This is a genomic window from Gordonia paraffinivorans NBRC 108238 (assembly GCF_000344155.1).
Lineage (GTDB): Bacteria > Actinomycetota > Actinomycetes > Mycobacteriales > Mycobacteriaceae > Gordonia > Gordonia paraffinivorans.
Map to the genome: position 1 here is coordinate 1 of NZ_BAOQ01000015.1, position 115343 is coordinate 115343.

104 protein-coding genes and 1 riboswitch (1 of these 105 running past the window's edge) are annotated in these 115343 nt (G+C 69.9%); of the genes, 52 read left to right on the top strand and 52 right to left on the bottom strand.

Annotation, left to right across the window (positions count from 1 at the left end; genetic code table 11):
* Nucleotides 1-669 (top strand): C40 family peptidase (locus tag GP2_RS08045; protein ID WP_006899993.1); only part of this gene is annotated, 669 nt, incomplete at its 5' end.
* A gap of 103 nt (nucleotides 670-772) precedes the next feature.
* Nucleotides 773-2038, top strand: coding sequence for a SatS C-terminal domain-containing protein (locus GP2_RS08050; RefSeq protein ID WP_006899994.1), 1266 nt, complete (start codon nucleotides 773-775; stop codon nucleotides 2036-2038).
* A gap of 30 nt (nucleotides 2039-2068) precedes the next feature.
* On the opposite strand, the gene GP2_RS08055 is transcribed toward GP2_RS08050, so the two are convergent.
* Genes GP2_RS08055 through GP2_RS08065 form a run of 3 tightly spaced genes read right to left on the bottom strand, consistent with a single transcriptional unit; the run spans nucleotide 2069 to nucleotide 4940 of the window.
* Nucleotides 2069-3178, bottom strand: a complete 1110-nt coding sequence (locus GP2_RS08055; protein WP_006899995.1) for an adenosine deaminase — start codon at nucleotides 3176-3178, stop codon at nucleotides 2069-2071.
* Nucleotides 3178-4539, bottom strand: a complete 1362-nt coding sequence (locus tag GP2_RS08060; protein ID WP_006899996.1) for a thymidine phosphorylase — start codon at nucleotides 4537-4539, stop codon at nucleotides 3178-3180. Before GP2_RS08060 ends, GP2_RS08055 begins: the two co-directional genes overlap by 1 nt.
* Complete coding sequence (locus GP2_RS08065; protein WP_006899997.1) at nucleotides 4536-4940, bottom strand: cytidine deaminase; 405 nt, start codon at nucleotides 4938-4940, stop codon at nucleotides 4536-4538. The genes GP2_RS08060 and GP2_RS08065 overlap by 4 nt, the downstream gene beginning before the upstream one ends.
* Before the next feature lie 226 nt (nucleotides 4941-5166).
* Here GP2_RS08065 and sdhC point away from each other — a divergent pair, with 226 nt between their 5' ends.
* Genes sdhC through GP2_RS08085 form a run of 4 tightly spaced genes read left to right on the top strand, consistent with a single transcriptional unit; the run spans nucleotide 5167 to nucleotide 8597 of the window.
* Complete coding sequence (sdhC, locus tag GP2_RS08070; protein ID WP_006899998.1) at nucleotides 5167-5571, top strand: succinate dehydrogenase, cytochrome b556 subunit; 405 nt, start codon at nucleotides 5167-5169, stop codon at nucleotides 5569-5571.
* Nucleotides 5572-5583: 12 nt separating this feature from the next.
* Nucleotides 5584-6039, top strand: a complete 456-nt coding sequence (locus GP2_RS08075; RefSeq protein WP_006899999.1) for a succinate dehydrogenase hydrophobic membrane anchor subunit — start codon at nucleotides 5584-5586, stop codon at nucleotides 6037-6039.
* Between the two features lie 15 nt (nucleotides 6040-6054).
* Nucleotides 6055-7809 carry a succinate dehydrogenase flavoprotein subunit gene (gene sdhA / locus GP2_RS08080; RefSeq protein WP_006900000.1) on the top strand — a complete coding sequence of 585 codons (1755 nt, stop codon included), beginning with the start codon at nucleotides 6055-6057 and terminating at the stop codon, nucleotides 7807-7809.
* Nucleotides 7809-8597 (top strand): succinate dehydrogenase iron-sulfur subunit, encoded by a 789-nt coding sequence (locus GP2_RS08085; protein ID WP_006900001.1) that lies wholly within the window; start codon nucleotides 7809-7811, stop codon nucleotides 8595-8597. Before sdhA ends, GP2_RS08085 begins: the two co-directional genes overlap by 1 nt.
* A 106-nt stretch (nucleotides 8598-8703) precedes the next feature.
* On the opposite strand, the gene GP2_RS08090 is transcribed toward GP2_RS08085, so the two are convergent.
* Entirely contained in the window at nucleotides 8704-9270 is a 567-nt protein-coding gene (locus GP2_RS08090) for a TetR/AcrR family transcriptional regulator (protein WP_006900002.1), read from the bottom strand.
* 173 nt (nucleotides 9271-9443) lie between these two features.
* Between GP2_RS08090 and GP2_RS08095 the strand changes: the two genes are divergently transcribed.
* The 5 genes from GP2_RS08095 to GP2_RS08115 all read left to right on the top strand — a co-directional run bounded on the left by GP2_RS08095 (nucleotide 9444) and on the right by GP2_RS08115 (nucleotide 14541).
* Nucleotides 9444-10619, top strand: a complete 1176-nt coding sequence (locus GP2_RS08095; protein ID WP_006900003.1) for a cytochrome P450 — start codon at nucleotides 9444-9446, stop codon at nucleotides 10617-10619.
* Nucleotides 10620-10705: 86 nt separating this feature from the next.
* Nucleotides 10706-11179, top strand: a complete 474-nt coding sequence (locus GP2_RS08100) for a hypothetical protein (RefSeq protein WP_006900004.1) — start codon at nucleotides 10706-10708, stop codon at nucleotides 11177-11179.
* Between the two features lie 82 nt (nucleotides 11180-11261).
* Nucleotides 11262-12821: an APC family permease gene (locus tag GP2_RS08105; protein WP_040526634.1), complete on the top strand. Its 1560-nt coding sequence runs from the start codon at nucleotides 11262-11264 to the stop codon at nucleotides 12819-12821.
* Nucleotides 12811-13725, top strand: coding sequence for a universal stress protein (locus tag GP2_RS08110; RefSeq protein ID WP_006900006.1), 915 nt, complete (start codon nucleotides 12811-12813; stop codon nucleotides 13723-13725). The genes GP2_RS08105 and GP2_RS08110 overlap by 11 nt, the downstream gene beginning before the upstream one ends.
* Nucleotides 13726-13794: 69 nt before the next feature.
* Complete coding sequence (locus tag GP2_RS08115) at nucleotides 13795-14541, top strand: type 1 glutamine amidotransferase (RefSeq protein WP_006900007.1); 747 nt, start codon at nucleotides 13795-13797, stop codon at nucleotides 14539-14541.
* Between the two features lie 11 nt (nucleotides 14542-14552).
* Here the strand turns inward: GP2_RS08115 and GP2_RS08120 are convergent, their stop codons facing one another.
* A complete protein-coding gene (locus tag GP2_RS08120) occupies nucleotides 14553-15977 on the bottom strand; it encodes an NAD(P)/FAD-dependent oxidoreductase (protein ID WP_006900008.1) in 1425 nt (474 codons plus the stop codon).
* On the bottom strand, nucleotides 15974-17473 hold the full coding sequence (locus GP2_RS08125) for a gamma-aminobutyraldehyde dehydrogenase (protein ID WP_006900009.1): 1500 nt from the start codon (nucleotides 17471-17473) through the stop codon (nucleotides 15974-15976). The genes GP2_RS08120 and GP2_RS08125 overlap by 4 nt, the downstream gene beginning before the upstream one ends.
* Before the next feature lie 110 nt (nucleotides 17474-17583).
* Between GP2_RS08125 and GP2_RS08130 the strand changes: the two genes are divergently transcribed.
* The 3 genes from GP2_RS08130 (at nucleotide 17584) to GP2_RS08140 (ending at nucleotide 20812) form a co-directional block, all read left to right on the top strand.
* Nucleotides 17584-18048, top strand: coding sequence for an Lrp/AsnC family transcriptional regulator (locus GP2_RS08130; protein WP_006900010.1), 465 nt, complete (start codon nucleotides 17584-17586; stop codon nucleotides 18046-18048).
* On the top strand, nucleotides 18045-19436 hold the full coding sequence (locus tag GP2_RS08135; RefSeq protein ID WP_006900011.1) for an aspartate aminotransferase family protein: 1392 nt from the start codon (nucleotides 18045-18047) through the stop codon (nucleotides 19434-19436). The genes GP2_RS08130 and GP2_RS08135 overlap by 4 nt, the downstream gene beginning before the upstream one ends.
* 65 nt (nucleotides 19437-19501) lie before the next feature.
* Entirely contained in the window at nucleotides 19502-20812 is a 1311-nt protein-coding gene (locus GP2_RS08140) for a D-alanyl-D-alanine carboxypeptidase family protein (RefSeq protein ID WP_006900012.1), read from the top strand.
* Nucleotides 20813-20830: 18 nt separating this feature from the next.
* On the opposite strand, the gene GP2_RS08145 is transcribed toward GP2_RS08140, so the two are convergent.
* The 3 genes from GP2_RS08145 to GP2_RS08155 form a co-directional block, all read right to left on the bottom strand.
* A complete protein-coding gene (locus tag GP2_RS08145; RefSeq protein ID WP_006900013.1) occupies nucleotides 20831-21889 on the bottom strand; it encodes a YhjD/YihY/BrkB family envelope integrity protein in 1059 nt (352 codons plus the stop codon).
* A 59-nt stretch (nucleotides 21890-21948) separates the two neighbouring features.
* Nucleotides 21949-23007: a tryptophan--tRNA ligase gene (trpS, locus tag GP2_RS08150; RefSeq protein ID WP_006900014.1), complete on the bottom strand. Its 1059-nt coding sequence runs from the start codon at nucleotides 23005-23007 to the stop codon at nucleotides 21949-21951.
* Nucleotides 23008-23076: 69 nt separating this feature from the next.
* The gene (locus GP2_RS08155; RefSeq protein WP_006900015.1) at nucleotides 23077-23913 is read right to left on the bottom strand and encodes an exodeoxyribonuclease III; all 837 of its coding nucleotides are present in this window, start codon (nucleotides 23911-23913) and stop codon (nucleotides 23077-23079) included.
* A 146-nt stretch (nucleotides 23914-24059) separates the two neighbouring features.
* Between GP2_RS08155 and GP2_RS08160 the strand changes: the two genes are divergently transcribed.
* Nucleotides 24060-24242, top strand: a complete 183-nt coding sequence (locus tag GP2_RS08160) for a (2Fe-2S)-binding protein (RefSeq protein ID WP_006900016.1) — start codon at nucleotides 24060-24062, stop codon at nucleotides 24240-24242.
* Nucleotides 24243-24340: 98 nt separating this feature from the next.
* A complete protein-coding gene (gene bfr / locus GP2_RS08165) occupies nucleotides 24341-24829 on the top strand; it encodes a bacterioferritin (RefSeq protein ID WP_006900017.1) in 489 nt (162 codons plus the stop codon).
* Between the two features lie 18 nt (nucleotides 24830-24847).
* Here bfr and GP2_RS08170 read toward each other — a convergent pair whose 3' ends face one another.
* Both GP2_RS08170 and GP2_RS08175 read right to left on the bottom strand, forming a co-directional pair.
* Nucleotides 24848-26122 (bottom strand): MFS transporter, encoded by a 1275-nt coding sequence (locus GP2_RS08170; protein ID WP_006900018.1) that lies wholly within the window; start codon nucleotides 26120-26122, stop codon nucleotides 24848-24850.
* Nucleotides 26123-26270: 148 nt separating this feature from the next.
* Nucleotides 26271-28148 carry a cutinase family protein gene (locus GP2_RS08175; protein WP_006900019.1) on the bottom strand — a complete coding sequence of 626 codons (1878 nt, stop codon included), beginning with the start codon at nucleotides 28146-28148 and terminating at the stop codon, nucleotides 26271-26273.
* Nucleotides 28149-28419: 271 nt separating this feature from the next.
* Nucleotides 28420-28541, top strand: a riboswitch (SAM riboswitch).
* 63 nt (nucleotides 28542-28604) lie between these two features.
* On the opposite strand from GP2_RS08175, the gene GP2_RS08180 reads away from it, so the two are divergent.
* Together GP2_RS08180 and metX are read left to right on the top strand one after the other, a co-directional pair.
* The gene (locus GP2_RS08180; RefSeq protein ID WP_006900020.1) at nucleotides 28605-29927 is read left to right on the top strand and encodes a bifunctional o-acetylhomoserine/o-acetylserine sulfhydrylase; all 1323 of its coding nucleotides are present in this window, start codon (nucleotides 28605-28607) and stop codon (nucleotides 29925-29927) included.
* Nucleotides 29928-29943: 16 nt separating this feature from the next.
* Nucleotides 29944-31095: a homoserine O-acetyltransferase MetX gene (metX, locus tag GP2_RS08185; RefSeq protein WP_006900021.1), complete on the top strand. Its 1152-nt coding sequence runs from the start codon at nucleotides 29944-29946 to the stop codon at nucleotides 31093-31095.
* 65 nt (nucleotides 31096-31160) lie between these two features.
* On the opposite strand, the gene GP2_RS08190 is transcribed toward metX, so the two are convergent.
* The 3 genes from GP2_RS08190 to GP2_RS08200 form a co-directional block, all read right to left on the bottom strand.
* Nucleotides 31161-32765, bottom strand: coding sequence for an Hsp70 family protein (locus GP2_RS08190; protein ID WP_006900022.1), 1605 nt, complete (start codon nucleotides 32763-32765; stop codon nucleotides 31161-31163).
* A 171-nt stretch (nucleotides 32766-32936) separates the two neighbouring features.
* Nucleotides 32937-33170 carry a DUF3017 domain-containing protein gene (locus GP2_RS08195; RefSeq protein WP_083900216.1) on the bottom strand — a complete coding sequence of 78 codons (234 nt, stop codon included), beginning with the start codon at nucleotides 33168-33170 and terminating at the stop codon, nucleotides 32937-32939.
* Between the two features lie 89 nt (nucleotides 33171-33259).
* Nucleotides 33260-34147 (bottom strand): bifunctional methylenetetrahydrofolate dehydrogenase/methenyltetrahydrofolate cyclohydrolase, encoded by an 888-nt coding sequence (locus tag GP2_RS08200; protein WP_181371784.1) that lies wholly within the window; start codon nucleotides 34145-34147, stop codon nucleotides 33260-33262.
* A gap of 56 nt (nucleotides 34148-34203) precedes the next feature.
* On the opposite strand from GP2_RS08200, the gene GP2_RS08205 reads away from it, so the two are divergent.
* Complete coding sequence (locus tag GP2_RS08205) at nucleotides 34204-35142, top strand: serine/threonine dehydratase (protein WP_040526646.1); 939 nt, start codon at nucleotides 34204-34206, stop codon at nucleotides 35140-35142.
* A gap of 277 nt (nucleotides 35143-35419) precedes the next feature.
* Nucleotides 35420-35884, top strand: coding sequence for a tRNA (cytidine(34)-2'-O)-methyltransferase (locus GP2_RS08210; RefSeq protein ID WP_006900026.1), 465 nt, complete (start codon nucleotides 35420-35422; stop codon nucleotides 35882-35884).
* A 17-nt stretch (nucleotides 35885-35901) separates the two neighbouring features.
* Here the strand turns inward: GP2_RS08210 and GP2_RS08215 are convergent, their stop codons facing one another.
* Together GP2_RS08215 and GP2_RS08220 are read right to left on the bottom strand one after the other, a co-directional pair.
* Nucleotides 35902-36129 carry a DUF167 domain-containing protein gene (locus GP2_RS08215; RefSeq protein ID WP_006900027.1) on the bottom strand — a complete coding sequence of 76 codons (228 nt, stop codon included), beginning with the start codon at nucleotides 36127-36129 and terminating at the stop codon, nucleotides 35902-35904.
* A 43-nt stretch (nucleotides 36130-36172) separates the two neighbouring features.
* The gene (locus GP2_RS08220; RefSeq protein ID WP_006900028.1) at nucleotides 36173-39457 is read right to left on the bottom strand and encodes an error-prone DNA polymerase; all 3285 of its coding nucleotides are present in this window, start codon (nucleotides 39455-39457) and stop codon (nucleotides 36173-36175) included.
* A gap of 161 nt (nucleotides 39458-39618) precedes the next feature.
* On the opposite strand from GP2_RS08220, the gene GP2_RS08225 reads away from it, so the two are divergent.
* Nucleotides 39619-41559, top strand: coding sequence for an SDR family oxidoreductase (locus tag GP2_RS08225; protein WP_006900029.1), 1941 nt, complete (start codon nucleotides 39619-39621; stop codon nucleotides 41557-41559).
* A complete protein-coding gene (locus GP2_RS08230; protein WP_006900030.1) occupies nucleotides 41556-42641 on the top strand; it encodes an alanine racemase in 1086 nt (361 codons plus the stop codon). The genes GP2_RS08225 and GP2_RS08230 overlap by 4 nt, the downstream gene beginning before the upstream one ends.
* A gap of 20 nt (nucleotides 42642-42661) precedes the next feature.
* On the opposite strand, the gene GP2_RS08235 is transcribed toward GP2_RS08230, so the two are convergent.
* The 3 genes from GP2_RS08235 to GP2_RS08245 form a co-directional block, all read right to left on the bottom strand.
* Nucleotides 42662-44248, bottom strand: a complete 1587-nt coding sequence (locus GP2_RS08235; protein WP_006900031.1) for a DNA polymerase Y family protein — start codon at nucleotides 44246-44248, stop codon at nucleotides 42662-42664.
* Nucleotides 44249-44261: 13 nt separating this feature from the next.
* The gene (imuA', locus tag GP2_RS08240; RefSeq protein ID WP_006900032.1) at nucleotides 44262-45035 is read right to left on the bottom strand and encodes a DnaE2-dependent mutagenesis accessory factor ImuA'; all 774 of its coding nucleotides are present in this window, start codon (nucleotides 45033-45035) and stop codon (nucleotides 44262-44264) included.
* Nucleotides 45036-45382: 347 nt separating this feature from the next.
* Entirely contained in the window at nucleotides 45383-46420 is a 1038-nt protein-coding gene (locus GP2_RS08245) for an Rv2578c family radical SAM protein (protein ID WP_006900033.1), read from the bottom strand.
* Between the two features lie 78 nt (nucleotides 46421-46498).
* On the opposite strand from GP2_RS08245, the gene GP2_RS08250 reads away from it, so the two are divergent.
* Nucleotides 46499-47785: a serine/threonine-protein kinase gene (locus GP2_RS08250; protein ID WP_006900034.1), complete on the top strand. Its 1287-nt coding sequence runs from the start codon at nucleotides 46499-46501 to the stop codon at nucleotides 47783-47785.
* Nucleotides 47786-47860: 75 nt separating this feature from the next.
* Here the strand turns inward: GP2_RS08250 and GP2_RS08255 are convergent, their stop codons facing one another.
* Both GP2_RS08255 and GP2_RS08260 read right to left on the bottom strand, forming a co-directional pair.
* Nucleotides 47861-48586 (bottom strand): LuxR C-terminal-related transcriptional regulator, encoded by a 726-nt coding sequence (locus tag GP2_RS08255; RefSeq protein ID WP_006900035.1) that lies wholly within the window; start codon nucleotides 48584-48586, stop codon nucleotides 47861-47863.
* Nucleotides 48583-49911, bottom strand: a complete 1329-nt coding sequence (locus GP2_RS08260; protein ID WP_006900036.1) for an ATP-binding protein — start codon at nucleotides 49909-49911, stop codon at nucleotides 48583-48585. Before GP2_RS08260 ends, GP2_RS08255 begins: the two co-directional genes overlap by 4 nt.
* 153 nt (nucleotides 49912-50064) lie before the next feature.
* Here GP2_RS08260 and GP2_RS08265 point away from each other — a divergent pair, with 153 nt between their 5' ends.
* Together GP2_RS08265 and GP2_RS08270 are read left to right on the top strand one after the other, a co-directional pair.
* Nucleotides 50065-51588 carry a PspC domain-containing protein gene (locus tag GP2_RS08265; RefSeq protein WP_006900037.1) on the top strand — a complete coding sequence of 508 codons (1524 nt, stop codon included), beginning with the start codon at nucleotides 50065-50067 and terminating at the stop codon, nucleotides 51586-51588.
* Nucleotides 51585-51803 (top strand): hypothetical protein, encoded by a 219-nt coding sequence (locus GP2_RS08270; RefSeq protein WP_006900038.1) that lies wholly within the window; start codon nucleotides 51585-51587, stop codon nucleotides 51801-51803. The genes GP2_RS08265 and GP2_RS08270 overlap by 4 nt, the downstream gene beginning before the upstream one ends.
* Before the next feature lie 93 nt (nucleotides 51804-51896).
* Here GP2_RS08270 and guaA read toward each other — a convergent pair whose 3' ends face one another.
* Nucleotides 51897-53489, bottom strand: coding sequence for a glutamine-hydrolyzing GMP synthase (gene guaA, locus GP2_RS08275; protein ID WP_040526636.1), 1593 nt, complete (start codon nucleotides 53487-53489; stop codon nucleotides 51897-51899).
* A 48-nt stretch (nucleotides 53490-53537) separates the two neighbouring features.
* On the opposite strand from guaA, the gene GP2_RS08280 reads away from it, so the two are divergent.
* The 3 genes from GP2_RS08280 to GP2_RS08290 are packed head-to-tail and all read left to right on the top strand — an operon-like array spanning nucleotide 53538 to nucleotide 55448.
* Nucleotides 53538-54155: a biotin transporter BioY gene (locus tag GP2_RS08280; RefSeq protein WP_040526648.1), complete on the top strand. Its 618-nt coding sequence runs from the start codon at nucleotides 53538-53540 to the stop codon at nucleotides 54153-54155.
* Between the two features lie 19 nt (nucleotides 54156-54174).
* On the top strand, nucleotides 54175-54849 hold the full coding sequence (locus GP2_RS08285; RefSeq protein ID WP_006900041.1) for an energy-coupling factor ABC transporter ATP-binding protein: 675 nt from the start codon (nucleotides 54175-54177) through the stop codon (nucleotides 54847-54849).
* Nucleotides 54846-55448, top strand: a complete 603-nt coding sequence (locus GP2_RS08290) for an energy-coupling factor transporter transmembrane component T family protein (RefSeq protein WP_006900042.1) — start codon at nucleotides 54846-54848, stop codon at nucleotides 55446-55448. Before GP2_RS08285 ends, GP2_RS08290 begins: the two co-directional genes overlap by 4 nt.
* 52 nt (nucleotides 55449-55500) lie before the next feature.
* On the opposite strand, the gene GP2_RS08295 is transcribed toward GP2_RS08290, so the two are convergent.
* The 3 genes from GP2_RS08295 to guaB form a co-directional block, all read right to left on the bottom strand.
* Nucleotides 55501-57252 carry a GMC family oxidoreductase gene (locus GP2_RS08295; RefSeq protein WP_040526649.1) on the bottom strand — a complete coding sequence of 584 codons (1752 nt, stop codon included), beginning with the start codon at nucleotides 57250-57252 and terminating at the stop codon, nucleotides 55501-55503.
* A 100-nt stretch (nucleotides 57253-57352) separates the two neighbouring features.
* Complete coding sequence (locus GP2_RS08300; RefSeq protein WP_040526650.1) at nucleotides 57353-58504, bottom strand: GuaB3 family IMP dehydrogenase-related protein; 1152 nt, start codon at nucleotides 58502-58504, stop codon at nucleotides 57353-57355.
* Between the two features lie 87 nt (nucleotides 58505-58591).
* Nucleotides 58592-60103, bottom strand: a complete 1512-nt coding sequence (gene guaB, locus GP2_RS08305) for an IMP dehydrogenase (RefSeq protein WP_006900045.1) — start codon at nucleotides 60101-60103, stop codon at nucleotides 58592-58594.
* Nucleotides 60104-60283: 180 nt separating this feature from the next.
* On the opposite strand from guaB, the gene GP2_RS08310 reads away from it, so the two are divergent.
* Nucleotides 60284-60673: a DUF5319 domain-containing protein gene (locus GP2_RS08310; protein WP_006900046.1), complete on the top strand. Its 390-nt coding sequence runs from the start codon at nucleotides 60284-60286 to the stop codon at nucleotides 60671-60673.
* 94 nt (nucleotides 60674-60767) lie between these two features.
* Here the strand turns inward: GP2_RS08310 and GP2_RS08315 are convergent, their stop codons facing one another.
* The 3 genes from GP2_RS08315 to GP2_RS08325 form a co-directional block, all read right to left on the bottom strand.
* Complete coding sequence (locus GP2_RS08315; protein ID WP_006900047.1) at nucleotides 60768-61826, bottom strand: anti-sigma-D factor RsdA; 1059 nt, start codon at nucleotides 61824-61826, stop codon at nucleotides 60768-60770.
* On the bottom strand, nucleotides 61823-62398 hold the full coding sequence (locus GP2_RS08320) for a sigma-70 family RNA polymerase sigma factor (protein ID WP_006900048.1): 576 nt from the start codon (nucleotides 62396-62398) through the stop codon (nucleotides 61823-61825). The genes GP2_RS08315 and GP2_RS08320 overlap by 4 nt, the downstream gene beginning before the upstream one ends.
* A 116-nt stretch (nucleotides 62399-62514) precedes the next feature.
* Nucleotides 62515-63318, bottom strand: a complete 804-nt coding sequence (locus GP2_RS08325; RefSeq protein WP_255218599.1) for a hypothetical protein — start codon at nucleotides 63316-63318, stop codon at nucleotides 62515-62517.
* 530 nt (nucleotides 63319-63848) lie between these two features.
* Here GP2_RS08325 and GP2_RS08330 point away from each other — a divergent pair.
* Complete coding sequence (locus GP2_RS08330; protein WP_006900050.1) at nucleotides 63849-64145, top strand: WhiB family transcriptional regulator; 297 nt, start codon at nucleotides 63849-63851, stop codon at nucleotides 64143-64145.
* Between the two features lie 281 nt (nucleotides 64146-64426).
* Here GP2_RS08330 and groL read toward each other — a convergent pair whose 3' ends face one another.
* The 8 genes from groL to alr form a co-directional block, all read right to left on the bottom strand.
* Nucleotides 64427-66046 carry a chaperonin GroEL gene (gene groL / locus GP2_RS08335; RefSeq protein WP_006900051.1) on the bottom strand — a complete coding sequence of 540 codons (1620 nt, stop codon included), beginning with the start codon at nucleotides 66044-66046 and terminating at the stop codon, nucleotides 64427-64429.
* A gap of 140 nt (nucleotides 66047-66186) precedes the next feature.
* Entirely contained in the window at nucleotides 66187-66486 is a 300-nt protein-coding gene (gene groES, locus GP2_RS08340; protein WP_006900052.1) for a co-chaperone GroES, read from the bottom strand.
* 222 nt (nucleotides 66487-66708) lie between these two features.
* The gene (tsaD, locus tag GP2_RS08345) at nucleotides 66709-67755 is read right to left on the bottom strand and encodes a tRNA (adenosine(37)-N6)-threonylcarbamoyltransferase complex transferase subunit TsaD (RefSeq protein WP_006900053.1); all 1047 of its coding nucleotides are present in this window, start codon (nucleotides 67753-67755) and stop codon (nucleotides 66709-66711) included.
* Nucleotides 67752-68261 carry a ribosomal protein S18-alanine N-acetyltransferase gene (rimI, locus tag GP2_RS08350; protein WP_006900054.1) on the bottom strand — a complete coding sequence of 170 codons (510 nt, stop codon included), beginning with the start codon at nucleotides 68259-68261 and terminating at the stop codon, nucleotides 67752-67754. Before rimI ends, tsaD begins: the two co-directional genes overlap by 4 nt.
* Entirely contained in the window at nucleotides 68258-69022 is a 765-nt protein-coding gene (gene tsaB / locus GP2_RS08355) for a tRNA (adenosine(37)-N6)-threonylcarbamoyltransferase complex dimerization subunit type 1 TsaB (protein ID WP_006900055.1), read from the bottom strand. The genes rimI and tsaB overlap by 4 nt, the downstream gene beginning before the upstream one ends.
* The gene (tsaE, locus tag GP2_RS08360) at nucleotides 69019-69552 is read right to left on the bottom strand and encodes a tRNA (adenosine(37)-N6)-threonylcarbamoyltransferase complex ATPase subunit type 1 TsaE (RefSeq protein WP_006900056.1); all 534 of its coding nucleotides are present in this window, start codon (nucleotides 69550-69552) and stop codon (nucleotides 69019-69021) included. The genes tsaB and tsaE overlap by 4 nt, the downstream gene beginning before the upstream one ends.
* Complete coding sequence (locus GP2_RS08365) at nucleotides 69549-70688, bottom strand: alpha/beta fold hydrolase (protein WP_040526637.1); 1140 nt, start codon at nucleotides 70686-70688, stop codon at nucleotides 69549-69551. The genes tsaE and GP2_RS08365 overlap by 4 nt, the downstream gene beginning before the upstream one ends.
* Nucleotides 70689-71921, bottom strand: a complete 1233-nt coding sequence (alr, locus tag GP2_RS08370; RefSeq protein ID WP_006900058.1) for an alanine racemase — start codon at nucleotides 71919-71921, stop codon at nucleotides 70689-70691. It abuts the gene before it with no gap.
* Nucleotides 71922-72089: 168 nt separating this feature from the next.
* Between alr and GP2_RS08375 the strand changes: the two genes are divergently transcribed.
* Complete coding sequence (locus tag GP2_RS08375; RefSeq protein WP_051997187.1) at nucleotides 72090-72578, top strand: hypothetical protein; 489 nt, start codon at nucleotides 72090-72092, stop codon at nucleotides 72576-72578.
* 6 nt (nucleotides 72579-72584) lie between these two features.
* On the opposite strand, the gene GP2_RS08380 is transcribed toward GP2_RS08375, so the two are convergent.
* From GP2_RS08380 to GP2_RS08405, 6 genes are all read right to left on the bottom strand, one after another.
* Nucleotides 72585-74027 (bottom strand): bifunctional ADP-dependent NAD(P)H-hydrate dehydratase/NAD(P)H-hydrate epimerase, encoded by a 1443-nt coding sequence (locus tag GP2_RS08380; protein ID WP_006900060.1) that lies wholly within the window; start codon nucleotides 74025-74027, stop codon nucleotides 72585-72587.
* A 10-nt stretch (nucleotides 74028-74037) separates the two neighbouring features.
* Complete coding sequence (gene glmS, locus GP2_RS08385; protein ID WP_006900061.1) at nucleotides 74038-75900, bottom strand: glutamine--fructose-6-phosphate transaminase (isomerizing); 1863 nt, start codon at nucleotides 75898-75900, stop codon at nucleotides 74038-74040.
* 98 nt (nucleotides 75901-75998) lie between these two features.
* The gene (locus GP2_RS08390) at nucleotides 75999-76976 is read right to left on the bottom strand and encodes a dienelactone hydrolase family protein (RefSeq protein ID WP_006900062.1); all 978 of its coding nucleotides are present in this window, start codon (nucleotides 76974-76976) and stop codon (nucleotides 75999-76001) included.
* A gap of 21 nt (nucleotides 76977-76997) precedes the next feature.
* Complete coding sequence (locus tag GP2_RS08395) at nucleotides 76998-77258, bottom strand: hypothetical protein (RefSeq protein ID WP_006900063.1); 261 nt, start codon at nucleotides 77256-77258, stop codon at nucleotides 76998-77000.
* Complete coding sequence (locus tag GP2_RS08400; protein WP_040526638.1) at nucleotides 77255-78442, bottom strand: hypothetical protein; 1188 nt, start codon at nucleotides 78440-78442, stop codon at nucleotides 77255-77257. Before GP2_RS08400 ends, GP2_RS08395 begins: the two co-directional genes overlap by 4 nt.
* A gap of 7 nt (nucleotides 78443-78449) precedes the next feature.
* Nucleotides 78450-78872 (bottom strand): hypothetical protein, encoded by a 423-nt coding sequence (locus GP2_RS08405; protein WP_306302385.1) that lies wholly within the window; start codon nucleotides 78870-78872, stop codon nucleotides 78450-78452.
* A gap of 227 nt (nucleotides 78873-79099) precedes the next feature.
* Between GP2_RS08405 and GP2_RS08410 the strand changes: the two genes are divergently transcribed.
* The 13 genes from GP2_RS08410 to GP2_RS08470 all read left to right on the top strand — a co-directional run bounded on the left by GP2_RS08410 (nucleotide 79100) and on the right by GP2_RS08470 (nucleotide 93525).
* The gene (locus tag GP2_RS08410; protein WP_006900066.1) at nucleotides 79100-80134 is read left to right on the top strand and encodes an LLM class flavin-dependent oxidoreductase; all 1035 of its coding nucleotides are present in this window, start codon (nucleotides 79100-79102) and stop codon (nucleotides 80132-80134) included.
* Entirely contained in the window at nucleotides 80131-81783 is a 1653-nt protein-coding gene (locus tag GP2_RS08415) for a long-chain fatty acid--CoA ligase (protein ID WP_006900067.1), read from the top strand. The genes GP2_RS08410 and GP2_RS08415 overlap by 4 nt, the downstream gene beginning before the upstream one ends.
* A gap of 10 nt (nucleotides 81784-81793) precedes the next feature.
* On the top strand, nucleotides 81794-82975 hold the full coding sequence (locus GP2_RS08420; RefSeq protein ID WP_006900068.1) for an LLM class flavin-dependent oxidoreductase: 1182 nt from the start codon (nucleotides 81794-81796) through the stop codon (nucleotides 82973-82975).
* Nucleotides 82956-83756: an alpha/beta fold hydrolase gene (locus GP2_RS08425; RefSeq protein ID WP_006900069.1), complete on the top strand. Its 801-nt coding sequence runs from the start codon at nucleotides 82956-82958 to the stop codon at nucleotides 83754-83756. The genes GP2_RS08420 and GP2_RS08425 overlap by 20 nt, the downstream gene beginning before the upstream one ends.
* Nucleotides 83753-84484, top strand: a complete 732-nt coding sequence (locus GP2_RS08430) for an SDR family oxidoreductase (protein ID WP_040526639.1) — start codon at nucleotides 83753-83755, stop codon at nucleotides 84482-84484. The genes GP2_RS08425 and GP2_RS08430 overlap by 4 nt, the downstream gene beginning before the upstream one ends.
* A 147-nt stretch (nucleotides 84485-84631) precedes the next feature.
* Complete coding sequence (locus tag GP2_RS08435) at nucleotides 84632-85054, top strand: nuclear transport factor 2 family protein (protein ID WP_006900071.1); 423 nt, start codon at nucleotides 84632-84634, stop codon at nucleotides 85052-85054.
* Nucleotides 85055-85183: 129 nt separating this feature from the next.
* Complete coding sequence (locus tag GP2_RS08440; protein ID WP_006900072.1) at nucleotides 85184-86275, top strand: LLM class flavin-dependent oxidoreductase; 1092 nt, start codon at nucleotides 85184-85186, stop codon at nucleotides 86273-86275.
* A gap of 114 nt (nucleotides 86276-86389) precedes the next feature.
* Nucleotides 86390-86890 (top strand): flavin reductase family protein, encoded by a 501-nt coding sequence (locus tag GP2_RS08445; RefSeq protein ID WP_006900073.1) that lies wholly within the window; start codon nucleotides 86390-86392, stop codon nucleotides 86888-86890.
* Nucleotides 86887-88191: a bifunctional 3,4-dihydroxy-2-butanone-4-phosphate synthase/GTP cyclohydrolase II gene (locus GP2_RS08450; RefSeq protein ID WP_006900074.1), complete on the top strand. Its 1305-nt coding sequence runs from the start codon at nucleotides 86887-86889 to the stop codon at nucleotides 88189-88191. The genes GP2_RS08445 and GP2_RS08450 overlap by 4 nt, the downstream gene beginning before the upstream one ends.
* 100 nt (nucleotides 88192-88291) lie before the next feature.
* Nucleotides 88292-90184 (top strand): GAF domain-containing protein, encoded by a 1893-nt coding sequence (locus GP2_RS08455; protein WP_006900075.1) that lies wholly within the window; start codon nucleotides 88292-88294, stop codon nucleotides 90182-90184.
* A 97-nt stretch (nucleotides 90185-90281) separates the two neighbouring features.
* Complete coding sequence (locus GP2_RS08460; protein ID WP_006900076.1) at nucleotides 90282-91346, top strand: phosphotransferase family protein; 1065 nt, start codon at nucleotides 90282-90284, stop codon at nucleotides 91344-91346.
* Nucleotides 91347-91435: 89 nt separating this feature from the next.
* Nucleotides 91436-92722, top strand: coding sequence for an acyl-CoA dehydrogenase family protein (locus tag GP2_RS08465; RefSeq protein ID WP_006900077.1), 1287 nt, complete (start codon nucleotides 91436-91438; stop codon nucleotides 92720-92722).
* A gap of 50 nt (nucleotides 92723-92772) precedes the next feature.
* Nucleotides 92773-93525 carry an SDR family NAD(P)-dependent oxidoreductase gene (locus tag GP2_RS08470; protein ID WP_006900078.1) on the top strand — a complete coding sequence of 251 codons (753 nt, stop codon included), beginning with the start codon at nucleotides 92773-92775 and terminating at the stop codon, nucleotides 93523-93525.
* Between the two features lie 10 nt (nucleotides 93526-93535).
* Here the strand turns inward: GP2_RS08470 and GP2_RS08475 are convergent, their stop codons facing one another.
* The 6 genes from GP2_RS08475 to GP2_RS08500 all read right to left on the bottom strand — a co-directional run bounded on the left by GP2_RS08475 (nucleotide 93536) and on the right by GP2_RS08500 (nucleotide 102236).
* Nucleotides 93536-94258: an HAD family hydrolase gene (locus GP2_RS08475; protein WP_006900079.1), complete on the bottom strand. Its 723-nt coding sequence runs from the start codon at nucleotides 94256-94258 to the stop codon at nucleotides 93536-93538.
* Entirely contained in the window at nucleotides 94255-95628 is a 1374-nt protein-coding gene (gene glmM / locus GP2_RS08480; RefSeq protein ID WP_006900080.1) for a phosphoglucosamine mutase, read from the bottom strand. Before glmM ends, GP2_RS08475 begins: the two co-directional genes overlap by 4 nt.
* A gap of 2 nt (nucleotides 95629-95630) precedes the next feature.
* Complete coding sequence (gene rpsI, locus GP2_RS08485) at nucleotides 95631-96152, bottom strand: 30S ribosomal protein S9 (RefSeq protein ID WP_006900081.1); 522 nt, start codon at nucleotides 96150-96152, stop codon at nucleotides 95631-95633.
* A complete protein-coding gene (gene rplM, locus GP2_RS08490) occupies nucleotides 96149-96592 on the bottom strand; it encodes a 50S ribosomal protein L13 (protein ID WP_006900082.1) in 444 nt (147 codons plus the stop codon). Before rplM ends, rpsI begins: the two co-directional genes overlap by 4 nt.
* A gap of 212 nt (nucleotides 96593-96804) precedes the next feature.
* Nucleotides 96805-98148, bottom strand: a complete 1344-nt coding sequence (locus GP2_RS08495; RefSeq protein WP_006900083.1) for a type VII secretion-associated protein — start codon at nucleotides 98146-98148, stop codon at nucleotides 96805-96807.
* Between the two features lie 2 nt (nucleotides 98149-98150).
* Nucleotides 98151-102236 carry a type VII secretion protein EccC gene (locus GP2_RS08500; RefSeq protein WP_040526640.1) on the bottom strand — a complete coding sequence of 1362 codons (4086 nt, stop codon included), beginning with the start codon at nucleotides 102234-102236 and terminating at the stop codon, nucleotides 98151-98153.
* Nucleotides 102237-102331: 95 nt separating this feature from the next.
* Here GP2_RS08500 and eccD point away from each other — a divergent pair, with 95 nt between their 5' ends.
* Both eccD and mycP read left to right on the top strand, forming a co-directional pair.
* A complete protein-coding gene (eccD, locus tag GP2_RS08505) occupies nucleotides 102332-103885 on the top strand; it encodes a type VII secretion integral membrane protein EccD (protein ID WP_006900085.1) in 1554 nt (517 codons plus the stop codon).
* Nucleotides 103885-105270, top strand: a complete 1386-nt coding sequence (gene mycP / locus GP2_RS08510) for a type VII secretion-associated serine protease mycosin (protein ID WP_006900086.1) — start codon at nucleotides 103885-103887, stop codon at nucleotides 105268-105270. Before eccD ends, mycP begins: the two co-directional genes overlap by 1 nt.
* A gap of 37 nt (nucleotides 105271-105307) precedes the next feature.
* Here mycP and GP2_RS08515 read toward each other — a convergent pair whose 3' ends face one another.
* Complete coding sequence (locus GP2_RS08515; protein ID WP_006900087.1) at nucleotides 105308-106261, bottom strand: 4-hydroxy-3-methylbut-2-enyl diphosphate reductase; 954 nt, start codon at nucleotides 106259-106261, stop codon at nucleotides 105308-105310.
* Nucleotides 106262-106312: 51 nt separating this feature from the next.
* Here GP2_RS08515 and GP2_RS08520 point away from each other — a divergent pair, with 51 nt between their 5' ends.
* From GP2_RS08520 to GP2_RS08530, 3 genes are read left to right on the top strand one after another with little or no spacing between them, the layout of a single operon-like run.
* Complete coding sequence (locus tag GP2_RS08520) at nucleotides 106313-107113, top strand: lipid droplet-associated protein (RefSeq protein WP_006900088.1); 801 nt, start codon at nucleotides 106313-106315, stop codon at nucleotides 107111-107113.
* Nucleotides 107110-108378 carry an exodeoxyribonuclease VII large subunit gene (gene xseA, locus GP2_RS08525; protein WP_006900089.1) on the top strand — a complete coding sequence of 423 codons (1269 nt, stop codon included), beginning with the start codon at nucleotides 107110-107112 and terminating at the stop codon, nucleotides 108376-108378. Before GP2_RS08520 ends, xseA begins: the two co-directional genes overlap by 4 nt.
* 26 nt (nucleotides 108379-108404) lie before the next feature.
* The gene (locus tag GP2_RS08530; RefSeq protein ID WP_040526658.1) at nucleotides 108405-108677 is read left to right on the top strand and encodes an exodeoxyribonuclease VII small subunit; all 273 of its coding nucleotides are present in this window, start codon (nucleotides 108405-108407) and stop codon (nucleotides 108675-108677) included.
* Nucleotides 108678-108718: 41 nt separating this feature from the next.
* Here GP2_RS08530 and GP2_RS08535 read toward each other — a convergent pair whose 3' ends face one another.
* Nucleotides 108719-109297 (bottom strand): DUF4245 domain-containing protein, encoded by a 579-nt coding sequence (locus tag GP2_RS08535; protein WP_006900091.1) that lies wholly within the window; start codon nucleotides 109295-109297, stop codon nucleotides 108719-108721.
* Between the two features lie 105 nt (nucleotides 109298-109402).
* Between GP2_RS08535 and glpX the strand changes: the two genes are divergently transcribed.
* From glpX to GP2_RS08550, 3 genes are all read left to right on the top strand, one after another.
* Nucleotides 109403-110395: a class II fructose-bisphosphatase gene (glpX, locus tag GP2_RS08540; protein WP_006900092.1), complete on the top strand. Its 993-nt coding sequence runs from the start codon at nucleotides 109403-109405 to the stop codon at nucleotides 110393-110395.
* A gap of 115 nt (nucleotides 110396-110510) precedes the next feature.
* On the top strand, nucleotides 110511-112208 hold the full coding sequence (locus GP2_RS08545) for a fumarate hydratase (RefSeq protein WP_006900093.1): 1698 nt from the start codon (nucleotides 110511-110513) through the stop codon (nucleotides 112206-112208).
* Nucleotides 112209-112211: 3 nt separating this feature from the next.
* Nucleotides 112212-113624 carry a class II fumarate hydratase gene (locus tag GP2_RS08550; protein ID WP_006900094.1) on the top strand — a complete coding sequence of 471 codons (1413 nt, stop codon included), beginning with the start codon at nucleotides 112212-112214 and terminating at the stop codon, nucleotides 113622-113624.
* A gap of 57 nt (nucleotides 113625-113681) precedes the next feature.
* On the opposite strand, the gene GP2_RS08555 is transcribed toward GP2_RS08550, so the two are convergent.
* Both GP2_RS08555 and GP2_RS08560 read right to left on the bottom strand, forming a co-directional pair.
* Entirely contained in the window at nucleotides 113682-114530 is an 849-nt protein-coding gene (locus GP2_RS08555) for a hypothetical protein (RefSeq protein WP_006900095.1), read from the bottom strand.
* A gap of 452 nt (nucleotides 114531-114982) precedes the next feature.
* Nucleotides 114983-115343: the final stretch of an APC family permease gene (locus GP2_RS08560; protein ID WP_006900096.1), read on the bottom strand. Its footprint extends 1232 nt past the window's final position; 361 of the gene's 1593 nt are visible here — the last part of the coding sequence; its start codon lies beyond the right edge, outside the window; its stop codon occupies nucleotides 114983-114985.

Sequence of the window (115343 nt, forward strand, 5' to 3'; positions counted from 1 at the left end):
AAGGTGCACTCCGCGTCGACCCGCCTGCACGCGCTGGTGGACTCGCTGGAGCGCAGCGCCGCCGCACTCGGCGACCGGCTGTTCACGCCGGCGGGTCTCATGGCCCTCGTCCCGATCGCCGCCGACCACCTCGGGCGCGGCGTCGACATCGTCGCCCGCACCCGGGCGGAGCTGCAGGCCGACACCGAGGCGATGGCCGCACTCGGCCGCCGCACCGCACCCGCGGCTTCCGGGGCACCGGCCGACGCCGGGCGACTGTCGTCTGTGCCCGTGCCCGGCGGCGTCGCGGTGACGCTCCCCGACGGTTCGGTCGCCTACGCCCCGAACGAGCGCGCGGCGACGGCGGTTCGTGCCGCCCTCAGCCAGCGCGGGGTGCCCTACGTGTGGGGAGGGACCACGCCCGACGGCTTCGACTGCAGCGGCTTCACCCAGTGGGCCTACCGGCAGGCCGGGGTCGAGTTGCCGCGCCTCGCCCAGGACCAGGACACCGCCGGGTACCCGGTGTCGCAGGCAGACCTGCAGCCGGGCGATCTCGCGGTGTGGTCGGGACATGTCGCGATGTACATCGGCAACGGCCAGCTCATCGAGGCGGGCGACCCGGTGGGGGTGTCGCCACTGCGGACCACCAATCTGGACCAGACCTTCGAAGGCTTCTACCGACCCCGATGACACCGCAGGTGAAGGGCGGCCGAGCGACGCCGAGGAGCAGGCCGTCGCCCTCAGTGCGGCCCACTACTGGATCCGGCGCCATCTATCGCTAGGCTGTGTCCCCATGGCCGGAGACATCGTCCCGATTGAGCTCGGACTCACCGACGGAAACAGCTTCACCCTGTGGGCACCCCGCTGGCGCGAGGGTGACGACGAGTGGGAGGCGTTCCTCGGACTCGACGAGGATCTCTACGTCCTGCCGGGCGTCGCCGAACTCGCGGCCTTCGTGCGCACCAACAACGACAACGACCTCGTCGAACACCCGGCCTGGCCGACCCTGGTCCAGGTGCAGGCCGAGGAACTCATCCCCGACGAGCGCCACACCTACGACCTCGTCGGCGTGCCGGAACTCGCGGCCGAGGACCCGACCCCCGAGGTCATCGCCGAGCTCGAGGACGCTCTCGAGATCGTGCGCATCCTGGGTGAGGTCTGCGAACTGGTCCCCATCACCAAGTTCTTCAACGGCAATCCGATCCTGGGCGCCGTGACCACCGGCACCCGTAACTTCGAGGGCCGCGAGGGCCTCGACCTCTGGGTCCGGATCGGCAGGCTCATCGCCAAGCACTGGGACGACGTCCTCGACGCCATCGACGAGGTCATCACTGTTCCCGAGGTCGACCCTAAGGCGGTCGAGACCGCCGAGGCCGAACTCGAGGCGGCCGCGTCCGCCGAGGACGAGGACGAGCCGACCGACGACGAGGACATCGAGATCGTCGAGACCCTCGACGCCGAGGACGACGATGAAGAAGACGACGACCTCGACGACGAGTACGACGACGACGATTTCTGGGCGTCCGTCGGTATCGACCCCATCAAGATCGTCACCCGCGGCGACGAGTACCTGACCCTGCGGTGCTACCTGGGTGACGACCCGGTCTTCCTCGGCGCCGACGGGAAGATCTTCGTGTTCACCTCCGCCCGCGCCCTGTCGCGGTTCCTCGCTGAGGAGAACGACCACGACCTGGCCGATCTCTCGACCTTCGAGGACGTCCGCGCGGAGGCGACCGACGGCTCGCTGGAGTTCGACGTCATCGACGACAACGTGTACGTCCTGCCCGGCATCTCCGAGGACATCGCCGACGGCCCGCGCCGGATCGATCGCGACCAGCTCGACCTCGCCGTCGAACTGCTCACCGACGCCGCCGACTACGCCGACGACGACACCGTCTCCGAGGCGCTGGGGTCGACCACTCCCCTCGGTTGGTTCATCGACTACGCGCTCAACCCCGACCCGAAGCGCATGGCCCCGAGCGGGCCGTTCGACAACGAGGCCGAGGCCTGGCGCGCACTCGAGCACGACTTCGAGGCCCGGCTGGTCAAGAAGGGCTAGCCGTACCGCCCGGGCGCCGGGCGCCGCGACCTAACCCAGCAGCACCGCGTAGCCGGGCTTGATCACGTCGTCGATGAACCGCAGCCGTTCGTCGAAGTGGATGAACGCCGACTTCATGGCGTTCACGGTGAAGCGCTCGAAGTCGGCCCACCCGTATCCGAAGTGCTCGGCCAGCAGGGCGAACTCCTTGGTCATCGAGGTGTCGCCCATGAGCCGGTTGTCGGTGTTGACCGTGACGCGGAACCGCAGTCGCGCCAGCACGTTGAACGGATGCTCCGCGAGTGAGGCGACCGCGCCGGTCTGCACGTTGGAGCTCGGGCACAGTTCGAGCGGAATCCGCTTGTCGCGCACCACGTTTGCGATCAGGCCGAGCTTCGCGCCGGTGAACGACCGATCGGCGGGATGCGCCCCCTCCGGCAGCTCGATGTCGTCGATGACCCGCACCCCGTGACCGAGCCGGTCGGCGCCGCAGAAGCCGATCGCCTCGTGGATCGACGGCAGTCCGAAGGCCTCGCCGGCGTGGATCGTGAACGGCGCCGAACTGGCCCGCATGTACTCGAAGGCGCCGAGGTGGCGGGTCGGCGGGTGGCCGGCCTCGGCACCGGCGATGTCGAACCCGACGACGCCGCGGTCGCGATACCGGACCGCGAGTTCGGCGATCTCGAGTGACCGCGCCGCGTGACGCATCGCGGTCACCAGGCACCGGACGGTGATCTGCTTGCCGCGCTCGGCGGCGACCCGCTCCCCGTCGGCGAAGCCGCGCAGCACGGCCTCGACCACCTCGTCGAGGGTCAGCCCCTGCTCGAGGTGCTGTTCGGGGGCGTAGCGCACCTCGGCGTAGACGACGTTGTCGTCGGCGAGGTCCTCGACGCATTCGCGCGCCACCCGCTCGAGCGCGCCGACGGTCTGCATCACCGCGACGGTGTGCTCGAAGGTCTCCAGGTAGCGCACGAGCGAACCGCTGTCGGCGGCCTCGCGGAACCAGCGCGCAAGGCCCTCGACGTCGTCGGCCGGCAGCCGGTCGTAACCGGTCTCGGCGGCGAGCTCGAGCACCGTCGCGGGGCGCAGCCCGCCGTCGAGGTGGTCGTGTAGGAGCACCTTCGGTGCGAGCTTCAGGTGTGCGGCATCGAGCGTCGTCATCATCCGAACCTAACGCGGTCGATGATCAGCGGCCGGGTGTGCGCGGTGGCGGCGTCCGACGCCGCCGCGCCACCCGTGGCGATCCGCGCCGCTCGACGCAGGCAGGCCCGCACGGCCGGGATCCGGTCGTCGTCCTGCGTGTGCAGCGTGAACAGGACCTGTCCGGCGCGAACCCGGTCTCCGGGCCGGACGTGGACGATCACGCCGGCCTCGGCGGCAACCGCCTCGCCCGGCTTCGACCGGCCGCCACCCGCCAGCCAGGCGGCGTCGCCGACGGCGCGGGCGTCCACCTCGACCACGACGCCGGCGGACTCGGCGGCGACGTCGTCGGTGTGCCGCGCGACGGGCAAGGGCGCGTCCGGGTCGCCGCCCTGCGCGGCGATCATCGCCCGCCAGGTGTCCATGGCCCGGCCGTTGGCCAGGTGCTCGGCCGGGTCGGCGTCGGGCAGCCCGGCCGCGTCGAGCATCTCGCGTGCCAGGGCGAGGGTGAGTTCCACGACGTCGTCGGGTCCACCGCCGGCCAGGACCTCGAGCGACTCGGCGACCTCGACGGCGTTGCCGACCGCCCGCCCCAGCGGGACGCTCATGTCGGTGATCAGCGCACGGGTGTCCACACCGGCATCGATACCCAGTTCGACCATCGTCGACGCGAGTTCCCGGGCATCGGACTCGTCCGGCAGGAATGCGCCCGAGCCGGTCTTGACGTCGAGGACGAGCGCGGCGGTTCCCTCGGCGATCTTCTTGCTCATGATCGAGCTGGCCAGCAGCGGGATGGACTCGACGGTGCCGGTGACGTCGCGCAGCGCGTACAGCTTGCGGTCGGCGGGGGCGAGATCGGCGCCGGCGGCGCAGATGACCGCGCCGACGCGTTCGAGCTGGTCGAACATCTCCGTCGTGCTCAGCTCGGCCCGCCAGCCCGGGATCGACTCCAGTTTGTCCAGCGTGCCGCCGGTGTGCCCCAGGCCTCGGCCGGACAGCTGCGGGACGGCCACGCCGAACGACGCCACCAGCGGTGTCAGCGGCAGGGTGATCTTGTCCCCGACTCCGCCGGTGGAATGCTTGTCGACGGTCGCGAGCGGCCGGCCGTCGCGACGCAGGCCCGACAGATCCATTCGCCGCCCGCTGTCGATCATCGCCTGCGTCCAGGTCGCGATCTCGCGTCGCGTCATCCCGCGCAGGTAGATCGCCATGAGAAGCGACGACATCTGCTCGGGGGCGACCTCGCCGCGGGTGTAGCCGTCGAGCATCCAGGCGATCTGCGCGTCGCCGAGCTCGTTCCCGCCGCGTTTGGTGGCGATCACCGAGACCGCGTTGATGACCTCGTCGGCGCCGGCCGAGATGCCGCGGGTGCCGGCGCTCACGGGACCACCTCGGCGATGTCGTCGGGCCCGAACGCGTCGGGAAGCAGGTCGGCGAGGGTTCGGGATCCGGAGGGATGATCGACGAGGAGACCGCGTCCGCCGTGCTCGAGGAGAACCTGCCGGCACCGGCCGCACGGCATGAGGACCTTCCCGTTGGCATCGGTGACCGAAACGGCCCGCAGCGTCCCCCGTCCGTGGGCGACCAATTGCGCGATCAGCGACACCTCGGCGCAGATACCGAGTCCGTATGAGACATTTTCCACATTGCAGCCTCCGAGGATTTCGCCCTCGGATGTGATCCCGGCCGCACCCACCGGATAGCGCGAATACGGGGCATAGGCCCGCGACAACATTTCACTTGCTTTGTGGCGCAGGACATTCCAATCGATCACCGTATCCACGCCCACCTCCTCGCAAAAGCGTCGATCCGCCCGGATGCCGGAAATTCACCGGCCCCAGAGCTTGGGTAAGGCAAACCTAAGTCGGATTCTCTTGTGCCTCAAATCGGTTCGGGCAATTTATCACCGCTTCCGGCATGGGTTTAGAGTCTCTTGTCATGGGTCCATGGTCGAGTCGGAGCATGCCGATTCGACGCGTCCATCGACGATGTTGGAGGCCACTTTTCCGATGAGCACCTCGACCGAAGTCGCACCTGACCCGGTGCGTCGACGTTCTCTGTACCGCGGCGACCCAGGCATGTGGTCCTGGGTGCTTCACCGCATCACCGGCGTAACCATCTTCTTCTTCCTGTTCGTGCACGTGCTGGACACCGCGGTCATCCGCGTCGATCCGAACCAGTACGACGCGATCATCGAGACCTACAAGACCCCCATCATCGGTCTGATGGAGATCGCCCTCGTGGCGTGCGTCCTGTTCCACGCCTTCAACGGCGTGCGCCTGATCCTGGTGGACTTCTGGTCCAAGGGCCCCAAGTACCAGCGGCAGATGCTGTGGGTCGCCCTGACCCTGTTCGTCGTCGTCTTCGCCGCCGGCGCCGTGCGCCTGCTGCAGATCCTGATCGACCACCTGTAGGAGCCACCAGAGATGACCACCTCGGAAGCCACGGGTGTCGCCAAGACCCTCGGCACACAGCACGACCGCCCCGCGAGCCTGGACAACCCGCGCTCGCCCCGCAAGCCCAAGGGCAACAACTTCGAGAAGTACGCATGGCTGTTCATGCGGTTCTCCGGCCTGATCCTCGTCTTCCTGACGATCGGCCACATGTTCATCATGCTCGCCTGGGACGGCGGCGTGCATCGCATCGACGCCTCGTTCGTCGCCGCTCGCTGGAGCTCGCCGGGCTGGCAGATCTGGGATCTGACCATGCTGTGGCTGGCCGAGCTGCACGGCGGCAACGGCGTGCGCACCGTCATCGCCGACTACTCGCGCAAGGACTCGACCCGCTTCTGGCTCAACACCCTGCTGCTGGTGTCGATCATCCTGACCCTCGCGCTCGGCACGTACGCGATCCTCACCTTCGACGTCAACAGCGTCGGCTAAAGGAGACCAGAAACCATGCAGGAACACCGCTACGACGTCGTCATCGTGGGTGCCGGTGGCGCCGGAATGCGCGCGGCCATCGAGTCCGCCCCGCGTGCACGCACCGCAGTTCTCACCAAGCTCTACCCCACTCGCAGCCACACCGGCGCGGCACAGGGCGGCATGTGCGCCGCACTGGCCAACGTCGAGGAGGACAACTGGGAGTGGCACACCTTCGACACCGTCAAGGGCGGTGACTACCTCGCCGACCAGGACGCCGTGGAGATCATGGCCAAGGAGGCCATCGACGCGGTCCTCGACCTCGAGAAGATGGGTCTGCCGTTCAACCGGACCCCGGAGGGCAAGATCGACCAGCGTCGCTTCGGCGGCCACACCCGCGACCACGGCAAGTCGCCCGTGCGTCGTGCGTGCTACGCCGCCGACCGCACCGGTCACATGATCCTGCAGACCCTCTACCAGAACTGCGTCAAACACGACGTCGAGTTCTTCAACGAGTTCTACGCGCTGGACATCTGCCTCGCGGAGAACGAGGACGGCGAGCTGGTCGCCAACGGCGTCGTCGCCTACGAGCTGGCCACCGGCGAGATCCACGTCTTCCACGCCAAGTCGATCATCTTCGCGACCGGCGGCTCGGGCCGCATGTACAAGACCACGTCCAACGCCCACACCCTCACCGGTGACGGCATGGGCATCATCTTCCGCAAGGGCCTGCCGCTGGAGGACATGGAGTTCCACCAGTTCCACCCGACGGGCCTGGCCGGCCTCGGCATCCTCATCTCGGAGGCCGTGCGCGGCGAGGGCGGCATCCTCCGCAACGCCGACGGCGAGCGCTTCATGGAGCGTTACGCCCCCACCATCAAGGACCTCGCGCCGCGTGACATCGTCGCCCGCTCGATGGTGCTCGAGGTGCTCGAGGGCCGCGGCGCCGGACCGAACAAGGACTACGTCTACATCGACGTGACCCACCTCGGCGAGGATGTCCTCAACGAGAAGCTGCCGGACATCACCGAGTTCGCGCGCACCTACCTCGGCGTCGACCCGGTCACCGAGTACGTCCCGGTCTTCCCGACCTGCCACTACGTCATGGGCGGCATCCCGACCAACGTCAACGGTCAGGTGCTGCGCAACAACGACGAGATCGTGCACGGCCTCTACGCCGCCGGCGAGTGCGCCTGCGTGTCGGTGCACGGCGCGAACCGCCTGGGCACCAACTCGCTGCTCGACATCAACGTCTTCGGCCGTCGTGCCGGCATCGCCGCCGCGGAGTACGCCAACAACGCGGACTTCGTCGATCTGCCGGAGCGCCCGACCGAGATGGTCGACAAATGGCTCGAGCTGCTGCTCAGCGAGCACGGCCACGAGCGCGTCGCCGACATCCGCTCCGAGCTGCAGGCGTCGATGGATGCGAACGCGTCGGTGTTCCGCACCGAGGAGACCCTCAAGCAGGCTCTCACCGACATCCACGCGCTCAAGGAGCGCTACGCCCACATCCGCGTCCACGACAAGGGCAAGCGCTACAACAGCGACCTGCTCGAGGCCATCGAGCTCGGCTTCCTGCTCGAGATGGCCGAGGTGACCGTCGTCGGCGCCCTCAACCGCAAGGAGTCGCGCGGCGGCCATGCGCGCGAGGACTACCCCGATCGTGACGATGTGAACTACATGCGCCACACCATGGCCTACAAGAAGGGCACCGACCTTCTCGCGGACATCGAGCTGGACTACAAGCCCGTGGTGCAGACCCGTTACGAGCCGATGGAGCGTAAGTACTGATGACATCTGTTCTGGACAAGCCCACGCCCTCCTCCGACGAGCCGCCGCTGCCCCCGGTGCCCCCGGAGGCCCACATGGTGACGCTGAAGATCTACCGGTTCAACCCGGAGAATCCCGACGCCCAGGGCTTCGAGAGCTTCCGTGTCCCGGCGCTGCCGACCGACCGTCTGCTCAACCTGCTGCTGTACGTGAAGGGCTACCTCGACGGCACCCTCACGTTCCGCCGCAGCTGCGCGCACGGCGTGTGCGGCTCGGACGCGATGCGCATCAACGGCGTCAACCGCCTCGCCTGCAAGCTCCTGATGAAGGACCTGCTCCCCAAGGACAAGTCCAAGGAGATCACCATCACCGTCGAGCCGATCCGCGGCCTGCCGGTGGAGAAGGATCTCGTGGTCGACATGGAGCCGTTCTTCGACGCGTACCGCGCGATCAAGCCGTTCCTGATCACCACGGGCACCGAGCCGACCCGCGAGCGCATCCAGAGCCAGGCCGACCGCGCCCGCTTCGACGACACCACCAAGTGCATCCTGTGTGCGTGCTGCACCACGAGCTGCCCGGTGTTCTGGACCGAGGGCTCGTACTTCGGCCCGGCCGCGATCGTCAACGCGCACCGCTTCATCTTCGACAGCCGTGACGAGGGTGCCGTCGAGCGTCTCGACATCCTCAACGACGTCGACGGTGTGTGGCGCTGCCGCACGACCTTCAACTGCACCGACGCATGCCCCCGCGGCATCCAGGTCACGCAGGCCATCTCGGAGGTCAAGCGCGCACTGATGTTCTCGCGCTAGTTCCACGCTTTCTCTGCAGCCCGGCGACGGCCCGCACCGGTTCTCGGTGCGGGCCGTCGCTCTCTTCCCCGATGCAGCAGACCGTGACGGGGGGCGACACGAGCCGCTACATCTCGCGGGCGCCCGAGGCCCCGCCCCGGAAGATCCCCGCGATGATCGAGTCCACCAGCGCCGTCTCCTCCTCGGGGGCCGCCGGCCAGAGCAGCATGGTCAACACCGACCGGATCGCGAACCGTGCGGCGACGACGTCGTCGGGGTCGATGCCGATCAGTTCCGCGGCGACGGCCGACACGGTCGGTGAAGCGAGCACCGTCGGTGTCGTGGCGACGAGGCTTCCCGGCCGGAGGAACTGACGGATCACCCGGTCCGCGCGCAGCGCGCCGACCGCCGCGATGATCGCGATCCGCGCGCGCTCCTCCCCCGTCGTGCCGGCGACCGCCGCGCGGATCGAGTCCAGGACCGGGGCGGCGGTCGCCGACAGCACCGCCTCGATCAACTGGGCACGGCCACCGGCATGGCGGTAGATCGTCGCCCGCGAGCAGTGCGCCCGGGCGGCCAGTTCCTCGACGCTGAACGCGTCGAGTCCACGCGAGGCGATCAGCGCCGCGGCCTGGGAGACGAGGCGCCTCCGTGCCGCGTCCCTCCGGTCGCCACCCACGAGCCAGTCGGCCATGCGTACTCCTCCGTCGTCTGGTCTCATGATGAGACAGCGCCCGGACCTTCGTGGCCGTTTTCTCGCAGTACGGAAGGCATCGGTGAGACTCCGATGGCGGAGGCCGCCGTCCGCTCGTATCGACTTCGGAGCGAACCGTTGTCCCGACTGCCCCGGTCGGCGACGCTGGACGCATGCTCACCCTCGACGACCCCGCGTTCCTCGCCCGCTTCCACCGCGGCCACCCGGTGCAGCGGCTCGGCGACTCGGCGTTCTACGCGGTCGGCACCTGGGATCTGATCGCCGACGTCGTTCGTCGCCCGGCCGAGTTCTCGTCGAACCTCACCGCGACGATGATCTGCCACGACGACGGGTCGATCAGCGAGTTCCCGGTCGCGGGACCGGGTGACGCGATGCACGTGCTGGCCACGGCCGACGGTGCCCGGCACCGCCTCCACCGATCTCTGGTGATGCCCTCGCTGACACCGGCACGCATCCGCGAGCTCGAACCGCGTGTCGCGGAGGTCGTCGACACCGCGTGGTCCGAGGGGGTCGACGGAGACCGGCTCGACTGGTCCACCGCGGTGGCACGGCGGGTTCCGGTCACCGTGGTCACCGAGCTGCTCGGCCTGCCGGCCAAGGACGTCGACGACCTGTCCCGCTGGGCCCACGCCACCAACGTCCTCATCGACGGCGTGATCACCGGCGCCGAGTTGTCCACGGCGACCACCGCCGTCGCCGAGCTCACCGCCTATCTCGACGACGCCCTCGCGAGGACCCTGGGCGATCCCGGCGCCGGCGCCGGTGTGCTCGGCGACATCGCCACCGCCGTCTCCCGCGGCGACCTCGACCGCGCTGCCGCGGTGATGATGCTGCTGCAGCTCGTCGCGGCCGGTTCCGACTCGACGACGAGCCTGCTCGACAGCGCGGCCCGGCTGCTCGTCGAACACCCGGAGGTCACCGGACGCCTGCGCGGAGAACCCGAGGCCGTGCCGGCCTTCGTCGACGAGGCGCTGCGCCTGGAATCGCCGTTCCGCGGGCACTTCCGACACGTCGTCGAGGACACGGTGCTCGGCGACACACGTCTGCCCGCCGGCTCCCACCTGTACCTGATGTGGCGTGCGGCCAACCGGGATCCCGGGCAGTTCGACGACCCCGACCGCCTCGACCTCGATCGAGGGCGCGACGCCGGGGCCCGACGACCGGCCCGCTCCGCCCACGTCGCCTTCGGCAAGGGGATCCATCTGTGCGTCGGTTCCGGCCTCGCCCGCCTGCAGGGTCGGCTGACGGTGGAGAAACTCCTCGGTGAGACAACGGATTTCGCCGCCGAGGAATCGTCAGGGGCGCTGACGCTGACGCTCACCCGCTGAACTGCCCCGCCGCTGCCGCGGAACCGGACACGGCGCGGATGCGTCCAAGAGACACATGCCGCCCACCGTCGTCGAACGGAGAATCCGTGATCCGGACCCTGGCGTTCCGCCTTCTGCTCACCGTCGCCCTCGGCATCCTCGGGTGCCTGATCGTCTTCGTCCCCGCCACCGCACGATCGACTCCTGCGGCCTCTCCGACGCCGGTTCGGACGCCGAGCACGCCGCCTCCGCAGTCCGGTCCGGAGGCCGAAGATCGCGTGAGCATCACCTTCGTCTCCGACCAGCAGCACAACGGCGCCGCCGCGTGGTCCGACGCGACCGGGAACCTGCGAACCCAGACGCATGTCCCACTCCTCCAGCGGGATTCGCAGAGCGGACTCTGGTCGGCCACCCTCGTCTTCACACGACACTCCCCGGACGCCCCGCTCCACGCGGTGTTCCGGTCCGGCGGGAGATTCGCACGCTGCGAGGTCCGGGTGAACGATCGGCTGGTGGCCGAGGACTCCGCGCACGGCGACCACCCGACCAGCACGTGTCAGCCGAACACGAACGAAAAATGACCCGAATTTCCCACTTGGAGGGAGGAATCGGGGCGCCGACCGTACTCTGTCTGTCGTCATGAGCACATGAGCGGAGACCAGCATGGCGGAACACAGCGACTCCGGGGCCGCAAACCCTTCGGGAGCAGACCATTCCGGAGCGGGTGCGTCCACCGTGCTGCACGACCCCGGCGACAAGGGCCTGCGGATCGGCTCGATCGGCCTGCTCGGCAACGTGATCATCGGCCTGGCCGCGGTCGCCCCGGCGTACAGCCTCGCGGCGACCCTGGGCTTCGTCGTGGACAGTGTCGGCGAGAAGGCGCCGTCGATGTTCGTCCTCGCGTTCCTGCCGATGCTGCTGGTGGCCTTCGCCTATCGTGAGCTGTCCACCGACACCCCCGACTGTGGGACGACGTTCACCTGGGCCACAAAGGCATTCGGCCCGTGGATCGGGTGGATCGGCGGCTGGGGCGTGGCCGTCTCGGCGATCATCGTGCTGGCCAACGTCTCCGAGATCTCCGCGCTCTACCTGTTCCAGTTTCTCGGGCTCGACGCCCTCGCCGACAGCCTGTTGGCCCGGGTGTTGCTCGGGAGCTCCTTCATCATCACGATGACCTGGATCAGCATCCGCGGCATCGTCATCAGCGAGCGGATGCAGATGATCCTCATGTTCATCCAGTTCGCCGTGTTGATCGTCGCGAGCGTGATCGCCCTGGTCAAGGTGGGCCTCGACCGCGCCGGGCCGCAGGCGATCGATCCCGAGTGGTCGTGGCTGTGGCCCGGGGGCCTCGACCAGTCGCAGATCGCCGCGGCGGTCATCCTGTGCATCTTCATCTACTGGGGCTGGGATGCGTGCCTGGCCGTCAACGAGGAGACCAGGGATCCAGAGAAGACCCCGGGTCGCGCGGCCCTGCTCACCTGCCTCATCCTGGTCGCGACCTACGTCCTGGTCACCTACGCCATCCAGTCGTTCGCCGGGTTCGGCGACACCGGCATCGGCCTCGGGAACGACGCCAACGACGAGGACGTGCTGACCATCCTCGGTGAACCGGTGGCGGGCGCGGTCATGGTGTCGGCGCTGCTGCTGACCGTCTGCGTCTCCGCCCTGTCGTCGACGCAGTCCACGATCCTGCCGACGGCGCGCGGCAGCCTGTCGATGGCGGTGTACAAGGCGCTGCCCGAGAAGTTCGCGTCGATCCACCCCCGCTACATGACGCCGGCATTCGGCACCGCGGTGATGGGCGGCGCCGCACTCACCTTCTATCTGGTGTTGTCGCTGGTCAGCCAGGACACCCTCGCCGACTCGATCGCCTCGCTCGGACTGGCGGTGGCGTTCTACTACGGCATCACCGCGTTCGCGTGCGTCTGGTATTTCCGGTCGACGCTCCTCACCTCGGCACGCAACTTCTTCTTCCGGGGCCTCTTCCCGCTCGTCGGCGGCCTGGCCATGACCGCGGCCTTCGTCAGGTCGGCGTACGACATGATCTCCCCGGACTACGGCGCGACCTCGATCGGCGGGATCGGCGGCGTCTTCGTCATGGGTGTGGGCATGCTGGTACTCGGCATCCCGTTGATGCTGGCCTGCTTCGCGTACAACAGCGAGTTCTTCCGCGGGAAGACGCTGACCGCCGACACCGAGGTGAAGGTTCCCGATGTCTACTGACTCCCTCGCCGCCACGCCCGACGACACCGCCGGCGACGCACCGGTCCCCCGGCTCACCGTCGGCTACCTGGCGACGCCGTCGGGCGCCGACGGAGTCGCCCTGGGTGTCGCCCTGGCCCGCGTGACCGGCGCTGACCTCGACCTCGTGTGCGTGGTGCGTCCGGTCCCCTACGACGGCTCGCCCGGCATCGCGCAGTACCAGCGACGCCTCGAAGACCAAGCCGCCCAATGGCTTCGCGAGGGCGCCGCCCTCATCCCGCCCGGATTCCGGTACCGCACCATCGTCACCGTCAACGATTCCTTCGCCGACGGGCTGATCTCCCACGCCGTGGAGACGGGCGCGAAGATGATCGTCGTCGGCGGCACCGGCGACGGCCTGTTGCGGCGCCACACGCTCGGCACGGTCAGCAACGAACTCGTGCATTCCTCGCCGGTTCCGGTCGCGCTGGCGCCCCGCGGGTACTCCGACCGGGTCGACACCGTCCTCGGCACGGTGACCGTCGCGGTGCCCGTCGAGCCCGACGCCGACAACCCACTGCCGTTCGCCGAGAAGCTCGTCGAACGCGCCAAACTGAACCTCAGGCTGCTGTCGCTGGTGTCGCTCGAATCCCCCTTCGACGACGACTCGTCGCGTGATGCCCGTCGAGCGCAGATCGCCGTGGCCCGCGAACTCCTCGACAGGACTCGCGCCGAGGTGTCTCCCGAACTCGAGGTCGGGGTCGTCGTCGCCGACGGTGACACGCTCGACGAGGCCCTGGCCAACCTTCCGTGGGGCGACGACGACATCGTCGCGGTCGGGTCCGGCCACCTCGCGCCACCCCATCGGGTCTTCCTGGGCAGCACCGCGGCCCGAATCCTGCGCTGGACGACATCCCCGGTCATCGTCGTGCCCAGAAGCCGCTGAGCCCGGGACCGCCGTCCCCACGACCGAACCCCTGCCGACCGAACCGAGACACGTGGAGCCGCAATCGCCGTGAGCATCGATCCAGTGCGCGTGCTGGAGATCCGGCATGCCGAGACCGAGCCGCCCGGTTCCTACGGCCCCGCGCTCGACGAACTCGCCGACGTGACGACGCTGCGCATCTGGCGCGAGGACGTCCCCGACGACCTATCCGACGTCGAGGCGATCGTCACCCTGGGCGGCGCGATGGGCGTCGACGACGCACCCGCCATCGGCTGGATCGACCACGAGATCGTATTGCTGCGCCGCGCACTCGAACTCGGCATCCCGGTGTGGGGTGTCTGCCTGGGCTCGCAGATGCTGGCGGCGGCGCTCGGCGCACAGGTGTACCGCAGCGACACCCCGGAGATCGGCGTCCACACCGTCACGCTGGACCCGCACGCCATCGACGATCCGATCTGGGGCGTCGACCCCGGCGAACCGGATGCGGTGCCGACCGAATTCCGGGTGGTGCAATGGCATTTCGACACCTTCGACCTGCCCGCGGGCGCCACCCGACTCGCCTCGTCACCGTGGTGCGCCAATCAGCTGTTCCGCCACGGTGATTCGTACGGCGTGCAGTTCCATCTCGAGGCCGACGGCGGACTCGTCGGGGAATGGCTGGGAGCACCGGAATCCCGCGACCTCGTCGGCGAGGCCATCGGCGCCGCGGCCACCGACCGGTTCGCGACCGACGCCACGGCCGCAGAGGTCGTCACGGTGCCCCTGCCCCACACCGTGATGCGCCGATGGCTGCGCGGGATCGCCGAACGTCGTTGACGCGCAGCGGGTCAGCTGTCGAATCCCAGACCCGTGCGGTCCAGCAAGGACAGCCACGGTCCGCGCCGGCCCCCGCGCAGCTCGCTGCGGGCGATCTCCCGCCGGGTGAGTGTGATGCCGAGCCATCGGATCGGTTCGGGCGGGAAGGGCAGCGGCTTGCGTCGCACCATGTCCAGTTCGGTGCGCTCGGTGCGCAGGCCGTCGACGAGGTCGAGCGCGGTCGCCGCGGCGAAGTGCGAGGCCCCGACCCCCAGTCCGGTGAAGCCGACCGAGGTGACCACCCGGCCCCGGTGAGAGGAGTCCCAGAACGCGCAGAACCGCGAGCAGGTGTCGATGACCCCGCCCCAGGTGTGGGTCGCGTGAATCCCCTCCAGCTGCGGGAACATCTGCAGGAGATGTTCGCCGAGCAGTGCCCACTCCTCCGGGCGTCGTTCGTGTCGCGGGTCGTCGTCGGAACCGAAGTGGTACGGCGCGTCCCATCCGCCCCACAGCAAACGGTTGTCGGCGGTGAGCCGGAAGTAGTGGAATCGCGGGCCGCTGTCGGCGAGGCCCTCGCGCCCCGACCAGCCCAGCGAGGACAACTGGTCGTCGGTGAGCGGCTCGGTCATCAGCGCGTAGTCCCACACGGGAACCGTGTAGAGCCGCAGCCGGCGCACGAGCGCACGACTCGCCGAGGTCGCCACCACCCCCCGCTCCGCTCTCACCTGCCCGTACCCCGTCCGTGCACGGACCCCCTCGCCATCGGAGGTCAGTTCGAGGACCTCGGTGCCCTCGAAGATCCGCACCCCGAGTCGCTCCGCCGCGTCGGCGAGTCCGAAGGCGAGCCTGGCCGGGTCGATCATCATCACGTCGGGGTCGTAGAGGGCGCCACGGACCATCGGCGAGTCCACCCGCTCGCGGGCGGCGTCCTCGTCGAGAAGGTCCAGATGCGCGCCGATCGCCGTTCCCGCCTCGAAGGTCTCGGCGAGGGCCTCGAACTGCCAGTCGGTGATCGCGAGGTCGAGTTCGCCGGTGCGCTCGGCGTCGGCGTCGATGCCGAGCCGGTCGAGCGTCGCCTCGATCGCGTCGAGCGTCTCCCGGCCCATCCGCAGCAGCGCGGGCATCTCGTCGCCGAACCGGCTGATGCCGTTGGGGATTCCGTGGGTGAGGCTGGCCGCGCAGAAGCCGCCGTTGCGTCCGGACGCGTGCTCGGCGATCCGGTCGCGCTCCACGAGCACCACCGAGCGTGACGGGTCGCGTTCGGCGGCCTGCACCGCCGTCCACAGTCCCGTGAATCCGCCGCCGATCACCAGCAGGTCGGCGGTGACTTCATCGGCGAGTCGCGGACGCGGCGCGGGACGCAGGTCGCGGTCGAGCCAGTAAGGCCGGGCAGCGGCCCGCGCGACCAGATCGATTCCCCGCTCGGTCGGCTGTTCCGCCCACGGCCGCGGGCTCACCCCTGGTCACTCCCGAGCCCGAACACCGTTCGGTGCCATTCCTTTTCGACCACGCCGTGCAGATCGCTCATCACGTGCTTGATCAGCAGGTACTCCTCGAGCGAGTACGTCGACATGTCCTTGCCGAAGCCCGAGGCCTTGAACCCGCCGTGCGGCATCTCGCTGATGATGGGGATGTGGTCGTTGATCCACACGCAGCCGGCGTGGATCTCCCGCGAAGCCCGCTGTGCCCGATAGACGTCCCGGGTCCACGCCGAGGCGGCGAGCCCGTAGGGCGTGTCGTTGGCGCGGCGGATCGCGTCGTCGTCGTCGGTGAAGCGGCTGACCGTGAGCACGGGGCCGAAGACCTCGTCACGGTAGATCTCGGAATCCTCCGCGACATCGGCGACGAGGGTCGGCGGGTAGAACGCCCCGGGCCCGTCGGGGATCGTGCCGCCGGTGACGATGCGCGCGCCGGACGCGCGGGCACGGTCGACCATCCCGGCGACCTTGTCGCGATGCGCGTGGGAGATGAGCGAACCGAGATCGGTTGCCGGATCGGTCGGATCGCCGATGACGACCTTCGACATGAGTTCGGCGACGCCGGTGACGAAGTCGTCGTAGAGCGCCTGGGCGACGATCGCACGGGTCGCCGCGGTGCAGTCCTGGCCGCCGTTGATCAGCGATCCCGCGACCGCGCCGTGGATCGCCGCGTCGAGGTCGGCGTCGTCGAAGACCACGAAGGGCGCCTTGCCGCCGAGCTCGAGCTGGATGCGGGCACCGGTGGTGGCGGCCTGCGCCATGACCTGCCGGCCGACGGCCGACGAGCCGGTGAAGGTGACCATGTCCACGCCCGGATGGCCGGCCAGGTGTGCACCGGCCTCGGGGCCGGTCCCGACCACGATGTTGAGCACGCCGTCGGGCAGCCCGGCCTCCGAGGCCAGGCGCGCGAGGGTCAGGGTGGTCAGCGGGGTGATCTCGGCGGGCTTGAGGACCACCGCGCACCCGGCGGCCAGAGCCGGGATGACCTTCCACACCGCCATCTGCAGCGGGTAGTTCCACGGCGTGATGGTCCCGACCACGCCGACCGGTTCGCGACGGATGCTCGAGGTGTGGTCGGCCGAGTACTCGGCGGTGGCCTTGCCCTCCAGATTGCGTGCGACACCGGCGAAGAACTCGACGTTGTCGATCGATCCCGGCACGTCGAACTCGGTCGCCAGACGCACCGCCTTGCCGGTGTGGGCCACCTCCTCGGAGATGAGCGTCTCGGACTCGGCGGCCATCGCGCGGGCCAGCGCGAGCAGCACCGAGGCGCGCTCTGCCGGGGTCGCGCGCCCCCAGGCCGGCTGGGCCGCACGGGCGCCGGCGACCGCGGCGTCGACATCTGCCCGACCGGCGAGTTTCACGGTGGCCACCGGCTCATCCGTGGCAGGATTGACGACGATGTGATCGGCGCCGGTCGCATGATGGGGTTCACCGTCGATCCAGCCGGACGGAATGCTGGTGGAGGAGGCCATGCCCCCGGATACTACCGCCGCCGTTGCGGATTCACGCGCCGAAAACCCAAACAATTGCGGATTCCGTCGAATCTGTTGCTTTCAGTTGCGGAATCCGTCACGATCGTAGGGTGGCTGATCCTGCGTCCGCACCACTCGACGCGACCGCGAAGAAGATCATCGAACTCCTCCAGACCGATGGTCGGAGCAGTTATGCCTCGATCGGCAAGGCCGTCGGCCTGTCCGAGGCGGCCGTCCGCAACCGCGTGCAGAAGCTCAGCGAGAGCGGCCTCATGCAGATCGTGGCCGTCACCGATCCGCTGAAACTCGGCTTCGCCCGGCAGGCGATGATCGGCATCCGATGCGTCGGTGACACCCAGGCCCTCGCCGACCGCCTCGCCGAACACCGCGAGATCGACTACGTCCTGCTCACCGCAGGGTCTTTCGACATCCTCATCGAGGTCGTGTGCGAGGACGACGACCACCTGCTCGACATCCTCAACAAAAAGGTGCGCTCCAACCCCGAGGTCGTCGGCACCGAGACGCTCGTCTACCTGAAACTCGTCAAACAGCAATACAACTGGGGAACACGATGACACCGAACACGCCCTCGACGCCCCGGCACTCCGGCGGCTCCCTCGGAGCCCGCAGTGCCGCCCACCTGTGGGGCCACTTCGCCCGGCACGGCGAGGGCATCACGCCGCCGGTCATCACCCGCGGCGAGGGGGTGCGGATCTTCGACGACGCCGGCCGCAGCTATCTCGACGGCCTGGCCGGCCTCTTCGTCGTCCAGGTCGGCCACGGCCGCGAGGAACTCGCCCGGGCCGCCGCGAAGCAGGCCGAGCAGCTCGCCTTCTTCCCCCTGTGGTCGTACGCCACGCCACCGGCGATCGAACTGGCCGAGCGCCTCGCCGCATACGCCCCGGGCGACCTCAACCGCGTCTTCTTCACCACCGGCGGCGGCGAGGCGGTGGAGAGCGCGTGGAAACTCGCCAAGCAGTACTTCAAGCTCGTCGGGAAACCCGGTAAGCACAAGGTGATCTCGCGGGCGGTCGCCTACCACGGAACCCCGCAGGGCGCACTGGCCATCACGGGTGTGCCGGCGCTGAAGGAGGCCTTCGAGCCGCTGACGCCCGGCGCGTTCCGGGTGCCGAACACCAACATCTACCGCGCGGCCGAGGACCTCGCCGACGACCCGAAGAAGTTCGGCCGCTGGGCGGCCGACCGAATCGCCGAGGCCATCGAGTTCGAGGGACCCGAAACGGTGGCCGCGGTCTTCCTCGAACCCGTGCAGAACGCCGGCGGATGCTTCCCGCCGCCGCCCGGATACTTCGAGCGGGTCCGCGAGATCTGCGACGAGTACGACGTGCTGCTCGTCTCCGACGAGGTCATCTGCGCCTTCGGACGCATCGGGTCGATGTTCGCGTGCGATGACTTCGGCTACGTGCCCGACATCATCACGTGCGCCAAGGGCATGACCTCCGGCTACTCCCCGATCGGCGCGATGATCGCCGACGACCGGCTGTTCGAGCCGTTCCGCGACGGCACGACGACCTTCGCCCACGGTTACACGTTCGGCGGTCATCCCGTGTCGGCGGCGGTCGCGCTGGCCAACCTCGACATCTTCGAGCGCGAGGGACTCAACGACCACGTCAAGACGATGGCGCCGGCCTTCCGGTCGACGCTCGAGCGCCTCGACGACCTGCCGATCGTCGGCGACGTGCGCGGCGAGGGCTTCTTCTACGGCATCGAACTCGTCAAGGACAAGTCCACCAAGGAGACGTTCACCGCGGACGAGTCCGAGCGCATCCTGCGCGGCTTCCTGTCGAGCGCGTTGTTCGACGCCGGGCTGTACTGTCGCGCCGACGACCGCGGCGACCCGGTCATCCAGCTCGCGCCACCGCTCATCGCCGGGCAGGCGGAGTTCGACGAGATCGAACAGATCCTGCGGTCGGTCCTCACCGAGGCCTACACGCTGCTCTGATACGTCCGCCGGACACGCCTGCGCACGCCCTGATGAGGCCCGGCCGCGCTGGTAACGTGCGGGCGGTGACCTCGGGGTGGACGCGCCGGACCGTCGGCGCACTCGCTGCAGCGATCGTCGGGGTGTCCGTCGTCGCGGCCGCACCGGTGCTGCCCGGGTCGCTCATGGCGGGTTCGGCGACCGCCGACCCGCTCGCGCCGACCGGCCGGTCGGCCACCGTCACCACGCCGGTCACCGATCACTGCCCCCACCGGGTCGGGACTCCCCCGGCCGTCGACGAGTCGGAGGTCGTCCCACCGGGATCGCCGACACCGACGCCGCTACCGGTCCCGACGCCCGCTGTCGGCGGCGAGGACCTCGCCTACTGCGGTGTGGTCGCCGATCCCGAGGCCGGGCCGGTCCCGCCGGGTCTCACCTCGGCCGGGTGGCTGGTCGCCGACCTCGACTCCGGCCGCGTCATCGCCGCGAAGGACCCGCACGGCCGCTATCGGCCGGCGTCGACGATCAAGATCCTGCTGGCCCTCGTCGCCCTCGACGAACTCGACCTCGACGCGACGGTCGTCCCCACACCCGAGGACTGGAGCGCCGAGGGCGACTCCTGCGGCATGGGTCCCGGCGGGCACTACACGGTCCGGGACCTGCTGACCGGTCTCCTGGTGGTGTCGGGCAACGACTGCGCCAATGCCCTCGCCCGCGAACTCGGCGGGGTCGACGCCACGCTGGCCAAGATGAACGAACGCGCCCGCGAACTCGGCGCCACCGACACCCGGGCGGCCTCCCCGTCCGGGCTGGACGCGCCCGGGATGTCCTCCTCGCCCTACGATCTCGCACTCTTCTTCCGCGCCGCGATGGCGAACGACACCTTCCGGGAGATGATCTCGCTGCCGACCTACCGGTTCCCCGGGTATCCGCGCCGACCCGACGTGCCCGGCGACACCGACCATCCCGCCTACGAGATGTACAGCAGCAATCGGCTTCTGCTGGACGGATATCCGGGCATGCTCGGCGGTAAGACCGGTTACACCGACGACGCGCGCAAGACCTTTGTCGCCGCCGCCGAACGCGACGGCCGCCGGATCATGATCGTGAAGATGTACGGCCTGGCCATGGAGGGCAACCCCTACTGGGATCAGGCGAGGGCGCTGTTCGAGTACGGTTTCGCCACACCCGAGGACGTCGAGGTCGGACGCCTCGTCGACCCCGCCGGAGCTGCCGATCCGTCGCGGGATCCCGCGGCGTCGGCCGACCCCGACATCGTGAGCACCGGTTCCGATTCGGCATCGCCGATGTCGGTGCGCGTTCTCGTCGGCCTGCTCGCGGCCCTGGCCGCCGTCGTGCTGCTCATGCTCGGCGTGCGCCTGTCCCGGCGCCGATGACCACGCGCCGGGAACCCGTCACCGGCGCCGGACGACCCCCACCAGGGCGGCAATTGCGGCCCCGGCACCCGCCGCGGCCGCCAAAGCCGCCGGACGCGGGGTCGGGTTCACGTCGACGGTCGGCGAGATGACCACCGGCCGTAGGAGTTCCGCGTCGGGCTCCTCGACTATCTGGTACTCGGCGTTGATCGGATCGGTCGCGCACCAGGCGGCGGCGTACAGGACGATCCGCGAGGCCAGGTAGGCGAACACCATCACGCCGAGGATGGGACCGAACGCCACACCGGCCGGGCTTCGGAGAACCGACTCCAGGTAGATCCCGCCGACGGTCTTGACGACCTCGAACGCGACGGCGGTGATCAGTCCCGCTTTGAGGGTGTTGCGAAATGGCAGACGCACCAACGGGAGTCGCGCCATGACGAACGTGAACAGCCCCCAGGTGGCGAGCACCGACACCACCAGCGACACCAACCGCACCAGGATCGGCGCCCATGACGCGCCGTCGAGCCTGACCCAGCCGAGCACGGTCTCGGTCAGCCCCGAGTTCCCGAGCGCGGTGATGGCCATGGTCAGTGCGAACGCGATCCCCAGGCCGGCGAAGGCGACGAGATCCCAGACCTTCGACATCACCGCATTGCGCTGGACCCGGCCGCCCCACATCTCGGTCATGCCCGTACGGACGCCGGAGATCCAGCCGATCCCGGTGAACGCCGCGCCGATCAGGCCGACCACGCCCACCGTCGTGCGGGAGTCGATCGCCGAGGTGATGATGTCGGAGACCTGGTCACCGAGCTGTCCCGGCATCTTCCGCACGACGGTGTCCTGGATGTCCTGCAACACCTCGGGCTGCCGCGCGAGCACGAAGCCGGCGATCGCGAAGGCGACCATGATGATCGGGACGAGCGCCAGGATGCCGTTGAAGCTGATACTGGCGGCGTACAGGTTCCCGCGCCGGTCGTTGTAGCGCTCCAGCGTCCGCAACAGGTGATCGAGCCAGGCCCAGCGCTCGCGCCGGTCCTCATACGCCGACTTCGCCCGGGCCACCAGCCGTTTCGCCGACTCGCCCACCGTACTCACCGCACCCCTCCTCGTCCGGGCCACCGCAAAGCGACCCATGCAGCATCAGACGTGCGGCATCAGGCCCTCGGTGGCAGGAATCCCACCTTGTCATAGACGGACCGCAGCGTCGACGATGCCACCGACCGCGCGCGCTCGGCGCCGCGGGCGAGGATCGCGTCGAGCTCGGCGGGATCGTCCATGTACTCGGCGACGCGCCCGCGCAGCGGGGTGACGAACTCGGTGAGCACGTCCGCGGTGTCGACCTTGAGGTCGCCGTACCCCTTGCCCTGATACTTGTCGACGAGCACGTCGATCGGGGTGCCGCTCAACGCCGACTGGATCGTCAGGAGGTTGCTGACGCCGGGCTTGTTCTCCGGGTCGAACCGGATCTCGGTGTCGGTGTCGGTGACCGCGGACCGGATCTTCTTGGCCGACTTCTTCGGTTCGTCGAGCAGGTTGATGAGGCCCTTGTCGGTCTCGGCCGACTTGCTCATCTTCGCGGTCGGGTTCTGCAGGTCGTAGATCTTGGCGAATTCCTTGACGATGTGGGCCTGCGGGATCTTGAAGGTCTTGCCGAAGCGCGAGTTGAAGCGCTGGGCGAGGTCGCGGGTGAGCTCGAGGTGCTGGCGCTGGTCCTCGCCGACCGGGACCCGGTCGACCTGGAACGCCAGGATGTCGGCCGCCATCAGGATCGGGTAGGTGAACAGCCCGACGCCGGCCGCGTCGACGCCCTGCTTGGCCGACTTGTCCTTGAACTGGGTCATGCGGCTGGCCTCGCCGAAGCCGGTGATGCACTGCAGCACCCAGGTCAGCTCGGCGATCTCCGGGATGTGCGACTGCACATAGATGGTCGAGCGCTCGGGGTCGACCCCGACGGCCAGCAGCTGCGCGACCGAGCGGCGCGTGCGTTCGGCGAGGGTCTTCGGATCGTGCGGCACGGTGATCGCGTGCATGTCCGGGATGAAGTAGTACGCCTCGAAATCCTCCTGCAGCGCCACCCACTGTCGTACGGCGCCCAGGTAGTTGCCGAGATGGAACGAGTCGCTGGTGGGCTGGATGCCCGAGAGCACGCGGGCGCGGGACGCGCCGGACTCGGACGCGCGGGCAGAGCCGGATTCGGAGACGTCAGAACTCATTGCCCCATTTTCGCAGACCTCGAAAGCACGAGGTCCGCGGTGGGTCCCCTACCGCGTTGCAGCCGGGCCTCACTCGTAGATGACGGTCACCGGCGCGTGATCGGACCACCGCAGGTCGTAGGCCGCCGCCCGGTCGACCGTCGACTTCACGGCGCGCTCGGCGAGGGAACGGTTGGTCAGCTGGTAGTCGATCCGCCAGCCGGAGTCGTTGTCGAACGCCTTGCCGCGCCACGACCACCACGAGTAGGGGCCGGTCTCGTCCGGGTAGAGCTCGCGGGTGACGTCGCGCCAGCCATTGGCGAGCAGGTCGCCCACCCACGCCCGCTCGTGCGGGAGGAAGCCCGGGTTCTTGAGGTTGCCCTTCCAGTTCTTGATGTCGGCCTCGGCGTGGGCGATGTTCCAGTCGCCGCCGACGACCACGTGGCGGCGGCGGCGCACCAGGTTGCCGAGGTAATCGCCGAACTCGTCGAGGAACCGCTTCTTCTCCTCGTACTTGGCGGCGTCCTTGGGGTCCTCGGTGAGCGCGGCGCCCTTCGGGAGATAGAGGCTCGCGGCCGTGACCGGACCGAGGTCGGTCTCGAGGTCGACCTCGAGGTAGCGACCCAGTTCGTCGAACTCGTCGCTACCGAAGCCGATCCGGACGGTCACCGGGGCCGAGCGGGTCAGCACGCCGACGCCCGCGTGGCCCTTGACGGTGGATTCGCTCATCGTCAGGTGCCACCCGGCGTCGAGCGCCGGGGCGAGCGCCTCACGCGCCAGCTCCTCGCCGGCGCGGACCTCCTGCATCAGCACGACATCCGCGGTCGTGGCGTCGAGCCAGGGCAGGAAACCGCGGTTGTTCTCCGAGCGCTGCTTGACCGCGGCCCGGATTCCGTTGACGTTGACGGTCGTGATCTCGAGTGGCACGGGGCCACATCCTACGGTTCGTCGCCGACGCCGCGCGCGGTGAGGCGAGGTCGTCACATGCGACCCGAAAAAGGGTAAGGCAAGCCTTGCGAAGGGTGCCCTACTTATGTGAGCATTGCCTGACAGGTACGAGGTTAGGTTCACCAATGTTCGTTTGCATTTGCCGCGCGGTCACCGAGGACGAGGTGCACGAGCACTGCAACAACGGTGCGTACACGATCGACGACATCGCCGATCGATGCGGCGCCGGCGAGGGCTGCGGCACCTGCTTGGAACGCCTCGACGACATCCTGAGCGAAAGGGCGGGCATCGCCACGACCGCTGCATGACCTGACAACCGCCATCCACCTCGCGCGAGCCCACGCGCGAGGGGTTTCCTCGTGTTACCGTCGTCACACAGCACCACTCGGCGACGGAAGGCTGTCACATGCGTGGCGACGATGAGGTCATTGCACTGCTCAACGAGCAGCTCACCAGCGAACTGACTGCGATCAACCAGTACTTTCTCCACGCGAAGATGCAGGAGAGCTGGGGTCTCACCGAGATCGCGGCGAAGACCCGTGCGGAGTCCATCGAGGAGATGACCCACGCGGAGATCCTCACCGACCGCATCCTCTTCCTCGAGGCCCTGCCCAATTTCCAGCGCCTGCTGCCCCTCCGCATCGGACAGTCGATCCGTGAGCAGTTCGAGTCCGACATGGCCATCGAGGTCGAGGTCGTCGAACGTCTCCGGCCGGGCATCGCGATGTGCCGCGAGAAGGGCGACATCACCAGCGCGAACCTCCTCGAGAAGATCCTCGCCGACGAGGAAGAGCACATCGACTACCTCGAGACCCAGCTCGAGCTGATCAATCGGCTCGGGGAGCCGCTCTACCTGTCGAAGACGATCGCGACGCCGCCGACGAACCAGGCGTAGCCCCCACCCGTCCGGAGCTCAGACGGCGAGCCGGTCGCGGCGCCGCGCGCTGACGATGGCCACCGCGGCGACGCCGAGGCCCGCGACGGCGAGCACGGCTCCGACTGCTGCCGGTGCGCGAAATCCCCAGCCGGCGGCGACGACGACGCCGCCGAGGAACGCGCCGATCGCATTGGCGACGTTGAGGGCCGAGTGGTTGAGCGCTGCCGCCAGGGTCTGTGCGTCGGCGGCCACGTCCATGAGTCGCGTCTGCAGGGCCGGCAGCATCGTGGTGCCGGTGAGCGCCACGAAGTAGGTGAGGATCAGGGCCGCCCAGCCGTTCTGCGCGAGCAGAGCGAACGCCGTGAGCGCGACCGTGCTGCTGATGAGTCCGGCGAGGACCGCGAACGACACGTTGCGGTCGGCCATGTGACCGCCGACGAAGTTGCCGGTGACCATGCCCAGGCCGTAGAGCATGAGTGCGAACGGCACCACCGAGACCGACAGCCCGGACACCGACGTCAGTGCCGAGTTGAGATACGTGTAGAACGCGAACATCCCGCCGAAGCCGACGGTGCCGATCACGAGCGTGAACCAGACCTGCGACCGTTTCAGCGCGCCGAGCTCGGTCAGCGGATCGGTGATCGTCATGCCGGACAGGCTCGGCAGGACGCGCATCAGGGTGACCACGGTTGCCATTCCGATGACCACCACGATCGCGAACGCGGTCCGCCATCCGAAGGTCTCCCCCAGCCACGCCGCGGCCGGCACCCCGACGACGTTCGCGACCGAGAGCCCGAGCATCACCTGTCCGACCGCCTTCGCCCGATCACCCGGCCCGGCGAGATGGGCGGCGACGAGTGCCGCGACGCCGAAGTAGGCCCCATGCGGAAGCCCCGCGACAAAGCGTGCGACCAGCAGCATTCCGTACGACGGCGCCAGGACCGTGGCGAGATTGCCGATGGTGAACGCCACCATGAGGGCGATCAGCAGGGCTCGACGCGGGATGCGGGCGGTGAGCGCGGCGATGACCGGCGCACCCACGACGACACCGAGCGCATACGCCGAGACGACGTGTCCGGCCGTGGGTTCGGACACCCCCAACGAGCCGGCGATGTTGGGCAGCAGGCCCATCGCGACGAACTCGGTGGTGCCGATGCCGAAGCCACCGAGCGCGAGCGCGAGGATGGTCGCGCGCCGGACCCCGGGCGACACCCGCGGGGAGGCCGCGTGCGCCGTCGGTCCGGGGTTCTCCCCGGTCGTCGGTTTCAGGTCGTCCTGTGCACCGGCGGTAGTCGTGAGGGCGTCAGACACGCCTCATGCCAACCCCTCCGCCGCGGTGGCGATTCCCCCGGCAGAGGTGAGTTCGTTCACATCGCGAATGAACCCCGCGTCGTCGCCCCCAAGGCGCCGCGCCGTGCGCGGCACCGGTCACCCCGCGCGGGTCATCGTGCCGGAGCGATCACTCCGAGTCTGCGTCCGAGCCGGAACCCGAGCTCGCACCCGAATCCCGGTCACGGCCCGACGTCGCCCCGCTGGTGCTCTTCTCACCGCTGTTGTCGTCACCGCTGCCGGTGTCGCCCCCGGTGTTGTCGGCCCCGGTGTTGTCGTCTCGGCCGGACGCACCGCCGCCGGTGATGCCGGTACCGCCGCCGGTCTCGCCTCCGGTGCTCTGGCCGCTGCCGTTCCCGCCACCGTTGCTCGTACCACCGGTGTTCGGCGCGCCGCCGCCACTACCCTGGTCGCCGGTGGCAGGAGACGACCCGTTCTCGTCCTCGTCCTCGTTCTCCGGATCGGAGGTCGGTCCCGGATTCGACGGCGTGGTGACCACGGGAGCCCCGGTCTCCGGTGCCGGAGTGGACTCGGCCGGCGACTCGTTCGGCTCGGACTCGGCGGAGGGGGCCGCCGCCGAGGCGAGGACGGCCTTCCCGTCCGACCCGTCGCCGGACTTCGTGTCGGGGCCCTCGGACGTGGGAGCGGAGTCGTCCGACGCGTCCTCGTCGGCGGCGTCGTCGACGTCCTCGATCAGGGCCAGGGTCTTGCCGAACGCCCGCAGCTCGGCCGGCGCCGGAGTGTCGTCGTCCGCCGTCGACGTCAGCGTCGCCTGCTGCGGAGTGACGGCCGGTCCGACGATCGCGCCGGCCCAGTGCCGCACGAAGTTGACCGGCGCCAGGATGATGCTGCGCACGCTCTGCGCGAGCGCCGTCACGCCACGCACGAAACGAGCCGGCGAGAGGGTGATGATGCCCTGGAGGATGTCCTCGAAGACGAACAGGTCCGGCAGGTAGGCGCCGTAGCCGAGCTGAGGCAGCGGCGGCGCGAAGCCCTGGACCAGCCGGACGATCGGCTGCAGGTTGGACAGCTGGATGCCCAGCGGCAGGCCGATCGTGGGCCGCTTCGCCAGGAAGTCGCCGATCTCGCCGGTGTAGCCGATGTCGGTCGCCCATCCCTGGACGAGTTCGGCGAAGGCCGACTTCGCCGAGACGAGGCAGACGCCGTCATCGCAGCTCACCGAACGACCTTCCCACGTGTAGGGCTCCGTGCTGCTGAACGGATCCCTCCCCATCTCCGCGGGGTAGAGGAAGTGCTTCGTGAAGTAGCCGAGAATCCCGTCGATGGCGCCGATCGGGTCGTACAGCGGATCCGGCAGGTCGCAGATGGGGTCGCCGTCGACGCAGACCGACACCACACGATCGGAAACGACACCGAATCCCGTCGGGTCCTCGGCGTTTCCACGTGGTCCCGTCATCGTGAGGCCGGGAATGATGCCGATCAGCGACAACTCGATGCCTCGACCGGTCTTGTCGCCCGCCCGCCGCGGATCGGAGTAGAGCTCGCCGGAGATGAGGTCGGGATCGATCTCGAGATCGTCGTCCGGGTTGTCCGGCGTGCCGTTGACGTCGAACTTCTTGCCGTTGGCGTTTCCGATCTCGGCGAGGACGTCGCCCGCGATGCGGGCGCCCTGCGAGTACCCGACCACGACCACCGGCTTGTCCTGACAATCCTGCTGATAGCTCGCGATCTCCCGGATCGCCGAGTCGTGGCCCTGGCGGGTGCTGCTGTCGTATCCGGTCGCGCCCAGTGGCCACAGCGTGGTCGGGTACTCGGTGTTGACCGCGATGTAGCCCTGTTGCTCGTAGCGCTGCTTGACCTGTTCCAGGTCTCGCGCGGTGGGGTCGTTCGTGCCGGCGACGATCACCACGGCACCGTTTCCGCATTCCTGGGCAGAGGCCTCTGGGACGCCACCGATGAAACCGAACGACGCGGCCGTCGCCAGCCCCGTCGTCGAGGCGATCAGGAACGCAGCTCGCCGTGACCGCAGGTATGCCATCGCCAGCATGAGGTCTCCTCTACTCACCCGACACCCTTCGCAAACGAGGGGCCTTCCCCGACCAGGGGTTTCGGACAGACAGTAGAGGCAGCGACCGTGACCTGCAGAACGCTGAGTCTTGCTAAGAAACGGCGAACTGGGAATTCACCCGAGTGAAGGCGGGAATTCGTCTGCTCGGACTACAGCCCACTACACGTTTCGGAGGCCGGATGAGGGGTTGGATTCGGGCTGACCGGGAGGGTTCTCAGGCGCGTCCAGACGTGTTATATCCTTGTCGCCAGGTCATGAGTATCAGCGTCAAGCCCCGGCTGGCTGATCGGCAACCCTCCAACCGCGGTGGGGTGCTCCGGGTGATGACCGGGTTGAGGGATCGCGAGAGCGAAACCCCGGCAAGCGCGGGTCCGAAGGTCGGACCCCATCAGGGTCTGTGAGGCCCTGCCGACCGTAGAAAGTGATTCAATCGCCATGTCTGATGCCACTGAAGGCACCAATCCCGTAGACAACTGGAGCTTCGAGACCAAGCAGGTCCACGTCGGACAGTCGGCCGACGCCGCGACGAACGCGCGGGCGCTCCCGATCTACCAGACGACGTCGTACGTCTTCAACGACACCCAGCACGCGGCGAACCTGTTCGGCCTGGCCGAGCCGGGCAACATCTACACCCGCATCATGAACCCGACCCAGGATGCGGTCGAGCAGCGCATCGCGGCACTGGAAGGCGGTGTGGCGGCACTGCTGCTGGCGTCCGGTCAGGCCGCGGAGACCTACGCCATCCTCAACGTCGTCGAGTCCGGCGGTCACGTGGTGTCGAGCCCGCGCCTGTACGGCGGCACCTACAACCTCTTCCACTACACCCTGCCCAAGCTGGGTGTCGAGGTGACCTTCGTCGAGGATCCCGAGGATCTCGATTCCTGGCAGGCCGCGATCAAGGACAACACCCGCGCCCTGTACGGCGAGTCGATCTCCAACCCCAACAACGAGATCCTCGACATCAAGGGCATCTCCGAGGTCGCCCATCGCAACGGCCTGCCGCTGATCGTCGACAACACCGTCGCGACGCCGTACCTGATCAACCCGCTGGCCCACGGCGCCGACATCGTCGTCCACTCGGCCACCAAGTACATCGGCGGCCACGGCACCGCCATCGGCGGCGTGATCGTCGACGGCGGCACGTTCGACTGGCGCGTCCAGCGCGACGGCAAGGACCTGTTCCCCGGCTTCACCACCCCGGACCCGAGCTACCACGGCGCGGTGTTCGCCGATCTCGGTGCACCGGCCTACGCGCTCAAGGCCCGTGTCCAGTGGCTGCGTGACACCGGTGCGGCGATCTCGCCGTTCAACGCCTTCCTGCTCGCCCAGGGCCTCGAGACCCTGAGCCTGCGCGTCGAGCGTCACGTCTCCAACGCGCAGAAGGTCGCCAAGTTCCTGGAGAACCACCCGCAGGTCGAGTCGGTCGCCTACGCCGGCCTCGAGTCCTCGCCGTGGTACAAGCGCGGCCAGGAGCTGGCCCCGCGCGGCCAGGGCGCCATCGTCGCCTTCGAGATCGCCGGCGGCGTGGACGCGGGCAAGAAGTTCGTCGACGCCCTGACCCTGCACAGCCATGTGGCCAACATCGGCGACGTCCGCTCGCTGGTGATCCACCCGGCCTCGACCACCCACAGCCAGCTGGTCCCCGAGGAGCAGCTCGCCGCGGGTGTCACCCCCGGTCTCGTCCGACTGGCCGTGGGCATCGAGGGAATCGACGACATCCTGGCCGACCTCGAGCAGGGTTTCGCGGCGGCCAAGTGAGACAGGTGAGGCAGCTTTGTCGGTGAGTATCGACCTGAACGCGACAGCGTCTGATCAGCCCGACTGGGAATCACTCCCAGACGGGAAGCTCGTCGGCATGAAAATCGGATCGCTGCCTCTCGACAGCGGTGAACGGCTCGACGACGTCACCCTGGCGTTCCAGCGCTGGGGGACGTTGTCGCCGTCCCGCGACAACGTGATCGTCACGTTGCATGCCCTGACCGGCGACTCGCACGTCACCGGTCCCGCGGACGACGAGCACGAGACCCCCGGCTGGTGGGACGGCCTCGTCGGTCCGGGCAAGGCCATCGACACCGACGAGTGGTGTGTCATCTCGGCCAACGTGCTCGGCGGTTGCAAGGGCTCGACCGGACCGTCGTCGCTCGCACCCGACGGCCGTCCCTACGGATCGCGGTTCCCGCAGATCACCGTGCTGGACCAGGTACGCGCCGAGGTCGCACTGCTCGATCGCCTCGGAATCCCCAGCGTCGGCGCCGTTCTCGGCGGTTCGATGGGTGGCGCCCGTGCGCTCGAGTGGGCCATCGCGTACCCGGAGCGCGTGCGCAGCGCCCTGGTGCTCGCCGTCGGCGCACGGGCCACCGCAGACCAGATCGGCATCCAGAACACGCAGATCGCGGCCATCAAGGCAGATCCGGCGTGGAACAACGGCGACTACCACGGCACCGGACGGATTCCGTTGGCCGGCATGGGCATCGCCCGGCAGATCGCCCATCTGACCTACCGCACCGAACACGAGCTCGACGAGCGGTTCGGCAATCAGCCTCAGGGCGACGAGAACCCGCTTCTCGGCGGGCGGTACGCCGTCCAGAGCTACCTCGAGTACCAGGCGAAGAAGCTGCAGCAGCGGTTCGACCCGGGCAGCTACGTCGTGCTCACCGAGGTCCTCAACCATCACGACGTCGGCCGCAACCGCGGCGGGGTGAAGAAGGCCCTCAACGACTGCAAGGTGCCGGTGATCGTGGGCGGTATCGACTCCGACCGGCTGTACCCGTTGCGACTTCAGGCCGAACTGGCCGAGGAGCTCGGCAACTGCGTCGGCGGGTTGCACGTCGTGCACTCCGACACCGGCCACGACGGCTTCCTGACCGAGTTCGACGCGATCGCCGACCTCCTCAAGCAGACGGTCGAACTGGCGCGCCTGCAGTAGGCCTCCCCCACTCCCCGCTCCTCGTCCCGGCGCGCTCCTCGTCCCGGCCGAGACCGGACGGGTCGCTACGGAGCGGGAACGGGTGCGCCCTCGGTCGATTCCACGCCGGGTGACTTCGTTGCCGGAGACCGTGTATCCGGAGACTTCGTGTCCGGAGATTCCGTGTCCGGCGCTGCCGGATCGGCTCCCGGCGCAGACGTGGCCGAACCCGGCGCCGCCCCACCTGATCGGGGCAGCGCCGACCTCGGCGCCGGCGAGGCATCCTGGTCCGACGAGCCGGGCGCCGGCGCGGTGGTCGGACGCAGCTCCGACGGGAGAAGTTCCGGCGGGATCGGCGCCGTCGTCCCGGGAGGAAATGGCAGACCCGGCAACGGGAACGGCAACAGGGTACGGGTCGTCGTGGAGGTCGACGGCGCAGTCGGCGGGAGCTCCGTAGTGGCCCACCCCGGTTGTCCACCCCACTCCGTCTGCGGGATCTGTTGCGGCGCTACGGTGGTCGGAGCAAGAGTGAGCGGCACCGACGGACCGGCGCTCGGCGCCGGCGGATCCTGTGACGAGACCTCGGCACTCGACTCCTGCTCCCCGGTGGTCGCGACCGCGGGCACGTTGCCGATCGACGGCGGCGCCTCGGTCCCCTGCCGGTCGGCGAACGAGGAACTCACCGCATAGATGGTGAACAGGGTGGCGGCGAGGATCGCGCCGGCGACCGCGAGCGGGGTCGCCGACAGCCACTCGCGCTGTCGGCCACCGCCGATGAACGCCAGACCTGTTGTGGCGGAGTGTCTCTGAAGCGTCAGCAGGGCAGCGCCGGTGGCCGCCACGAGTTCGGGCGACGCGGGGCACACCGCGTCGAGGTCGTGACCGCGTGCGATGTCACGGACGGCCGGGAGATTGGCGAGACCCCCGACGAACACCACCGCGTCCGGGGCGATCCCGCGGGCCTCGATCTCGGCCACGTACCGGGCGAACACCTCGCGGGCCCGGGTGACCATGGGCGCGATCGCCTCGGCCACATGGGATTCGGTGAGGGTCACCCGCCCGGAACCACCCGGCAGCGTCACCGACGAACCGGCCGGGTCGTCGGAACCGCTGCGCCCGTAGGAGATCTCCTCCTTGGCGGTGCGGCAGGCACTGAGCAGCTCACTGCGGCCGGGCCGCGTCCGGGCCGACTCGGCCAGGGACGGGTTGTCGGCGGCGAGCTTGTCCGCGATGGCCCGGTCGAGACCCCGCCCGCTGATCGCGGAACTGCGTTCGACGAAACCGACGCGACCGTCGGAGGGGTCCACGGTGTAGATCGACATACCGGTGTCGCCGCAGTCGACGACGACGGGTCTGGTGAACCGGTCGATCTCGCCGGTGTCGCAGAGGTAGGCGGCCACCGCGGCGTCCTCGGCGACCAGACGGATCTGCCGCCGCGGTCCGCTCCCCCGGGACCGGATGCGACGGCGCTGCGAGGCGGTGCGGGCGGCGACGCCGATGGCGCCGACCCTGGTCCCGGCCTCGCGGGACGCGGAGAGCATGACGTCGATGCCGGCATTGACCCGGCCGGCGTCGTCGAGCCCATCGGTCGGGTCCACGTCGATCACGCGGGAATCCACCACACTGCGGCCGAGGTCGTCACGCGTGAGCAGGACGTAGTGGATCATGCCGGCGCCTGCCGACACGCCCATCGACGTCAGTTCGTTCGCGGTGCGGTCGTCGGTCGGTGTTGCAGTGATACGTACTCCAGCGGTCGGTCTGTCTGCCGCGGCATTCGCGCATCAGGTGCGCAGGGGCAGATCACATGGCCTGTTCAATGCGCGACCTCATGGTCTGAAGATCACGCTCAGGTCTCATTGTAATCAATCCGTGCCCAAAGAGTCGATCGACGTGGCCAGCCAGAGCATCACCGCACCGACCGTGGTCATCACCGCGACGTCGAAGAACTTGCCTCTGACCTGCAGTAGCCCCGCCTTCGACGACGGGATGAACGCCCTCAGAAGCGCGCCGATCAGAAGTGCGGCCCCGAAGACGAACGAACCGCGACGCCAGCGGTCGAAGAGGACGAAGAGCGCGGCGGCCAGCACACCGAGCATCACCAGCAGATACGGGATCTGGACGAGGACCGCGCGCACCCCGCGAACCCGCTCGGGGGCGAGCTCGGCACCGTGATGCTCGTCCGGGCTCACGCCGTGCCGCCGCCCTCGGTGCCGGCCAGGCGGGCGGCGAGCTGCTGCTCGGCCCGCTCGACGACGTTGACGAGCAGGAACGCGCGGGTCAGCGGTCCGACGCCGCCGGGGTTCGGCGAGACGTGCCCGGCGACCTCCCACACATCCGGGTGGACGTCGCCGACCAGACCGGCGTCGGTTCGGCTGACGCCCACGTCGATCACCGCGGCACCGGGCTTGACCATGTCCTTGGTGATGAGGTGCGGCACACCCGCGGCAGCGACGACGATGTCGGCGCGCTCGACCTCGGACTTGAGATCGGCGGTACCGGTGTGGCAGAGCGTGACCGTGGCGTTCTCGCTACGGCGGGTGAGCAACAGGCCGATGGGGCGACCGATGGTCACACCGCGCCCGACGACGGTGACACGGGCACCGGCGATCGGGACGTCGTAGCGGCGCAGGAGGTGGATGACGCCGCGCGGGGTGCAGGGCAGCGTCGACTCCTTGCCCAGCACGAGACGTCCGAGGTTGATCGGGTGCAGGCCGTCGGCATCCTTCTCCGGGAGAATCCGCTCGAGCGCCTCGTTCTCGTCGAGGTGCTTCGGCAGCGGCAGCTGCACGATGTACCCGGTGCATGCCGGGTCCTCGTTGAGCTCGTCGATGGCCGCGTTCAGTTCCTCCTGCGTGATGTCGGCGGGGAGGTCCTTGCGGATGGAGGCGACGCCGACCTTCGCGCAGTCGGCGTGCTTGCCCTTGACGTAGGAGTGGGAGCCGGGGTCGTCACCGACCAATACGGTGCCCAGCCCGGGGGTGATGCCGGCCTCCTTGAGCTTCTGCACCCGCTCGGTGAGATCGGCGAAGATCTCGTCGCGCGTCGTCTTGCCATCCAGTCGTATCGCGGTCACGGGGGCCATTCTTCCATTGCTGCGTCCGACCCCGTGCGAGCACTAGTCTCGTGGTGATGTCCGAAGCGCTGACCGACCTCCGGCGAGCCGCCGCCACCATCGCCCCGCACCTGCGGCGCACCCCGATCCTGCGCAGTTCGATCGACACCGTCGACGGACCGCGCGAGGTGGTGTTCAAACTCGAATACCTGCAGCTGGGAGGCTGTTTCAAGGTCCGCGGCAGCCTGTGGGCGACGCTGCACGCCCGCGCGCGGGGCGAGCTGTCGGACGCGGGCGTCCTGGTCGCGTCGGGCGGCAACGCCGCGATCGGTGCGGCGTGGGCGGCCCGCATCGCGGGAGTGCCGTGTGCCGTCGTGGTGCCGGAGAACGCGCCGGTGGTGAAGGTCGAGACGTTGCGGGGCCTCGGTGCCACCGTGCATCTGGTCGGCCGTCGGTATCAGGACGCGGCCGACGCGGCGGTGGAGTTGGCCGCGTCGTCGGGTGCGCTGTTGCTGCACGCCTACGACCTCCCCGACGTCGTGACCGGCGCCGGCACGATCGGTCTCGAACTCGCCGAGGACGTTCCCGGCCCCCTCACGACCGTCGCGTGTGTCGGCGGCGGAGGCCTTCTGGCCGGCTTGGCCGCCGCACTGCGTCCCGGCGACCGTGCGATCGGCGCCGAGCCGGTCGGGGCCTCGTGTCTGCATCAGGCGCTCGCGGCGGGCGAACCGGTCACCGTCGAGCTCGACTCTGTGGCCGCCGATTCACTCGGCGCCACCCGCGTCGGCGACATCTGCTGGAACGCCGTCGCCGGCAACCCGGCCGTCGAGAGTGTGACGGTGACCGACGACGACCTGATCGCGGCGCGTCGGATGCTATGGGATTCCCACCGCATCCTCGTCGAGCACGGCACCGCCGCCGCTCTCGCCGCGGTCACCACCGGAGCGGTTCCGGTGCACGAGGGTTCGACGCTGTGCGTCGTGCTGTGCGGGGCGAACACCGGGTTGGGGATCTGACGGTCAACGCTCCGCCGCGCGGTTGCCGGCGTTGCGGGCCGGCGCCGCGATCCGGATGTCGATCGCGACCGTGATCACCGGCGTGGGGGTCCACACCACGCGAGGGGTGCGTTCGGCGTCGCAGGGCTCGCGCCCGTATCACCGTGAGTCCTCGGTCGTTTGTCGCGTCGGCAGGAATGCGTACAGGTCTCGGTCACCCCCGGCACACCAGTGGGGGCTCGCGCGCGTCGACGTCGCGTCGTCCACAGCCTGGACCGGCGACTACGCTGGGCCCATCATGTTCCGGATCATGTTCTTCCAGCCCTGCATCCCGCCGAACACCGGCAACGCGATCCGGCTGGCCGCCAACACGGGGTGCGAACTCCACCTCATCGAACCGCTCGGATTCTCCATGTCCGACGCCCAGGTCAAGCGGGCCGGGCTTGATTACCACGAGATGGCCCACGTCACCGTGCATCCCAATCTCGTGACGGCGTGGCACGAGCTGAAGCCCGAGCGCGTGTTCGCCTTCACCGCGCACGCCGATCGCTTCTACACCGACGTCGACTACCGCCCCGGTGACGTGCTGCTGTTCGGCCCGGAACCGACGGGACTGCCCGACGAGGTGCTGGCCGAACCGGAGGTCACCGACCGCATCCGGATCCCGATGCTCGCCGGACGCCGGTCGCACAACCTGGCCAACTCCGCCAGCATCGTCGTGTACGAGGCCTGGCGGCAGAACGGATTCGCCGGAGCCGTGTGATCCCCGACCGGGTCCGGCTATCCGACCCGGAAGCGCTTGGTGCGGGCGGTTGCGCCGCCGATCAGCGCGACCTTGCTCTTCGGGACCCCGAGGTGCTTGGCCAGCAACTCGGCCACGGCCTTGTTGGCGCGGCCCTCGATGGCGGGCTCCCGGACGTAGACGGTGAGGGCACCGTCGGGGCCTGCCTCCACGAGCGGCCCCTTGGCACTCTTCGGCTTGACGGTCACCACGACCTGCTCTGACATAGCTCCCTGCGATTCGTCGTCGACCCGGACACACTACGTGGGGTCACTGCCAGTCCCTGGATCTGGTCCCCACCCGAAGATCCATGCGCTGCAACCGATCTGCAACGACGGTCACAGCCCCCTCCGCGTTCTGCACCCGACCGCGCACGATCAACGCCGGTGCGGTCTGCGCCAGTACACGGTACCGCGTCCAGAGACCCACGGAACACACCACATTGACCATGCCGGTCTCGTCCTCGAGATTGATGAAGGTCACCCCCGACGCCGTCGCCGGCCGCTGCCGGTGGGTCACCGCTCCCCCGACCAGAACCCGGGCGCCGTCGCGCACCGACAGCAGCCGGTCGGCCGGCAGGACCCCCATCGCGTCCAGGCGCGGACGCAGGAACTGCGTCGGATACGACTTCGGGGTGATGCCGGTGGCCCAGGCGTCGGTGGCGGACAGTTCGACGTCGGACAATCCGGGCAGCGTGGGAGTCGATGTCGCGGGCCGCAACTCGAGCTGGTCGTCGCGCACGGTGGCGGCGGCCCCGGCCTCCCACAGCGCCTGGCGCCGGCTGAGGCCGAAACAGTCGAAGGCGCCGGCACCGGCCAGTCCTTCGAGTTCTTTGGCGGTCAGCCCGGCGCGGCGGGAGACATCGGAGATGTCGGTGTACGGCCCGTCGGCACGGCGATCGACGATGCGCTGTGCCACCTCCGCACCGACCCCGCGCACCTCGTCGAGCCCGAGCCTCACATCGAGGCCCTCGTTCTCCAGGGTCGCGTGGGCGAGGGAGGCGTTGATGTCGGGCCGGTGGACGGCCACCCCATGCCGCCGGGCATCGGCGACCAGCGTCTGCGGCGAGTAGAAGCCCATGGGCTGCGCCCGCAGCAGCGCGGCGCAGAACGCGGCCGGATGGTGCAACTTGAACCACGACGAGTAGAAGACCAGTGACGCGAAGCTCTGCGAATGACTCTCCGGGAAGCCGAAGTTCGCGAATGCGGCCATCTTCTCGAAGATGCGGTCGGCGGTGTCGCCGGTGATCCCGTGCAACCGTTCCATGCCCTCGTAGAAGCGCTTGCGCAGCCGCTCCATCTTCTCCGGCGACCGCTTGGAGCCCATCGCCCGGCGCAGCTGGTCGGCCTCCGATGCGTCGAAGCCGGCGACGTCGACGGCCAGCTGCATCAGCTGTTCCTGGAACAGCGGCACGCCCAGCGTGCGTTCGAGGGCCTTGTGCATCGACGGGTGTTCGACGGTCGGCGGCTCCTGCCCGTTGCGCCGTTTGATGTACGGGTGCACCGAGCCGCCCTGGATGGGACCGGGGCGGATGAGGGCCACCTCGACGACGAGGTCGTAGAAACAGCGCGGCTTCAGTCGCGGGAGGGTCGCCATCTGCGCCCGCGACTCCACCTGGAACACCCCCACCGAGTCGGCGCGGCAGAGCATCTCGTAGACGGCGGGTTCGGAGAGGTCCAGGGTCGCCAGGTCGACCTCGATCCCCTTGTGTTCGGCGACCAGGTCGATCGCGTAGTGCAGCGCCGACAGCATGCCCAGGCCCAGGAGGTCGAACTTCACCAGACCGATGGCCGCGCAGTCGTCCTTGTCCCACTGCAACACGCTGCGGTTCTCCATCCGCGCCCACTCGGTGGGGCAGACGTCGGCGATGGGCCGGTCGCAGATCACCATCCCGCCGGAGTGGATTCCCAGATGCCGTGGCATGCCGAGGATCTCGCCGGCGAGTTCGGCGACGTCGTCGGGTGCGGTGTCCGGCGATTTCGACCAGGCGTCCTGCTGACCGGGCGCGTAGCCGAGCGCACGCGCCATGTCGCGGATGGCCGACCGGCCGCGGTAGGTGATGACGTTGGCCACCTGCGCGCTGCGATCGCGCCCGTACCGGCGGTAGACGTACTGGATCGCCTCCTCGCGCCGGTCGGATTCGATGTCCACGTCGATGTCCGGGGGCCCGTCGCGCTCCGGGGCGAGGAACCGCTCGAACAGCAGCCCGTTGGCGACCGGGTCGACGTTGGTGATGCCGAGCGCGTAACAGACCGCGGAATTGGCCGCGCTCCCCCGGCCCTGGCACAGGATGTCGTTGGCCTTGCAGAAGTCGACGATGTCGGCGACGACGAGGAAGTAGCCGGGGAACGAGAGCGCCTCGATGATGGCGAGTTCGTGTTCGATCTGCCGGTAGGCCTGCGGATGTTCGGCCGGCGTCCCGTAGCGGCGACGTGCGCGCGTCATGGTCAGTTCTCGCAGCCAACTCGCCTCGGTGTGCCCCTCCGGGACGTCGAACGGCGGCAGCTGCGGTGCGATGAGGCCCAGCCGGAAGGCGCAGTCCGAGGCGATGCCGACCGCGTTGTCGATCGCGTCGAGGTGCGCGGGCATCAGCCGCGCCATCTCGTCGCCGCTGCGCAGGTGGGCACCGGCCACCCCGGGCATCCAGCCGCCGATGGTGTCGATGTCGGTGCGTGCGCGAACCGCGGCCATCGCCATCGCGAGCCGGCGGCGTCGGGGTGCGGCGAAGTGCGCGCCGGTGGTGGCCACGGTCGGTATGCCGGCACGGGCCGCGAGACCGGCGAGCACGGCGTTGCGCTCGTCGTCGTCGGGCAGCCCCTGCGCGGTGAGTTCGCAGACGACGTTGTCGCGACCGTAGATCTCGAGCATCTCCCGCAGCGCGATCTCCGCCGCCTGCTCCCCGCCGCGGTCGAGGGCGCGCCGGACCGCCCCCTTGCGGCATCCGGTGAGGATCAGCCAGTGCCCGTCACCGGCGCCGGCCAATGCGTCGCGGTCGTATCGCAGCAGCCCCTTCTCCCCTGCGACCATGTGCGCGTCGGCGATCGCGCGCGACAACCGCCGGTAGCCCTCGCCGTCGCGCGCGAGCACCAGCAGGTGCTCGCCCGGCGGATCGTTGTGCCCGGTCCGGGCGGCGTCGGGCTCCAGCGACAGCTCCGACCCGAATACCGTCGGCATCCCGAATTCCCTTGCCGCCTCGGCGAATCGGACGATGCCGTAGAAACCGTCGTGGTCGGTGATGGCCAGCGCCTCCAGACCGAGTCGCTGCGCCTCCTCCACCATCTCCTCCGGCATCGACGCGCCGTCGAGGAAGCTGTAGGCACTGTGCGCATGCAGTTCGGCGTAGGCCACCGACGACGCGCCGCGCGAGATGTCGGCGGCCTGGTAGGCGCCGCGCTTGCGCGACCACGCCGGGCTGTCGCTGCCGTCGCCCGGAAACATCGCGTGGTCGCTGTCGTCGGGGCCGAACTCCGTCCCCGGCCGACCGCCGCCGGGCGCCCGGCCGGAGAGCACCCGCTCCATCTCCGACCACGTCGGAGGCCCCTGATCCCAGCCCACACCGCCAGTCTATCGAACATGGGTTCGAATGGATATTCTCGCCGAACCCATTGCACTGGCCCGATTTAGGTGTCACTCTGAGTACCAGACAGATTCCATCTCCTTCGGGGGGAGGGGACATCGAGCGGGACCTGGCGCCCGCGCATCACGATGGGATCATCATGACCAGCTACTTCATCACCGGAGGCAGCGGATTCATCGGTCGGCGTGTCATCGAGCGTCTTCTGACCGTCGACCCCGATGCGACCGTCCACGCACTCGTGCGCGAGTCGTCGCGGTCCGCCTTCACCGCCATGCTCGACGAACTCGGCGCGGGTGAGCGCGTGACACCCGTCGTCGGCGACCTGACCAGTCCGGGCCTCGGCATCGACCCGGCCGGGCTGCCCGACATCGACCACGTCGTCCACCTCGCCGCGATCTACGACATGGCCGCCGACGCCGAGTCGCAGCGAGAGGCCAACGTGCTCGGCACCTCGCGGGTCGCCGACTTCGCGATCGCCCGCGACGCACTCATGCACCACGTGTCGTCGATCGCAGTGGCCGGCGACCACCGCGGACGCTTCACCGAGGCCGATTTCGAGGTCTGCCAGGGTTTTCCGACGGCGTATCACCGCACGAAGTTCGAGGCCGAACGCGTCGTGCGCGAACGCGAGGGTCTGCGGTGGCGCGTGTACCGCCCGTCGATCGTGGTCGGCGACTCGCGGACCGGCGAGATGGACAAGATCGACGGCCCCTACTACTTCTTCGGGCATCTGGCGATGCTCGGCCGGCTGCCTCGTGTGCTGCGCCTGCCGATGCCGGATCTCGGCCGGCTCAACATGGTGCCGGTCGATTACGTCGCCGCAGCGATGGTCGCGCTGATCGCCGTGCAGCCGGATCGCAGCGGACTGGTGTTCCACCTCGGCGACACCCGGTCGTTGACGACCACCGAGATGTACAACGCCCTCGCCCCGGCGTTCGGCGCCCCCAAGGGATTCGACGCGGTCCCGCACCGCCTGGTCGAGCCCGTGCTGAACCTCTCCGGCATGGGGGCGGCCAAGGTGGGGCGCGATCTGATCGCCGCACAACAGGGCATCCCCGCCGCGGTGCTCGACGCGGTCTCGCTGCCGGTGGAGTTCTCTTCCGACGCCACGATCGCCGTCCTGCACGATCACGGCATCAGCGTGCCGGACTTCACCGAATACGCGCCCGGGCTGTGGCACTACTGGTCCCACCATCTCGACCGTTCGCGCAACCGGCGTCGCGATCCCCGCGGACCGCTGGTGGGCAAGAACATCCTCATCACCGGGGGTTCGAGCGGCATCGGCAAGGCGACCGCCCGCATGTGCGTCGCCCGCGGCGCCAACGTGATCATCGTGGCCCGCAACGCCGACGAACTCGACGCGGCGGTGGACGAACTGAATTCGACGACCAGCAAGCAGGGCATCCCGCCCGGGCGCGCGGTCGCCTACCGGTGCGACATCACCGACGAGGAGTCGGTCAACGCACTCGTCAAATCGGTGCTCGCCGAACACGATCACGTGGACGTGCTCGTCAACAATGCCGGGCGGTCGATCCGCCGCGCCGCGATCAACTCGGTGGACCGCGCCCACGACCACCACCGGGTCATGGCGGTCAACTACTTCGGGGCGGTGAATCTCACCCTCGGCCTGCTGCCGCACATGGTGGAACGCCAGTCCGGCCACATCGTGAACGTCACCTCGATCGCGGTGCAGTCCCGCGGGCCGCGGTTCGGCGCGTACGCGGCGTCGAAGGCGGCGCTGGAGGCGTTCGGCGACGTCACCGGGACCGAGACCGTGTCCGATCACGTGACGTTCAGCAATGTTCGTCTGCCGCTGGTCAAGACGCGGATGATCGAGCCGACCGAGGCCTACCGCGACCAGCCCGGGACCTGGGACGTCGACAAGGCCGCGGCACGCGTGCTGCACGCGATCGTCCACCGGCCCAAGCGCGTGAGTTCGGTGTTGGGTACGATCGCCGAGATCGGTCATCGGCTGACCCCGGAGCTGACCACCCGCATCCTGCACCAGGAGTACCTGCTGGTCGGCGAGTCGGCCGCGGCGATGGGCCGCCGCCCCCGCACGGGTGGTCGCGACGCGTGATCGACACCCCGTACCTGGAGGTCGACGTCGACCGCCTGGACCGCAACCTCGCCGCGCTCGCGGCGTCGGCCCGCCGGGCCGGGGTCGACGTCCGGCCTCACGCCAAGACCCACAAGTGCGCCGAGATCGCACGCAGGCAGATCGATGCCGGCGCGGTCGGGCTGACGGTCGCGACCGTCGGGGAGGCCGAGGCCTTCGCCGACGCCGCAGGCATCACCGGCTGCACCGACCTGTTCATCGCATTCCCGCTGTGGGCCGGAGCGGAGAAGTCCGCCCGGCTCCGTGCACTGGCCGAGCGCGTGTCGCTGCGCATCGGCGTCGACTCCGTCGAGGGCGCACGGCATCTCGCCGGGTCGCTGGACTCGGCGCCGGTGCAGGTCCTCGTCGAGGTGGACTCCGGACAGCACCGCACCGGCACGGCGCCCGATCGGGCCGGCGAGGTCGCGGCCGCGGCGTCGGCCGCGGGACTCGACGTCATCGGGGTCTTCACCTTCCCCGGCCATTCGTACGGACCCGGCCAGACACGCCGCGCCGCGGCGGTCGCCGAGGTGGAGGCGCTGGCCGTCGCGGCCGAGAGCCTGCGCCGGGCCGGTGTCGAACCGCGGGTGCGCAGCGGCGGCTCGACCCCCACGGTCGGCCTGCTCGGTGAGGTGGGGTCGGGTGTCCTCACCGAGATCCGGCCCGGGGTGTATCCCTTCAACGACGCCCAGCAGGTCGAGATCGGCTCCTGCGGTTTCGACGACGTCGCCCTCACCGCGGTGGCCACCGTCGTCCGACGCGACTGCCGGCGGATCGTCCTCGATTCGGGCAGCAAGATCCTCGGCGCGGACCGGGCCGCCTGGGCGACCGGGTACGGCCGGCTCCTCGACCACCCCGACGCCCGCATCGTGCAGCTGTCCGAGCATCATGCGGTGGTGGAGTTCGGGCCGGACACCCCGACCGACGACATCCCGCGTGTCGGGAGCCTCGTGCGAGTGGTGCCGAACCACGTCTGCAATGCGGTCAACCTGGTCGACGAGCTGATTGCGATCGACGGCGAGGACACCCGCTGGCCGGTGATCGCGCGGGGCCGCAACAGCTGACGCGGTATCGGCGGGGCGGTTCACTCGTACACCCCTTCGACGATCCACTCCCCTCCCCGATAACACAGCAGCAGCGCCCGAGAGTCGTCGAGCAGGACCTGTGCGCGTGCGACGAGACCGCCGGCCGCCGATCGATCGAGGTCGGCCGGCCACGGTCCCGCCCACCAGCTCAGACCCCAGCAGGCCGGGCGGCCACGCCCGGCGGACTCCGGCAGGCGGACGGTCACCGGCTCGGCCGAGAACGCGCCCCGCTCGGTCACCGTCACCGGACCGCCGGACGCGTCGAGCACGCAGATGGCGGTCTCCACCAGCACCGCCGGGGTGGGTTGCGGCAGGCTTCCCGGCCAGGGCGCCGACGGGTCGCGTTGCGGCGTGGGCTCGTCGCCGAGGGCGACCATGGTGATCCGCTCGGCGGGTCCGCGACCGCCGCTGAGCACCGGGATGCGGACCGCGTCGCCGCCCAGCAGGCCCTGGATGCGGACCAGGGAGCGTCGGGCGCGTTCCTCGGTGTCCGGGTCGTCGGCCCGGCCGTCGGAGATCTGATGGTGCAGGGCACCGGCCTCGACGACCTCCACCGGTTCCAGCCGTAGCCGCACGATCGGGGAATCCGGCCGATCCTGCGTCCGCCCGCGCCGCCCGCCGGTCAGCCAGCCCTCCAGCTGCCACCGGATGCGGTCCGCGGTCGACTCCGGCGTCAGCGGCTGTGCGCAGTGCCAGGTCCGCGAATGGTGTTGTCCGCGTTCGGTGGTCGCCTCGATGGTCAGACGCGTGCAGGCGACCGCGGCGTCACGCAACCGCCGGTGCAGTCTCTCCGCGAGCGTGCGGCCGATGAACGCGGCGACGTCGATCCGGTCGACCGGCGGGTCACAGGCGTGGTCGACGGTCAGCTCGGTGGGGACGTACCGGCCCGACGGCACGCGGCCGGGCAGCGCGTTGGCCAGCCGGTGCGCGACGACCGCATCCCGCGCGAATCGGGTCGCCACGTCGGTGATGTCCATGTCGGCGAAGGCGCCGATGGTGGAGATGCCCAGCCGCCGCAGCAGGTCGACCAGTTCCGTCCTGGACGGATCGGCGAGGCTCGGTTCGAGGGCGAGGTCGGCAATGGGCCGGTCGGCGAGGTAGGCCCGGTCACCGCCCGGGGGCACCTGGTGTCCGTGCCGGGCGGCGAGGACCGCGGTGAACACCTCGTCGGCGATGCCCACCTGCGATTCGATGCCGCAGGCCGACACCACGTCGACGAGTTCCTCGGCCAGCGTCTCGATGCCGCCGAAGTAGCGGGCCGCGCGATCACCGGGGATCACCACGAGCCCGGGTCGCAACACCTCGAGGGTCGGGATCAGCTCGGCCACCGCGGCCACCACCGGTTCGAACAGGCGGCGGTCGCGCCCCTCGTCGGCGGTCACGACGGTCATCTCCGGGCACACCGCCTGGGCCTGCCGCTTGCGCATGCCGCGCCGGACCCCGACCGCCCGTGCCGACGCCGAACAGGCGACGACCCGGTTGGCCGACAGCACCGCCACCGGATGCAGCGACGGCAGGTCGGATTCCGCGGCCGCGGCCATGGCCGGCCAGTCCGGGCACCAGAGCGCGAGGGTGCGTCTGCTCATCGTCGTCATCCCGCTAGTTCGCGACGGCCAGAACCGGGCGGACGGCGGTCGTCGAGACCATCTCGACGGTGCGATCCGCCCCCTGTCCACGGACGACGAGCTCGACCTCGGTGTTCTGCGACTGCCGCCCCCGTCCCGATGCGGTGACCTGAAGGCGCATCCCGCCGATGCGCCCGTAGCCGCTGCGCGCCGAGTCGAGGTCGGTGGGCGCCGACACCAGCGGCGCGTGCCGGTAGGTGAGCACGCGCGCGGAGATGCTCAGCTGCGCCCCCGGCCATCCGGCGCCGGCGACCAGCAGGACCGACGACTGCTTGCGGACACGGCCGGCCACGACCCGGGCCCGCGACGGGGCGACCGAGTCCGTCCCCGAGCCCGTCGGCCCGAGCCGTCCGAGGACCACCAAATCCATGCCGTCGAGCAGCACCGCGGCGACCTCGACCGGATCGGCCCCGGGCTCCGGGACGGTCGCGATGCGCGAGAGGTCGGCCCCCATCTCCACCGCCGACAGCAGGCTCAGCCGCGGCATCCCGACGATCCCGACCCGGCCACCGGCGCGGGTCACCGACGCGACGAGCGCCACCAGCAGCGAGTTGGCACCGTCGAACCGAGCGACGATTCCTCGCGGGATGCCGTTGTGCGGCAACACCTCCGACAAGGCTTCCGGGATCGGCAACACCCCTGCGGACGGATCACGGACCTCCACCGAGGACTGGTCGGGGCGTCCGGACATCGCCGCCAGGCGGCGACGCAGAACCGTCAGTTCATCGGCACGATCCGACACATCCATGACACTCTCCAGTCGCGTGGTGACACTCGAGCGAGCCGGGAAGTTGCTGCGCCATCTGCGTTGAACAGGTCGAACAGGTCTGGAAACGACCGTCGAGACCGAGGTCTCGCCGCAACGATCATTCGAACACCTTTTCGATACCCAGAGAGTAGGACCACCCACCGACAAGCGTCAAACATCGAGGACAGGACATCGGAGAACACGCGTAACATGTTGCACGGGAGCCTCTTTCGCCACATCCGACCCGCAGGGAGCACGAAATCGCGGGTTGTGGACGGGATCGCCGTTCGACGGCCGACGCCGCCCCAACCCACAATCGGTCCCCAGGCCCATACGGCCGGCAGGACTCAGAACAAGGTGAGCGCGTGCTGCAGTTCGGGAGCGGCCACCGGGCCGAGCCGACCCGAATCCGGATCACCGCCCGCCTGCCGCAGACCACCCGATCCGGCGAGCCCGTGCTTGCGCACCAGCGGCTGCATGCGTTCGCGCAACCACGACGAGTACTCGAGGGTGACGTACGCCCCGCGGCCGTACAGCCCCCGATACCGGCGGATCAGCGCGGGATGCTCCTCGGCCAGCCACTCGAGGAACCACGGCTTCGTCGACGACCGCAGGTGAAGGGGAAACGCGGTCACCCCCGTCGCGCCGGCCTCGGCGAGCGCGCCGAGCAGTTCGTCGAGGTGCGCCTTCGAATCGGTCAGGTACGGGATGACAGGTGCGACCATCACATGCGGCGCGAGCCCGGCGTCGGCGAGATCACGAATGAGCGACAGCCGCGCCCGCGGCGACGGCGTCCCCGGCTCGATCCTCTTCTGCAGATCCGGGTCGACGATGGCCAGCGAGATCCCCACGCTCACCGGGACCTGCCCCGCGGCCTGCCGCAGCAGGGGCAGGTCACGCCGGATCAGGGTGCCCTTGGTGAGTATCGAGAACGGGGTCCGCGACTCGGCCAGCGCCCCGATCACCCCCGGCATGAGCCGGTAGCGACCCTCGGCTCGCTGGTAGGGGTCGGTGTTGGTGCCGAGCGCGACGGTCTCCCGCGTCCACGAGCGACGCCTGAGCTCCTTGCGCAACACCGCGGCCACGTTGAGCTTCACGACCACCTGCGAGTCGAAGTCCTCACCGGCGTCGAGATCGAGGTATTCGTGCGTGGGACGGGCGAAGCAGTACCGACACGCATGCGTACACCCTCGAAAGGTGTTGACGGTGAACCGAAACGGGAGATGCGATGCCTCCGGGACACGATTGAGCGCGCTCTTTGCCAGCACCTCGTGGAACGTGACACCCTCGAAATCCGGGGTCCGCACCGACCGCACGAGGCCGGAGCGGCTCAACCCGGGAAGCGCCCCGTCGTCGACCTCGACCGCCTGTTCGGACCATCGCATGAAACGAGTCGAACACATGTGCGAGAGAGCTGTCAAGCGCGCTGCCCGCCGGAACGGCCGCGCGGTTATCATCGCCGTATGCCACCGTCCCCCGGAGCCCACCACACGCCAGGTCCGCAGTACCTGGTGGCCGGCCGATACCGCCTGAAGTCGCGGATCGGCGGCGGCGGGATGGGCACGGTGTGGCTGGCCAGGGACCAGCTCCTCGACCGCGACGTCGCGGTCAAGCAGGTCGTCTCCACCGAGGGACTCACCGAGGACACCGCCGACAACATCCGCCGGCGCGCGATGCGCGAGGGTCGCATCGCGGCCAAGCTCTCCCACCGCAACGCGATCGCCATGCACGACGTCGCGCTCGACCGGGGCGAGCCCTGGCTGGTGATGGAGTACCTGCCGTCGCGCAGCGTCGCCCAGATCCTGCACGCCACAACGACCCTCACCCCCACCGAAGCCGCCCAGATCGGCGCGCAGGTGGCCGACGCGATGGTCGAGGCGCACGCCGCCGGCATCGTGCACCGCGACATCAAGCCGGGCAACATCCTCATCGCCGAGGGCGGGCGCAACGCGGGCCTGGTCAAGATCACCGACTTCGGCATCTCCCGGGCCAAGGACGACGTGTCGCTCACACAGACCGGCGTGATCACCGGCACACCTGCGTATTTCGCACCCGAGGTAGCCCGCGGCGCCGAGCCCTCGGAGGCCTCCGACGTCTACTCGCTGGGTGCCACGATCTACACGATGGTCGAGGGTCAACCGCCGTTCGGGGTCGACGACAACTCGATCGCGTTGCTGCACAAGGTCGCCAGGGCGCGCATCAACCCGATGAAGAACGCCGGAGAACTCGAGCCGGTCCTGCTGCGACTCCTCGAGCCGAGCCCCACCAAGCGGCCCACGATGGCCGAGGCCCGCGACATGCTGGCGTCCGTGGCCGCCGGCACGCGCGGCACTCGCGAGCAGGTGTTGACCGGGCTCATCACGCGGCCCGGCGCCGGCACCCCGGTGTGGGCGCAGCGCAGCGGCAACCGCTCGTCGACCACCGGCGGTCACCGCCCGGTCGGCGCGGCGACCCTGCTGCCCGACTCCCCGGCCGGCGACGCCGACCGCGCCTCGCGCGACATCCCGCAGACGCGCGAGGCGCACGCGCCGACGCTGATGTCGACCCCGCAGCCCTACTCGGTCCGGCAGCCGTACCCGGCGCCGCAGTATTCGACGCCCCGACCGCCCGCATACCCCGACCAGTCCCAGGGATGGGTGCGCCAGGCACGCGACACCGCCACGTCGAGCACGGCTCTGGCGGTGTCGATATTCGTGTTCTTCGCGGTGCTGGCCGTGCTGGTGGTGCTGCTGATCGCGCTCTGGCGGTGATCCCGGGGTGAGGTCGCCCCGGGGTCTCACACCAGGGACGAGCGCATTGCGCGCCGACTGCCCTCGGCAGTGGCGTCAGCCGATGTGACGCGTTGCGGCCCAACGTGTCAGCGCGTTGCGGTTGGACTGCTGGGTCTTGCGCAACACGTTGGAGGCGTGGGTCTCGACGGTCTTGATCGAGATGAACAGCTCCTCGGCGATCTCGCGGTAGGTGTACCCACGGGCGAGCAACCGCAGGACCTCGAGTTCGCGTCGTGTCAGCGAGTCGAGTTCGGGGTCGAGCGGCGGCTCGGGTGCCGTCGACTTGCCGGTGAACGAATCGAGCACGAACCCTGCCAGGCGCGGGCTGAACACCGCATCGCCCTCGGCGACACGACGGACCGCGTCGGCCAGTTCCGAGCCGTCGATGGTCTTGGTGACGTAGCCGCGGGCGCCGGCACGGATCGTCGCGATGACGTCCTCGGCGGCGTCGGACACGCTGAGCGCCAGGAAGACCGGGGTTCTCTCGGAGTCGGGTCCCACGCGGTCGAGGACCCCGCGCAGCACCGCCACGCCGCCGCCGGCGGGCATGTGGACGTCGAGCAGCACCACGTCCGGACGTGCGGCGACGATGCCGTCGATCGCCTCGCCGACCGTGCCGGCCTCGCCGATCACGCGCAGCCCGGCCTCGTCGGCGAGTTCGGCGCGCACGCCGGAACGGAACACGGCGTGGTCGTCGACGAGGAACACCGTGTACATCGGCGGCGCGTCGGCCTCGGCGTCCGTGTGCGACGTGCTCGTGGGGAACTGTTCTCCGGTCATCTCACCTTCCGGTTGTCCGCTGGTTGTCGATCCGCCTGCGACTGCTCGGCCGTCCCCGGCCCGTCCTCGCCGGTCCCGGCAGGGACATCCGCGGCACGGGCACCCTCGGCGGGGGTCTCGTAGGCACTGCTCTCCTCGACCGGGACGCCGTCGCCGCGCGGCATCGTGAGCGCGACATTCGTCCCGCGGCCGGGGGTCGAGGTGATCCGCGACCGCCCGCCGACGCGTTCCATGCGTGCACGGATCGACTTGTCGATGCCCTTGCGGTCCTCGTCGACCAGCTCGGGGTCGAAGCCCTTCCCGCGGTCGCGCACGTAGACCTCGACCTGCTCGTCGGTGACCTCGCAGTAGACGTCGACACTGCGCTCGCCGGAATGCTTGGCGGCGTTCACGAGCGCCTCGCGCGTCGCACCCGCGAGCGCGGACCAGCGTTTCGCGTCGCGGGCGTCGCTGGGCCTCAGGTCGCCGACGGTGATGACCTCGACCTCGATGCCGTAGGCGTCCTCGACCTCGGCGCCCACGCTGCGGATCGCGGCGGCGAGCGAGCCACGCTGCTGCGCCGGGTCACCGAACAGCCAGGCGCGCAACTCGCGCTCCTGGCTGCGGGCGAGCCGGGCCACCTCCTCGGGCCGATGCGCCTTCTTCTGGATCAGCGCGAGCGTCTGCAGCACCGAATCATGAAGGTGCGAGGCGATCTCCTCGCGTTCGGCGTTGCGAATCCGGGCCGCCCGCTCCTCGTTGAGGGTGCGCCACATGCGCATCCACAGCGGAACGGTCAGCAGGACGACGCCGATCAGCGTCGCCACCACCGCCAGGATCGTCGTGTTGAGCCCGCCGAAGCTGCGGTCGCCGGCGACGACGATCACCACCAGTCCGCCGACGACGAGCACGACGCCGCCCACCAGCCGCGTCCACGTCAGCAGCGGCGTGCGCGGGGTCCGGTGGGAACTGTCGAACTCGCGCCAGACCAGGCTCGCGCCGATGGCGACGAACACGAACGGGACCAGGTATTCCGCCGGCGTCCCCGACGCGGCGAAACCGACCACCGACATCGCCACCAGGCCCAGCACCGCCAGGCCGAGCGACTGGCGACGCTCCCCCGGCGCAGGCGGTTCGGTGTCCTTTCCGGGCGGGCAGAAGAACCACAGCAGACCGTAGGCCGCCACGCCCGCGCCGGCGAGCGCCGCGAGGACGACGAAGACGATCCGGACCCGGAAGACGTCGACTCCCAGATGGTCGGCTATACCGCCCGCCACACCGGCGATCACGCGGCCGCCGTCCCTGCGCACCAGTCGCGGGACAGGCTCCACCTCCGTTCGAGTCACACCTCGATGTTCCCATGTTCGTCAGAGCGCGGCATCGGGGTTCACCCCCGATTCCCCGCCGCGGCCCTCAGGGTCGCCGGCCTGCCCCCGACCCCGGATCGGTGCAAAATCAGGGATTCTCCCCGATGTGCCCGGGGTGTGGGAGAGAGCACGATGACCGGCATGGACACCAAGGAGTTCCAGAGTCAGCTCACACAGATGTGGGCAACCCGCCCCGTCCGGCCGGAGAACCGCACCGTCGCCGGCGTGTGCAGCGGCATCGCCGCCCGTTACCGCGTCGATCCCACCCTCGTGAAGGTCGCGTTCGTGGTGTCCGCGCTCTTCGGCGGCAGCGGTCTGATCCTCTACCTCGCGGGCTGGGTCGCCTTCCCCAGCGCCAACCGCGCCCGCAACCAGGCCCTGCGCGAGCCGGCGTCGACCGGGCGGCAGGACGGGGGCCGCGGTCGCGGGCTCCACAATCCGCAGGTCCTTTTGCTCATCGTGCTCGCGATCGTCGTGATCACCTCGATCGGCCCCAACCGCACGTGGGGCTCGGGCGGGATAGTCGGCGCGATCCTGATGCTCGGCGGGTGGTTCCTGCTGTACCAGCGCACGCCCCGGCCGCCGGCCGGCACCAGCATCGACACGGTGACCGCCCTCGCCGACGTCGTGGTCCCGCCGCCGACGGCGGGCCAGTTCGAACGCTGGGTGCCGCGCGCCATGAGCGGCACGGCCGCCGTCAGCCCCGCCTCGACGGGTGCGGGTTCGCCCACCGTCGACATGCGGAAGGTCCCCACGGCGTCGGACACCGGCACGCCGAACACCGGTTCATCACCCGAGACCCCCTCTGACACAGCCACTTCGAAGGAGAACGGCGTGACGGACAACCCGACGAGCAGGATCGATCTGCACAAGAGCACGGCCGACGCCCCCGGTACGTCGACGACCGGCATCTCGACCGCCGACCGCTGGACGCCGCCGGCGACACCGACCCCGGCCTACGACGAGATCGACGCCAAGCCGCCGTCGTGGGACCCGCTGGGCGCCGCTCCGTTCGCATGGGATCTCCCCGAGCCCTCATCCCCGGAACCGCCGCCCGTGCCGACCCGGCGCCGCCGGTCACCGCTCACGCTGGTGGTGCTCGGTCTCGCGGTGATCGTCGGCGCCATCGGCGCCGCCCTCAACCAGAGCGGAGTCGACTGGTTCACCGTCCCGCGCATCCTGTCGATGTGCCTCGCCGTGGTCGGCGTCGGTCTGGTCGTCGCCTCGCTGATGCGCCGCCGCACCGGTGAACACAGCACCGGGCTGGTGCCGGTCGCCATCCTGCTGGGCATCGCGACGATCGTCACCACGGCCGCGAGCGGGATCGCCGTCCCCGAGGGCGGGGTCGGCGACCGCACGTGGAAGCCGTTGACGGAGAACGACATCCAATCCGAGTACCGGCTCGGGGTCGGGGAGATGACGCTGGACCTGCGGGAGGTCGATCTCACCTCGGACCGGCGCGTGGAGCTGCGCAACGGCATGGGCGTGATCGAGGTGCTCGTCGGAGACGACATGAACGTCCGCGCCAGCTGCAACACGGGGATCGGCAACATCACCTGCCCGAGCGGTCTCGACGGCGGACGTGACGGCACCGACGGCCCGGTCCTGGAGATCGACGCACACACCGGAATGGGAGAGGTCAAGGTCCTGCGATGAACGACGGCACCCACGACGAGACCATGAACCGCGAATCCACCCACCGCGCACCGGGCCTGGGAATCCTCGGAGTCATCGCGCTCGCGGTGGCCGCTTGGGGCCTCGCGGGCGGCCCGTCACTCCCCGACGCCGCCGACCTCGGCTGGATCGCCGTCGGCGTCGGCGTCCTGATCGGCCTGGTCCTCATCGTCTCCGGGGCACGGGCGCGCTGCTGATCGAGGCTCCCGACGACTCGGCGAGGGGAAACGGAAAAGCGTCAGGGCCGGCGAGATCTCGCCGGCCCTGACGCTTTCGTCATGCGGAGCGCGTCACTCCCACTCGATGGTGCCCGGCGGCTTGCTCGTCACGTCGAGAACGACTCGGTTGACGTCGGGGACCTCGTTGGTGATGCGCGTGGAGATGGTCTCGAGCACCTCGTAGGGCACCCGGGTCCAGTCCGCGGTCATGGCGTCCTCGCTGGAGACCGGGCGCAACACAATCGGGTGGCCGTAGGTGCGGCCGTCGCCCTGCACGCCCACGCTGCGGACGTCGGCGAGCAGCACCACGGGGCACTGCCAGATCTGGCTGTCGAGACCGGCCGCGGTGAGCTCCTCGCGGGCGATGAGGTCGGCCTTGCGGAGCGTCTCCAGACGGTCCGCGGTCACCTCGCCGACGATGCGGATCGCCAGGCCCGGCCCCGGGAACGGCTGGCGGGCGACGATCTCCTCGGGCAGGCCGAGCTCGCGGCCCACCGCGCGGACCTCGTCCTTGAACAGCAGGCGCAGCGGCTCGACGAGCGTGAACTCGAGGTCCTCGGGCAGTCCGCCGACGTTGTGGTGGCTCTTGATGTTCGCGGTGCCGCTGCCGCCGCCGGACTCCACCACGTCCGGGTACAGCGTGCCCTGGACGAGGAACTCGACCTTCTCGCCGGCCTCGGCCTCTTCGCCGAGCACCTCGCTCACCGCACCCTCGAAGGCGCGGATGAACTCGCGGCCGATGATCTTGCGCTTGGCCTCGGGGTCGGTGACGCCCGACAGCTCGCGCAGGAAGGTCTCCTCGGCGTCGACGGTGACGAGCTTGGCGCCGGTCGCGTTGACGAAGTCGTGCTGGACCTGTTCGCGCTCACCGGCCCGCAGCAGGCCGTGGTCGACGAAGACACAGGTCAGCCGGTCGCCGATGGCCCGCTGGACCAGTGCGGCCGCCACCGCGGAGTCGACACCGCCGGACAGGCCGCAGATGGCCCGCCCGTCGCCGATCTGGTCGGCGACGGCGTCGATGAGCGCGTCGGCGATGTTGGCGGCGGTCCAGGTGGCCTCCAGGCCCGCGACCTCGTAGAGGAAGCGCGTGAGGACCTGCTGGCCGTGCGGGGTGTGCAGCACCTCGGGGTGGTACTGGACTCCGGCCATCCGGCGCTCGAGGTTCTCGAAGGCCGCGACCGGCGCCCCCGGCGTCGAACCGGTGACGGTGAAGCCTTCCGGGGGACGCTGCACGGCGTCGTTGTGGCTCATCCAGACCGGCTGGGTGTCGGAGAGACCCTGGTGCAGGATGCCCTCGCCGTTGAGGCTCAGTGTGGTCCGGCCGAACTCCCGGCCGCCGGTGTTGGCGACCTCGCCGCCGAGCTTGGCGGCCATCGCCTGGAAGCCGTAGCAGATGCCGAACACGGGGACGTCGAGGTCGAGGAGTTCCGCGTCGAGGCCGGGCGCGTCCTCGGCGTACACCGACGCCGGTCCGCCCGAGAGGATGATCGCGACCGGATTCTTCGCCTTGATCTCCTCGATCGGGGCGTCGTGCGGGACCACCTCGGAGTAGATCCGGGCCTCACGTACTCTCCGGGCGATCAGCTGCGCGTACTGCGCTCCGAAGTCGACGACGAGGACGGGACGGGGGCCCTCGAGGAAATCCTCTGCTGAAGAATCTGTCACCCGGTCGAGTCTAACGGGCGCCACGACGTGAAATACTTCGACACCGACATGACTGAATCCGCCAGCACCCCCGCCCGGTCGTCGGCGATCGCCGACCTCGCCCAGGTCGCCGTCTTCGCCGCCCTGATCGCCGCCCTGGGCCTGCCCGGGACCATCAACATCGGCACCAGCGGCGTGCCGATCACCTTCCAGACGCTCGGCGTGATGCTGGCCGGCGCGATCCTCGGACCGCGCAAGGGCACCCTCGCGGTGGTGCTGTTCATGGTTCTCGCGATCGCCGGCCTGCCGATCCTCTCCGGCGGCCGCAACGGACTGACCGCGCTCTCCTCTCCCACCGCCGGATACTTCGTCGGCTTCCTGCCCGCCGTCATCGTGATCGGCGTGCTCACCGCGCTGATGCTCGGCGTCGGCCCCCGGCCCCGCTACCACGTGCTGTGGGGCATCGCGATCAACGCCGTGGGCGGCATGGCGGTGATCTACCTGTGCGGTGTCATCGGCCTGGTCATCCGCACCGACCTGACCGTCTGGGCGGCGATCACCTCCAACGGCCCGTTCATCATCGGCGACGTCATCAAGGTCGTGGTGGCCGCGCTCGTCGCCGCGCAGGTCCATCGCGGACGGCCCGGACTCATCGAGCCGTGGCGTCTGCAACGCGCCCGCGGCTGATCGCGCCCGGTCCGCGCCGATGATCGAGTTCCGCAACGTCTCGCACTCCTACGACGATCGCGTCGTGCTGCGTGACGTCTCGTTGTCTCTCGCCGAGCGCCGCATCGGCATCGTCGGGGCCAACGGCAGCGGCAAGTCGACGCTGGCACGGATGATCAACGCGCTCGTGGTGCCCGAGTCGGGCACGGTCGTCGTCGACGGGATCGACGTGGCCCGACACAAGCGCGAGGTCCGGCGACGCGTCGGGTTCATCTTCTCCGACCCCGACCGGCAGATCATCATGCCGACGGTCATCGAGGACATCGAGCTGTCGTTGCGCCGCACCGACCTCGGCAAGAAGGAGCGTGCCGCCCGCGCCCGCGAGGTGCTGGCCCGCTTCGGACTCGATGAGCACGCCGACCATCCCGCGCAGCGTTTGTCGGGCGGTCAGAAGCAGTTGCTGGCGCTCGCGTCGATCTTCGTGACCGACCCGTCGATCATCGTCGCCGACGAGCCGACGACGCTGCTGGACCTGCGCAACACCCGGATGCTGACCGACGTCTTCGCGACGCTCGACGAGCAGCTGATCGTCGTCAGCCACGATCTCGACATCCTCGACGACTTCGACCGCGTCCTCGTGATCGACGACGGACGCGTGGTCGCCGACGACGCACCGGCCCCGGCGCTCCGCTTCTACCGGGAGCTGATGTCGTGAACGTCCTCGGCGTCTACCGTCCGGGCAACACGCTGCTCCACCGGTTGTCGCCGGGCGTGAAGTTCGTCGCCATGGGCGTGATCATCCTGGTCATGTCGCTGACCGTGCGCACCCTGCCCGCCCTCGGTGCGGCCACGGCCGGCGTCGCGGCGATCTTCGCACTCGGCGGCATCGGACCGCTCGAGGCCTGGCGCCAGTTGCGGCCGCTGCTGTGGATGCTGGCGTTCATCTTCGTCTTCCAGGTGATCTTCACCGACTGGCAGCGCGCGCTCGTGGTGTGCGGGCTGCTGGCGCTGTCGGTCGCCCTGGCGACCGTCGTCACGCTGACGACCCGCACCACCGACATGCTCGACGCGATCGTCCGCGGGCTGCGTCCGCTCGGCCGTCTGGGCGTCCGGACCGATCTCGTCGCCCTCGCGATGGCCCTCACGATCCGTTCCATCCCGTTGATGGTCGAGGTGGTGCGCGAGGTCGACGAGGCGCGCAAGGCCCGCGGGCTCCGACCGGGTCCGCGCATCCTCGTCGCGCCCGTGGTGCTCGCCGCGCTGCGCACCGCCGACGGGTTCGCCGACACCCTCACCGCGCGCGGCCTGGACTAGCGATTCGTAGAAGAAGTGCGCGCCATGTCCCCACTTCTTCTACGAAATCCCGTCAGGCGGGCCGGTTGACCGGGGTGATCGGCAGCCGCAGCGCGCCGGGCGCGTCCGCCGGGACGACCGGCGCGACGGGCGCGCTGGGTGCGATGCGCCGGTAGGCCTCCCCCTGCGCGGGCCGACGATCCTGCTCACCCTTGTTGGGCCACAACGCGATCGCGCGCTCGGCCTGGGCGCAGATCGTCAGCGACGGGTTCACGCCGAGGTTCGCCGAGACCGACGCGCCGTCGGTGACGTGCAGGGTCGGGTAGTTCCACACGCGGTGGTACGGGTCGATGACGCCGTCGGCCGGGTTGTCGGAGATCGCGCAGCCGCCGAGGTAGTGGGCGGTCAGCGGCATGTTGAGGATGTCGCCCCACGTGCCGCCGGCGATGCCGCGGTTCATCTTGGCCGCGATGCGCCGCGTCGCCTCGTTGCCCTTGGGAATCCACGTCGGGTTGGGTTCACCGTGCCCCTGCTTGCTGGTGACGAAGCGCAGCGGGCCCAGCTTCTTCACGTAGGTGGTCAGCGAGTTGTTGTTGTTCTGCATCACCAGGGCGATGACGGTGCGCTCGCTCCACCGGCGCACGACGAGCAGACGCACGAGCAGGAACGGGTTCTTCGCGACCTGCCCGAGGAACTGCCCGAACCGGTTGCGCCGGGTGCCGCCGTCGGTCAGCAGCGTCTGCAGGTAGGCGATCGCGTTGGAGCCCTTGCCATATCGCACCGGTTCGATGTGCGTGTTGGGTTCCGGGTAGAACGACGACGTGATCGCCACGCCGCGCGAGTAGTCGTGCTCAGGATCGACGCGCGAACCCATCGCACCGAGGATCGACTCGGAGTTGGTGCGCGTCAGCCGGCCCATCGCGTCCGAGATGTGCGGCAGCGTCGTGTATTTCGCATGATGCAGCAGACGCTGGGTGTTGAACGTGCCCGCGGCGAGGATCACCTGGTCGGCGGTGAACACCCGGCGCCGGCGTCCGATCGGTCCCCACGACGACGAGTGGTGGGCGCCGACCTCCCACGAGCCGTCGGGACGCTGGACCAGCGAGTCCACGGTGGTGCGGTCGATGATGGTGGCGCCGTTGCGTTCTGCGAGACCGAGGTAGTTCTTCATCAGGGTGTTCTTGGCGCCGACGCGGCATCCGGTCATGCAGGCACCGCACTCGGTGCACGCCGTGCGCTCCGGACCGGCGCCGCCGAAGTACGGGTCGGGCACCGTCTCGCCCGGTTCGCCCTGCAGGCCGGTCTTGGCGCCGAAGAAGACGCCGACCGGCGTGGGGGTCACGGTGTCGCCGACGCCCATCTCCTCGGCGACCTCGGCGATGATGCGGTCGGAGTCGGTCACCGTCGGGTTGGTGACCACGCCCAGCATCCGGCGCGCCTGGTCGTAGTACGGCCCGAGCTCGTCCTCCCAGTCGGTGATGTGGTTCCACTGCGGGTCGGTGAAGAACGGCGTCGGCGGCTTGTAGAGCGTGTTGGCGTAGTTGAGCGAGCCCCCGCCCACGCCGGCGCCCGCCAGGATCATCACGTCCTTGAGGGCGTGGATGCGCTGGATGCCGTACAGCCCGAGCTTGGGCGCCCACAGCCAACGGTTGAGACGCCAGCTGGTCTTGGCGAACTCGTCGTCCTCGAAGCGACGGCCCGCCTCGATCACCCCGACGCGGTACCCCTTCTCCACCAGACGCAGCGCACTGACGCTGCCGCCGAAACCGGAGCCCACGATGAGGACGTCGAAGTCCGTGGCACTGGATCGCTTCTTCGCACGCATGACGACCATACTAATGGCCATTAGTCACAAAGGATGACGCCGGTCACCCTTCGGCGCGCATACGCGTCGTCCCGACTCCGCGGGACGCCGGTGGAGGCGCTCAGGCGCGGACCGACAGCCCGACCTTCTGGAACTCCTTGAGGTCGCAGTAACCCGCCTTGGCCATCGCGCGACGCAGGGCGCCGACGTAGTTGAGCTCGCCGAACGGATCGTCGGACGGACCGACGAGGACGCGCTCGAGGCTCGGGCGGTCGTCGTCGACCGCGACCTGCAGGAGCGAGCCGCGCGGAGTGTCGGGATGCGCGGCCGCCGACGGCCAGTACCAGCCGCGGCCCGGTGCCGACGCGCACGCCGCCAGCGGAGTGCCGAGCACCGCGGCGTCGGCACCGCAGGCGATGGCCTTCACCAGGTCGCCCGAGGTGTGGATGTCGCCGTCGGCGATCACGTGCACATAGCGGCCGCCGGTCTCGTCGAGGTAGTCGCGACGTGCCGCCGCAGCGTCGGCGATCGCCGTGGCCATCGGCACGCCGATGCCCAGGACCTCGCCGGTGGTGGTCGCGCCGGCCGCCGAGCCGTAGCCGACGATCACGCCGGCCGCACCGGTGCGCATCAGGTGCAGCGCGGTGCGATGGTCGTGGACGCCGCCGGCGATCACCGGGATGTCGAGCTCGGCGATGAACGTCTTGAGGTTGAGCGGCTCGCGCGGGCTGCCGTCGCCCTGCGCCACATGCTCGGCCGAGATGATCGTGCCGTGCACGACGAGGATCTCGACGCCGGCCGAGAGCAACGCCGGGGTGAGCTCCGGGGCGTGCTGCGGGCTGACCCGCACCGCGGTGGTGACACCGGCCTCGCGCACCTGTGCGACCGCCTGGCCGAGCAGTTCGGGATCGAGCGGCGCGGCGTGCAGCTTCTGCAGGTGGCGCACGGCCGCATACGGGTCCGGGTCGTCGGCTGCGATGGCGACCAGCTCGGCGAGCTTGTCCTCGACATCGCGGTGCCGCGCCCACAGGCCCTCGCCGTTGATGACGCCGAGTGCGCCGAGCTTGCCGAGCTCGACGGCGACCGCCGGCGACACCAGCGCATCGGTCGGGTGACTCAGGATCGGCGACTCGAACCGGTAGGCGTCGATCTGCCAGGCCGTCGAGACGTCCTTGGACGAGCGGGTCCGACGGGACGGGACGATGCTGATGTCGTCCAGCTCGTAGGTCCGTCGGGCCGTCCGGCCCATGCCGATTTCGACGAGGTCACGCACCACTGCGCCTTTCTGCGGAGTTCAGCTGCACATCGACCCTACGGCGTTCCCGGTCGGCGGATGCGACCGGGAACCCCGCGGGAGACGTCAGCGGGAATAGTAGTTGGGTGCCTCGGTGGTCAGGGTGATGTCGTGCGGATGCGACTCCTTGAGCCCCGCGGCCGTGATCTGGACGAAGCGGGCCTTCTGCAGGTCGGTGATCGTCGACGACCCGGTGTACCCCATCGCCGCACGCAGGCCGCCGACGAGCTGGTGGATCACCTCGTTGAGCGCGCCGCGGAACGGCACCCGTCCCTCGATACCCTCCGGGACGAGCTTCTCCTCCTTGAGGACGTCGTCCTGGAAGTAGCGGTCCTTGGAGTACGACTTGCCCTGCCCGCGGCCCTGCATCGCGCCGAGCGAACCCATGCCGCGGTAGCTCTTGTACTGCTTGCCGTTGACGAGGACCAGCTCGCCCGGGGCCTCGGCGGTGCCGGCGAGCAGCGAGCCGAGCATCGCGGTCGACGCACCGGCCGCGAGCGCCTTGGCGATGTCGCCCGAGTACTGCAGGCCGCCGTCGGCGATCACCGGCACACCGGCCTTCTGGCACACCGCCGCGGCCTCGAGGATCGCGGTGATCTGCGGGGCGCCCACACCGGCGACGACGCGGGTGGTGCAGATCGAGCCGGGACCGACACCGACCTTCACCGCGTCCGCGCCGGCATCGACGAGCGCCTGGGCGGCCTCGCGGGTGGCGACGTTGCCGCCGACCACGTCGACGCGGTCGCCGACCTCGGCCTTGAGCTTGGCGACCATGTCGAGCACGAGCCGGTTGTGGGCGTGCGCGGTGTCGACGATGATCACGTCGACACCGGCGTCGACGAGCGCCATCGCACGGTCCCACTGCGGGCCGCCGGTGCCCACGGCCGCGGCGACGAGCAGACGGCCGTCGGAGTCCTTGGTGGCGTTCGGGTGCTGCTCGGTCTTGACGAAGTCCTTGACGGTGATCAGACCGGTCAGGCGGCCGTTGCCGTCGACGATCGGGAGCTTCTCGATCTTGTTGCGGCGCAACAGTCCCAGTGCGGCCTCGGCCGAGACGCCCTCCTGGGCGGTGATCAGCGGGGCCTTGGTCATCACCTCGGCGACCGGACGGTTCTGGTCGACCTCGAAACGCATGTCCCGGTTGGTGATGATGCCGACCAGCTCGCCCTTGTCGTCGACGACGGGCAGGCCGGAGATCCGGTAACGCGCACACATCGCGTCGACCTCGGCGAGAGTGTGGGTCGGCGAGCAGGTGACCGGGTCGGTGACCATGCCGGCCTCGGACCGCTTGACGGTCTCGACCTGCGAGGCCTGCGCCTCGATGGAGAGGTTGCGGTGCAGCACGCCCATGCCGCCGGCGCGCGCCATCGCGATCGCCATGCGAGACTCGGTGACGGTGTCCATAGCAGAGCTCACCAGGGGCACCTTCAGGGTCACGTTCTTCGTCACCCGCGAGGAGGTGTCCACCTCACTCGGGATCACGTCCGAGGCCGAGGGCAGCAACAGGACGTCGTCGAAGGTCAGGCCGAGCATCGCGACCTTGCCGGGATCGTCTCCACCGGTACGAACATGCGTCATCGGTCCATCGTATCGACTCGGCCGATGCGGCGATCGTCACACGTGCCGAAGGCCTCCGACGAGACGGGTTCCCCTGGTTCTCGCCGCGTCGTGACACCGTCCGCACGCGCGTCGTCCACACGTCGGATCCCTGGCGGATGCCTGCGGCGCGACACGGGTGATATCGGCTACCGTGGTGGTGTGCGTGACCACCTGCCACCCGGCCTCCCGCCGGACCCGTTCGCCGACGACCCGAGCGATCCCGCTGCCGCACTCGACAGTGTGGAGCCGGGTATCCCGTTGGACGAGAACGAGCGGCTGGCGGTCGAGGAGGACCTCGCCGATCTCGCGGTCTACGAGGCGCTGCTCGCCCATCGCGGCGTCCGCGGCTTGGTCGTCATGTGCGACGACTGCCACGAGGACCACTACCACGACTGGGACATGCTCCGCGCGAACCTCATCCAACTGCTGATCGACGGCACCGTGCGCCCGCACGAGCCCGCGGTCGACCCGAAGCCCGAGCACTACGTCACCTGGGACTACTGCCGCGGCTACGCCGACGCGCGCAACCACTTCGACGAAGGACGCTGACCGCACCGGTCCCGCGCGACCGGCACCAAACAAGACGACTGTGCCCGTACCTATCCGGTACGGGCACAGTCGTCTGGTTCGTAGCGGCGCGCGATCAGCCGGGCTTGCGCTTGGAGGCGTCGACGCCGGGGGGCGGCGACCACGGGAACGTGGGGAACTGCGCAGGTGTCCGACTCGCCGACGACGTGCTGGGCAACGACGGCTTGTCGGCCTTGGACTGACTCGGGGGCGACGTCGGCTGCGGCTCCTCGGACGTACCGGGCTCGTCGACCGGGCCGCCGGGCACCTCTTCGTCGCTCGACGGCGGGGCCGGCCGGTCGGACGGCGAGGGCACGGTGCTCTGGATACGCAGGTCCGGCTTGTCACTGGCGTCGGGCGAAGTCGCCGACGCACGCGACGGTTCGGTGCTCGTGTCCGTGGCCGGCATGCCGGCACCACCCCGGAGACGGCCGACCCACTCCGACATCTCCCGACGGGTGCCCTTGTCGCGCATCGGCCCCATCTTCTCCTCGGCCTTCTGGATGTAGACGACCGCGGCGGAGGTGTCGCCGGCCGCGATCGCGGCCTCGGCACGCTCGAGGTTGCTGCGGACGTCGTAGGCCGCCTGGGTCTCGGAGGCCTGCTCGGAGAACACGACCTCCTTGACCGCCCACAACGGGTCGCCCGGCTTGGAGCCCTCGGAGAGGACCGTGAGGCCGGCGGCGGCGACGATGACGATCGCGGCCGCACCCGACACGACTCGCAGGTGGCGGACCATCCGGCGTCCCCGGCTCGCGCGCTCGGTGTGGGCGATGGCCCGCTCGACGTCGTCGACCGACACCAGCGGGGCGGTCGGGGTCGAGACGGCCTCGCTACGCCAGCCCGACAGCAGCTCGGCGAGCTGGTACTCGGTGGTGTCGCGCGTGGGCACCGGCACGCCGCTCACGAGCGCGTCGAGGAAGTTCTCGTCGAAGGCGACCTCGGACAGGTCCGGCGCCTCGTCGGCGGAATCAGCCGCGACGCCGCCGGGCACGAGCAGCCCCGGGTCGTCGGCAGGTGTGTTGGGGTCCGGTCGTTCGGACCCGGACGCACGGTTGGTCAATGGTTCCCCCACTCGGCCGAGCTGTTCGCGCCCGTGGATCGAACGGCGGCGCCAGTCGGACTCCCCGCTCATCGTGATCCTCCCGCTCGTTTCAGCTCTTCCTTCAACTTCGCCAGTGCCCGATGCTGGGCGACGCGCACCGCCCCCGCGGTGCTACCGATCATCTGGGCCGTCTCCTCCGCGGACATCCCGACGACGAGTCGCAGGACCAGGACCTCGCGCTGCTTCTCGGGGAGAATCTCCAAGAGCGCGCGCATCCGTCTGCTGGCGTCGGCGTCGAGCGCGGATTGCTCCGGCCCGTCCGTCACCAGACCCACCTCGGGAATGTCCTCGACCGGATCGGACTTCACTCGCGCCGCCACCCGCATGGCGTCGGCCACCTTGTGCGAGGTGATGCCGTAGACGAAGGCCATGAACGGCTTGCCCTGATCCCGATAACGGGGCAGAGCGGTCATGACCGCCATCAAAGCCTCCTGCGCGATGTCGTCCGCGGAGAACAGGTGCCGTTCTCCCACTCCGATTCGCCCTCGGCAGTACCGCAGGATCGGCTCCTGCACACTCTCGAGGACTGCGGTGAGAGCTGCACGATCGCCCCGGCCCGCGGCCCGCACAGCGTCGTCCAACTCACCACCTGACAGCTTCATCGCGCGTAGGAAACCCCGTGTTACAGATCGGTTGACCGCCCGCTGGCCGGTCCTGTTACGGGCCCCCGCGCCTCCGGCGTCGACGACGACGCCGCCGAGGCAGACCCTCAAACACCTTAGCCATCATCACCCGACCGCAACGGCATGCCCTTGCCGACGAGCGTGGCGCGCAGGTGGCCGTACCTCTGTTCTTCCTGCGGCGAGACGTCGCCGAGTCCGGAAAGCAGGCTCCAGGCCGCCCATTCGAGCGGCAAGAGCCCCTCCTGACCTGCGGTGACGACAACATGCCGGGCCCGTGCCACCGCGTCCTCGCGACGGCCCATGCCCGCCTCGGCCGCAGCCAGGATGAGTTCGGTCTTGACGCGATGGCGGACGGGCACCGTCGAATGCTCCGACAGACGGCCGACCAGCCCCGCGCCCGCCTCCGCATGGACCAGGCCGGCCGCGACGTCCCCCGAGTAGAGGCCGAGCTCGGCGCTGACCCACTCCCAGCGCAGCAGGCAGCGCGAGAACGTGAGCCAGTTCTCGTCCTCGTTGCCGGTGTCCCCGGCGAACAACCCGCGCGCACGTTCCAGCAGGCGCCGCGACGCACCGAACCGCAACAGCCCGAGATTGTCGGCCGCGAGACCCACCAGCGCGTCGGCGACCGCGGCGCGTAACGGGTCGAACCGCCTCCCGCCGGACTCCGGGTCGGGCCACACGTCGGCCACCACTGCCAGGGCACGCCCGTCGACCCCGATCGCGCGATCGTGCCGGCCGCCCTGCCGTAGCAACGACGCCCGCGTGCTCAGACACAGCGAGAGCACCGCGGCGTCGACGCCCCGGGGCGCGGCGGAACCGTGGGCGGCTCGGATGCCGGCGACGACACCGTCGAGAGCGGCGAGCGCAGCTGCGTAGTCGCCTCGGCCGCCTTTCTCCACCGCGTCGGTCCACCACCCCAACCGTGCGTCGACGCCGGCGCGGGCGATGTCCCGAGTCCCGCCAGACGGGCCCGGACCAGCGGTTTCACGGGGTCGGCGAGTGGCCTGGATCACTGGATCCTTTTTGGTTTGCATGAATTTAACGAACGATTCCCAACGTTAATCCCGGGACAAGATCACCGGCAGATAATAAGGAGATTTCCACGATGTTAACCGTTGACAAGCCGCCGCCGCCCCCATTCGCCGCCTCACCTCACCTTCCCTCTCGTACACAGAGACCATTTCCGCAGTTCAGGACGGATGTTTATGGTCTGAACGAAGGCATTCGACCCTCCCACGATCCCTCGTGATATCACCGTCAGGCCGTCTAACCTGCCGTTAACATCGACGAGACTTTTTGTTCTTCTGAGGCCATTCCGAGCGATGTTGACTGCATTTCTCAGGCCCGCTTAATGTGTGCTCACGCGTTGCAGGAATCGACGTTTCGCCACCGGAGAACCCGGAGCGGCCCTAGACAAGGAGAAGCTGCCATGCCTCAGCCAAACCACCTCCCCGGCCCCAATGCAGACGTCTGGGACTGGCAGATGCACGGGCTCTGCCGCGGAGTCGACTCGTCGATGTTCTTCCATCCTGACGGAGAACGCGGCCGGGCGCGCGCCCAGCGCGAGCGCCGCGCCAAGGAGATGTGCCACCAGTGCCCGGTGATCGCCCAATGCCGCGAGCATGCGCTGGCCGTCGCCGAACCCTACGGCATCTGGGGCGGACTCTCGGAGTCCGAGCGCAGCATGCTGATGAAGCGGGGCGTCGGGCGCCGGATGGCGAGCTGACCAACGCCGGCGACCGGCGACGATCGCACCGACCGTGACCCTCGAGCCCCTGTGACCCTCGAGGAACGCCGAACCATTCGAACCGAAGCACCGAGGAGCCGCACATCCCCTACGGGGGATGCGCGGCTCTTCTGCTCTCGGTTCTGCCGTCGCCGACGCATCGGCCCCACCGCGGCGCGACGACCTCCGGCGCGTGGCCGCCCTGCGAAAGCCGAACCGGCTGTCACCCACGGGTGGTGGATGACAGCCGGTTCGTCAGCGAGACGCCGAGGGTGTCCGCGTCAGTGCGCGTGGCCGTGTCCGGCGTGCGCGTCGGCGGCCTCTTCCTCGGGCTTGTCGGTGACCGCGGTCTCGGTGGTCAGGACCATCCGGGCGACCGAGGCGGCGTTGACGACCGCCGAACGGGTCACCTTGACCGGGTCGATGACGCCGTCGGCGACCAGATCGCCGTAGCTGAGGGTCGCGGCGTTGAAGCCGTGGCCCTTCTCCGCCTCGGCGACCTTCTGCACGATCACGGCGCCGTCGAGGCCGGCGTTGGTGGCGATCCAGTACAGCGGGGCCTTCGCGGCGTCGCGGACCACCCGCACGCCGAGTGCCTCGTCCCCGTCGAGCGAGTCGGCGAGGTCGTCGAGCACCTTGGCCGCCTGGACGATGGCCGAACCGCCACCGGGGATGATGCCCTCCTCGACCGCGGCCTTGGCAGCGGCGACCGCGTCCTCGACACGGTGCTTGCGCTCCTTGAGCTCGGTCTCGGTGGCCGCACCCACGCGGATGACGGCGACGCCGCCGGCCAGCTTGGCCAGTCGCTCGCTGAGCTTCTCGCGATCCCAGTCGGAGTCCGACTGCTCGATCTCGCGGCGGATCTGCGCCGCCCGCGCGGCGATCTCGTCCTTGGTGCCCGCACCCTCGACGATCGTGGTCGAGTCCTTGGTCACGACGACGCGACGCGCGGTGCCCAGCAGCTCGAGGCCGGCGCCCGCCAGGGTGACACCGATGTCGTTGGAGATCACGGTGCCGCCGGTGACGACCGCGAGGTCCTGCATGAACGCCTTGCGGCGGTCACCGAAGAACGGCGACTTGACCGCGACGGCCTTCAGGGTCTTGCGGATCGAGTTGACCACCAGGGTCGACAGCGGCTCGCCCTCGACGTCCTCGGCGATGACGACCAGCGGCTTGCCGGTCTCGACGACCTTCTCCAGCACCGGGAGGAAGTCGGGCAGCGAGGTGATCTTGTCGCGGTAGAGCAGGATGTAGGCGTCCTCGAGGACGGCCTCCTGGCTGTCGACGTCGGTGACGAAGTACGGCGACAGGTAGCCCTTGTCGAACTGGACGCCCTCGGTGACGTCGAGCTCGGTGTGCAGGCCCGATCCCTCTTCGACGGTGACGACACCGTCGGCGCCGACCGCGGTCATCGCCTTGCCGACCATCGCGCCGATCTCCTCGTCGCGCGAGGAGACGGTGGCGATCTGGGCGATCCCCTGCTCGCCGTCGACCGGGGTCGCGGCGGCCAGGAGGGCCTCGCTCAGGGCGTCGGCGGCCTTGCTGATGCCCGCACCGAGCGCCATCGGGTTGGCACCGGCCGCGACGTTGCGCAGGCCGGCCTTGACCATCGCCTGCGCGAGCACGGTGGCGGTGGTGGTGCCGTCGCCGGCGACGTCGTTGGTCTTGGTGGCCACCGACTTCACCAGCTGCGCGCCGAGGTTCTCGAACGGGTCCTCGAGGTCGATGTCACGCGCGATGGTCACACCGTCGTTGGTGACGCTCGGGCCGCCGAAGGCCTTCGCGAGCACGACGTGCCGACCGCGCGGGCCGAGGGTGACCTTCACCGTGTCGGCGAGCTGGTCGATGCCGCGCTCGAGCGCCTTGCGCGCTGTTTCGTTGAATTCAATCTGCTTGGCCATGAATCTCTTTCTTCACTGAGTAGGTCTTCACGGGAGCCGCCCGGCGTCAACGGCGACCGCCCCGGGACCCCTGGACGGGGAGCCGGGGCGGCGCGTCAGACGTTCAGACGACTCGCGGGGAGAGATCCCTCGCCCGAGTCTTACTTGCCGATGACGGCGAGCACGTCGCGCGCCGACAGGATCAGGTACTCCTCGCCGTTGTACTTGATCTCGGTGCCGCCGTACTTGCTGTAGATGACGGTGTCGCCTTCCTTGACGTCGACCGGAATGCGATTGCCCTGCTCGGTGACCCGACCCTCGCCGACGGCGATGACGGTGCCTTCCTGCGGCTTCTCCTTGGCGGAGTCCGGGATGACCAGGCCCGAGGCGGTGGTCGTCTCGGCCTCGACGGCCTGCACCAGGATCTTGTCCTCAAGCGGCTTGATGTTCACGCTCGCCACGATGTGAGTCCTCAACTTTCGTACTGAGAAAGAATCTGCACGTTCATGGCCCTGGGACAAAACCTCGTCGTCGCGGGTGTCCGAGGCTTCACTCAGTGCCAACTAGCACTCTATACATGCGAGTGCCAGCACTCAAGGGAGGTGGGTGCGAAATGCCGGAGTTTCGCCCGCGGCGATCGCAGACGGGCGGCCAGACACCCCGAACCCGCCCGCGCGGACGCCTCAGAGCTGGCTGACCCGCACCGACATCGCCGGGTCGGAGGCCACGGTGAGCGGCGACGGCGCGGCGCCGCCGGCGATCACGTGGGCTCCGAGGGTGGCGATCATCGCGCCGTTGTCGGTGCACAGCCGGGGCCTGGGGACGCGCAGCGTGATCCCCGCCGCCGCACACCGCTCCTCGGCCAGCGAGCGGATCCGCGAGTTGGCGGTCGCGCCGCCGCCGAGCACGAGGGTCGTCACGCCCAGGTCCTCGCATGCGCGCACCGCCTTCATGGTGAGCACGTCGGCGACCGCCTCCTGGAACGACGCCGCGACATCGGCGACGGGGACCGGCACGCCGTCACGTTCGCACTTCTCGACGTAGCGGGCGACAGCGGTCTTGAGCCCGCTGAAGGAGAAGTCGTGGCGGGCATCGCGGGGCCCGGTCATGCCGCGCGGGAAGGCGATCGCGTTCGGGTCGCCGTCGCGGGCGACGCGGTCGAGCGCGGGACCGCCCGGGAACCCCAGGTCGAGCAGCCGAGCCACCTTGTCGAAGGCCTCCCCCGCCGCGTCGTCGACGGTCGTGCCGAGCTCGACGATCGGCTGCGCGAGATCCTTCACGTGCAGCAGGTGGGTGTGTCCGCCCGAGACGAGCAGCGCGACGCACTCGGGCATGGGCCCGTGTTCGAGCGTGTCCACCGCGACGTGCCCGCCGAGGTGGTTCATCGCGTAGAGCGGCACGTCCCACGCGAGTGCGTAGGCCTTGGCCGCGGCGACGCCGACGAGCAGCGCACCCGCCAGGCCGGGGCCGATGGTCACCGCGATCGCATCCGGCTTGTCGATGCCGGCGGCCTCGCGGGCGCGTCGCATGGTGGGGACGATGGCCTCGAGGTGTGCGCGCGAGGCGATCTCGGGCACCACGCCGCCGAAGCGCGCGTGCTCGTCGACGCTGCTGGCCACCTCGTCGGCGAGCAGGGTGGCGTATCCGGGGGTGTCCCCGTCGCCGGGTGTCCAGCGCACGATCCCGACACCGGTCTCGTCGCAGGAACTCTCGATGCCCATGACGATCACGCCGGGCCCTCCTCCGGTTCGATCGGCCGTCCCGAACTCGGGGCCCGCAGCATCGTGTAGGCGTCCGCGCCGGACGGTTGGTAATAGCCGCGACGCAACCCGACGGTGGTGAAGCCGTGCCGGGAGTACAGCGCGATCGCGGGGTCGTTGTCGGTGCGAACCTCGAGATAGACGGGTGCGTCGACCTCGTCGGCGACCGCGAGCATCGCCTCGAGCAGGGCCTTGCCGATGCCCTTGCCCTGGTGGCGCGGATCGACCGAGATGGTGTGGATCTCGCACTCGTAGGCCTCGGGCTGACCGAGCGTCGAGATCCCGGCGTAGCCGATGATCTCGCCGCCGGGCTCCTCCCGGGCCGCGAAGTAGGTGTTGTACGGGGCGTTCAGCTCGGCCCGGAAGGCCGACGCCGGCCACGGTGAGTCGTCGCCGTAGATCACCTTCTCGAGCATCGCGCAGCGCGGGATGTCGTCGTAGGTGAGCGCGTCGATGACGGGCTCGGAAGCGGTCACGGCACGACCTCGGAGGCCTGCGCCTGCTGCGCTTCGCGCTCCTTCCTCGCCTTGCGCTCCTTCAATTCCTTCTGCTCGACGGCGTCGGGCCGGCGGAGGTAGAGCGGGACGAGGGGTTCGGCGGGATCACCGGCGACGATGCGGCCCGCGGCCGCCGCGACGAGGCCGCGGGGCGTCGGGACCGTGACCTCGGGCGGCGTACCCGTCCAGCCGACGAGTTCGAGGTGCGGCGCCGAGCCGGCCGCCACGGCGTAGGTCCCGGCGGCGAGATCGGCCGCGAGGTCCTCGGCGAGGAGCGCGGGCGCGATGACCCCCGGGCCGTCGGTGCGCCGACCGTCGGCGTAGGCCGCCCAGTACACCTCGCGGCGCCGGGCGTCGGTGACGACGAGCACGCCTGCTCCCTCGGGCGCGGCGTCGAGCGCGAGCGCATCCAGCGAGCACACCCCGTACGCCGGGATCCCGAGCGCATCGGCGAAGGCGGCACCGGTCGCCATCCCGACCCGCAGGCCGGTGAACGGTCCGGGTCCGCAGCCGACGACCACCGCGTCGAGGGCGTCACGCGACACCCCCGCCTCGGCGAGGCACTCGGCGACGAGGGTCGTCAGCAGTTCGGCGTGCCGACGATGATCCGAGATCACCCGTTCGGCGAGAACCGCGGTGTCGCCGAACGATTCGCCGACCACCTCGACGACGCCGGTCACGACCGAGTCGGTGGCGGTGTCGATCGCGAGGACCTTGTACGCGCGCTGCCCGGAACTCATTCCTCGCTCACCCATTCCCACTCCGCATGCCGCACATCGGTGTCGGGGTCTCGCCGCAACCGCACGACGAGATACCGCTGCGCCAGTCTCTCGGCCACACCCTCACCCCATTCGACCACGACCACCGCATCCTCGAGATCGGTGTCCAGGTCGAGCGCGTCCAGCTCGTCGAGGACCACGCGGGCGGGCCGCCCGTCGGGGCCCGGCTCGTGCAGGCCGAGACGGTAGGCGTCGACGTGGACCATGGCCAGGCCGTCAGGACGGCCGGCGCGGTGCTCGCGGGCGATGATGAACGTCGGCGACGTGACCCGTCCTTCCACCCCGAGCCCCCGGCCGATCCCGCGGGCGAGCGCGGTCTTCCCGGCACCGAGCGGGCCGTCGAGGATGACGAGGTCGCCCGCCGAGAGGGTCGTGGCGAGTTCGGCGCCGAAGGCCTCGGTGTCGGCGACGTCGGGCAACTCGCGGGTGCCCGCGCGATCGGTGATCGGGCTCGGCTGCGTAGCGTCCGGCGTCCCGGGTGTGTTGCTCATGCGCGCTTCCGATTCCACCAGCGACGACGAGGCCGTGGCAGCGCCACCCGCGCCCGGTCGACGAGATCGACGATCGCGTCGGACACGATCTCCGGTTCCTCCATCTGGACCATGTGCCCGGCTCCCTTGATGACCACGAGGCGTGAATCCGTTCCGAGCTGCGAGTACATCCGAACCGAGTTCGGCAGCGGCGTGAGTCGGTCCTTGTCGCCGCAGACGACGGTCGAGGGCACCTGGGCCAGCACCGGCAGCGCGGTGGACTCGTCGTGGATCTCCAGCGCGTGCAGGAAGTTCACGATCGTCTCGATCGGCGTGTTCTGGATCATCTTCTCCACCGCGCGGCCGAGTGCCGGGCTGAAGAAGGTGGGGCCGAAGCTGGCCGCGACCAGTACTGGTTCGAGCGCGGACCTGGTGATACCGCGGCCGGCCTGCACCAGCCGCGGGGCGCGGCGGACGCTGAGCCGGAACGCGTCGACGATCGGGTTCTGCAGCCCCTCGCCGAGTCCGGCCTCGGTGAGTCCGCGCGCGGCGGTGGCGACGAGCGCGACACCGGCCACCCGCCCCTCCGCGGAGAACAGCGCCGGGTGACGGCGCGCGAGGCCCATGAGGGTCATGCCGCCCATCGAATGCCCCACCAGCACGACGTGACCGGTGGGCGCGGTGGACCGGAGCACCGCGGCCGCGTCGTCGGCGAGTTGGGCGATGGTGCAGGTCTCCGCGGGCGCGGCGTCGCTGTGGCCGTGACCGCGGTGATCGTAGAAGACGAGCCGATAGTTGCGGTCGGGCCACTCCCGGGCGAGCTGCTGCCACTGGAAGTGCCAGCTCGCCATGCGCAGGCTGAAGCCGTGCACGAAGACGATGGTCAGCTCGGGCGCCTCACCGTGGGCGACGTTCCCCAGATCGAGTGTGCGCACCGCGAGCTCGAGACCGTCGTCGGTGGTGACCGTGCTCGCCGGGAGGTCGTACATCGCGGTCAGGTCGATGCCGTGGTACGGGTCGGGCCGGCCCACGACGCTCTTGCGCGCGGCATTGCGGGCCGCACCGATCGCCGCCCGTCCGCCGAGGGCCGCGACGCCGGCGACACCGGCCAACAGGCCCGCGCGTTCGTAGTCCTCCATCTCGCTCACCCCCCTCATCTACGGCTCACCGCCCCAATCGTCAGGCCGACGCGCATCTCCTTGACCGCCACCCGCAGCACGTCGCGGGTCGCCAGTCGAGTCGTCATCGGCTGCCGGGCCCGGGGCCTGCGGGTCCACGTAGCTCCGGACCACCCTGTTGCCGATCTGCGACACGATCTCGTAGTCGATGGTGCCGATCGCATCGGCCCAGTCCCTGGCGGTCGGGCCGCCGTGACGGCCCGTGCCGAACAACTCGACCTCGTCTCCCTCGCGCACGCCTGCCCCGTCGGGTCCCAGATCGATGACCAGCTGGTCCATGCAGATCCGCCCGATCCCGTCGAAGAGCCGCTCGCCGATGCGGACGCGCAGGTGACCCGACAGCAGGCGCGGCACACCGTCGGCGTATCCCGCCGGCACCACCGCGACGACGGTGTCCCGGGGCGCGATCCACGTCTGACTGTAGGAGACGCCCTCTCCGGCTGCCACGTTCTTGACCAGCGCCACTTGCGCCGACAGGGTCATGGCGGGGATGAGCCCGAAGTCGCCGCGCTCGGGTATCGGGGTGCGTCCGTACAGCGCGATGCCGGGGCGGACCATGTCCCTGGCGAGGTCGGGCCGGGTCAGCGCCGCGGGCGAGTTCGCCATGTGCACCACCTCGGGGGCCACCCCGGCACGGGTGAGATCGTCCACCGCCCGGTCCAGGCGCCCGGCCTGCTCGTCGTTGAGCGGATGCCCCGGTTCGTCGCCACGCGCCAGGTGGCACATCACCCCGCGCAGCACCACGGACTCCTCGGCGTGTGCCTTCGCGATCTCCCGCACGAACACGTCCCACTCGTCGACGGCGACGCCGCTGCGGTTGAGGCCGGTGTCGACCTTCACCGTGACCGACGCCCGGACCCCCGCACGACGCGCGGCGGCCACCACGGCCTCGAGCTGGCGGGGCGAGGACAGTGCCACTTCGATGTCGTTCGCGATCGCCGCGTCGAAGTCTGCGCCGGGTGTGTGCAGCCACGCCGTGATCGGCGCGTCGATCCCCGCGGCGCGCAGTGCGATCCCCTCGGTGATGTGGGCCACGCCGAGTTCGGCGGCGCCGGCGGCCAGCACCGCCCTCGCCACCGGCACGGCGCCGTGCCCGTAGGCGTCGGCCTTGACGACCGCCATGACGGGAGCGTGGGAGGCGTTCCGCAGAACGTCGAGGTTGTGGGCGATCGCGCCGAGGTCGACGGTCGCGGTCAGGGCAGGAGAAGTCATCGGCGACCATTCTCCCAGATCGTCGCGACCCGATTGGCTCACACCGGGCGTGACCAGGGATACGGCACGCGATGGCGGACATGAGTAATCACACCGATGCGCGCGGCCGGCGCCTGCGGTTGGCTGGAACGCGACCCCGAAGCCCCCGAGAGCACGAGACGTCGGAGCATGATGAACCCCACCATGAACCAGCAGCCCGGACCACGCGACCCGGTCTTCCCCGAACCGGCCTTCCCGGACGAGTTCGTCCCGGTCGACCTTCGCGGGACGCCCCTCCGACCGGCGGCATACGTGTACCCGACGCCACCGCTGACCGGCGGCCGCACGCCTGGCCTGCGCGAGTCGCTGCTCGCCTGGGCGTCGAACGCCGTCGCCTGGGCGTCGCTCGTCGGCAGCGCGGTCCTGTTGGTCATCTCCTTCGCCCGAACCCTCGCAGATCAGGATTCCGACGGCTACTTCCTCGCCGGGTTGGGACTGTGGCTGGTCGGGAGCGTCGCCGCGGTCTGCGCGGTCGTGCTGCTGGTGACGTCGTTCGTCGCACGCCTGCGCGCCGGTGAACTCCGGCGCGCGGCGCCGGTCGTGGACCTCGTCTTCCTCGCCGTGGTCACCGCGGCGTCGGTGCTCACCGCGGCGTTCCCGGTACTCGCGTTCTCCTGAGAGTGCTCACCCTCTGACGAACTCGCGGATCGCCGGACGCAGGGCCGCCAGGAGGGTCGACGCCCCGATGGGCGCTCCCCGGCTGGCGAGCAGCGCGGCGCGGGCATGGACGCGCGCCGCCCAGGCCCCCGCCGTCTGCGGCGTGTGTCCCGCGGCCAGCAGCGAACCGGCGATGCCGGCGAGCACGTCGCCCGCCCCGGCGGTGGCCGCCCACGACGACCCGGCGTCGTTGCCGGCGACCGAACCCGTCGGGTCGGCGACCAGGGTGATGCGCCCCTTGAGCAGGACGGTCACATTCCATTCGGCCGCGAGGCCCGCGACCGCGGACAGCCGGTCGGCCCCGAGCGCCGTGCCGGTGAGCCGGGCGAACTCGCCGGCGTGCGGCGTCAGCAGCGTGGGTGCGGTTCGGCCGGCGACCAGCTCGGGGCGTCGGGCGACGATGGTGAGCGCGTCGGCGTCGACGAGCACCGGGAGATCAGTGTCGAGCACGGTGCGCAGCGTGGCCTCCGCCGCGTCGTCGGTTCCCATCCCGGGACCGACCGTCCAGGCCTGGACGCGTCCGGCCTCCGCGAGGTCCGGCACCGCGACGACCTCAGGGAAATGCGAGACCACCTCGGCGTGGGCCGATCCCACGTAGCGCGTCATACCGGACGTCGCGGTGACCGCCGCGCCCGACGCCAGGATCGCCGCGCCCGGGTAACGGTGCGAACCCGCGATGACCCCGACCACACCCTGGGTGTACTTGTCGTCGGCGGGACCCGGAACCGGCCAGTCGATGTCCTCGTCGGAGAACGAGAACAGCCGCGGCGCAACACGTTCCGACGGTTTGCCGATGCCGATGTCGACGACCGCGAGCCGCCCGCAGCGCGGAGCGGCGAGCAGGTGGACGCGTCGCGGGTGTCCGAACGTGACGGTGATGTCGGCACGGACCGACGGGTCGTGGACCTCGCCGGTGTCACAGTCCACGCCGGACGGCAGGTCGACCGCGACGACGGTGGTCTCGGGGGCCAGCGCGGCGAACACCGCGGCCGCCGCCGGGCGCAGCGGCCCCTTGCCGCCGATGCCGACCACGCCGTCGACGACGATGTCGAGACCGGCCGGCAGCGCGGCGCCACCGCCCGTCGTCGGGACGACCCGGCCGCCGGCGGCGCGGAAGGCGGCGAGTCCCGCGGGATGCGCCTTGTCCGGGGCGAGCAGGACCGCGTGGACCGCGACGCCGCGGCGAGCGAGTTCGGCCCCGGCGAACAGCGCGTCGCCGCCGTTGTCACCCGCGCCGACCACGATGCCGACGCGGCGCCCGTAACAGCCGCCGGTCCGGTTCAGTTCGGCCGCCACCACCCGGGCGACGCCGTGGGACGCCCGACGCATCAGCGTCCCGTTCGCGAGCAGATCCCCCGACGCCCGTTCGGCGTCGCGCACCTCGTCGGCGGTCAGGTACTGCATCGGCATGGGGAGGCCCCTACTCGACGGTCACCGACTTGGCGAGGTTGCGCGGCTTGTCGACGTCGTAGCCGCGGGCCTGCGCCACGCTCGCGGCGAACACCTGCAACGGCACCGTGGACACCAGCGGCTGCAACAGCGTCGGCGTCTTCGGGATGGGGATGAACTCGTCGGCGACCGCCCGCGCGGCGTCGTCGTCGGCCTCGGCGATCACGATCGTGCGCGCGCCGCGGGCCTGGATCTCGCGGATGTTGCTCACCATCTTGGAGTGCAGGACCGCACGGCCGTCCGGCGACGGCATGATCGTGATGACCGGCAGGCCGTCCTCGATGAGCGCGATCGGGCCGTGCTTGAGCTCGCCGGCGGCGAATCCCTCGGCGTGCATGTAGGCGAGTTCCTTGAGCTTCAGCGCCCCCTCGAGCGCCACCGGGTAACCGACGTGGCGTCCGATGAACAGCACGGTGTTGTGCTCGGCCAGCGAGTGCGCGAGGTCGCGGACCGGCCCCATGGTCTCGAGGACCTCGGAGACCGAGTCGGCCATGGCCTCGATGGCCTCGAACTCCCGCACCACCTCGTCGGAGTACTTGGTGCCGCGGGCCTGCGCGAGCGCCAGGCCGACCAGGTAGGCGGCGACGATCTGCGCCAGGAAGCACTTGGTCGACGCGACGCCGATCTCCGGTCCGGCGTGCGTGTACAGCACCGCGTCGGACTCGCGCGGGATCTGTGCGCCGTTGGTGTTGCAGATCGCCAGCACGCGCGCTTTCTGGTCCTTGGCGTGGCGCACGGCCTCGAGGGTGTCGGCGGTCTCGCCCGACTGCGAGATCGCCAGGACCAGCGTCGACCGGTCCAGGACCGGGTCGCGGTAGCGGAACTCGCTGGCGAGCTCGATCTCGACGGGCAGGCGCGTCCAGTGCTCGATCGCGTACTTGGCGAGCAGGCCGGCGTGGTAGGCGGTGCCGCAGGCGACGACGAAGACCTTGTCCACGTCGCGCAGGTCGTCATCGGTCAGGCGCTGCTCGTCGAGGACGATGCGGCCGTCCTGCAGGTGGCCCAGGAGGGTGTCGGCGATCGCGCGGGGCTGCTCGGCGATCTCCTTGAGCATGAAGAAGTCGTAGCCGCCCTTCTCCGCGGCCGCGAGATCCCAGTCGATGTGGAACGGCTTGCCGGGGCGTTCGTTGCGGTCGAAGTCGGTGATCGAGTACGAGTCGGCGGTGATGACCACGACCTCGTCCTGACCGAGCTCGACCGCCTCGCGGGTGTGCTCGATGAAGGCGGTCACATCGGAGGCGACGAACATCTCGCCCTCGCCGACGCCGACGACCAGCGGCGTCGACCGGCGGGCGGCGACGATGGTGTCCGGGTGGTCGGCGTGGGTGAACACGAGGGTGAATGCGCCCTCGAGGCGACGCAGCGCGGCGTAGGCGCTGGCCACGAAATCACCGGCGGTCGGGCCGAGCGCGTAGTACTTGGAGACGAGGTGGACCGCGGTCTCGGTGTCGGTCTCCGACTCGAACTCGACGCCGTCCTCCTCGAGTTCGGCGCGCAGCTCGGCGTAGTTCTCGATGATGCCGTTGTGGACGACCGCGATCTTGCGGTCGCTGCTGGCGTGCGGATGCGCGTTCTTGTCGGTGGGCTTGCCGTGGGTCGCCCAGCGGGTGTGACCCATGCCCGTCGTCCCCGACAGCGCCTCGCGTCCGACCGTCGCGATCTGCTTCTCGAGGTTCTCCATCCGGAGCGCCTTCTTCTGGATCGCGGTGTTACCCGCGCCGTCGAGGATCGCGACACCGGCCGAGTCGTATCCGCGGTACTCCATCCGCCGCAATGCCTCGACGACGATGTCCAGGGCGTCACGACGCCCCACGTATCCGACGATTCCACACATAGTCAGTCAGCGTACCTGCGCGCGGTCGCATCGACGCGCCCGCGCAGGGCCAACGCCGTGTCCGGAAACGGACATCGCCGCATCCGCCGAGGACGGCGTCACTCGATGGTGTCGGGGACCACTGCGTTCGGGAGCCCGGAGGGCACGGGAGTGCCTGCGCGACGGCGCTTGCGCTCCTTGGCGCCGAGCAGTTTGGAGATCCGGTCCTGGGCCTCGGGCGGGTCGTCGGGATCGACGGCGGGCACCTTCCCGAGGACGGTGTCGGGGTCGGCGAACGCCGCGTACTCCGGGTCCTCGTTGAGCGTGTGGAGAAAGAACCCGGTCAACAGCGCTCGGACCGCCCGGTGCGTCTTCTTGTCCGCGCCGTTGCTCCCCCACAGCGATCCGATGCCGCGGTGTTCCAGCAGGCCCTTCGACGTCGCGCCCGGCGGCGTCCGCAGGACCGCTCCCGGCGAGTCGGCGTCGGCGCCCCAGGCGCGCGCCAGCGGCAGGGCGTTGCCGTCGACGGTGTCGAGTTCCCCGATCGACGAGACGACCAGGCCGGGCACGCCCAGGCGCCGTGCGGCGGGCAACAGCAACCCGGTGGTCGGTGCGGGGAAGATCGCGGCGACGCCGCGCACGGCGGGCTGCGGCTGACCGTGCAGCACGCCGTCGGAGGCGGCGAGGACGGCGGCCGACGCCCCGAAACCGTGTCCGGCCAACCCGATCCGGGCCGGGTCGACGGTGATCTCGCCGAAGCCGAGGCGGACGCGGGTGACGATCGACAACGCCGAGCGCAGCTGCGCGGCCATCGCGTCGTCGGAGGCGAACACACCGCTCTGCCCGGCGGGCACGGCCACCACGATGCCCCAGGAGGCGAGGTGCTGACACAGGTCGCGGTAGCGCTCGGTCGAGGTCAGCCAGCCGTGACCGAAGGCGATCGCGGGCAGCCGCTCCCCCGACGCCGGGGTGTACACCTCGCCGCGCGTGCCGACGATCCCGAGGTCACCGCGCAGGACGCGGTTCGGCCCGCGACGACCGAGCGCGGCCATCAGCTTGTCGGGCGGTTGCGGTTTCGAACGCTTCTTGCGTGCCACAGCAGACAGCCTAGGCGCTGCCTACCGCGCGGGTGGCGGCAGATGCGGACTCGCGTCGGCGACGTCGGCGGGCAGCATGATGCTCGGCAACGCGTCGGCGGCATCGGCCTGGTGTTCGAGGTCCTCGCGGAGGAGTTCGGTCCGGGACCGCGGCGCCGTCCGTCGGTGTTCGGCCATGGTCGCCGCGAGGTCGCGTTGCGCCCCGGTGAAGCGGTGCGAGGCGTCGGCGACCTGCGCGGTGGCCGACCGCGCGAGGGCCTCGATCTGATCGGCGAGGTTCACTGGTCACCTGCCAGGGCCAGGTCGCCGGCGGACCGCTCGGGTTCGGGCGACGGATCGGTTGCGAAGGACGAGACCGGTTGCGGGCCATCGGGTCCCGAGAGTTCGGGGTCCGGCCGCTCGGGGTCTGGCCGCTCTGGGTCCGGCCGCCCGAATTCTGCGCGCTCGGGGTCCGGGCGCTCGCTGTCTGGTCCGCCCGACTCGAGGGCTCCCGATCCCGGGTCGGCGCCTCCGGACTCCGGATGCGCGGGCACGTCCTGCGGGACGCCGGCGTCGGGAGCGGTCACGGCGTCGTCGCCGTGCGTCCCGACCGCTCCCCCGAGTTGGAACGGCACGTCCTCGCCGCGCCCGGGCTCCCCGCCCCCGGGCACCGGCTCCTCGCGCCCGGGCACCGGCTCCTCACCGGGCACGGGGACGGCAACTGCGGATGCCGTCTCACCCACCACGGAGTCGACTGCCGCGAGATCGGCGGGGCCGACCGGAACAGACCGCGGCACAGAGTGTTCCGTCGACCCTGCGCTTTCCGTCGACCCCGTGACGCCCTCCCCGCCCGGGTAGGGCTCCGCATCGATCCCGTCGAGGGACCGGTTGAGGATCTCCAGGATGCCGGTGATCCCACGCACCGTCGCGTCGACGCAGGAGGTGAACAGCTCCACCCGCGACCTCAGGTCCTCGGCGACGACGCCGAGCGGCACGCGGCCGCCCAGCACGGCCTCGGGCAACTCCGCCGGCGGCGTCTCCGCCGCGATCGGGGTGCCCAGGCGGGCGACGGCCAGGTAGAACGACCGCATCAGCCGGTCGATCCCGGACGCGGCGGCCGCCGTGGCGTCGGTGAGGGTGTGCAGCACGTACAGGTCGCTCTCGGCACGGCGCTGATGACCGATGACGGCGTCGACGGCCCGCGTCGCCGCTGCGCTGCGCCACCCGTCGTCGAGCCGCACACGCTGCTCGGGCAGGTGATGCAGTTGATCGGAGACGGCCCGGTGAGCCGCGACGAGGGCCCGCGCGTCGGCCGAGAGCGCGGCGATGTCGAAGGCGTCGACCATCTGCAGGCCCGTACGAATCGTCGCGTCCTCCGGCCCGGCCAACCCCATCAGGCGGCCGGCACCGAGGAACTCGATCAGCTCCGCGACACCGGCGTGCGCATCCTGTCGGAGCGTCGACAGGGAGTCCACACCGCGTCTCATCCGCGACTCACCTCGTCTCCCCGGCCACCCCGGCAGCCGCGTCGGCGTCACCAGCGGACACGGTCTCGGCCGACAACCGGAGGCGATCGGCCAGCGCCGCCGCGGCGCGCGACTGCTCGCGCAACCGCCGGGACAGCGTCGCGCTCATCTCGGCATAGGCGGATGCCAGGCTCGAGAGCACCGGGTCCGGCTCGGCGCTCGGATCGACCAGGTCACTGCGCGCCCAACGCCCGAAGTCACGGGCGGCGAGATCGTCGGCGACCGCGTTCACCACGAGGGAGGAACGCCGATAGAACGAGGCGACGGCCGCCACCTGCTCGGCATCCATGGCGACGCGTCCCGCATCGGTGCCCGCGGCGATGCGTCCCGCATCGGTGCCCGCGGCGATGCGTCCCGCATCGGAGTCTCCGGCGCCGTCCACCCTGCTCACCCCCCTACGGCAGATCCCCGCGATGGTAACCAGCACCGCGCCACCTTGGACGCACTCGATCCACCGATCGGTTCCCGCACCGCGGCGGATTCGCCGACCACGCGTCCCGACCCGGCCGCGAGCCGCCTTGGGATTTCCGACAACTGCCGCGACGACGCCCCCTTCCGGTACCCCCGGCGAATCCCCGAGAGTGACCTCGACCACACTGTTCGGCGAGAGGATCTGCAATGAACGCGTCCACTGTGAGCTTCGGTCTCTGGTACGACTTCCGCAACCCGGACTCCGGCGATCGCGGATTCGGGGACTTCTATCGCGCCACCCTCGATCAGATCGCGTGGGCGGAGTCCATCGGGATCGACTCGGTCTGGCTGACCGAGCATCACTTCATGGACGACGGCTACACCCCGTCCCCGTTCCTCCTCGCCTCGGCGATCGGCGATCGCACCACCACCATGCACATCGGCACCAATCTCGTCGTGTCGCCGCTGCACAACCCCATCCGCCTCGCCGAGGACTCGGCGACCCTCTCCCTGCTGACCGGTGGGCGCTTCTCACTCGGCGTCGGCCAGGGGTACTGGGAGCCGGAGTTCAACGCGTTCGACCGCCGGCTGGTGAACCGTCCCAGCCTCCTCGAGGAGGGCGTGGAGATCGTGCGGCGCTGCTGGTCCGGATCTGCCGAGCCCTTCGACGGCAAGCGGCTGCGCAAGCCCGCCCTTCCGGTCACCCCGACCCCGGAAGTGGCCCCCGACATCCTCGTCGGCGCGATGGCCGACCCCGCCATCGAGCGGGCCGCGCGCATCGGCGACGGCTTCCTGTCCACCCAGAACGCCCACCACGCCTCCTACCTCGACGCACTCGAGCGGGTCGGCAAGTCGCGCGCGGAGGGCCGGATCTTCGCCGGGCAGTGGACCATCATCGCCGAGGACCCCGAACGCGAGTGGGCCCGGATCGGCTCGCACGCGCTCTACCAGATCAACAAGTACATCGAGATGGGCGCCTTCGGCGACGTCCCGCAGTTCACCGAGCCCGGACAGCTCATCGACGCCGGGTCGTTCACCCTGTGGGACCCCGAGACCGCCGTCGACGAGCTGACGGCGATGCTGCGCGCCACCCCGCAGATACAGGACGTGCACTTCTGGGCACAGCTGCCCGGCGAGTCGGTCGAGAGCGGAAGCGCCCGAATCGAATTGCTGGCCACCAAGGTCGCGCCGCAGGTGCGCGCCCGTCTGGCCGCCGAGGAATCCGTGGAGGTCCCTGCATGAACGACGCCCCGACGCCTGCCGATCATCCGCTGCTCATCACCGACTTCCTGTACCGGGCGCGGGACATGTTCGGCGACAAGGAGATCGTCGACCACATCGACGGCGAGGAGGTGTTCCGCTACACCTACCGCGACTACGCCGAGCGCGTCCTGCGGCTGGCGTCGGCACTGGTCGAGGCCGGCGTGCGCCCGGGTGACCGGGTGGGCACGCTGGCCTGGAACCACCGGCGCCACCTCGAGTTGTATCTCGCCGTGCCCCTGGCGGGCGCCGTGCTCCACACGATCAACATCCGGCTCTCCCCCGACGAGATCGCCTACATCGTCGACCACGCCGACGACGCGATGATCTTCGCCGACCCTTCCCTCGCCGACCTGCTGTCGGTGGCGAGCGAACGGCGCCCGGACATGCCGGTGGTGCTCATCGATCCCGAGGGCGAGAGCCTCGACGCCGAGCGCACGCTCGACTCGATGGTCGCCTCGGCGGCGCCCCTCGCCTCACCGGTCCCGCGGCGCGACGACGACCTCGCCGTCCTGTGCTACACCTCGGGCACCACCGGGTCCCCGAAGGGCGTTGGGTATCTCCACAAATCGCTGTACCTGCACACGATGGCGGCGTGCCTGGCCGACGGCCACGCGATCTCCGAGCGCGACCGCGCCCTGCTGGTGGTCCCCATGTTCCACGCCAACGCGTGGGGCGTCCCCTTCGCGGCCCTGATGACCGGCGCGTCGCAGATCCTGCCGGGTCCCCATCCCACCCCCGCGCACATCGCGGCCCTCATCGAGAAGGAACGCGTCACCTACACCGGCATGGTGCCGACCGTGGCCGTCGACCTCCTCGCCCACGTCCGCGGCGCCGGCACCGACCTGAGCAGCCTGCGCGCGCTCGTCCTCGGCGGTTCCACTCCGGCCATCTCCCTGATCCGCGACCTCGAGGAACTCGGCGTGCCGGTCTTCCAGGGCTGGGGCATGACCGAGATCTCCCCGATGGCCACGTTCTCGAGGCCGCCGGCGGCGACCGACGACGACCCGCAGCGTCGCTGGGAGCTCATCCGCAAGCAGGGACGGCTGCTGCCGGGCCTGCAGTGGAAGCTGGTGGACGACGACGGCAACGTCATGCCGCACGACGGGATCAGCCGGGGCGAGGTCCTCATCCGCGGCCCCTGGGTGGCGACGAGCTACTACAACGCCGACCACCCGGACAAGTTCGCCGACGGCTGGCTGCGCACCGGCGACATCGGCGTCATCGACGAGCACGGCTACCTCACGATCGTCGACCGCACCAAGGACCTCATCAAGTCCGGCGGCGAGTGGATCAGCTCCGTCGCGCTCGAGGAGGCCCTGCTCGAGGACCCCGCGGTGCACGAGGCCGCCGTGGTCTCCGTGCCGCATCCGCGTTGGCAGGAGCGCCCGGTTGCGTACGTGGTCGGCGACGCCGACATCGACGTCGAGGCGGTCGGGGCGCGCCTCGCCGAGCGCGTTCCGCGCTGGTGGCTGCCGGAGAAGATCGTCGTCGTGGACGAGCTGCCGCGCACCAGCGTCGGAAAACTCGACAAACGACGGCTGCGCGAACAGGCCGCCGGGACCCCGGATTTGTGGGAAGCCACAACGCCGAAGAATTCTCCCGTTCCCGTTCCGCACCGCGATTCATAACGTCAGCAGTGTGAAATTCAGCCTGTTCTACGTGTTGGAGAGTCCGGACCGGGACTTCCGGCGGGCCTACGAGGAGATGCTCTCGCAGGTCGAGATCGCCGAGCGTCTCGGTTTCGACGGGGTGTGGCTCGCCGAACACCATGGCAGCGCGTACGGATCGATGCCGTCGCCGCAGGTCGCGGCGGCGGCCATCGCATCCCGGACCTCGCGGATCCGCATCGGCATCGCGGTCAGCAACCTGACGCTGGCCTGGCCGGTGCGGATCGCCGAGGACTACGCGATGGTCGACGTCATCTCGGGCGGACGCCTCGACTTCGGTGTGGGACGCGGGTACCAACCGCACGAGTTCCGGGCGATGGGCGTCGCCGACAAGCAGGACGTCAGTCGCGAGGTCTTCGACGAGGCGTTCCAGATCGTCACCGGACTCTGGACGAAGGCGGTCGGCGAGCCGTACACCTTCCACGGCAAGCACTTCCACATCGACGGCGTCGACTGCCGGCCCACCCCGGTCCAGAAGCCCACACCGCCGATCTACGTGGCCTCCATCAGCCCCGAGACCTTCGACCTGGTCGCCGACCACGGGCACGACATGCTCGTGACCCCGACCCTGATGACACTGCCCGAGTTGAACGGGTTCGTCGTCAACGCCAAGCGCACCCTGATGCACCGCGGACGCGACCCACTGTCCCTGGACTTCCCGATGAACTGGCAGATCCACCTGGCCGACGACGACGCGCAGGCCGTCGCCGAGGCCCGTCCGTGCCTCGAGTGGTACTTCGAGAACGTCATGTCGGCGGTGCCCCAGGGCGAGTCGACGCCGGCCGGCTACGAGCGCTACGCCGCGCTGGCCGAGGCCGCCGCCGAGGGTGCCATGTCGCTGACCGGCCTGCGCGAGGGCGGCGTCTGCTACGTCGGCGATCCCGACGGCCTCATCCGCGAGATCGAGATCCTCAGGGAGGAAACAGGGCTCGACCATCTCATCTGCTGGATGAGGTTCGGCGGGATGGCGCACGAGCACGTCGTCAAGTCGATGGAACTGCTGGCCGAGCACGTGATGCCGCACTTCGCCGACGCACCTCCCCTGATCCCGCGAGCGCTGCGCGAAGAAGAGCCGGCGATCGCCAACGACAGATTTCTGGAAATCGAATTCCCCCACGAAGAAGGAGAAACCCATGAGCTATCTCGCGGTTGAGAACGATCGCCGGATCTACTTCGAGCACCACCGCGGCGAGGGCCGCCCGATCGTGCTGATCCACGGCTGGGGCGCCAACACCCGCTGCTGGGACAACACCGCACCCGCGCTGAAGGCAGAAGGCCACGAGGTGGTGCTCGTCGACCTGCGCGCATGCGGCCGCTCGGACAAGGATTTCGAGGACGTCTCCATCGCCACGCTGGCCGATGACGTCGTCAAGCTCGTCGACCACCTGGGCCTGTCGTCGCCGGTCATCAACGGGTGGTCCCTCGGCGGCGCCGTGGCGACCGCGGCCGCGGCGGCGCTCGGTTCGCGGGCCGGCGGCCTGGTGCTGACCGGCGGCGCGTCGCCCCGGTACACCGCCACCGACGACTGGCCCTACGGCGGGACCACCGAAGACGTGGAGGGCGTGCTCGCCGGAGCCGCGGCGAATCGCGCCGACACCTTCCGCGGCGTCGCCGGCGCGGTCTGCGCGACCCCGCCGAGCGACGATGTCCTGAACTGGATCTGGGGCATGTTCATGGAGATGGGCCCGGTCGGTGACGAGTCGCTGCGCGACCTCGCCCGCACCGACCTGCGCAAGGAGATCGGCAACCTCGAGGTCCCGATCCTGCTGCTGCACGGCCGCGACGATGCGTTCGTGCCGTTCGCCGGCGCCGAGGCCGTCCTCGGGCTCAACTCCCGCGCCCGGCTTGTGCCTTTCGACAACTGCGGCCACGCGCCGTTCCTCGAGGACCGCGATCGCTACCTCGCCGAGTTGACGGGATTCCTGAAGTCATGAGGACCCGGCCGCGAGTGTGGATCGTCACCGGCGGGTCCCGGGGGATCGGGCGGGCGGTGGTCGAAAATCTCACCGCCCGTGGGGATTCCGTGGTCTCCCTGGCCCGCGGGGTGGCGACCACCCCGTTCACCCACCCCGCGCAGGTGCTCGAGCTCAAGACCGACATCACCGACTCGTCCTCGGTCGCACGGGCACTGGCCACGGTCACCGAGGAACACGGCGGGGTCGACGGCCTCATCAACGTGGCCGGCGTACACCGTGGTGGACGGGTCGAGGACCTGAGCCGGCAGGACTGGGACCTGGTCCTGAACACCAATCTCACCGGCGCCTTCGAGATGTGCAAGGCCACCGTCCCGATCCTCCGGCCGGGTTCGGCGATCGTGAACGTCGGAGCGGTGGTCGGTTTCCGCGGATTCCCCGGGGATGTCGCGTACGGGTCGGCGAAGGCCGGCCTCAGCGGCCTCACCCAGGTCCTGGCGGCCGAGCTGGCGCCGCGCAACATCCGCGTCAACCTGGTGATCCCGGGATTTGTGGACACCGACATGACGTCCGGTCTCAGCGACCGGGCACGCGCACGGGTGGTCTCGTCGATCCCGGCCGGGCGAACCGGCCAACCGGAGGAGATCGCGCAGGTCGTGGTGGACGTGGCCCTGGCCACCTACATGTACGGCGCCATCGTGCCCGTCGACGGCGGCCTGATGAACACCTTCAGCGGCGGCGGTCGGTGACCGTGCGCCACGGGTGAGCACCCGGTGTTGTGACAACCCACAAGAGCGCGCGAACAACTTGGTGACTCACGCCACACTGGCTCATAGATTCGTTGTTGCACACAGTTTCTCACCCGAAACCCCGACCAACCGTCAAGGAGGAAATCGGTGTCATCCAGCACAGCCGAGGTCAGCATCGAGCAGGAGAACAAGGCTCTCGTCTCGGAGTTCATGGAGGTGTTCTCCCGCGGCGACGTGGAGGCCATCCTGTCGTTCCTGGCGCCGACGGCCACCTGGTGGGTGGGCGGAACCATCGAGGGCATCTCCGGCACCAAGAACAAGGAGGAGTTCGGCGCGATGCTGTCCGGGCTCTCGGCCACCACCAAGACCGGTGCCATCGCCCTCAGGCCGCTCGCATTCACCGCCGAGGGCGAGCGGGTCGCGGTCGAGACCGAGTCCTACTCGGAGATGAGCAACGGCAAGGTCTACAACAACCTCTACCACTTCGTCTTCATCGTCCGCGACGGCAAGATCCACGAGGTCAAGGAGTACCTCGACACCGAACACACCCGCGCGGTCTTCCTCGGCTGACGCAGAGAACCCCGGCCGCCGGCGGCCCCATCCCCCGATCTCCCCGCCGGCGGCCACTCCCCCTCATCGAGAACCTCCCCACCAGGACCTCGATGCCCCCGAACCCCAGAAGTAAAAGGAGTCAATGACATGGACGTCGGCGTACTGCTCGTCTTCCAGAACTACCACGAGAACGTGAGCGACGAAGAGGTCTTCCGCCACGACCTCGAGCTCGGCGTGCTCGCCGAGAAGGCCGGGTTCGACTCGGTCTGGTCGGCCGAACACCACTTCGACGACTACTCGATGTGCCCGGACAACTTCGCCATCATGTCCTACCTCGCCGGTAAGACCTCGAAGATCAAGCTGGGCATCGGCGCGACGATCCTGCCGTGGAACGACCCGCTGCGCGTCGTCGAGAAGGCGATCATGCTCGACCAGATGTCCGGCAACCGTGTGCTTCTCGGCATGGGTCGCGGCCTGGCGAAGATGGAGTACGAGGCCTTCGGCATCCCGATGGAGGAGGCCCGCCCGCGCTTCAACGAGGCCGCCGAGATGGTCCTGCGCGGCCTGCGGACCGGCGTCGTGTCCGGCGACGGACCGATGTACCCCCAGCCGGAGATCGCGCTGCGCCCGGCGCCGAACCCCGATGTCTCCTGGGACGGAAGGCTTTTCGCGGCCGCCATGTCCCCGGACTCGGTGCCGATCGTCGCCGAGCTCGGCGTCCAGATGATGACCTTCATGCAGTTCCCGTTCGAGCAGCACGCCGAGGCCATCAACGGCTGGAAGCAGCTGTTCCGCGAGGCCAACGGCACCGAGCCCGGCCCGCCGGTCATCCAGGACTTCGTCATCTGCCACGAGGACGAGGAGGAGGCCCGTCGCCTGGCCTACGAGCACATCAACCGGTACTTCCTGTCGGTCATCAAGCACTACGACTTCGCCGGCAAGCACTGGCGTGAGACGCCCGGCTACGAGACCTACCAGGCCGGTGCCGACATGATCCGCGAGGCCGGCATGGAGGCCGCCGCCGACGCCTACGTCGAGGCGAACATCTACGGCACGCCCGAGCAGTGCATCGAGAAGTACGCCTACCGGCACGAGCTCATCGGCGACTTCCTGCCGAACGCGGCATTCTCCTTCGGCGGCATCCCCTTCGAGACCGCCGAGAAGAGCCTCGAGCTCTTCGGCGAGAAGGTCGTGCCCGAGGTCCACAAGATGAAGGCCAAGGCCCCGGTCGCGGTCTGATCCTCATCCCGTGAAACCCGCTGCGGCGCCGGCGAACCCCCGGCGCCGCAGCGCTCCACAACCCCCAGGCCGGCGTCTCGCGCGGCGGCCGCACCGATCCCCTCAGGAGGAGCCGTGAGCGAATCCGTCATCGACCAGGTCGCCGTCGAGTTCCGCGAGGTCATGGCCCGGGTCTGCACCCCGGTCGCCGTCATCACCGCCTTCGACGACGCCCGTCCCCACGGGACCACGGTCAGCGCCTTCACGTCGTTGTCGATGGGCCCGCCGATGATCCTGGTCTCGCTCGACCGCGGCTCCGACCTCCTCGCGATCGTCCGTCGCACCGGCGAGTTCGGCGTCAACGTCCTCGCCCACGACCAGGCCGACGTCGCGATGCGGTTCGCCCGCAAGGGCGCCGACAAGTTCGACGGCATCGGGTGGACAGAATCCGCGCGGGTTCCCCGCATCTCCGGCTCCGCCGGCTGGCTGGCGTGCACCACCGAAACGCTGGTCGACGGCGGCGACCACGTCGTCGTCCTCGGCAACATCGTCGAGACCGGGCTGACCCCCGCCGCCCCCCTGACCTATCACGACCGGGTGTTCGGCACCCACCGAGCATTCGAGGCCGCCTCATGAACGCCACCGACGTCACCCCCATCGCCACCGAGGCCGCAACCCAGGCCGTCGCCCACGCGGTCGCCGCGATCGCCGCCGGCGGGTTCGTCGTCGTGGTCGACGACGCCGACCGGGAGAACGAGGGCGACCTCATCTGCTCGGCGTCGACGATCACCGACGACCAGATGGCGTTCTTGATCCGCCACACCACCGGCATCATCTGCGCCCCGATGACCGCCGAGCGCGCGCGTCGGCTCGAACTGCCCCAGATGGTCACCGACAACCGCGACGCCCACGGCACCGCGTTCACCGTCACCGTCGACCACTACGAGGCGGGCACCGGCGTGTCCGCGCACGACCGCGCCCTCACCGTCCGGGCGCTGGCCTCCGACGACACCCGCGCATCCGACCTCCGTCGCCCCGGGCACGTCTTCCCCCTCCAGGCCCGCGACGGCGGCGTCCTCACCCGGGCCGGCCACACCGAGGCCGCCGTCGACCTGGTCACCATGGCCGGCGCCGGGGAGGTCGGGGTGATCGGCGAGATCATCGCCGACGACGGCACGATGCGGCGCGGGGACGACCTCCTCGACTTCGCGCGTCGCCACGACATCCCGGTACTGCGCATCGCCGACCTGGTCGCGCACCGCAGCGCGTCGGGATCGTTCGTCCACCAGATCGCCTCCGCCGCGATGCCGACGCTGTTCGGGGACTTCCGCGCCGTCGCCTATCGCTCCGACATCGACGACACCGAACACCTCGCGCTGGTCATGGGCGACGTCGCCACCGCCGGGGCCACCGAGCGGGGCGTCCTCGTCCGCGTCCACAGCGAATGCCTCACCGGTGACATCGTCGGCTCGCTGCGCTGCGACTGCGGCGCGCAGCTCGAACAGGCCCTGGCCGCCATCGCCGAGGAGGGCTGCGGCGCCGTCGTCTACCTGCGCGGCCACGAGGGACGCGGGATCGGGCTCGGCCACAAGATCCGCGCCTACGCGCTGCAGGAGCAGGGCCTCGACACCGTCGACGCCAACACCGCACTCGGCCTGCCCGTCGACTCCCGGACCTACGGCACCGGCGCGGCGATCCTCGCCGACCTGGGGATACGTCGGGCCCGCCTCATCACCAACAACCCCGCCAAGTACGGCGGACTCGGCGGATACGATCTCGAGATCGTCGGCCGGGTCGGCCTGCCGACCGTGCCGACCCCCCACAACGTCCGCTACCTGCGCACGAAGAAGGAGCGGATGGGGCACGCGCTCGCCGCCGACGGCCTGGGTTCGGCCCCCGCGGGCGGCGACGCCCTCACCGGGACGACCGGGGTCTAGGGGGCGACGATGGTCGATGAGCCACACCACTTCGCTTTGCTAATGTGGCGTACGCCATCCTGAATTGTCCAGAGGAATTGGTGACGAGGAGGCCGAACGGATGACGTCCGTCGTGGACCCGGCGGTCGCGCAGAGATCTCGGGCCGCCGCCGAGACCGACCCGGTGGCAGATGCCGTCGGGTCATCTCCGCGTGCGCGCGGCACCGGCCGCGAGCGTGACGTCATCGCGGCGTTCTCCGAGATCACCACCGAGGCGATCACCGACACCAGGCTCGAGGACCTGCTGAGCCTCGTCGGCCAGAAGCTCTGCGGCCTGCTCGGTGTCACCCGGTGCTCGGTATACCTGCGGCACGCGAACGGCGCCTACCGGGGCGCGGCGGGGTTCTGCCAGGAGGCCGGCGACATCACCGAGGCCGTCAAACGGCAGGTGTCCGGCGTCGACGGCGACCTGTTCAGCCAGGAGGTCATCAGCACCAAGGCGCCGGTCGTCATCGCCGATGCGCTCAACGACCCGCGCCCCCACCGGCGCACGATGACCCACTGGGACGTCCGCGCGATGCTCGGCGTCCCGCTCATCTTCGACGACAACGTCATCGGCCTGATCTTCGTCGACAGCCGCGGGCGCGAGCACCACTTCACCCCCGACGACATCGAGGTGGCCGAACTCTTCGCCCGGCTGTCCGCGCTGTTCATCAGCCAGGCGATGCTCAACACCCGTCTCCGCGGGCAGGCGGCCGAGATCGCCCGGAACAACTCGACCCTCGCCTACCTCGCCGACGTCCACCAGCGGCTCACCAACGCGGTCCTCGAGGGCGCCAACATCCACCGGGTCGTCGAGCTGCTCTCCGAGTTGTCGGCCAAGCCCGTTGTGCTCTACAACAACTCGTTCGACGTCCTCGCCTGGGCCGCGCCGGAGGCGCTGAAACTGACTGCGCCGCCGGTCATGAGCGAGAAGGTCCGCAACACCGCCTCGGTGCGCGACGCGCTGTCGGAGCTGTCGGCGTCCACCCCCTCGGCGATCGTGCCGGCACAGCTGGCCGTCGGGCTCGGACGCCGACACCTCATGTGCCGCATGGTGATCGAGGGCAAACCCGCCGGCTTCCTCGGCATCGTCGAGGTCGGCCGGAGCCTCGAGCCGCTCGACGCGAACATCGCCGAACGCGGCGCGACCGTCCTCGCCCTGCAGATGCTCTCCGAACGCAGGCAGATCGAGACCGAGGGCCAGGCCCGCGACGACTACCTGTCGGATCTGCTGCGCAACAGCCGCGACAAGGAGCACCTGGTGCGTCGCGGCCCGCAGTTCGGCATCGACCTCACCAATCCCCATGTGCTGGTGCGCCTCACCGTCGACGACACCGCCGGCCGGCTCACCGCCTCGGCGATCCAGAACATGGTCACCCGGACCTTCGCGCAGGTCATGTCGACCTCTCCGCCGCCCGCGGTCCGCCTGCCGGGCGCGGTGATCGTGATGGTCCGTCTCGGGGCCGACGACCCCGACGAGGTGACACGCGTGCGCGACCACGTGACCACGATCCGCGATCGCCTCGCCGGTGAGCTCTCGCTCGGCGCGACCCTGATCTCCGGGATCTGCCGGAGTCCGGTCGACTATCCCCACGCCCACCGAGACCTGCGCGAGATGGGCAATGTGGCGAAGTCCTTCGGCTGGGACGAGCGGGTCATGACACTCGACGAACTCGGCCTGTTCCGGGTGGTGGTGTCGAGCGGGCACGTGAAGGAGGCCCTGCACTTCGCGCATTCCTTCGTCGCCCCGGTCCGCGAACACGACGACGGCACCCTGCTCGCCACCTGGCGCGCCTTTGTGGGAAACGACGGCAAGGTCCAGGCCACCGCATCCGCGCTGGCGGTGCACGAGAACACGATCCGCTATCGCCTGGGCCGCATCAAGGAGATCGCCCGCCGCGATCCCACCTCCCTGGACAGTCTGCTGTCGGCGAAGATGGCCTTCCAGGTGCTCGACCTCGCCGGTCAGTGACCGGGGCCGCCGAGGCTTTCCGACCCCTTGTGGTTTCCTCCAAAAGCCGAGTACACAGGCGGTTCTCGCGGGGCCCCGAGCGCCATAGGTTCGACTCATGACAGGCAGCACCATTCCCGACGCGCCCGCCGCGACGGCCCCGGTCGACGTCGAGGCCCTCTCGGACTGGATGGACGCACAGGGACTCCCCGGCGGAACGGTCACGCTCAGTCCGCTGTCCGGCGGGACGCAGAACATCATGCTGATCGTCGATCGCGGCGGGCGCCGCTATGTGTTGCGGCGCGGCCCGCGCCATCTCCGTCCCGGCTCCAATGCCGCGATGGCCCGGGAGATGCGTCTGCTCTCCGCACTCGGCGGCACCGACGTCGCGCATCCCCGATTCGTGGCCGGCACCACCGACACCGACGTCCTGGGCGCGACCTTCTACCTGATGGAGCCCGTGGACGGGTTCAACGCGGCCGACGGTCTCCCCGCCGGCTACGCAGCGACCGCCGCGGGACGTGCGGCGATGGGCTTCGCCCTGATCGACGCGCTGGCGGGCCTCGGCGCCGTGGATCACCGCGCGATCGGGCTCGAGGACTTCGGCAAGCCCGAGGGCTTCCTGGAGCGTCAGGTCCCGCGGTGGCTGGCCGAGTATGAGCGCTACGCGGCGAACCCGACATACCCGGGCGGCACCTTCGGCGACCTCGACCGCGTCGCGGGCTGGCTCGACGAGCACCGTCCCTCCGATTTCCGACCCGGACTGCTGCACGGCGACTACCACGTGGCGAACGTCCTCTACGACCATCACACGCCGAAGGTGGCGGCGATCGTCGACTGGGAGATGGCCACGATCGGCGACCCGTTGCTGGATCTCGGCGTGCTGCTGGCGATCTGGCCCGACGATCCGCGCCGGCCGGATCTCTACGAGAGCGCGCTCGGACGGGCGGGCGACCTGCCGGGACGGGACGCGATCGTCGAGCGATACGCCGAGAGGTCCGACCGCGACCTGAGCGCCCTGGACTGGTACACGGTGATGGCGGCATTCAAGCTCGGCATCATCCTCGAGGGCACCTACGCCCGCGCCTGCGACGGCAAGGCGCCCCGCGAGGTCGGCGATCGCCTGCACCGCTACGCCGTCGGCCTGTTCGACCGCGCCCGGCAGATCATCGCCGGCGCCTGAAACCGCGGCGGTCCCGGAACCGCTCCACGCGCACATCCCTCTCCCCCGAATCTCTCCCGACCCCATCACTAGAAACGGAGCACCATCACATGGCCTGGGATTTCTCCACCGAACCCGAGTTCCAGAAGAAGCTCGACTGGATGAAGGATTTCGTCCGCACCGAGATCTTCCCGCTCGAGACGCTCGATCTCGACTGGGATCAGCTGCGCAAGGCGATCGCCCCGCTGCAGGAGGAGGTCAAGGCGAACGACCTCTGGGCGGCGCACCTCGATCCCGAACTCGGCGGCCAGGGATACGGTCAGGTGAAACTCGGCCTCATGCAGGAGATCCTGGGTGCAAGCCCCTACGGCCCCCTCGTCTTCGGTTGTCAGGCACCGGATTCCGGCAACGCGGAGATCCTTGCCGCATACGGCACCGACGAGCAGAAGCGACGGTGGCTCGACCCGCTGCTCGCCGGCGAGTACTACTCGTCGTTCGCGCTGACCGAACCCGACAACGCCGGCGCCGATCCCACCAACCTCACCACCACCGCCGTCCGCGACGGAGACCAGTGGGTCATCAACGGTCACAAGTGGTTCATCAGCAACGCCGCCACGGCCGACTTCATGATCGTCGTCGCCGTCACCGATCCCGACGCCGAACGGCATCGTCGGACCACCCAGTTCATCATCCCGATCGACGCGCCCGGCCTCGAGGTGGTGCGCGACATCGGTTCGATCGAGAACCCGCGCCCGCGCCCGTACACCTACGGCTCGCACTGCGAGGTGCTGCTCCGCGATGTCCGCGTCGACGACTCCGCGGTGCTGGGAGGCCGAGGGGACGGCTTCCTCGTCGCCCAGAAGCGCCTGGGCCCCGGCCGGATTCACCACTGCATGCGCTGGATCGGCCAGGCGAGCCGCGCCTTCGACATGATGTGCGAACGCGCCACCTACCGCTATGCCCACGGGTCGGTGCTGGCCGACAAGCAGACCATCCGCAACTTCATCGCCGATTCGGCCGCCGAGATCCAGGCGCTGCGCCTGATGACGCTGCATGCGGCATGGCGGATCGACGAGGAGGGCACCGCGGCGGCACGCAAGGACATCGCCCTCATCAAGTTCTTCGGGGCCAAGATCCTGCACGACGTGATCGACCGCGCGGTGCAGGTCCACGGCTCGCTGGGCTACAGCGCCGACCTGCCGCTGGAGTCCATGTACCGCGCCGCACGCGCCGCACGCCTCTACGACGGCCCCGACGAGGTCCATCGCGACAGCGTCGCCCGCCAGTACCTGAAGGCCTACAACCGTCCCGCCGACGACCGTCCGAGCGAGCACATCCCCACCCGCCGCGAGGCCGCCCGGCGCCGATTCGCCGACCTGCTGGCCGAGCAGCCCTGATCTCCCTCCCCCCAGGGAAAACCCCACCCCCTCACAGGAAGCGAGTGAACATGTCTCTCAAGGGAAAGACCGCGATCGTCACCGGTGCCGCGCAGGGCATCGGCCAGGCCACCGCCCTGCGCCTCGCCGAGGACGGCGCGCACGTCGTGGCCGCCGACATCCAGGACTGCGATGTCACGCTCAAGCAGATCTCCGAGGCCGGCGGCTCGGCCGAGTACGTCCGCCTCGACGTCCGGGTCGCCGACGACTGGGCGGCCGCCGTGGACAAGATCACCGCGTCGCGCGGCGCGATCGACTGTCTGGCCAACGTCGCCGGCGTGGTCAACATGATCAGCGAGGACACCGTCGTCGGCCTCACCGAAGAGGCCTGGGACAACGTGATCGGCACCGACCTCAAGGGCGTGTGGCTGGGCATGCGGGCCGTCATCCCGGGCATGATCGCCAACGGCGGCGGCCGCATCGTGAACATCTCGTCGATGGCCGCGCTGCGCGGGCTGCCCAACCTCGCCTCGTACTCCGCGGCGAAGGGCGGCGTCGTGGGCCTCACCAAGCAGGCCGCATTCGAGTACGGCGAGCACAACATCCTGATCAACGCCATCGCGCCGGGCACCATCGACACCCCGATCCTGGCCGACATCACCGAGGAGATGCGTCAGGCCAACGCCAACGCCCACATCGTGCGACGGCTGGGACGCCCCTCCGAGATCGCCTCGATGGTCGCCTACCTCATGCGCGAGGGCGACTTCCTGACCGGCGAGATCTACCCGGTCGACGGCGGCTGGGCCGCGAAGGGCAACTTCTGAGCGGACGGATTCACACGCCGAGCGCGATGCCGTGAGCGGTCACGGCATCGAGCAACGCGGTGGGACGATGGGCCGGCGGCACGTCGTGCACCTGGGCGAAGGCGCAGCCGAGCTCGCGTGCACCGCCGTCGGCCTTCTCGCTGTCACCGACCATGAGGACGTGCTCGGCGGGCACGCCGATCGGATCGAGAGCGGCCCGGAACAGCCGCGCGTCGGGTTTGATCGCCCCGACCTCGTACGACAGCGCGTATGCCTGCACGAGGTCGTCCACCCCGTGCAGGGCGAGCACCTTCCGCAGGTCGAAGGCGATGTTGCTGACGATGCCGATCGGAATGCCGGCGGCCGAGAGCCGGCGCAGCACCTCGACGGTGTCGGCGAAGGGCGTCCACGACTCCGGTTCGAGAACCCGGTCGTAGAGCGAATTGGCGTGCACGGGATCACTCAAGCCCAGCGTGCGCAGCAGCGCCAGGTAACCCTGCCGATGGAGTCGAGGGTCGAGATCCCTGCGCTCCCAGGCGATTCGATCCTCGCCCACCACGCCGTCGGGTGTTCCGACCGGTGCCACCATGCGGCGGATGATCTCGTCCTGCCGCTCCGGCGAGAAGGCCTGCCCCGCGTCGTCGAGGAGACCGGCGAACCACTCGTCGCGCGGCTCGAACCGGAACAGGGTGCCCGAGAAGTCGAACAGGACGGCCTGTGTCGTCTCCCGGACGGATCCGCCCGCCCGGCTCATGCGCCGGCGGTCTCGACCACGCCGGCGAGGCGACGGGCGATCGCGTCGGCCTGCTCTGCGGTGGCGGCCTCGACCATCACGCGTACGAGCTGCTCGGTTCCCGAGGGACGCAACAGCACCCGGCCCGAATCGCCCAGTTCGGCCTCGGCGGCCGCCACGGCCTCCTTGACCGCCGGGGACTCGGCAACCGCGTGCTTGTCGGCGACGCGCACGTTGATCAGTTCCTGCGGCAGCACCGTCACGATGCCGGCGAGATCGGCCAGTCGCGAGCGGGTGGCGGCCATCCGCGCCATCAGCAGCAGGCCGGTCAGGAGGCCGTCACCGGTGGTCCCGACACCCGGGACCACGATGTGGCCGGACTGCTCGCCGCCGAGCGAGTAGCCGCCGCGACGCAGCTCCTCGAGCACGTAGCGGTCGCCGACGGCCGTGGTGCGCACGGTGATGCCGGCCTCGCGCATGGCGATGTGCAGGCCGAGGTTGCTCATGACCGTCGCGACGAGCACGTTGTCGTGGAGCCTGCCCTTCGCGGCCAGCGCGGTCGCGAGGATCGCCATGATGGCGTCGCCGTCGACGATGGCGCCGGTGGAATCGACTGCGAGACAACGATCCGCGTCGCCGTCGTGGGCGAGACCGAGGTCGGCGCCGTGTTCGAGGACGGCCGCCTGCAGCTTGCCCATGTGGGTCGAACCGCAGTCGTCGTTGATGTTCAGGCCGTCGGGCTCGGCGTGGATCGTGATGACGTTCGCCCCGGCGTCGGCGTAGACGAGCGGGGCCAGCTCGGATGCGGCACCGTGCGCACAGTCCACGACGACGGTCAGCCCGTCGAGCCGTTCCTCGATCGCCTCGGTCAGGTGATGGCGATAGCGGTCGCCGGCATCCGGCGCGTCGATGACGCGGCCGACCGCAGCGCCGATGGGACGGATGTGATCCTCGTCCATCGCCGCCTCGATGCGGTCCTCGACCTCGTCGTCGAGCTTGTGCCCGCCGGCGGAGAAGAATTTGATGCCGTTGTCCGGCATGGGGTTGTGCGACGCCGAGATCATCACGCCGAAGTCGGCGCGGTAGTCGGCGGTCAGGAAGGCGACCGCAGGGGTCGGCACGGTCCCGACCCGGATGGCGTCGACGCCGGCGGCGGCGAGGCCCGCGCAGACGGCGGCCTCGAGCATCTCGCCGGACGCCCGCGGGTCGCGGCCGACCACCGCACGCGGGCGGCGTGTGTGGCGGGTCGGATCCGACCCGGCCTGATCCGACCCGGAGGAGATGTCGGTGAAAACGACCGCGGCGGCCGAGGCCAGGCGCAACGCGAGCTCGGGAGTGAGCTCTGCGTTGGCCAGGCCTCGGACGCCGTCGGTTCCGAAAAGGCGTGCCAAGATCAGCGCTTGGAGTACTGCGACGCCTTGCGGGCCTTCTTCAGGCCGTACTTCTTGCGCTCGACCGCACGCGGGTCACGGGTGAGGAAGCCGGCCTTCTTGAGGGCGGGGCGATCCTCCGGGGTGACCTCGATGAGCGCGCGGGCGATGGCGAGGCGCAGCGCACCGGCCTGGCCCGAGGGGCCGCCGCCGACGAGCTTGGCGTAGATGTCGAACGACTCGGTGCGATCGACGGTGACCAGCGGGGCCTTGATCAGCTGCTGGTGCACCTTGTTGGGGAAGTAGTCCTCCAGGGTGCGGCCGTTCAGGGTGAACTGGCCGGTGCCCGGCAGCAGGCGCACGCGGACGACGGCCTCCTTGCGGCGGCCGACGGTCTGGATCGGGCGGTCGATGACGACCGGCTCGCGCACCTCTTCGACGACGGCAACGGCCTCGTAGTCGTCGCCGGCGACCTCGACGGCCTCAACGACCTCGACAGCCTCTTCGACGGCCTCCACGGCCTCGTTGATGTTCTCGTTGGTCACTGGGCCACCTGCTTGATCTCGAAGGGGACGGGGCGCTGGGCCGCGTGCGGATGGTTCGGGCCTGCGTAGACCTTCAGCTTCGAGGCCATCGCACGACCGAGCTTGTTCGAGGGCAGCATGCCCTTGACGGCCTTCTCGATGACGCGCTCGGGGAAGGTCTCGAGCAGCTCGGCGGTGGTGCGGGACTTGAGCCCACCGGGGTGCCCCGAGTGGGTGTAGTTCAGCTTGCGCTCGGCCTTGTTGCTGGTCAGCGCGACCTTCTCGGCATTGACGATGATGACGAAGTCACCGCCGTCGACATGCGGGGCGTAGGTCGGCTTGTGCTTGCCGCGGAGCAGGTTCGCGGCCTGCACGGCCAGCCGGCCGAGCACCACGTCGCTGGCGTCGATGACATGCCACGTACGCGTGATGTCACCGGCCTTCGGGGTGTAGGTAGGCACAGTTGGTCCTCAACTCTTGTCTTGTGGGTGCTGGTCCGGTGCTCACGGCGGAGGTTGTTCCCGGCGACCAGTGGGGACCCGGGCCTCCGGCTGCCCGGGAGAACACTGCGAACACACGTGTACTCCAGGCGCCGTGCACCAGCGATCCAGGTTACGCGACCGCGCTGGTCAGGGTCAAAACGCCCGCCCAGGCGCTCGCACGGGTACCGCGGTCAGCCCACCCGGACCGACCCGACGGCCCGTGCGCACTCGTCGTCCAGGGGTTCGGCCGCGATGCCGGGCTGGCACCCGATGGACACCTGCAGTCCGTCGTCGACGATCACATACCAGCGTATGGCGCTGCCCGAGGCGGGCGCCTCCCGGTAGCTGATGACCTCGCGCCCGCCGTAGCTGGTCGACGCGGAGAACTCGGTGACGACGTCGTCGCCGCGCTGTTCGATGCGGTTGCGCAGGCTGGCGGCGACGCTCTCGGGGGTCGATCCCGCACGGAGCTCGGTGAGGACGGCGATGATGCGCCGCCCGTCGTCGGAGGACACGAACACCGTCCTGCTGGTGGTCGGGTCGTCGGTGTCGTCGCTCGGGGTGTCCTGCCCGGCCGCGCGCCAGTCCCCGGGCACGGTCAGCGTCACACGCCCCAGGGCCACCTCGGCGGCATCCGGGGCCGGTTCGTCCCGCTGCCACCAGCCCACCGCGAGCGCGACGAGGACCACCACGACCGCCACGGCCGTTGCGGCGACCAGGGTCCGGCGCCCGTGCCACGGGGTGTCCGCCGCGGGCACGTCGTCGGTCTCCGGTCCCCCGGGCCGGCCGGCGGACGGCGCATCGTCGAGATGCCCGCCCGTGCGATGCCCGAGGCGCACGACGAGGTCGCGATCCACGTCGACCACGCGACCCGCGACGGCGTGCGAGGTGACCATCTCGATCGCCTCGGCGACCTCGTCCGGGTCGTCGCCGTCGACATACACCGCCTCGACGGTGTCGTCGATGATCTCCAGCCCCGGCGCCGCCGGGCCGCCGGCGGTTCCCTCGATCAGGCCGCACCGTTCGACACCCCAGCCGTCGGGGAACCGGCGCAGGATGTGCACGTCCCAGAACCTGGCCGGGGGTCGTGCCGGATCGGCCGGCGGATCCGGGACGTGCGTCGTCTCGACGACGGCGCAGCGTTGCACCGTGACGTCGGCATGACTGCGTGCGATGAGGACCGCGCGGGGCACCAGGGTCACCGGGGCACGGCCTCCGCCGACCTCGGCCAGCGTGGCCGCCCGGCGTCGGCCCCACGTGCTCGGATGCCCGACGATCAGCGGGCGTGCCCCGCCTCCTCCACCGGCATCCGGGACGGGCAGGCCCCACCGGGCGAACACCTGCTGCCAGGCCTGCCGGAGGTGGAGACGCCGGCCGTCGTGCAGGACGGACATCGCGTCGACGGCGTCGAGCAGGTCGCGTGTCGCGGGTTCGGGGCTCCGCGTGCCGGTGACCGGGTCGAAGATCCGGGCACGACCGAAGGCGAGGTCGACGACCGTCGGCCGGTTCCGCCCTGCCTCCCCCATGTGCCCCATCGCTACTCGCTCGTCGGCGCCAGCGCGACCTGGATCATCTCCTGCGGCCGTACGCGCGACACCAGCTCGCCGCGACCCGGCACGAGTCGCTGCAGCCGGCTGCGCCCGGTGATGAAGCCCTCGTCGCGGTCGCCGCTCATCAGCAGCATGTCGCACGACAGGTCCTTCAGCCGCGCGATCAGCGGATCGAACAGCGCCCGGCCCAGACCGCCGGAGCGGCGGGCCAGGACGATGTGCAGGCCGATGTCGCGCGCGTGCGAGGCGAGGTCGACGATCGGCATCAGCGGGTTGCCGGAAGCGGTCGCGACCATGTCGTAGTCGTCGACCACAAGATAGATCTCCGGCTGGCCCCGCAGCCAGCTGCGCTCCTTCAGCTGCGCGACCGTCACGTCCTCCGGCGGCATCCGGGACTTCAGGTAGGTCGCGAGATCGCTCATCAACTTCGCGGCCCGGTCCGGGGAGCTGGCGTAGCCGGCGAGGTGGTCGCCGTCGACGACGCCGAGCATCGTCCGCCGGTAGTCCACGAACACGATGCGGACCTCGTCCGGCGTCCCGCCGGCGACCAGCCCGGTGACGATCGTCCGCAGCAGGTTCGTCTTGCCGTGCTCGACATCGGCGAAGGCCATGAAGTGGGGCGAGACGGTGAAGTCGAGGACGACCGGGGCGAGTTCCTGCTCGCCGACCCCGATCGCCACCTGATCGGGTCCGAGGGCGACCCCGGCGCCCGCGAGCGCGTTCTGCACGGCCTCGTGGGTGATCTCGGTGCTGAGCTTGCGGACGGCCATCGCCGACCGGCCCGGGTACGCGGCGACGAGCTTCTCCACCGACGCCGCGACACCCGCCGGCAACGACTCGGCGCTGCCGACCTCGTCGAGGCGCGGCAACGCGACGAGCATGTGGAGCTCGTCGGGGGTGAGTCCGCGGCCCGGACGGTTCTGCGGGACCCCCGCGGCGGCGCGACGGCTCATCTCCGAATCCGTCGGATCGCCCAGGCGCAGCTCGATCCGGGTCCCGAGGAGGTCGCGGACCGCCGGCCGGATCTCCGCCCACCGCGTCGCGGTGATGATGATGTGCACGCCGAACGACAGGCCCTGTGAGGCGATCGCCGTGAACTGCTCCTCGAGCGCCTCGAGCTCGCCGCGCAGGACGTTGATGCCGTCGAGGACGAGGAAGACGTCGCCGAAGCGGTCCTCGGCGAGCGGATCGTCCGGTGCGATCTCGCCGGTGGCGAACCACCCGGCGCGACGGGCGCGGTAGTCGCGCATGGATTCCAGACCGAGCCGGGCGAACAGCAGTTCGCGTCCGCGGACGATCGAGGCCACCTCGGCCACGGTGCGCCGGACGGCGTCCAGGTCGCCACGCGACGCAACCGATCCGACGTGCGGGAGTCCGGCCATGCCGGCGAGGCTGCCGCCGCCGAAGTCGAGGCAGTAGAACTGCACCTGCTCGGGGGTGTGGGTCGCGGCCATCGCCGTCATGATCGTCCGCAGGGTCGTCGACTTGCCCGACTGCGGGCCGCCGACCACCGCGACGTTGCCCGCCGCACCCGACAGGTCGATCATCAGGGGATCGCGGCGCTGGTCGTACGGGCGGTCGACCCAGCCGATCGGCACGGCGAGGTTGCCCGGCACCGTCGGTTGCGTCCAGTCGCGCCGGCCGAGGAGATGCTGGACGGTCGGCGACTCGTCGAGCGGGTCCAGCCACACCTTGTGCGCGGGCGGTCCGGCATCCTCGATGCGGGAAACGATGGTCTCCATGAGCGTCGGCACGCTCACCGAGGCCGGCTCGAAGTCGGCGTCGGTCGAGGACTCCGGCGCCGGCGGTTCCTCGTCGAGCAGGCTCTCCGCCCGGTCGAGCAACGACCGCGGGGCGCCGTCGTCGAGTGGCACCGGCAACGCAGTGAACACCTTCAGCCTGCCGAGCCTCGGCATGGACCCGGCGTCGATCAGTTCGGGGTCGTCGGAGGCCGCCGGCGGATGGTACGGCCCCGACACGTACGAGGTGTTGAAGCGCACGGGGTCGTCGGAGTCGCACTTGAGGTAGGCCGACCCCGGGACGCTCGGCAGGTGATAGGCGTCCGGCACACCGAGGACCGACCGGGATTCGTTGGCGGAGAACGTCTTCAGGCCGATCCGATAAGACAGGTGGGAGTCCAGACCGCGGAGCTTGCCTTCCTCGAGCCGCTGCGAGGCGAGCAGCAGGTGGATGTGCAACGACCGGCCGAGCCGACCGATCGCGACGAACAGTTCGGCGAAATCGGGCTTCTGCGAGAGGAGTTCGGAGAACTCGTCGACGACGATGAACAGCGCCGGCATGGGTTCCAGGCGCACGCCGGAGGCGCGGGCCCGCTCGTAGTCGCCCACGTTGGCGTATTTGCCCGCGGCGCGCAGGACCTCCTGACGGCGGTTCATCTCGCCCGACAGCGCGTCCTTCATGCGGTCGACCATCGCCAGTTCCTGTTCGAGGTTGGTGATGATCGCCGCCACATGCGGCGCCGACTCCAGCCCGAGGAAGGTGGCGCCGCCCTTGAAGTCGACGAGGACGAGGTTGAGCTCGGTCGGCGAATGCGTCGCCAGCATCGCGGTGACCAGCGTCCGCAGGAACTCGGACTTGCCCGAGCCGGTGGCCCCGATGCACAGGCCGTGCGGCCCCATGCCACCGTGTGCGCTCTCCTTGATGTCGAGCTCGACGGGCGCACCGCTCGGCGTGTACCCGATCGGCACCCGCAGGCGGTCGCGGCCGGTGCGTCCGCGCCAGGCGGTCGCCGGGTCGAACCGCGAGGCGTCGTCGATGCCGAGGAGTGCGGGCAGGCCCGGATCGGTGGAGGTGGCCTCGGATTCCAGGTTCGCCAGGGTCGCGGCGGTGGCGAGGCGGTAGCGCGCCATCCGGCGGGCGATGGCCTCCGCCTCCGGAATCGTCAGCGAGTCCATGTCGGCGAACTCCTCCACGCCCGACGCGCTGCGCGCCGACACCTTACCGCCGCGCACCACCAGCTGCAGGCCGCGGCGGGCCGCGAGACCGTCCGGCGGCGCGGTGAGGTCGAGGACGGTCACGCCCTCCATGCCCGAGGAGCTCAGCACCCGTTCGTCTCCGGCGACATACCCGTCGTCGATGACGATGACCAGGTGGGCGCGAGTGCCGTTCGGCGGCGCCGACCGGCTGAAGCGTCCGCGTTCGAGGAGATCGGAGGCCAGCGAGTTCTCCAGGTCGGCCAGGGTCGGATAGATCATCCGCATCGGCCCGATGCCGTCGCGAAGAGTCGGATGCCCTACGTGCGGAAGCCATTTCGCCCAGTCCCAGGCCTCGCCGGCCGGGTCGCCGGTGACGATGCCGATGTGCAGGTGGTCGGGGCCGTGGAAGGCGCACAGCTCGACGAGCATCGCGCGGACGAGTTCGCGGGTCTCCTGCCGGGCGCCCTCGATGTTGATCGCCGGGAAGCCGCGCAGCGAGATCGAGCGCGGCAGGCGGTAAACCGCCGAGTGCGTGCGGACGAACCGGCGCAGCGCCACCATCGACACCGGCTCGATGTCCTCGAGCGGTCCGGTCTCCGGCGGCATCAGGCGGGTGGCGAGCCGCTGGACCCCGACGCCCACGCGCACATGGGCGAAGTCGTTGTCGGCGGGGCGCCGCTCCCACATGCGCCGGCTGCCGATCACGTCGAGCAGCGCGTGGGGGTCGGGATGGCTCCAGGTGCGGGCCGCCCGCTGGTTCTCCACTGTCTCGACGACCTGCCCCCGCAACTGGCCGAGGTAGCGGAAATAGTCCTTGCGTTCCTCGTTGAGCTCGGCGGCCCGCTTGCCCCCGCCTCGGCCCCCGGCGGCGAACATGCCGAACATCGACATGAGCATCATGAGCGGGAACATCATGAACAGCGGGTTGGTCAGGATGTTGCGGCCGCCGGTGACCATCATCAACGCGATCATGCCCACGACGGCGACGATCATCACCACCGGCAAGAGCTTCACGAGCAGGTTGCCCGGGACCACGCGCGGGACGTCCGGAGGTGCCTGGATGTTGACCTCGCCACCCGGCATGCGAGGCGGCGTGACGCGTGGCCGACGCACGAATCCCTCAGTGGTCGCGACCACCCGATCCCCCTGACCCCTTGGCTGTGAATCCCCCGACGGCGAGGCCGCCCGAGTTGGCTATGTTAGCGGGGCAACCCTGGGGGAGGATTGATCTGATGGCGCCTGTGGACGGTTTCACGCCGGCATTCCCGTCGCCCACCGTGGACACCGCCGCCGGTGACCGCCGGTCCGCCGACACCTCGATCGAGCCGCAACTCGTCCGCGTGTCGGTGCTGGGCGGCAACACACAGCTCGACGTGGGCCTGCCGGCCGGCATTCCGATCGCCGGACTCATCGGCGATCTCGTCGCGCAGATCGAGTCGCGCAACACCGCGCGTCCCGATCCCGACGATCCCGACGCCGACTCCCACTCCGGCGGCCGCCCCCACGACCGCCAGAACCGGTGGACGCTCGCCCTCGTCGGCCAGGAACCGCTCCCCCTGCACCGGTCGCTGTCCGAGTCGGGGATCCGCGACGGCGACCTCCTCCTGCTGACCTCGGTTCGCACGGGTGAGTCGCCGGTCCTGTTCGACGACGTGGTCGACGCCGTCGCCCGTCTCAACGAGTCGCAGTTCGTGGGTTGGACGGCCGCCTCCGCCCGCCACGTCGGCCACGCGCTGGCACTGGTCGCCGCGGTCGCCGGTGGCGCGGCACTCGCCGCCTCCCGCCTCGACTCGGGCGCCGTCTGGCCCGCCGCGCTGTCGGGGCTCGCCGTGATCGGCCTGATCACCGCGGCGACCATCGTCGCGCGCCACTACCGCGACGAGTCGACCTCCACCATCCTGTCCGTCTGCGCCGCCCCCATGGCGTTCGTGACCGGCATGGTCCTCACCCCGGGTTCGTACGGCGCCGCGCACCTCACGACGGGGTTCGCGCTCGTCCTGGTCACCGCCGTTCTGACCTACCGCCTCACCGCGTTCGGCGCCACCGCGCACAGCGCCGTCACCGGTGCCGCCCTCCTCGGCGCGCTCGGATGCGGGTCACGGCTGCTCGTCGACGCCCCGGTGCCCGATACCGCGGCGGTGGTGGCCGCCGTCGGGCTGCTGTTCATCGGCCTCGCACCCCGGATGACGATCCTGCTCGCGAAGCTCCCGCTGCCGCCGGTGCCGACCGCCGGCGCCGCGATCGACGTCGCCGACATCGAGCCGACCCCGTCGATCGAGGGCATCGGCGCGATCGGCGCCACTGCACTCCCGAAAGCCGATGCGCTGGAACGCCGTTCCTACCTCGCCAACTCTTATCTGACCGGGATCGTGGGCGGGCTCACCGCCGTTACCGCGGTCGCCGCCGTGCTCGCCGCCTCCCCGCTCGCCGGATTCGAGTGGAAGGCCGCCGCGTACGCGGCCATCATCGGTGTGGTGCTGTGCCTTCGCGGCCGCTCGCATAGCGACCTGTTCCAGGCGGCGACCCTCATCATCGGCGGTTCGCTCGTGGTGATCGCCCTGCTCACCGGACTGGCCTTCGGCGATTCCCGGTGGCCGGTCATCGGTTTCGCGCTCGGGATGGTGGTCGTGGTCGCCGCGCTGGTCTTCGGTGTGGTCGCTCCCCACCAGGACTTCTCGCCGGTGATGCGGCGCTGGGCCGAGATCGGCGAGTACATCCTCGTCGCGCTCATCGTCCCGCTGCTGCTGTGGCTGCTCGACCTGTACCGCATCGTCCGGGAGATCTGATGCGCCGAGCCCGATCCCGGCTCGTCGGCCCGCTCGCGGCGGTCGTGGCCGCGACGCTGCTCGGAGTGTCGTCCGCACCGGCGTCGGCGGTGTCGCCGCCGGCCGTGAACCCCGGCGCGCTCATCCGCTCGGCACCGGTCGCCCCGCCGGAGCCCACCGAGCAGAAACTCCTGTGCGCCGACACGGTGCTGACCCGGAGCACCGCGAAACCGTCTGCGGCCCAGGCGATGATGAACCTCGACGAGGCCTGGCGGTTCAGCCGGGGCAACGGCCAGCGGGTGGCGGTCATCGACACCGGCGTGACCCCGCACCCGCGATTGGGGAAGGTGATCGCGGGCGGCGACTACGTCTCCGGCGGAACCGGACTCGACGACTGCGACGCCCACGGGACCCTGGTGGCCGGCATCATCGCGGCGCGTCCGAGCACCTCCGACGGCTTCGCCGGGGTCGCGCCCGGGGCGTCGATCATCTCCATCCGCCAGCACAGCGCGGCGTTCGCCGCGAAGAACAACCGCCGCGGCGACGACCGCCCGAAGGTCGGCACCGGATACGGCACCGTCCGGACCATGGCGCATGCGGTCGTCCGCGCGGTGGATCTGGGCGCCACGGTCGTCAACATCTCGATGATCGCCTGCGCATCGGACCCGAAACAGATCGACGACCCCGCACTCGGCGCGGCGATCCGCCACGCCTACGACCGCGATGTCGTCGTCGTGGTCGCGGCCGGCAACGATTCCAACTGTCCGGGCCAGAACCCGGAGCCCGCGGGCGGCGACCCGCAGAGCTGGCAATCGTTGACGACCTTCGCGACCCCCGCCTGGTATGCCCCGTACGTCCTCACCGTCGGCTCGATCGACACCGCAACCGGCGCTCCGAGCGCGACGAGCATGCACGGACCGTGGGTGGGCGTCGCCGCGCCGGGCACCGACATCGTCAGCCTCGACAGCAAGCGCGGGTCCACCCGGCTCGCATCGGCACAGCGCGGTGAGGACGGCTCGGCACCGCTGAACGGCACCAGTTTCGCGGCTCCGTTCGTGGCGGGCACCGCGGCCCTGGTGCGGGCGCGGTTCCCGGAGTTGTCCGCGCGTCAGGTCATGGACCGCATCATCGCGACCGCACACGCGCCGGGCACCGGCCACGACCAGAAGGTCGGGCACGGCGTCGTCGATCCGGTGGCGGCACTGACCGCCGAGCTGCCTGCCGAGGACTCGCCGCGTCCGCAATCTGCCCCGATCGCCGCGCCGCCCGCACAGACCCCTCCGGATCACACGGCGCGCAACGTCGCGATCGCCGGGGCCGCCGTCAGCGTGGCCGTGATCGCCGCGGTCCTCGCCATCTCGCTACCGCACCGCCGGGTGCGCAAGCTCGATCCCGACGAGTTCTAGGGGAACGGGGCCGCCGGACGAGACCGGTCGCGGTCGGTCAGCGTGCGGTGCGTGCGGGACGCAGCTCGCGCGGCAGCGCGAAGGTCAGCGTCTCGTTGGCGGTGTTGACCGTCTCGACGGTGTCGTAACCGCGCTCGGCGAGCCAGTCGAGCACGCCGCGCACGAGGACCTCGGGCACGGACGCACCGGAGGTCACGCCGACCGTGCGGACCCCCTCCAGCCAGGCGTCGTCGATCTCGCGCGCGTAGTCGACCAGGTGCCCGGCCTTCGCGCCGGCCTGCAGCGCCACCTCGACCAGGCGCACCGAGTTGGACGAGTTCTTGGAGCCGACGACGATGACGAGGTCGCACTCGGGCGCCATGGCCTTCACCGCGACCTGGCGGTTCTGCGTGGCGTAGCAGATGTCGTCGCTCGGCGGGTCGGCCAGCAGCGGGAACCGCTCGCGCAGGCGCTTGACCGTCTCCATGGTCTCGTCGACCGAGAGCGTGGTCTGCGACAGCCAGATGACCTTCGACTCGTCACGCACGGTCACGTTGTCGACCGCGCCGGGGCCGTCGACGAGCTGGATGTGCTCGGGCGCCTCACCCGCGGTGCCCTCCACCTCCTCGTGGCCCTCGTGACCGATGAGCAGGATGTCGTAGTCGTCGCGCGCGAACCGCTTGGCCTCCTGGTGCACCTTGGTGACCAGCGGACAGGTCGCGTCGATCGTCTTGAGATTGCGCTCGGCGGCGGAGGCGTGCACCTGCGGGGAGACCCCGTGGGCGCTGAACACCACGATCGCGCCCTCGGGCACCTCGTCGGTCTCTCCCACGAAGACGGCGCCGCGCTCGGCCAGGGTCTCGACCACGTGCCGGTTGTGCACGATCTCCTTGCGGACGTAGACGGGCGCGCCGTGCTTGTCCAGGGCGCGCTCGACCGTCTCCACCGCGCGGTCGACGCCCGCGCAGTAGCCACGGGGCTCGGCGAGCAGGACACGTTTGGTCTCAGACATGTCTCCAGGGTACGGGTTACGGACGACCGCCCGGAATGGCAGAGTGTTGGCATGGATCGCGCACCCTACCCGGCCCGTATCGCCGCAGGTCTGATCGTCACGGCCATCGAGGAGACCCGGAAGCTGCCGTCTCTTCTCGTCACCCTGCCGATGACGGCGATCAGCCAGACCCTGCAGGCGGGCATGCGGGCACAGCAGAACATCGCCGAACTCGCCATCAAGGGCGACGCCGCCCTGGAGATGCTGTTCGACAAGCCGACCGAGCAACCCGCGTGGGCCGTCTTCGACGAGGACGAGACGCCCGGACCGGACGCCGACGCGCACCTGGCCGGCGACGCACCGATCGAATCCTCGCGTGCCACTGCGACCGCCACCGAGAACAAGAGCTCCGAGAACAAGAGCTCCGAGAACAAGAGCTCTGCGACGAAGAGCACCGAGAAGAAGAGCACCGAGGGTGAGCAGCCGGTGGCCGCCGCGAGCACCACCCCTGCCGAGACCGAGGTCGACGCGGAGGCTTCCGACGCCGAACTCGCCGCGCCGCCGCGCGCGGACGCCGGCCGGTTCGCGCTGTACAGCTCCGCCCCCGAAGAGGTCGTGGAGAAGGCGGAGAAGAAGGTGACGCCGGCAGCGCCGAAGCCCGCGTCGTCGAACGGTTCGGCGCCGGAGATCGTGGTGATGATCGACTACGACTCCCTCACGCTGGCCCAGCTGCGCGCGCGCCTGCGCTCGGTCGGCGTCGACGACCTGACCGCGCTCGTCGACTACGAGAAGGCCAACCGCGGCCGCGCACCGTTCATCACGATGCTCGAGAACCGGATCGCCTCGCAGAACAAGCGTTCCTCCGAGGCGTGAGCGGCTCCTCACCGAACTCGGCCGAGAACCCGTGGCCGGTCCGCACGGTCAACACCAAGATCGCCGACTGGATCCACCGGCTCGGCCAGATCTGGGTGGAGGGCCAGGTCACCCAGATCAGCAGGCGTCCCGGCACCCGCACCGCGTTCCTCACCCTGCGCGACCCGGCCGCCGACATCTCGATCTCGGTGACCTGCAGCCCGGATCTCTTGGCGCGCACCGAGGTTCCGTTGCACGACGGCAGCCACGTGGTGGTGCTGGGACGGCCGAGCTTCTACACCGGCCGGGGCACGGTGTCGTTGCGCATCAGCGACATCCGCCCGGTGGGCATCGGCGAACTGCTGCTGCGCATCGAACGGCTGCGCCAGCTCCTCGCCGCCGAGGGGCTGTTCGACCCGCGGCTCAAGCGGCCCCTGCCGTTCCTGCCGCGCACGATCGGGCTGATCAGCGGCCGCGCCAGCGCCGCCCAGCGCGACGTGGTCTCCGTCGCCACCGAGCGCTGGTCGGCCGTGCGATTCGACATCCGGGAGGCACCGGTCCAGGGACCCACCGCGGTCTCGCGGATACTGGCGCACCTCGCCGAGCTCGACGCCCATCCCGAGGTCGAGGTGATCATCATCGCCCGCGGCGGCGGCAGCGTCGAGGATCTCCTGCCGTTCTCCGACGAGGCGCTGCTGCGCGCGGTGGCGCGGTGCACGACGCCGGTCGTCAGCGCGATCGGGCACGAGCCCGACAATCCGCTGCTCGACCTCGTGGCGGACCTGCGTGCCGCCACCCCGACCGACGCCGCCAAGCGCGTCGTGCCCGACGTCGAGGCCGAGCTCGCGGGCATCGACGAGCTTCGTCGGCGCAGTGCGCAGGCGCTGCGCAACTGGGTCCGCCGCGAGTCCGCGGTCGTCGAGTCGCTGCGCCGCCGCCCGGTGCTGGCACGGCCCGAGCTCATCGTCGACGCCGAGGATCGACGGGTGTCCGAGCTCCGGCGCGCCCTGCGCCGCGATGTGCTGCGCCACGTGGACGCCGAAGAGCGGCGGCACGAGCATCTCGCGGCCCGTCTCTCGACCCTCGGCCCCGCCCAGACCCTGGCCCGCGGCTACGCCGTCGTGCAGCGCACCGACACCGAGACGACGCGCGTCGTCGGCAACCTCGACGACCTGCCGGTCGGCGCGCAGCTGCGTATCCGCGTCGCCGACGGCGCGGCGCACGCGACGGTGACCGCACGCGCGCAGCCGGCATCCACCCCCACCGACCCACGAGGAGAACCGTGACCGACGACTTCGACGACGACTTCGAAATCGACCGCGAGACAGGCGAATCGGACGACGAGGAATCCGACGGCCAGTTCACCCCGGTCGCCGAACTCGGCTACGAAGAGGCACGCGACGAACTCGCCGAGATCGTCGGCACGCTCGAGCACGGCGGCCTCGACCTCGACACGTCGCTGGCGCTGTGGGAGCGGGGCGAGGCGCTCGCCGCCCGATGCGAGGAGCACCTGCGCGGCGCGCGTGAGCGCATCGAATCGACCATCGCGCGCAAGGACGGCGCAGGCGAGGACGAGTCGGACTGACGGGGGCCGCCCGACAGGGCCGGCCTCGCGGGGAACGCGGGTCAGTCCTTGGGCAGCGGCTTCTGCGCGACGACCGAGGACGCGATGGTCTCGATGTCGGACTCGGGACCGCGGGTGAGCACCCCGATCCGTACCTTGCCGAGGTCGGTGATCCAGAACTGCTTGTCCCCGGCCGTCCGGTAGGTCACCCACTTGTGGCCGGCGAGTTCACGGGTTCCGGTCGCGGCGAGGTCGTTCAACGTCGTGTCCTCCCCCGCCAGGTAGGGCACCAGCGCGTCCTCGACGGCGTCGGTCTGACTCAGCTGCACGTAGGCACCGCTCGACGACAGCCACCCGACCGTGCTGACGCGGTGGCCCTCGAGGGACGGCGACGACCCCGAGTTCGGCTTCCAGCCCTCCGGCGTGGGCGGTTGCCGGACGGGGAACGGCATCTCGCGCGCATCCGCCTTCAGCGCCGCGTCGATGTCGAACTCCTTGACCTTGTTCGACGACGGGTTCTTGTCGACGCCGACCGAGCAGTTCCCGGACGCGATCGCCACCAGTGCGACGAGCGCGAGCAACGGCACGAGCGTCCAGAACATGTCCTTGCCGTTGACGAGAAAGCGCGGTTTGTCAGCCATGCCGCCGAGTATCGCACCCGCAGGGTCAGTGGCCGAACGGCCGGTATGACATGCAAGGATGTTGTCTGAGATCACCGCCACAACGTCCATGAGGAGTGCAAGCCCATGACTTCAAGCCACCGAGCGCCCGATCGCAATCTCGCGATGGAGTTGGTCCGTGTGACCGAGGCGGCAGCGCTCGCCGCCGGCCGCTGGGTGGGACGCGGCGACAAGAACTCCGGTGACGGCGCGGCCGTCGACGCCATGCGCCAGCTGCTGTCGACGGTGTCGATGCGCGGCGTCGTGGTGATCGGCGAGGGCGAGAAGGACGAGGCGCCGATGCTGTACAACGGCGAGGAGGTCGGCAACGGCGAGGGTCCCGAGTGCGACGTCGCCGTCGACCCGATCGACGGCACCACCCTGATGGCCGAGGGCCGCCCGAACTCGATCTCGGTGATCGCCGTCAGCGAGCGCGGCACCATGTACGACCCGTCCGCGGTGTTCTACATGGAGAAGATCGCCGTCGGCCCGGAGGCCAAGGGCGCCATCGACATCAACGCCTCGGTCGAGTGGAACATCAACTCGGTGGCCAAGGCCAAGGGCATCGACGTCTCCGACCTGACCGTCGTGATCCTCGACCGTCCCCGTCATGCCGACCTGATCGCCGAGATCCGCGCCGCGGGCGCCAAGATCCGCCTCATCTCCGACGGCGACGTCGCCGGCGCGGTCGCCGCGGCCGACGACTACTCCACCGTGGACATGCTGATGGGCATCGGCGGCACCCCCGAGGGCATCATCGCGGCCGTCGCGATGAAGTGCATGGGCGGCGAGATCCAGGGCAAGCTGTGGCCCCGCAACGAGGAGGAGCGGCAGAAGGCGATCGACGCCGGCCACGACCTCGACCGGGCCCTGACCACCGAGGACCTGGTCCGCGGCGAGAACTGCTTCTTCTGCGCGACCGGCGTGACCAACGGCGACATGCTGCGCGGCGTCACCTACCGCCCGAACGGCGCCACCACCCGTTCGCTGGTCATGCGCTCGAAGTCGGGCACCGTCCGCCGCATCGAGTCCGTGCATCGTCCGGAGAAGCTGCGCGGCTACGCCGGCATCCAGCGCTGAGACGCGGCATCGCGTCGACCTGCCGAATCAGGCCCCGCGCCCGTTCGTGACCCACCTCACCGGTGGGACCACCTACGGCGCGGGGCCTTTTCGTGCGGGCGATACGATGCGGGTTGTGAGCAAAGCAGCCCCAGCCCCCGAGTTTCTCTACTCTGACCTGCTGCCGATCGGCGCCGACGAGACCCCCTACCGGCTCATCACGACCGAGGGCGTCTCGACCTTCGAGGTCGACGGCCGCACCTTCCTCAAGGTGGAGCCGGAGGCCATCCGCAGGCTCACCGCAGAGGCGATGCACGACATCAGCCACTTCCTGCGCCCGGCGCACCTCGCCCAGCTGCGCAGGATCATCGACGATCCCGAGGCGTCGGGCAACGACCGCTTCGTCGCCCTCGACCTGCTCAAGAACGTCAACATCTCCGCCGGCGGCGTGCTGCCGATGTGCCAGGACACCGGCACCGCGATCGTGATGGGCAAGAAGAGCGAGGGCGTGCTGACCGGCGTCGACGACGCCGAGGTGATCTCGAAGGGCGTCTACGACGCCTACACGCAGCTCAACCTGCGGTACTCGCAGCTCGCGCCGCTGACCACCTACGAGGAGAAGAACACCGGCACCAACCTCCCCGCCCAGGTGGAGATCTACGCCACCGAGCAGGGCCCGAAGGGCCCGGAGTACAAGTTCCTGTTCATGGCCAAGGGCGGCGGCAGCGCCAACAAGTCGTTCCTGTTCCAGGAGACCAAGGCGATCCTCAACCCGAAGTCGATCCTGAAGTTCCTCGACGAGAAGATCCGCTCGCTCGGCACCGCGGCCTGCCCGCCGTACCACCTCGCCGTGGTGATCGGCGGCACCTCCGCCGAGTTCGCGCTGAAGACCGCCAAGTACGCCTCGGCGCACTACCTCGACAACCTGCCCACCGAGGGCTCGATGTCGGCGCACGGCTTCCGCGACCTCGAACTCGAAGAAGAGGTCTTCAAGCTCACCCAGTCCTTCGGCATCGGCGCCCAGTTCGGCGGCAAGTACTTCTGCCACGACGTCCGCGTCGTGCGCCTGCCGCGTCACGGCGCGTCGTGCCCGGTGGCGATCGCCGTCTCGTGCTCGGCCGACCGGCAGGCACTCGGCAAGATCACCCCCGAGGGCGTGTTCCTCGAGCAGCTCGAGACCGATCCCGCCAAGTACATGCCGGCCGCGGGCGTGGCCGAGGACATCGCCGGCGGGGAGGTCGTCGAGGTCGATCTCAACCGACCGATGCCCGAGATCCTCGCGCAGCTGTCGCAGTACCCGGTCAAGACGCGCCTGTCGCTGACCGGTCCGCTGGTCGTCGCGCGTGACATCGCGCACGCCAAGATCAAGGAGCGCCTCGACGCCGGCGAGCCGATGCCGGAGTACATGCGCGATCACCCGGTCTACTACGCGGGCCCGGCGAAGACCCCGGAGGGCATGGCGTCGGGTTCGTTCGGCCCCACCACCGCCGGGCGCATGGACTCCTACGTCGAGCAGTTCCAGGCCGCGGGCGGCTCGATGATCATGCTCGCCAAGGGCAATCGCTCCAAGCAGGTCACCGACGCGTGCAAGACGCACGGCGGCTTCTACCTGGGCTCTATCGGCGGCCCGGCGGCCCGTCTCGCCCTCGACTGCATCAAGAGCCAGGAGGTCATCGAGTACCCCGAACTCGGCATGGAGGCGGTCTGGAAGATCGAGGTGGAGAATTTCCCGGCCTTCATCGTTGTTGACGACAAGGGCAACGACTTTTTCACCGACCCGAGTGGGACCGTGAGCGTCCCGCTGAGCGGCATAAGGATCCGATCGAAGGAGTAAGCGATGGCCGAACCACAGGGCACGACGGAATACCGCATCGAACGCGACACCATGGGCGAGGTGCAGGTCCCCGTCGATGCCCTGTGGCGAGCGCAGACGCAGCGGGCGGTGGAGAACTTCCCCATCAGCCACCGCCCGCTCGAACGGGCGCAGATCCGCGCCCTGGGCCTGTTGAAGGCCGCGTGTGCGACGGTCAACAAGGATCTCGGGCTCCTCGACGCCGAGCGGGCCGACGCGATCATCGCCGCCGCCGGTGAGATCGCCGAGGGCCGCCACGACGACCAGTTCCCCATCGACGTGTTCCAGACCGGCTCGGGGACGAGCTCGAACATGAACGCCAACGAGGTCATCGCCTCGCTCGCGAAGGCCCGCGGCGTGGACGTGCATCCCAACGACCACGTCAACATGTCGCAATCGTCCAACGACACCTTCCCGACCGCCACCCACGTCGCGGCAACCGAGGCCGTCGTCACCGACCTCGTCCCGGCGCTCGAGCACCTCCGAAAGACACTGGCCGACAAGGCATCCGAGTGGCGTGAAGTGGTCAAGTCCGGCCGCACGCATCTCATGGACGCGGTGCCGGTCACCCTGGGACAAGAGTTCTCCGGCTACGCGCGTCAGGTCGAGGCCGGCATCGAGCGGGTCACCGCGACCCTGCCCCGGGTGGGCGAGTTGCCGATCGGCGGCACCGCGGTGGGCACCGGCCTCAACGCGCCTCCCGGCTTCGGCACCCGGGTTGTCGCCGAACTCGTCCGGATGACCGGCGTCACCGACCTGCGACTGGCCAAGGACAACTTCGAGGCCCAGGCCGCGCGTGACGGGCTCGTCGAGCTGTCCGGCCAGCTCAAGACGGTCGCCGTGTCGCTCACCAAGATCGCCAACGACGTGCGGTGGATGGGGTCGGGCCCGCTCACCGGGCTCGGCGAGATCCTGCTCCCCGACCTCCAGCCGGGCAGCTCGATCATGCCGGGCAAGGTGAATCCCGTTCTGCCCGAGGCGGTCACGCAGGTGGCGGCGCAGGTGATCGGCAACGACGCCGCGGTCACCTGGGGCGGCGGCAACGGCGCCTTCGAGCTCAACGTCTACATCCCGATGATGGCGCGCAACGTGCTGGAGTCGATCACGTTGCTGTCCAACGTGTCCCGGCTGTTCGCCGACCGCTGTATCGCCGGGCTGAAGGCCAACGTGGAGCGGCTGCGCACCCTGGCCGAGAGCTCGCCGTCGATCGTCACGCCGCTGAACTCGGCCATCGGCTACGAGGAGGCGGCCGCGGTCGCGAAACAGGCGCTCAAGGAGGGCAAGACGATCCGTCAGACGGTGATCGATCGCGGTCTCGTCGGCGACAAGCTGAGCGAGGCCGAACTCGACGAGCGGCTCGACGTCCTCAAGATGGCCAATCTGGATCGCGAACGCTGAACCACCACCGACGCGGTCTGCCGGGGCCGGGACGATCCGACCCCGGCAGACGGGTCATCACGGCAGCCGCGGAAGAAGACCGGCGACCTGCTTCACCAGGGCGTCGGCATCGAGCCCGCCGGGCACGACCACGTCGGTCGATGCTGCGGAACCGGTCGGACCTCCGATGGACCCGGTGTCTGCCGATCCCGACGAGGAGCCGCCGTCGGCCGAACCGGAGCCGGACAAGGAGCCGCTCCCCGGCGATCCGGTGGACCACCCCGGGATGGTCCCCAGTCCGGGAACCACGAAGTCTCCCACCGAGATCTCCGGGATGATCCCGGCGTCGCTCGACCCGATCCGCGGCAGGCCGAGGTAGTTCACGGAGGAGTTGTTCCCCAGGAACCCGGCGGTGTTCTTGGTCGTGGGGAACAGGCCGATCTCGGTGCCGAGCCAGGACAGTTCGATGGCCGCGCCGTTCTTCGAGATCGGCTCGAAGCCGTAGTCGCTGGTGAGCGCGACGATATCCGGACCGCCCAGCGTCAGCCGGGAGATGTCCTTGCTCAGCAGCGAGTCTCCCGAGGTCAGCGCGGCCATGAGGTCGGACGCGCTCAGGCCGTCGCTGAGCAGCGAGAAGGGGTTCTTCAGCGCCAGGCTGACGGTGCCGCCGGGCTTGTCGTGAGTGCCCTCGAGGAGGCCCAGGACGCCGACGCAGTCACCGGCCGTGGCCGAGTGGGCGTAGGCGAAGACCCCGACGCAGGTGACCTGCCCGGAGTTCAGGCCGCCGAGGCTGAGAGTGGGCGCCGACGCGGCCGCGATCCCCAGCACCGACACTGCCGTCGCGGTCCGGTTGATACCCGCCGTGGAGACCGCGATGCCGGGGCCGATGGCGGTCGCCGAGGCGCCGGCCCCGAGCGAGAGGGCCACGCCTCCCAGAACCCCTCCTTGCGGCAACAGGTCCGAGGACCCGGAGGAAGAGCCGAACATCGAAGAGCCCCCGGAGGATCCGGCCGATCCGGTGTCGGCCGCCGCCGCTCCGGCGTCCAGGGTTGCTCCGGCGACCACGGCCGCAGCCATCCCGATGGCCGTCGCCCAGGTTCGGGTGCGAGTGAGAAGTCGAGGTGTCATCAACGAACACCGCCCCTTTCATGAGATAGATCACCACGTGAACGTGGTCTACTCACCATCTCCCGTGATCCGCTGTCCGGCCGATCATTCGACGGGCATTTGTGTGACGTGTCGCGGGGCACATTCGCGCCACATGCGGCCTCGACTCTTGTCGTGCACCGACCCGGCTCAGGATTTCGCACAACGCTGCGCCGTCGGACCGACACCTGCGCGGCATCGATCCGACGCGGCGCCCGCGGAACCCGGTCGGCCTACCGGACGGTTGTGTCCGAACCGTGTCGGGTGGGCGCCTCGTCCTCGATCACCTCGAGGATTCCCAGGTCCGCCAGTCTCTCCTGCTCCTCCACCGAGAGGGTCTGGATGGTGCCCACCCGGTCGGCGATCTCGGGACGGTTGTGGCGCAGGTGGGCGTACCAGCCCAGGCCGAGCGCGAGGATGCCGAGGAACACGAACGGCAGGATGTTGTACGGGTACTCCGGCACCGGGTAGACGTTGCTCACGATCACGTACCCGAGGGCGAGGAGCGTGAGCCCGGAGACGATGGTGCGGAAGGGCGTCAGCGCCTTGATCCGGTACAGCCAGATCGGGGTGGCGATGACCACGAGCAGATAG

Bases quoted from the DNA above. Each gene is read 5' to 3' on its own strand.
- GP2_RS08050 (WP_006899994.1), top strand. From the start codon at position 773: ATGGCCGGAGACATCGTCCCGATTGAGCTCGGACTCACCGACGGAAAC.
- GP2_RS08055 (WP_006899995.1), bottom strand. From the start codon at position 3,178: ATGACGACGCTCGATGCCGCACACCTGAAGCTCGCACCGAAGGTGCTC.
- sdhC (WP_006899998.1), top strand. From the start codon at position 5,167: ATGAGCACCTCGACCGAAGTCGCACCTGACCCGGTGCGTCGACGTTCT.
- GP2_RS08075 (WP_006899999.1), top strand. From the start codon at position 5,584: ATGACCACCTCGGAAGCCACGGGTGTCGCCAAGACCCTCGGCACACAG.
- sdhA (WP_006900000.1), top strand. From the start codon at position 6,055: ATGCAGGAACACCGCTACGACGTCGTCATCGTGGGTGCCGGTGGCGCC.
- GP2_RS08085 (WP_006900001.1), top strand. From the start codon at position 7,809: ATGACATCTGTTCTGGACAAGCCCACGCCCTCCTCCGACGAGCCGCCG.
- GP2_RS08090 (WP_006900002.1), bottom strand. From the start codon at position 9,270: ATGGCCGACTGGCTCGTGGGTGGCGACCGGAGGGACGCGGCACGGAGG.
- GP2_RS08095 (WP_006900003.1), top strand. From the start codon at position 9,444: ATGCTCACCCTCGACGACCCCGCGTTCCTCGCCCGCTTCCACCGCGGC.
- GP2_RS08105 (WP_040526634.1), top strand. From the start codon at position 11,262: ATGGCGGAACACAGCGACTCCGGGGCCGCAAACCCTTCGGGAGCAGAC.
- GP2_RS08110 (WP_006900006.1), top strand. From the start codon at position 12,811: ATGTCTACTGACTCCCTCGCCGCCACGCCCGACGACACCGCCGGCGAC.
- GP2_RS08125 (WP_006900009.1), bottom strand. From the start codon at position 17,473: ATGGCCTCCTCCACCAGCATTCCGTCCGGCTGGATCGACGGTGAACCC.
- GP2_RS08135 (WP_006900011.1), top strand. From the start codon at position 18,045: ATGACACCGAACACGCCCTCGACGCCCCGGCACTCCGGCGGCTCCCTC.
- trpS (WP_006900014.1), bottom strand. From the start codon at position 23,007: ATGAGTTCTGACGTCTCCGAATCCGGCTCTGCCCGCGCGTCCGAGTCC.
- GP2_RS08160 (WP_006900016.1), top strand. From the start codon at position 24,060: ATGTTCGTTTGCATTTGCCGCGCGGTCACCGAGGACGAGGTGCACGAG.
- bfr (WP_006900017.1), top strand. From the start codon at position 24,341: ATGCGTGGCGACGATGAGGTCATTGCACTGCTCAACGAGCAGCTCACC.
- GP2_RS08175 (WP_006900019.1), bottom strand. From the start codon at position 28,148: ATGCTGGCGATGGCATACCTGCGGTCACGGCGAGCTGCGTTCCTGATC.
- GP2_RS08180 (WP_006900020.1), top strand. From the start codon at position 28,605: ATGTCTGATGCCACTGAAGGCACCAATCCCGTAGACAACTGGAGCTTC.
- GP2_RS08190 (WP_006900022.1), bottom strand. From the start codon at position 32,765: ATGGGCGTGTCGGCAGGCGCCGGCATGATCCACTACGTCCTGCTCACG.
- GP2_RS08195 (WP_083900216.1), bottom strand. From the start codon at position 33,170: ATGCTCGGTGTGCTGGCCGCCGCGCTCTTCGTCCTCTTCGACCGCTGG.
- GP2_RS08205 (WP_040526646.1), top strand. From the start codon at position 34,204: ATGTCCGAAGCGCTGACCGACCTCCGGCGAGCCGCCGCCACCATCGCC.
- GP2_RS08210 (WP_006900026.1), top strand. From the start codon at position 35,420: ATGTTCCGGATCATGTTCTTCCAGCCCTGCATCCCGCCGAACACCGGC.
- GP2_RS08215 (WP_006900027.1), bottom strand. From the start codon at position 36,129: ATGTCAGAGCAGGTCGTGGTGACCGTCAAGCCGAAGAGTGCCAAGGGG.
- GP2_RS08225 (WP_006900029.1), top strand. From the start codon at position 39,619: ATGACCAGCTACTTCATCACCGGAGGCAGCGGATTCATCGGTCGGCGT.
- GP2_RS08235 (WP_006900031.1), bottom strand. From the start codon at position 44,248: ATGAGCAGACGCACCCTCGCGCTCTGGTGCCCGGACTGGCCGGCCATG.
- imuA' (WP_006900032.1), bottom strand. From the start codon at position 45,035: ATGGATGTGTCGGATCGTGCCGATGAACTGACGGTTCTGCGTCGCCGC.
- GP2_RS08245 (WP_006900033.1), bottom strand. From the start codon at position 46,420: ATGCGATGGTCCGAACAGGCGGTCGAGGTCGACGACGGGGCGCTTCCC.
- GP2_RS08250 (WP_006900034.1), top strand. From the start codon at position 46,499: ATGCCACCGTCCCCCGGAGCCCACCACACGCCAGGTCCGCAGTACCTG.
- GP2_RS08255 (WP_006900035.1), bottom strand. From the start codon at position 48,586: ATGACCGGAGAACAGTTCCCCACGAGCACGTCGCACACGGACGCCGAG.
- GP2_RS08265 (WP_006900037.1), top strand. From the start codon at position 50,065: ATGACCGGCATGGACACCAAGGAGTTCCAGAGTCAGCTCACACAGATG.
- GP2_RS08270 (WP_006900038.1), top strand. From the start codon at position 51,585: ATGAACGACGGCACCCACGACGAGACCATGAACCGCGAATCCACCCAC.
- GP2_RS08280 (WP_040526648.1), top strand. From the start codon at position 53,538: ATGACTGAATCCGCCAGCACCCCCGCCCGGTCGTCGGCGATCGCCGAC.
- GP2_RS08285 (WP_006900041.1), top strand. From the start codon at position 54,175: ATGATCGAGTTCCGCAACGTCTCGCACTCCTACGACGATCGCGTCGTG.
- GP2_RS08295 (WP_040526649.1), bottom strand. From the start codon at position 57,252: ATGCGTGCGAAGAAGCGATCCAGTGCCACGGACTTCGACGTCCTCATC.
- guaB (WP_006900045.1), bottom strand. From the start codon at position 60,103: ATGACGCATGTTCGTACCGGTGGAGACGATCCCGGCAAGGTCGCGATG.
- GP2_RS08315 (WP_006900047.1), bottom strand. From the start codon at position 61,826: ATGAGCGGGGAGTCCGACTGGCGCCGCCGTTCGATCCACGGGCGCGAA.
- GP2_RS08320 (WP_006900048.1), bottom strand. From the start codon at position 62,398: ATGAAGCTGTCAGGTGGTGAGTTGGACGACGCTGTGCGGGCCGCGGGC.
- GP2_RS08330 (WP_006900050.1), top strand. From the start codon at position 63,849: ATGCCTCAGCCAAACCACCTCCCCGGCCCCAATGCAGACGTCTGGGAC.
- groL (WP_006900051.1), bottom strand. From the start codon at position 66,046: ATGGCCAAGCAGATTGAATTCAACGAAACAGCGCGCAAGGCGCTCGAG.
- tsaB (WP_006900055.1), bottom strand. From the start codon at position 69,022: ATGAGTTCCGGGCAGCGCGCGTACAAGGTCCTCGCGATCGACACCGCC.
- tsaE (WP_006900056.1), bottom strand. From the start codon at position 69,552: ATGAGCAACACACCCGGGACGCCGGACGCTACGCAGCCGAGCCCGATC.
- GP2_RS08365 (WP_040526637.1), bottom strand. From the start codon at position 70,688: ATGAGGGGGGTGAGCGAGATGGAGGACTACGAACGCGCGGGCCTGTTG.
- alr (WP_006900058.1), bottom strand. From the start codon at position 71,921: ATGACTTCTCCTGCCCTGACCGCGACCGTCGACCTCGGCGCGATCGCC.
- GP2_RS08375 (WP_051997187.1), top strand. From the start codon at position 72,090: ATGATGAACCCCACCATGAACCAGCAGCCCGGACCACGCGACCCGGTC.
- GP2_RS08380 (WP_006900060.1), bottom strand. From the start codon at position 74,027: ATGCCGATGCAGTACCTGACCGCCGACGAGGTGCGCGACGCCGAACGG.
- glmS (WP_006900061.1), bottom strand. From the start codon at position 75,900: ATGTGTGGAATCGTCGGATACGTGGGGCGTCGTGACGCCCTGGACATC.
- GP2_RS08400 (WP_040526638.1), bottom strand. From the start codon at position 78,442: ATGAGACGCGGTGTGGACTCCCTGTCGACGCTCCGACAGGATGCGCAC.
- GP2_RS08410 (WP_006900066.1), top strand. From the start codon at position 79,100: ATGAACGCGTCCACTGTGAGCTTCGGTCTCTGGTACGACTTCCGCAAC.
- GP2_RS08415 (WP_006900067.1), top strand. From the start codon at position 80,131: ATGAACGACGCCCCGACGCCTGCCGATCATCCGCTGCTCATCACCGAC.
- GP2_RS08425 (WP_006900069.1), top strand. From the start codon at position 82,956: ATGAGCTATCTCGCGGTTGAGAACGATCGCCGGATCTACTTCGAGCAC.
- GP2_RS08430 (WP_040526639.1), top strand. From the start codon at position 83,753: ATGAGGACCCGGCCGCGAGTGTGGATCGTCACCGGCGGGTCCCGGGGG.
- GP2_RS08440 (WP_006900072.1), top strand. From the start codon at position 85,184: ATGGACGTCGGCGTACTGCTCGTCTTCCAGAACTACCACGAGAACGTG.
- GP2_RS08450 (WP_006900074.1), top strand. From the start codon at position 86,887: ATGAACGCCACCGACGTCACCCCCATCGCCACCGAGGCCGCAACCCAG.
- GP2_RS08455 (WP_006900075.1), top strand. From the start codon at position 88,292: ATGACGTCCGTCGTGGACCCGGCGGTCGCGCAGAGATCTCGGGCCGCC.
- GP2_RS08460 (WP_006900076.1), top strand. From the start codon at position 90,282: ATGACAGGCAGCACCATTCCCGACGCGCCCGCCGCGACGGCCCCGGTC.
- GP2_RS08465 (WP_006900077.1), top strand. From the start codon at position 91,436: ATGGCCTGGGATTTCTCCACCGAACCCGAGTTCCAGAAGAAGCTCGAC.
- GP2_RS08470 (WP_006900078.1), top strand. From the start codon at position 92,773: ATGTCTCTCAAGGGAAAGACCGCGATCGTCACCGGTGCCGCGCAGGGC.
- GP2_RS08475 (WP_006900079.1), bottom strand. From the start codon at position 94,258: ATGAGCCGGGCGGGCGGATCCGTCCGGGAGACGACACAGGCCGTCCTG.
- GP2_RS08495 (WP_006900083.1), bottom strand. From the start codon at position 98,148: ATGGGGCACATGGGGGAGGCAGGGCGGAACCGGCCGACGGTCGTCGAC.
- eccD (WP_006900085.1), top strand. From the start codon at position 102,332: ATGGCGCCTGTGGACGGTTTCACGCCGGCATTCCCGTCGCCCACCGTG.
- mycP (WP_006900086.1), top strand. From the start codon at position 103,885: ATGCGCCGAGCCCGATCCCGGCTCGTCGGCCCGCTCGCGGCGGTCGTG.
- GP2_RS08515 (WP_006900087.1), bottom strand. From the start codon at position 106,261: ATGTCTGAGACCAAACGTGTCCTGCTCGCCGAGCCCCGTGGCTACTGC.
- GP2_RS08520 (WP_006900088.1), top strand. From the start codon at position 106,313: ATGGATCGCGCACCCTACCCGGCCCGTATCGCCGCAGGTCTGATCGTC.
- GP2_RS08535 (WP_006900091.1), bottom strand. From the start codon at position 109,297: ATGGCTGACAAACCGCGCTTTCTCGTCAACGGCAAGGACATGTTCTGG.
- glpX (WP_006900092.1), top strand. From the start codon at position 109,403: ATGACTTCAAGCCACCGAGCGCCCGATCGCAATCTCGCGATGGAGTTG.
- GP2_RS08550 (WP_006900094.1), top strand. From the start codon at position 112,212: ATGGCCGAACCACAGGGCACGACGGAATACCGCATCGAACGCGACACC.